At 62.4% G+C, this 115,343-nt stretch carries 81 protein-coding genes, 1 tRNA gene and 1 rRNA gene (1 of these 83 running past the window's edge); 42 read left to right on the top strand and 41 right to left on the bottom strand.

From position 1 onward, the window contains the following. Nucleotides 1-3,591 carry the 3' portion of a T9SS type A sorting domain-containing protein gene (locus ACYU7Q_RS07455; protein WP_460608819.1) on the top strand. Its footprint begins 654 nt before the window's first position, so only the last 3,591 of its 4,245 coding nucleotides appear in the window; its start codon lies off the left edge, out of view; the stop codon is at nt 3,589-3,591. Nucleotides 3,592-3,714: 123 nt separating this feature from the next. On the opposite strand, the gene ACYU7Q_RS07450 is transcribed toward ACYU7Q_RS07455, so the two are convergent. The 6 genes from ACYU7Q_RS07450 to ACYU7Q_RS07425 form a co-directional block, all read right to left on the bottom strand. Then, nucleotides 3,715-4,677: an aldo/keto reductase gene (locus tag ACYU7Q_RS07450; protein ID WP_460608818.1), complete on the bottom strand. Its 963-nt coding sequence runs from the start codon at nt 4,675-4,677 to the stop codon at nt 3,715-3,717. 55 nt (nt 4,678-4,732) lie between these two features. Continuing rightward, entirely contained in the window at nt 4,733-6,076 is a 1,344-nt protein-coding gene (locus ACYU7Q_RS07445) for an alpha-amylase family glycosyl hydrolase (RefSeq protein ID WP_460608817.1), read from the bottom strand. Between the two features lie 85 nt (nt 6,077-6,161). Beyond that, the gene (gloA2, locus tag ACYU7Q_RS07440) at nt 6,162-6,551 is read right to left on the bottom strand and encodes a VOC family protein (RefSeq protein ID WP_460608816.1); all 390 of its coding nucleotides are present in this window, start codon (nt 6,549-6,551) and stop codon (nt 6,162-6,164) included. Nucleotides 6,552-6,624: 73 nt separating this feature from the next. Next, a complete protein-coding gene (locus tag ACYU7Q_RS07435) occupies nt 6,625-7,110 on the bottom strand; it encodes a DinB family protein (RefSeq protein WP_460608815.1) in 486 nt (161 codons plus the stop codon). An 85-nt stretch (nt 7,111-7,195) separates the two neighbouring features. After that, nucleotides 7,196-8,332, bottom strand: coding sequence for a redoxin domain-containing protein (locus tag ACYU7Q_RS07430; protein WP_460608814.1), 1,137 nt, complete (start codon nt 8,330-8,332; stop codon nt 7,196-7,198). A 113-nt stretch (nt 8,333-8,445) separates the two neighbouring features. Continuing rightward, complete coding sequence (locus tag ACYU7Q_RS07425) at nt 8,446-9,039, bottom strand: nitroreductase family protein (protein WP_460608813.1); 594 nt, start codon at nt 9,037-9,039, stop codon at nt 8,446-8,448. Nucleotides 9,040-9,297: 258 nt separating this feature from the next. Here ACYU7Q_RS07425 and ACYU7Q_RS07420 point away from each other — a divergent pair, with 258 nt between their 5' ends. The 3 genes from ACYU7Q_RS07420 to ACYU7Q_RS07410 all read left to right on the top strand — a co-directional run bounded on the left by ACYU7Q_RS07420 (nt 9,298) and on the right by ACYU7Q_RS07410 (nt 11,939). Continuing rightward, nucleotides 9,298-10,323 carry a YncE family protein gene (locus tag ACYU7Q_RS07420; RefSeq protein ID WP_460608812.1) on the top strand — a complete coding sequence of 342 codons (1,026 nt, stop codon included), beginning with the start codon at nt 9,298-9,300 and terminating at the stop codon, nt 10,321-10,323. Between the two features lie 183 nt (nt 10,324-10,506). Further along, nucleotides 10,507-11,250, top strand: a complete 744-nt coding sequence (locus tag ACYU7Q_RS07415; protein WP_460608811.1) for a phosphatase PAP2 family protein — start codon at nt 10,507-10,509, stop codon at nt 11,248-11,250. Nucleotides 11,251-11,294: 44 nt separating this feature from the next. Further along, nucleotides 11,295-11,939 carry a phosphatase PAP2 family protein gene (locus ACYU7Q_RS07410; RefSeq protein WP_460608810.1) on the top strand — a complete coding sequence of 215 codons (645 nt, stop codon included), beginning with the start codon at nt 11,295-11,297 and terminating at the stop codon, nt 11,937-11,939. A gap of 24 nt (nt 11,940-11,963) precedes the next feature. Here the strand turns inward: ACYU7Q_RS07410 and ACYU7Q_RS07405 are convergent, their stop codons facing one another. After that, entirely contained in the window at nt 11,964-12,500 is a 537-nt protein-coding gene (locus ACYU7Q_RS07405; RefSeq protein WP_460608808.1) for a GNAT family N-acetyltransferase, read from the bottom strand. Between the two features lie 287 nt (nt 12,501-12,787). Here ACYU7Q_RS07405 and ACYU7Q_RS07400 point away from each other — a divergent pair, with 287 nt between their 5' ends. Further along, nucleotides 12,788-13,858 (top strand): NYN domain-containing protein, encoded by a 1,071-nt coding sequence (locus ACYU7Q_RS07400; RefSeq protein WP_460608807.1) that lies wholly within the window; start codon nt 12,788-12,790, stop codon nt 13,856-13,858. A gap of 104 nt (nt 13,859-13,962) precedes the next feature. After that, nucleotides 13,963-14,334, top strand: a complete 372-nt coding sequence (locus ACYU7Q_RS07395; protein ID WP_460608806.1) for a hypothetical protein — start codon at nt 13,963-13,965, stop codon at nt 14,332-14,334. A 94-nt stretch (nt 14,335-14,428) separates the two neighbouring features. Here the strand turns inward: ACYU7Q_RS07395 and ggt are convergent, their stop codons facing one another. Next, nucleotides 14,429-16,180 (bottom strand): gamma-glutamyltransferase, encoded by a 1,752-nt coding sequence (gene ggt / locus ACYU7Q_RS07390; RefSeq protein ID WP_460608805.1) that lies wholly within the window; start codon nt 16,178-16,180, stop codon nt 14,429-14,431. A gap of 146 nt (nt 16,181-16,326) precedes the next feature. Here ggt and ACYU7Q_RS07385 point away from each other — a divergent pair, with 146 nt between their 5' ends. Then, the gene (locus ACYU7Q_RS07385) at nt 16,327-18,375 is read left to right on the top strand and encodes a 1,4-alpha-glucan-branching protein (RefSeq protein ID WP_460608804.1); all 2,049 of its coding nucleotides are present in this window, start codon (nt 16,327-16,329) and stop codon (nt 18,373-18,375) included. Nucleotides 18,376-18,578: 203 nt separating this feature from the next. Further along, the gene (locus ACYU7Q_RS07380) at nt 18,579-18,881 is read left to right on the top strand and encodes a hypothetical protein (RefSeq protein WP_460608803.1); all 303 of its coding nucleotides are present in this window, start codon (nt 18,579-18,581) and stop codon (nt 18,879-18,881) included. A gap of 173 nt (nt 18,882-19,054) precedes the next feature. On the opposite strand, the gene ACYU7Q_RS07375 is transcribed toward ACYU7Q_RS07380, so the two are convergent. From ACYU7Q_RS07375 to ACYU7Q_RS07365, 3 genes are all read right to left on the bottom strand, one after another. Next, nucleotides 19,055-20,941, bottom strand: a complete 1,887-nt coding sequence (locus tag ACYU7Q_RS07375; protein ID WP_460608802.1) for an alpha-amylase family glycosyl hydrolase — start codon at nt 20,939-20,941, stop codon at nt 19,055-19,057. Nucleotides 20,942-21,119: 178 nt separating this feature from the next. Further along, nucleotides 21,120-21,590, bottom strand: coding sequence for a YdeI/OmpD-associated family protein (locus ACYU7Q_RS07370; RefSeq protein WP_460608801.1), 471 nt, complete (start codon nt 21,588-21,590; stop codon nt 21,120-21,122). Between the two features lie 80 nt (nt 21,591-21,670). Then, the gene (locus ACYU7Q_RS07365; protein WP_460608800.1) at nt 21,671-23,065 is read right to left on the bottom strand and encodes a glycosyltransferase family 4 protein; all 1,395 of its coding nucleotides are present in this window, start codon (nt 23,063-23,065) and stop codon (nt 21,671-21,673) included. Nucleotides 23,066-23,282: 217 nt separating this feature from the next. On the opposite strand from ACYU7Q_RS07365, the gene ACYU7Q_RS07360 reads away from it, so the two are divergent. From ACYU7Q_RS07360 to ACYU7Q_RS07350, 3 genes are all read left to right on the top strand, one after another. Continuing rightward, a complete protein-coding gene (locus ACYU7Q_RS07360; protein ID WP_460608799.1) occupies nt 23,283-25,769 on the top strand; it encodes a glycoside hydrolase family 31 protein in 2,487 nt (828 codons plus the stop codon). A gap of 165 nt (nt 25,770-25,934) precedes the next feature. Then, nucleotides 25,935-26,204, top strand: coding sequence for a hypothetical protein (locus ACYU7Q_RS07355; RefSeq protein WP_460608798.1), 270 nt, complete (start codon nt 25,935-25,937; stop codon nt 26,202-26,204). Nucleotides 26,205-26,497: 293 nt separating this feature from the next. Then, nucleotides 26,498-26,737 carry a hypothetical protein gene (locus ACYU7Q_RS07350; RefSeq protein ID WP_460608797.1) on the top strand — a complete coding sequence of 80 codons (240 nt, stop codon included), beginning with the start codon at nt 26,498-26,500 and terminating at the stop codon, nt 26,735-26,737. 588 nt (nt 26,738-27,325) lie between these two features. Here the strand turns inward: ACYU7Q_RS07350 and ACYU7Q_RS07345 are convergent. Further along, nucleotides 27,326-28,015 carry a hypothetical protein gene (locus ACYU7Q_RS07345; RefSeq protein WP_460608796.1) on the bottom strand — a complete coding sequence of 230 codons (690 nt, stop codon included), beginning with the start codon at nt 28,013-28,015 and terminating at the stop codon, nt 27,326-27,328. 553 nt (nt 28,016-28,568) lie between these two features. Between ACYU7Q_RS07345 and ACYU7Q_RS07340 the strand changes: the two genes are divergently transcribed. Next, complete coding sequence (locus ACYU7Q_RS07340; protein ID WP_460608795.1) at nt 28,569-29,036, top strand: VapA/VapB family virulence-associated protein; 468 nt, start codon at nt 28,569-28,571, stop codon at nt 29,034-29,036. Between the two features lie 103 nt (nt 29,037-29,139). Here ACYU7Q_RS07340 and ACYU7Q_RS07335 read toward each other — a convergent pair whose 3' ends face one another. Further along, nucleotides 29,140-29,832: a PepSY-associated TM helix domain-containing protein gene (locus ACYU7Q_RS07335; RefSeq protein ID WP_460608794.1), complete on the bottom strand. Its 693-nt coding sequence runs from the start codon at nt 29,830-29,832 to the stop codon at nt 29,140-29,142. Continuing rightward, complete coding sequence (locus tag ACYU7Q_RS07330) at nt 29,822-31,351, bottom strand: DUF2271 domain-containing protein (protein ID WP_460608793.1); 1,530 nt, start codon at nt 31,349-31,351, stop codon at nt 29,822-29,824. Before ACYU7Q_RS07330 ends, ACYU7Q_RS07335 begins: the two co-directional genes overlap by 11 nt. A 175-nt stretch (nt 31,352-31,526) precedes the next feature. On the opposite strand from ACYU7Q_RS07330, the gene ACYU7Q_RS07325 reads away from it, so the two are divergent. Both ACYU7Q_RS07325 and ACYU7Q_RS07320 read left to right on the top strand, forming a co-directional pair. Beyond that, nucleotides 31,527-32,642: a mandelate racemase/muconate lactonizing enzyme family protein gene (locus ACYU7Q_RS07325; protein ID WP_460608792.1), complete on the top strand. Its 1,116-nt coding sequence runs from the start codon at nt 31,527-31,529 to the stop codon at nt 32,640-32,642. Continuing rightward, nucleotides 32,642-33,889 (top strand): serine hydrolase, encoded by a 1,248-nt coding sequence (locus ACYU7Q_RS07320; RefSeq protein ID WP_460608791.1) that lies wholly within the window; start codon nt 32,642-32,644, stop codon nt 33,887-33,889. Before ACYU7Q_RS07325 ends, ACYU7Q_RS07320 begins: the two co-directional genes overlap by 1 nt. 15 nt (nt 33,890-33,904) lie before the next feature. Here the strand turns inward: ACYU7Q_RS07320 and ACYU7Q_RS07315 are convergent, their stop codons facing one another. Both ACYU7Q_RS07315 and ACYU7Q_RS07310 read right to left on the bottom strand, forming a co-directional pair. After that, nucleotides 33,905-36,361, bottom strand: coding sequence for a reprolysin-like metallopeptidase (locus tag ACYU7Q_RS07315; RefSeq protein ID WP_460608790.1), 2,457 nt, complete (start codon nt 36,359-36,361; stop codon nt 33,905-33,907). A gap of 312 nt (nt 36,362-36,673) precedes the next feature. Next, complete coding sequence (locus tag ACYU7Q_RS07310; RefSeq protein WP_460608789.1) at nt 36,674-37,090, bottom strand: thiol-disulfide oxidoreductase DCC family protein; 417 nt, start codon at nt 37,088-37,090, stop codon at nt 36,674-36,676. 199 nt (nt 37,091-37,289) lie between these two features. Between ACYU7Q_RS07310 and ACYU7Q_RS07305 the strand changes: the two genes are divergently transcribed. The 3 genes from ACYU7Q_RS07305 (at nt 37,290) to ACYU7Q_RS07295 (ending at nt 39,787) form a co-directional block, all read left to right on the top strand. Further along, on the top strand, nt 37,290-37,682 hold the full coding sequence (locus ACYU7Q_RS07305) for a hypothetical protein (protein WP_460608788.1): 393 nt from the start codon (nt 37,290-37,292) through the stop codon (nt 37,680-37,682). Nucleotides 37,683-37,814: 132 nt separating this feature from the next. Further along, entirely contained in the window at nt 37,815-39,371 is a 1,557-nt protein-coding gene (locus ACYU7Q_RS07300; protein WP_460608787.1) for a hypothetical protein, read from the top strand. 98 nt (nt 39,372-39,469) lie between these two features. Beyond that, a complete protein-coding gene (locus ACYU7Q_RS07295; RefSeq protein WP_460608786.1) occupies nt 39,470-39,787 on the top strand; it encodes a hypothetical protein in 318 nt (105 codons plus the stop codon). 75 nt (nt 39,788-39,862) lie between these two features. On the opposite strand, the gene ACYU7Q_RS07290 is transcribed toward ACYU7Q_RS07295, so the two are convergent. After that, nucleotides 39,863-41,023 carry an esterase/lipase family protein gene (locus ACYU7Q_RS07290; protein WP_460608785.1) on the bottom strand — a complete coding sequence of 387 codons (1,161 nt, stop codon included), beginning with the start codon at nt 41,021-41,023 and terminating at the stop codon, nt 39,863-39,865. 111 nt (nt 41,024-41,134) lie between these two features. On the opposite strand from ACYU7Q_RS07290, the gene ACYU7Q_RS07285 reads away from it, so the two are divergent. Beyond that, nucleotides 41,135-41,473, top strand: coding sequence for a hypothetical protein (locus ACYU7Q_RS07285; RefSeq protein WP_460608784.1), 339 nt, complete (start codon nt 41,135-41,137; stop codon nt 41,471-41,473). A 200-nt stretch (nt 41,474-41,673) separates the two neighbouring features. Then, nucleotides 41,674-42,765, top strand: coding sequence for an MBL fold metallo-hydrolase (locus ACYU7Q_RS07280; RefSeq protein ID WP_460608783.1), 1,092 nt, complete (start codon nt 41,674-41,676; stop codon nt 42,763-42,765). An 80-nt stretch (nt 42,766-42,845) separates the two neighbouring features. Here the strand turns inward: ACYU7Q_RS07280 and ACYU7Q_RS07275 are convergent, their stop codons facing one another. From ACYU7Q_RS07275 to ACYU7Q_RS07230, 10 genes are all read right to left on the bottom strand, one after another. Continuing rightward, nucleotides 42,846-43,475 carry a flavin reductase family protein gene (locus tag ACYU7Q_RS07275; RefSeq protein ID WP_460608782.1) on the bottom strand — a complete coding sequence of 210 codons (630 nt, stop codon included), beginning with the start codon at nt 43,473-43,475 and terminating at the stop codon, nt 42,846-42,848. A gap of 90 nt (nt 43,476-43,565) precedes the next feature. After that, nucleotides 43,566-45,062 (bottom strand): M28 family peptidase, encoded by a 1,497-nt coding sequence (locus tag ACYU7Q_RS07270; protein WP_460608781.1) that lies wholly within the window; start codon nt 45,060-45,062, stop codon nt 43,566-43,568. Between the two features lie 90 nt (nt 45,063-45,152). After that, nucleotides 45,153-47,162, bottom strand: a complete 2,010-nt coding sequence (locus ACYU7Q_RS07265; RefSeq protein WP_460608780.1) for a S9 family peptidase — start codon at nt 47,160-47,162, stop codon at nt 45,153-45,155. 183 nt (nt 47,163-47,345) lie between these two features. Then, nucleotides 47,346-49,685 carry a S9 family peptidase gene (locus tag ACYU7Q_RS07260; protein ID WP_460608779.1) on the bottom strand — a complete coding sequence of 780 codons (2,340 nt, stop codon included), beginning with the start codon at nt 49,683-49,685 and terminating at the stop codon, nt 47,346-47,348. 217 nt (nt 49,686-49,902) lie between these two features. Then, nucleotides 49,903-52,074, bottom strand: a complete 2,172-nt coding sequence (locus ACYU7Q_RS07255) for a M3 family metallopeptidase (RefSeq protein ID WP_460608778.1) — start codon at nt 52,072-52,074, stop codon at nt 49,903-49,905. A 216-nt stretch (nt 52,075-52,290) separates the two neighbouring features. Continuing rightward, a complete protein-coding gene (locus ACYU7Q_RS07250; RefSeq protein ID WP_460608776.1) occupies nt 52,291-54,078 on the bottom strand; it encodes a DUF885 domain-containing protein in 1,788 nt (595 codons plus the stop codon). Between the two features lie 131 nt (nt 54,079-54,209). Beyond that, nucleotides 54,210-56,021 carry a DUF885 domain-containing protein gene (locus ACYU7Q_RS07245; protein ID WP_460608775.1) on the bottom strand — a complete coding sequence of 604 codons (1,812 nt, stop codon included), beginning with the start codon at nt 56,019-56,021 and terminating at the stop codon, nt 54,210-54,212. Nucleotides 56,022-56,081: 60 nt separating this feature from the next. Further along, nucleotides 56,082-56,648: a hypothetical protein gene (locus tag ACYU7Q_RS07240; protein ID WP_460608774.1), complete on the bottom strand. Its 567-nt coding sequence runs from the start codon at nt 56,646-56,648 to the stop codon at nt 56,082-56,084. 174 nt (nt 56,649-56,822) lie between these two features. Then, nucleotides 56,823-57,365, bottom strand: coding sequence for a T9SS type A sorting domain-containing protein (locus tag ACYU7Q_RS07235; RefSeq protein ID WP_460608773.1), 543 nt, complete (start codon nt 57,363-57,365; stop codon nt 56,823-56,825). A gap of 1,054 nt (nt 57,366-58,419) precedes the next feature. Beyond that, nucleotides 58,420-60,639: a T9SS type A sorting domain-containing protein gene (locus ACYU7Q_RS07230; RefSeq protein ID WP_460608772.1), complete on the bottom strand. Its 2,220-nt coding sequence runs from the start codon at nt 60,637-60,639 to the stop codon at nt 58,420-58,422. A gap of 299 nt (nt 60,640-60,938) precedes the next feature. Here ACYU7Q_RS07230 and ACYU7Q_RS07225 point away from each other — a divergent pair, with 299 nt between their 5' ends. The 3 genes from ACYU7Q_RS07225 (at nt 60,939) to ACYU7Q_RS07215 (ending at nt 66,520) form a co-directional block, all read left to right on the top strand. Beyond that, entirely contained in the window at nt 60,939-64,037 is a 3,099-nt protein-coding gene (locus ACYU7Q_RS07225) for a glycoside hydrolase family 3 N-terminal domain-containing protein (protein WP_460608771.1), read from the top strand. A gap of 118 nt (nt 64,038-64,155) precedes the next feature. Beyond that, complete coding sequence (locus ACYU7Q_RS07220; protein WP_460608770.1) at nt 64,156-64,818, top strand: hypothetical protein; 663 nt, start codon at nt 64,156-64,158, stop codon at nt 64,816-64,818. A 76-nt stretch (nt 64,819-64,894) separates the two neighbouring features. Beyond that, nucleotides 64,895-66,520 carry a 3-(methylthio)propionyl-CoA ligase gene (locus ACYU7Q_RS07215; RefSeq protein ID WP_460608769.1) on the top strand — a complete coding sequence of 542 codons (1,626 nt, stop codon included), beginning with the start codon at nt 64,895-64,897 and terminating at the stop codon, nt 66,518-66,520. A gap of 114 nt (nt 66,521-66,634) precedes the next feature. Here the strand turns inward: ACYU7Q_RS07215 and proC are convergent, their stop codons facing one another. From proC to ACYU7Q_RS07190, 5 genes are all read right to left on the bottom strand, one after another. Next, nucleotides 66,635-67,435, bottom strand: coding sequence for a pyrroline-5-carboxylate reductase family protein (proC, locus tag ACYU7Q_RS07210; RefSeq protein WP_460608768.1), 801 nt, complete (start codon nt 67,433-67,435; stop codon nt 66,635-66,637). 203 nt (nt 67,436-67,638) lie between these two features. Next, nucleotides 67,639-68,820, bottom strand: coding sequence for an acyltransferase family protein (locus ACYU7Q_RS07205; protein WP_460608767.1), 1,182 nt, complete (start codon nt 68,818-68,820; stop codon nt 67,639-67,641). A gap of 152 nt (nt 68,821-68,972) precedes the next feature. Then, nucleotides 68,973-70,892, bottom strand: a complete 1,920-nt coding sequence (nagB, locus tag ACYU7Q_RS07200) for a glucosamine-6-phosphate deaminase (protein ID WP_460608766.1) — start codon at nt 70,890-70,892, stop codon at nt 68,973-68,975. A gap of 129 nt (nt 70,893-71,021) precedes the next feature. Next, complete coding sequence (locus tag ACYU7Q_RS07195) at nt 71,022-72,350, bottom strand: RagB/SusD family nutrient uptake outer membrane protein (RefSeq protein ID WP_460608765.1); 1,329 nt, start codon at nt 72,348-72,350, stop codon at nt 71,022-71,024. A gap of 87 nt (nt 72,351-72,437) precedes the next feature. Next, nucleotides 72,438-75,632 carry a SusC/RagA family TonB-linked outer membrane protein gene (locus ACYU7Q_RS07190; protein WP_460608764.1) on the bottom strand — a complete coding sequence of 1,065 codons (3,195 nt, stop codon included), beginning with the start codon at nt 75,630-75,632 and terminating at the stop codon, nt 72,438-72,440. 487 nt (nt 75,633-76,119) lie between these two features. Here ACYU7Q_RS07190 and ACYU7Q_RS07185 point away from each other — a divergent pair, with 487 nt between their 5' ends. From ACYU7Q_RS07185 to ACYU7Q_RS07175, 3 genes are all read left to right on the top strand, one after another. Continuing rightward, the gene (locus tag ACYU7Q_RS07185) at nt 76,120-79,260 is read left to right on the top strand and encodes a SusC/RagA family TonB-linked outer membrane protein (protein WP_460608763.1); all 3,141 of its coding nucleotides are present in this window, start codon (nt 76,120-76,122) and stop codon (nt 79,258-79,260) included. A 105-nt stretch (nt 79,261-79,365) separates the two neighbouring features. Further along, nucleotides 79,366-80,916 (top strand): RagB/SusD family nutrient uptake outer membrane protein, encoded by a 1,551-nt coding sequence (locus tag ACYU7Q_RS07180; RefSeq protein ID WP_460608762.1) that lies wholly within the window; start codon nt 79,366-79,368, stop codon nt 80,914-80,916. Nucleotides 80,917-81,089: 173 nt separating this feature from the next. Further along, nucleotides 81,090-82,370 (top strand): hypothetical protein, encoded by a 1,281-nt coding sequence (locus tag ACYU7Q_RS07175; RefSeq protein WP_460608761.1) that lies wholly within the window; start codon nt 81,090-81,092, stop codon nt 82,368-82,370. 427 nt (nt 82,371-82,797) lie between these two features. Here ACYU7Q_RS07175 and ACYU7Q_RS07170 read toward each other — a convergent pair whose 3' ends face one another. After that, on the bottom strand, nt 82,798-84,612 hold the full coding sequence (locus ACYU7Q_RS07170) for a glycoside hydrolase family 10 protein (protein ID WP_460608760.1): 1,815 nt from the start codon (nt 84,610-84,612) through the stop codon (nt 82,798-82,800). A 199-nt stretch (nt 84,613-84,811) separates the two neighbouring features. After that, nucleotides 84,812-85,102: a hypothetical protein gene (locus ACYU7Q_RS07165; protein ID WP_460608759.1), complete on the bottom strand. Its 291-nt coding sequence runs from the start codon at nt 85,100-85,102 to the stop codon at nt 84,812-84,814. A gap of 152 nt (nt 85,103-85,254) precedes the next feature. Here ACYU7Q_RS07165 and ACYU7Q_RS07160 point away from each other — a divergent pair, with 152 nt between their 5' ends. From ACYU7Q_RS07160 to ACYU7Q_RS07145, 4 genes are all read left to right on the top strand, one after another. After that, the gene (locus ACYU7Q_RS07160) at nt 85,255-86,106 is read left to right on the top strand and encodes a hypothetical protein (RefSeq protein ID WP_460608758.1); all 852 of its coding nucleotides are present in this window, start codon (nt 85,255-85,257) and stop codon (nt 86,104-86,106) included. Between the two features lie 74 nt (nt 86,107-86,180). Continuing rightward, nucleotides 86,181-87,068: a rhomboid family intramembrane serine protease gene (locus ACYU7Q_RS07155; RefSeq protein ID WP_460608757.1), complete on the top strand. Its 888-nt coding sequence runs from the start codon at nt 86,181-86,183 to the stop codon at nt 87,066-87,068. 48 nt (nt 87,069-87,116) lie between these two features. After that, complete coding sequence (locus ACYU7Q_RS07150; RefSeq protein WP_460608756.1) at nt 87,117-88,124, top strand: MDR/zinc-dependent alcohol dehydrogenase-like family protein; 1,008 nt, start codon at nt 87,117-87,119, stop codon at nt 88,122-88,124. Nucleotides 88,125-88,292: 168 nt separating this feature from the next. Then, nucleotides 88,293-88,571, top strand: a complete 279-nt coding sequence (locus tag ACYU7Q_RS07145; protein ID WP_460608755.1) for a hypothetical protein — start codon at nt 88,293-88,295, stop codon at nt 88,569-88,571. 54 nt (nt 88,572-88,625) lie between these two features. Here ACYU7Q_RS07145 and ACYU7Q_RS07140 read toward each other — a convergent pair whose 3' ends face one another. Further along, nucleotides 88,626-89,993 carry an FAD/NAD(P)-binding protein gene (locus ACYU7Q_RS07140; protein WP_460608754.1) on the bottom strand — a complete coding sequence of 456 codons (1,368 nt, stop codon included), beginning with the start codon at nt 89,991-89,993 and terminating at the stop codon, nt 88,626-88,628. Nucleotides 89,994-90,075: 82 nt separating this feature from the next. Beyond that, nucleotides 90,076-91,044: an ADP-glyceromanno-heptose 6-epimerase gene (gene rfaD / locus ACYU7Q_RS07135; RefSeq protein WP_460608753.1), complete on the bottom strand. Its 969-nt coding sequence runs from the start codon at nt 91,042-91,044 to the stop codon at nt 90,076-90,078. 79 nt (nt 91,045-91,123) lie between these two features. On the opposite strand from rfaD, the gene ACYU7Q_RS07130 reads away from it, so the two are divergent. From ACYU7Q_RS07130 to ACYU7Q_RS07110, 5 genes are all read left to right on the top strand, one after another. After that, entirely contained in the window at nt 91,124-92,035 is a 912-nt protein-coding gene (locus tag ACYU7Q_RS07130) for an ABC transporter substrate-binding protein (protein WP_460608752.1), read from the top strand. A 32-nt stretch (nt 92,036-92,067) separates the two neighbouring features. Next, on the top strand, nt 92,068-93,036 hold the full coding sequence (locus tag ACYU7Q_RS07125) for a FecCD family ABC transporter permease (protein ID WP_460608751.1): 969 nt from the start codon (nt 92,068-92,070) through the stop codon (nt 93,034-93,036). Between the two features lie 96 nt (nt 93,037-93,132). Continuing rightward, nucleotides 93,133-93,549, top strand: coding sequence for a 6-pyruvoyl trahydropterin synthase family protein (locus tag ACYU7Q_RS07120; protein ID WP_460608750.1), 417 nt, complete (start codon nt 93,133-93,135; stop codon nt 93,547-93,549). Nucleotides 93,550-93,672: 123 nt separating this feature from the next. Beyond that, nucleotides 93,673-94,785, top strand: a complete 1,113-nt coding sequence (lpxB, locus tag ACYU7Q_RS07115; RefSeq protein ID WP_460608749.1) for a lipid-A-disaccharide synthase — start codon at nt 93,673-93,675, stop codon at nt 94,783-94,785. Between the two features lie 220 nt (nt 94,786-95,005). After that, nucleotides 95,006-98,953 (top strand): IPT/TIG domain-containing protein, encoded by a 3,948-nt coding sequence (locus tag ACYU7Q_RS07110; RefSeq protein WP_460608748.1) that lies wholly within the window; start codon nt 95,006-95,008, stop codon nt 98,951-98,953. Between the two features lie 174 nt (nt 98,954-99,127). Here the strand turns inward: ACYU7Q_RS07110 and ACYU7Q_RS07105 are convergent, their stop codons facing one another. Then, on the bottom strand, nt 99,128-99,505 hold the full coding sequence (locus tag ACYU7Q_RS07105) for a hypothetical protein (RefSeq protein ID WP_460608747.1): 378 nt from the start codon (nt 99,503-99,505) through the stop codon (nt 99,128-99,130). Nucleotides 99,506-99,593: 88 nt separating this feature from the next. Next, complete coding sequence (gene clpX, locus ACYU7Q_RS07100) at nt 99,594-100,817, bottom strand: ATP-dependent Clp protease ATP-binding subunit ClpX (protein WP_460608746.1); 1,224 nt, start codon at nt 100,815-100,817, stop codon at nt 99,594-99,596. Nucleotides 100,818-101,260: 443 nt separating this feature from the next. Here clpX and ACYU7Q_RS07095 point away from each other — a divergent pair, with 443 nt between their 5' ends. Further along, nucleotides 101,261-105,391, top strand: a complete 4,131-nt coding sequence (locus tag ACYU7Q_RS07095; protein WP_460608745.1) for an ATP-binding protein — start codon at nt 101,261-101,263, stop codon at nt 105,389-105,391. 420 nt (nt 105,392-105,811) lie between these two features. Continuing rightward, the gene (locus tag ACYU7Q_RS07090; protein WP_460608744.1) at nt 105,812-106,444 is read left to right on the top strand and encodes a GNAT family N-acetyltransferase; all 633 of its coding nucleotides are present in this window, start codon (nt 105,812-105,814) and stop codon (nt 106,442-106,444) included. A 463-nt stretch (nt 106,445-106,907) separates the two neighbouring features. Here ACYU7Q_RS07090 and ACYU7Q_RS07085 read toward each other — a convergent pair whose 3' ends face one another. The 3 genes from ACYU7Q_RS07085 to ACYU7Q_RS07075 all read right to left on the bottom strand — a co-directional run bounded on the left by ACYU7Q_RS07085 (nt 106,908) and on the right by ACYU7Q_RS07075 (nt 109,258). Beyond that, complete coding sequence (locus tag ACYU7Q_RS07085) at nt 106,908-107,624, bottom strand: ClpP family protease (RefSeq protein ID WP_277881541.1); 717 nt, start codon at nt 107,622-107,624, stop codon at nt 106,908-106,910. Between the two features lie 141 nt (nt 107,625-107,765). After that, nucleotides 107,766-109,088 (bottom strand): trigger factor, encoded by a 1,323-nt coding sequence (tig, locus tag ACYU7Q_RS07080; protein WP_460608743.1) that lies wholly within the window; start codon nt 109,086-109,088, stop codon nt 107,766-107,768. A gap of 88 nt (nt 109,089-109,176) precedes the next feature. Then, a tRNA-Leu gene (locus tag ACYU7Q_RS07075) sits at nt 109,177-109,258 on the bottom strand. Between the two features lie 138 nt (nt 109,259-109,396). Here ACYU7Q_RS07075 and ACYU7Q_RS07070 point away from each other — a divergent pair. From ACYU7Q_RS07070 to ACYU7Q_RS07045, 6 genes are all read left to right on the top strand, one after another. Beyond that, nucleotides 109,397-111,595 carry a RelA/SpoT family protein gene (locus ACYU7Q_RS07070; RefSeq protein ID WP_460608742.1) on the top strand — a complete coding sequence of 733 codons (2,199 nt, stop codon included), beginning with the start codon at nt 109,397-109,399 and terminating at the stop codon, nt 111,593-111,595. Between the two features lie 2 nt (nt 111,596-111,597). Continuing rightward, the gene (locus ACYU7Q_RS07065) at nt 111,598-111,930 is read left to right on the top strand and encodes a CHY zinc finger protein (protein WP_460608741.1); all 333 of its coding nucleotides are present in this window, start codon (nt 111,598-111,600) and stop codon (nt 111,928-111,930) included. Nucleotides 111,931-112,160: 230 nt separating this feature from the next. Beyond that, a complete protein-coding gene (locus tag ACYU7Q_RS07060) occupies nt 112,161-112,631 on the top strand; it encodes a Fur family transcriptional regulator (RefSeq protein WP_460609879.1) in 471 nt (156 codons plus the stop codon). Continuing rightward, nucleotides 112,628-112,978, top strand: a complete 351-nt coding sequence (locus ACYU7Q_RS07055; protein ID WP_460608740.1) for an STAS domain-containing protein — start codon at nt 112,628-112,630, stop codon at nt 112,976-112,978. Before ACYU7Q_RS07060 ends, ACYU7Q_RS07055 begins: the two co-directional genes overlap by 4 nt. A gap of 108 nt (nt 112,979-113,086) precedes the next feature. After that, nucleotides 113,087-114,355 (top strand): adenylosuccinate synthase, encoded by a 1,269-nt coding sequence (locus tag ACYU7Q_RS07050; RefSeq protein WP_460608739.1) that lies wholly within the window; start codon nt 113,087-113,089, stop codon nt 114,353-114,355. Nucleotides 114,356-115,260: 905 nt separating this feature from the next. After that, nucleotides 115,261-115,343 (top strand): 16S ribosomal RNA (locus ACYU7Q_RS07045); the annotation flags it as partial.

The following is a 115,343-nucleotide window of genomic DNA, read 5'->3' as shown; positions in this document are numbered from 1 at the left end:
GCCGGGCAGTCGGTGACGCTGAACGCCAGCGGCGGCACCAGCTACTCGTGGAGCCCGGCCACCGGCCTGAGCAGCACCACCGTGGCCAGCCCCACGGCTTCGCCCACGGCCTCCACCATTTATACCGTAACGGTGACCAACGCCGCCGGCTGCTCCAGCACGGCCCAGGCCACGGTGACGGTGCGTGCCACGCCGGTGCTCACCGTGTCGCCCGACCAGACCATCTGCGCCGGCAGCTCCACCACGCTTTCGGCCAGCGGCGCGCAGAACTACACCTGGAGCCCCAGCACGGGCCTGAACAACCCGCGCTCGGCCACGCCCATCGCCTCGCCCACCACCACCACTACCTACACCATTACGGGCGACAACGGCAACTGCTCGGCCACGGCCACTGTGACCGTGACCGTGGAACCCCTGCCCACGCCCAGCGCCGGCTCCGACCGCGTGCTGTGCTCGGGCCAGTCGACCCAGCTGGGCAGCGCGCCCGTGGCGGGCCTCACGTATAGCTGGTCGCCGAGCACGGGCCTGAGCAGCACGTCCAGCGCCCAGCCCACCATCACCCTCACCAATACCGGCACGGCCCCCCGCACCACCACCTACACGCTCACGGCGGTTTCGGCCACGGGCTGCGTGGGCAGCAGCACGGTGCGCGTGACGGTGAATCCCGCCGTAACCGCCAATGCCGGTTCGGCCCAGACCTTCTGCTCGGGCGGCTCGGCCCAGCTGGGCACCGCCGCCACCACGGGCTACACCTATAGCTGGAGCCCCACCACCGGCCTGGCCAATTCCAACTCGGCCCAAACCACGGTGTCGCTTACGAACACCACCAGCGCACCCATCACCACGACCTATACCCTCACGGCCTCCAGCAACGGCTGCTCCAGCACCAGCACGGTAGCCGTGACGGTGAACCCGGCCACCTCGGCGGCATTTGCCTATAATGCGGCTTCGTACTGCCAGAGCAGCGCCAACCCCACACCCACGATTACCGGCACGGCCGGCGGCACCTTCTCATCAGCCAGCGGATTGAATATCAATGGCTCGACCGGCCAGATTAACCTGGCGGCCAGCACGGCCGGCACTTACACTGTTACCTACAGCGTGGGCGGCCCCTGCCCCAGCACCAGCACCCAGCAGGTAACGGTGGCCACGCCCGGCGCGGCGGGCTTCAGCTATGCCAGCGCGGCCTACTGCGCCAGCGGGGCCAACCCCACGGCGACGCTCGCGGCGGGCGCGGCGGCGGGCACATTCACGGCTTCGCCCGCGGGCCTGAGCCTGAATGCCAGCACCGGAGCCATCAACCTGGCCGCCAGCCAGCCCGGTACTTATACCGTAACGAACACAGTGGCAGCTAACGGAGCCTGCCAGGCGGCCTCGGCCACTACGCAGGTGAGCATCAGCGCGGTGCCGACGGCGGCGCTGGCCGTGAGCGGCCCCACTACCATTTGCCAGGGCAGCACCGTGGCGCTGACGGCCAACGGCGGCAGCGCCGGGGCCACGTACCAGTTTTTGCTGAATGGCCAGCCCATCGGCGGGGCTACGGCTGCTACTTACGCCGCCACTCAGGCCGGCACTTACAGCGTGGTAATTACCAACCCCGGCAACTGCACGGCCACCTCGGCCGGCACCACCATCACGGTGAACCCCGTGGCTACGCCCACCGTGGCCTACGGGGCCAGCAGCTACTGCCAGAACGCCGGCACCAATCCCGGCCCCACGGTTTCGGTAGCCGGCGGCACCTTTTCGTCGGCTGCGGGCCTGAGCCTGAATGCTGGCACCGGGGTTATCGACCTAGCCGCCAGCCAGCCCGGCACTTACACGGTGAGCTACTCGGCGGGCAGCCCCTGCCCGGGCACCGGCACGGCCACCGTTACCATCAGCGCGGCTCCTAGCGCGGCATTTGCCTATGCTTCGTCCACGCTCTGCACCAGCGGGGGCACGGCTACGCCCACCATCACGGGCACGGCGGGCGGCGCTTTTTCGTCGACTACGGGCCTGAGCTTGGATGCCAGCACGGGCTCTATTACCCCAGCAACTTCCACGCCCGGCACCTACACCGTGACGTACACCGTGGGCAATACTTGCTCCAGCAGCCGCACGGCCACCGTCACCATCACCACGGCCCCGGTGGCCTCGTTTACTTACCCAGTCACCAGCTATTGCGCAGCCGCTCAGGGCAACGTGGCCCCGGTATTCGGCAGTGGGGCCAGCGCCGGGGCTTTCTCCTCAACCACCGGCCTGAGCCTCGACCCGGCTACCGGCGTGGTGAACCTGGCCGCCAGCCAGGCCGGCACCTACACCGTGACCAACACCATTGCCGCGTCGGGCTCGTGCGCGGCCGTTACGGCTACGGCTCCCATCACCATCAGCCCGGCTCCGGTGGCCGCCATTTCGGCCGGCGGCGCTACCACCATCTGCCAGGGCACTTCGGTGCTGCTGACGGCTACCGGCGGCGGAGCCGGCGCAACGTATCAGTTCCTGCTGAATGGCCAGGCCATTGCCGGGGCCACGGCCAGCAGTTACTCGGCCAGCGCGGCGGGCAGCTACGCGGTGGTTATCACCAGCGCCAGCGGCTGCGCAGCCACCTCGCCCGCCACGGCCGTGACGGTGACGCCGGCCACGTCGGCCGCGTTCAGCTACGGGGCCACGGGCTACTGTCTCAGCAGCCCGACCTCGACGCCAAGCATCACCGGCACCACGGGCGGTACTTTTTCGTCGACCACGGGCCTGAGTCTGAATGCCAGCACGGGCGCCATTACCCCAGCAACTTCCACGCCCGGCACCTACACCGTGACCTACAGCGTGGGTGGCAGCTGTCCTAGCAGCAGCACGGCCACCGTCACGATTTCGGCCCCGGCCTCGGCGGCGTTCAGCTACGGCGGAGCCAACCTGTGCGCCAGCGGCACGGCCACGCCCACCCTGGGCGCGGGGGCCAGCGCCGGTACCTACACTTCGACCACGGGCCTGAGCCTGAATGCTACGACCGGAACCATTAACCTGGCCGCCAGCACGCCCGGTACCTACACCGTGACCAACACGGTGGGCAGCGCCGGGGCCTGCGGCGGTACGTCGGCCACGGCTACGGTGACCATTAACGCCCTGCCCGCGCGCCCCACGGTGACTGCCCAGTACAACGGACCTACTACTACGCTCACCAGCAGCGCCGCCACCGGCAACCAGTGGTACCTCAATGGCGTGGCCATTGCCGGCGCTACCGGCCCGACTTATGTGGTAAATTCGGCCGCCCAGCTGGGGTCCTATACCGTGACCACCACCTCGGCCCAGGGCTGTGCTTCGTTGCCGTCGGCCCCGCTCGTGGTCACGGCCACCGCCAAGCAACTGGCCGATGCCGCGCTGGAACTCTACCCCAACCCCACGCCCGACGGCAAGCTGATGCTAACGCTGACCAACGCCCACCAGCCAGTGCAGCTCATCGTGCTCAATGCCCTGGGGCAGGTAGTATATCGGGCCGCACTGCCCACTTCGGCGGCCGCGCAGCCCCTCGACCTGAGCGCGCTGCCCACCGGCGTGTACCTGCTGCGTGCTACTTCGGCCGATGGCACGGCCACGCGCCGCTTCGTGCGCGAGTAGGCGGAGCAGAGCATAGAAAAATGCCCCGTCGGCTTTGGCCGGCGGGGCATTTTTTGTTGGGGACGTGCACGGTAGAGATGCTTTGACAAGCTCAGCATGACGCTTTGTTAACGGCCCTCTTTTCTACTCCGCCTTCACCGGCTGGGCCTGCTCCAACGTCTCCACGTCCTCGGCGGTCAGGCGCAGCTCGGTGGCTTCGAGTAGCTCCGTAACCTGGCCCACGCTGGTGGCGCTGGCGATGGGCGCGGCCACGGCCGGAGCCTGCATCAGCCAGGCCAGGGCTACCTGGGCGGGCGTGGCCTGCTGGCGGTCGGCCACGGCGTCGAGGGCGGTGAGCAGGGCGAGGCCTTTTTCATTGAGGTATTTCTGGCCCACGCCGGCCCCACGTGGGCTTTTTTGCAGGTCGGCCTGGTCGCGGTACTTGCCGGTGAGGAAGCCGGCGGCAAGGCCGTAGTACGGAATCGCGCTGATGTTTTCCTGTAGCAGGAGCGGGGCGAGGTTGTGCTCAAAGTCCTCGCGGTCGTACAGGTTGTAGAGGTTTTGCAGCGTTTCGTAGCGCGGGAAGCCGTGCTTGGCGCTGGCATCCAGTGACTCCTGTAGGCGGGCCGCCGTGAAGTTGGATGCGCCGATGGCGCGCACCTTGCCCTCCTTCACCAGCTGGGCGTAGGCTTCGAGGGTTTCTTCCACACGTGTGGTCGGGTCGTCTTTGTGCGACTGGTACAGGTCGATGTAATCGGTTTGCAGGCGCTTGAGCGAGCCTTCCACGGCGCGCAGGATGTAATCCTTTTTCAGGCCTTTGTTGTCGGCATTCACCTCCCAGCCCACTTTGGTGGCGATGACCACGTCGTCGCGCCGGCCGCGCCGCTGCAGCCACTTGCCGATAATGGTTTCGGACTCGCCGCCGACGTGGCCGGGCACCCAGACGGAATAGCCGTCGGCGGTATCAATGGCATTGCCGCCGTTGGCCACGAAAGCATCGAGTACAGCGAAGGAAGTGGCTTCGTCGATGGTCCAGCCGAAGACGTTGCCGCCCAGCATGAGGGGCGAGATTTGGAGGCCGGAGCGGCCGAGTTCACGGGTTTGCATAGCGGTTTGAAAATTCAGGGAATGAGGTTTACTAACCGCAAAACGCGCCGGAAGGTTAGCCCGCGGCCGGCTCCACGGCCACCAGCACCCGCCAGCCGTGGGCCGGCACCGGCAGCTCCTCACCGGCAAAAAGCGTCAGTGTTTCGTCGCTAAACAGGTCGCGCCACTGGCCCGGCACGGCGGGAATCAGCTGCGCTTCGGCGGCAATATTCACCGCGCACAGCACGGCGGCCGTGTCTTTGGTCCGGCAGAAGCTGTACACTTCGGGCGGCGCGGGCAGGCGCAGCAGGTGGCTGGCCCGGTCGCCGTTGCGCAGCGCCGGATGGTTTTTCTTGAGCTGAAACAGGCGGGTGTAGAAATCCTGGAGCGGAAAATCTCCCCACGCAATGGTGTCGCGGTCGAAGAATTCCAGCCGGCGGTTCAGTCCCGCTTCCTGGCCCGAGTAAAGCATGGGCATGCCCGGCAGCAGGGCCGTGAGCACGGCGAAGGGCAGCGCCAGCGGCCCGAGGCGCTCGTATTCGGTGCCGTCCCAGCTGTTCACGTCGTGGTTGCTGGTGAAGTGCATCAGGTACACGCTGGGTGGGTATTTTTCGCGCTCGGCGGCCAGGTAGGCGTCGATTTCGGGCAGGGTGGCGTGGCCTTCGGCGATGCGGTCGAGCAGGTAGTGCAGCCGCAGGCCAAAGGCCATGTTGAAAGCCTGTTCGAGCAGGCGCGTGTCGGAGTCGAATTCCTCCCAGGTCAGCCCGCCCGAGGGGTATAGCTCGTCCCACTCGGCCAGCATAAACACCGGCTTGAGGGCATCGAGCACGGGCCGGGCCTCGTCCCAGAAATCGGTGGGCACCAGGCCGGCCACGTCGCAGCGGTAGCCGTCGATGTCGGTTTCCCGAATCCACCAGGCGAGGGCCTCGGTCATGTAGCGGCGCATTTCGCGGTTGCCGTAGTCGAGGGCCACTACGTCGGTCCAGTCGGCCACGGGGGGTACCAGCTGGCCGGCGGCATCGTGCTGGTACCAGTCGGGATGCTCAGCAATGAGGGCGTTGTCGCGGCTGGTGTGGTTGGCTACCCAGTCAAGTATCACCCTCATTCCCAGGTCATGGGCTGCTTGCACGAGGTGGCGCAAGTCGTCAATCGTACCGAATTCCGGGTTCACGGCAAAATAGTCGCGCACGGCGTAGGGGGAGCCCAGTGAGCCCTTGCGCCCCACTTCCCCGATGGGATGCACCGGCATCAGCCACACAATGCCGACGCCCATTTTGTGCAGCCGTGGCAGGTGCGCCTCAAAGGCCCGAAAAGTGCCTTCGGGCGTGTAGTTGCGGACGTTGACTTCGTAGATGGTGGCGTGGGCTACCCATTCGGGGTGAGCCACGGTGAAGCGGTTGGCGTGCGGATGTTCGGGCATGAGCAGGGAAGGCGGTGGAGTGTTCCGCTACGCGCCGCCCAGCATACCGGTTGCCGACCGAACGAGGCAGGGGCGGGGCTTGCCCCTACCTCTCGTAGAATTCCAGCGGCAGGCCGTCGGGGTCGGCAAAAAAGGTGAAGCGGCGGCCGGTCAATTCATCCACCCGCACGGGTTCGCAGGCCACGCCGTGGGCCTCCAGGTGCCGGATGGCGGCCGCCACGTCGGGCACGGCGAAGGCGAGGTGGCGCAGGCCGGCCGCCTCGGGGTAGCTGGGGCGCGGCGGCGGACTGGGAAAGGAGAATAACTCGATGAGGTACTGCCCGTTGATGGCCAAATCCAGCTTATAGGATTCCCGGTCGGCGCGGTAGGTTTCGGCCAGGATTTCCAGCCCGAGAATGTCGGTGTAAAAACGTTTGGAGGCCGCGTAATCGGAACAAATGAGGGCAACGTGGTGCAGGCCGAGGAGTGGCAGCATGGGCAAATGAGCGGGTGGTTGATGAGCAGCCAATACCCGGAAGTACGGCCGGTTGTTCGCAGTTCCGGGCTAGCTAGGTGCGGATAATATCGGTATCGACCGGCACGTAGCCCAGCAGTCGGCTCATGCTCAGCACCTGGCCCTTGTGGTGAAACTCGTGCGTGATGGTGTGCGTGAACAGTTGCAAGGGCGTGAGCTCCAGCGGCTGCGGCTGGCGCGGCAAAATAAAGCTCTTCGGCTCTAGCCACTCTGCCAAATAATGCTGGCTGAAGTCGGCTACCAGCGCATCCACACCCGCAAATACGGCGCGCAGGGTCGCTACGTCGGCAACCGCTTCCGGCTGCGGATTGACGGCCTCCCAGCTTAGCCCGACCTGGCCCAGCCAGTAGTCGTAGCAGCCGGCCACGTGCACCAGCAGGTCGCGGATGCTGCCACCGTTCATCGCGGCCACGGGCGCTACGAAGTGCGCGGGCGCAAGGCTGGCGCAATAGTCCAGCAGTACGCCCCGGGCGCTGGCCACGAGGGCATACTGTTGCGAGAAAGCAGGGTCTTTCAACATCATCAGAATAAAAAATGCCGCAAGCCGCGCCCCAATTCCGGCAGGAAAGGTACTCGGCCTGCGGAGCCAAGCAGCCGTCGAAAGCTTAATTGCTCTTGTCCAGTAGCTTGCTGAGCGTGGTGTGCAGAGCATCGCCGCGCAGGTTGATGGCCACGATTTTGCCTTGCGGGTCGAGCAGAAAGTTCTGCGGAATGGCGGTTACCTCGTACGCCCGGGCGGCCGCGTTGTCCCAGGATTTCAAATCCGATACCTGCGTCCAGGCCAGGCCGTCGGTTTTGATGGCGCGAACCCAGGCCTCGCGGGTTTTTTGGTTGTCGAGCGACACCCCCAGAATGGTAAAGCCTTTGTCCTTGAAGGCTTGGTAGGCCCTCGTGACGTTGGGGTTTTCGGCGCGGCAGGGACCGCACCAGCTGGCCCAGAAATCAATCAGCACGTATTTGCCGCGCAGGCTGCTCAGGGTCACAGGCACGTTGTCGGGGGTGTTTTGGGTGAAGTCGGGGCCGGTGGTGCCCACGGTCACTTTCTGCAAACGCTTGATTTGCTCGGCGATGCGCTGGCCCCGTTGCGTGTTCCGCACATTGGCGCTCAAGCCTTGGTAGAGTGCGGCATAGGGCGCCACATTGGGGGTGTTTTGCAGCAAACCAAATAACACGAACAAGCTGTAATGGGCGTCGGGGTGCGCCTTCACGTAATCGGTCTGGACCTTTTCCTGCGCGGTTTCGATAGCTGCGAGCCTCGCTTGCTGCAGCGCGAAAGCCGGGCTCTGGCGGATGGCTTCGGGCTGGGCGTCAATCACCTTTTTCAAGGCGTTGTACTGGTCCTCCAGCGGCTTCAGCTGGGCGCTGAGCCGGGCGTGTTCGTCGTTGAGCGGCGTGCCGCGCACGGTGGTATGGGTGGCCGAATCGGGCGTCGTCACCACGACCGTGCCCGTTTCCAGGTAAAAGAACTCGCGGCGTCCGTCGCGCGATTGGTTGTAGGGCGTACCGTGGTGGCTCAGGGAGATGTTGGCGCGCACCGGCTCGGGCAGGGTGCCCCGAAATTCGAAACGGCCGTTTCTTACGGGTACCGAATCCACCCGCATTTTCTGGTTCACCGGGTACAGCAGAAACGCCTGGGTGGCGTCGGTCGGGCCACTTATGGTTCCTTGCAGAACGTAGTTCTGGGTTTGGGCCTGGGCCAGCGCGGGTAGCAGCACCAGGGCACTGTAGAGGATGCTTTTCATGGAAAGGTTTAGGGGGTAGGTGAGCGAGTGATGCTGTTTCACGGGCCATCGTTGCATTCGGAGCCGCAAACGCGGCCGACCGCAGCCTAAGCGTACCCCCGAATACGGACCGGCTACTCGCTCACCCAACGAACTTTCTCGGCAATCGGCCGGCGGTGGCCAGGGGCCGAGGGTACTTCGATGTAGCCGAGCTGGAAAAAGCCCAGCAGCCGGTCGTCCGGCCCGAGGCCGAAAAACGCCTTGGCCTCTTCCGTGTACGTGATGCCGCCGCTGCTCCAGTAGCCGCCCAGGCCGTAGGCGTGGGCCGAGAGGTGCAGGTTTTGCACGGCGCAGGCCACGGCTTCGATTTCCTCGATTTCGGGCAGGCGTGGCTCGGTGCGCTTCATGGCAATGGCGATGACGTGCGAGCACTGCGGCGGGTTGTTGCGCAGGTTGGCGTGCTTGCCGGCTTTGTAGGCCGGGCCAGCGGTTTTCTCGTATAAATCGGCCTGAAATACCGCCAGCTTTTCGAGCCCCGCGCCTGTGAACACGGTAAAGCGCCAGGGCTCGGTTTGCTTGTGGCTGGGGGCCCAGTTGGCGTTTTCGAGCAGCTGCCAGACGGTGGAATCGGGAATGACGCGGCCGGGCACGAACTGCGGGATGAATGTGCTGCGCCGGGTGCGGATAAGGGTGTTGATTTGTTCGGTATCGAAGAGGGCAGAAGTCATCTTGCAGAATAAACGAGGGTGAAAGCGCGGCCAGTGGGGCGTATCCGCTGGCGTAGCGGGCCGGGCCGCCGCGCTGTGTACCCAACCACTCGGCCCGGGGTTTTGATTAGCTGCGGCGCGAAATGCCTCGGGGGCTACTTGGTGCGCCGACTGCTCGGCACGAGAGAGGTAATTATTGTTGCCGCCAATGTACTTCAGCCCAGCTACAGAATCGGCTGCGACCTTCGCCCCATCGGTTTCATCCTAAGCTCTTCTCTCGTGAAAAACCTGCTGCTGGCTGCCCCCCTGGCCCTTGCTTTTTTCGGCTCCGCCGCCCATGCCCAACCGGCACCTTACCACCTGCTCAACACCATCGCCATCGGCGGCGAGGGCGGCTGGGACTACTTAAAAGTGGACCCCGCCGGCGAGCGCCTGTACGTGTCGCACGGCACGCGGGTGGAAGTGGTGGATTTGAAGACCCGCAAGCTCGTCGGCACCATAATGGATACGCCCGGCGTGCACGGCATTGAAGTAGTACCGGGTACCAATCGCGGCTACATCACCTGCGGGCGCAACAATACCTGCGTGGTGTTCGATGTGAAGACTCTCAAGCCCATCGGCGCGCCCATTCCCACCGGCCCCAAGCCCGACGCGCTGCTGTACGATGCCTTCTCAAACCGCGTGTTTATTTTCAGCAACGATGGTGGCAAAAGCACCGTGCTCGATGCCAAAACCGGTGCCGTGGTGGGCACCGCCGAGCTGGGCGGCGACGTGGAGGAAGGCGTGAGCGACGGCCACGGCACCATCTTCGTCAACATCGAAAACAAGAGCGAAATCGTCGAGTTCGACGCCAAAACCCTGGCCGTGCGCCACCGCTTCCCGCTGGCTCCCGGCGAAGAGCCCACCGGCCTTGATTTCGACCCCAAAACCAACCGCCTCTTCAGCGGCTGCGCCAACGAAAAGCTGGTGGTGACCGACAGCAAAACCGGCAAGCAAATCGCCGTGCTGCCCACCGGCAAAGGCACCGACGGCCTGGCCTTCGACCCCGCCACGCACAATATTATTACTTCCAACGGTTCAGGTACCTTCACGGTGATTCATGAGGACGCACCCAACAAATTCTCGGTGGTGGCCAATGTGCCCACCGCCAAGGGTGCCCGCACAATAAGCCTCGACCCGAAAACCGGCCACCTCTTCACCGTCACGGCCGACTACGGCCCCACGCCGGCCCCCACCACCGAAAACCCACGCCCCCGGCCCAGCATTGTGCCCGGCACGTTCCGGGTGCTGGAATTTGGACGGTAGAAAGGGAATAGCAGCAGGAATTTGTCCCTCATGCCGAGCACACCGAAGCATCTCGCCCGCCACTACGAATCCTGTTACTTGGGATTGCTACTGTGGTAAAGATGCTTTGGTGCGCTCGGCATGAAGGCTTTTTTCGCGTTGAGTCCGTAGTCCACTGTTCACCAATTCCAACGATACCGCTGCATGTTTACCACGCTCTGGCCCCGCCTGCGCCACGCCCTGTGGGTGCACAAAATGCTGTTGCTGGCCCTGCTGGGCGGCCTGGTGCTGCCGTGGGTGGTGTTCGTGAACGTGGCCGAGGACATCTGGGAGCACGGCGGTTTCATCGGCGATAAACAGATTCTGGAGTTTCTGCACGCCCACGCCACGGTGGGGCTCGATAAGCTGGCCCTGGGCCTCACCGCCGCCGGCGACCCGCTGCCCATGGGCATTCTGGCGGTGCTGATTACGGTGGGGCTGGCCGTGTGGGGCACCGGCCGGCAGGCTTGGTTTTTTGGGCTGTCGGTGGGCGGGGCCATGGCCCTGAATATGCTGGTGAAAGTGCTGTTTGCCCGGCCCCGCCCGGCGTTGTGGCTCAGTCTGAAGCCGGCCTTTTATTACAGCTTTCCGAGCGGGCACGCCATGGGCGCGGCAGCCGTGGCCACGGCCCTGGGTTTCCTGCTGTGGCAGCACCGCGGCCACTGGCTGGCTTGGGTATTGGGGCCGCTGTTTGCCCTGGCCGTGGGCTGGAGCCGCATGTACCTGGGCGTGCATTACCCCTCCGATGTGCTGGCCGGCTGGACGGGCTCGGTGGGCTGGGTGGCGGGGCTGCACCTGCTGTTTTCGCCCGAGTTCCGCGAGCTGCGGCGGTTCTGGCGCGAGGCCCTGCACCGGCGGCTGCCCACCGTGGTATCGCCGCCGCGTGAAGTTCGCCGGGCCTCAGCCTAGCAACCCGCGTTGTTATTTGCCCGCGTTTTCTCCCCGGCCCCGTCATGTTTTCGTCCCCGCGTTCCGTTTTCAGCCCACCGCCGCAGCCCGGCGCATTGGGGTTGATTTGGGTGTTCGCCACCGGAATAGCTGGCTGGCTGGCCTGCGCCGTGGCATACGCCGGCGGCCTGCCCTGGGATGGCCCCGTCCTCGAATTCTGGCACCATCACGCCACGCCGGCGCTCGATAAAATAGCCGTGTTCCTCACCATCGTGGGCAATACCTGGCCGATGGTGGGCCTCGGGGTGCTGGTGTGGCTGGGGCTGCTGGCGCGGCAGCAGTGGCGGGCGGCGTGGGTGTGGTTTGCGTCGGTGGGCGGGTCGATGCTGCTCACGCAGGTTATCAAGCCTTTGGTGGCGCGGCCCCGGCCGGCGCTGTGGGCCAGCATCCGGCCCGAGCACACGTTCAGCTTCCCCAGCGGGCACGCCATGGACACGGCGGCCATTGCCACGGCGCTGGTTTTTCTGTATTGGGGCAACCGCCAGCGGAGCTGGGTGAGGACGCTGGCCCTGCTGTTTTCGCTGGCCGTAGGCTGGGCGCGCATGTACCTGGGCGTGCACAACCCGTCGGATGTGCTGGCGGGCTGGGCCGCTGCCGTGGCATGGGTGGTGCTGGTGCAGCTGGTAGCGCAGTACATTCGCCGACCATAGCAATGCCCACTAGAAATCTGTAGGTTATGCCCTGCTGGGCGCATCGGCTTCATACCATATGCAGGGCAGGCCTTCCACCAGAAACTCCGGCCCCTCGCGCAGGCCGATTTTGGTAAGAATGCGGCGCGAAGCCACGTTATGCGCATCAGCGTAAGCGCAGATGCGGGGCAGGTGCAGCACCTCAAATCCGTAGTCCAGCCAGGCCCGGGCGGCCTCAAAGCCGTAGCCCTGCCCCCAGAAACGCGGCAAAAACCGGTAGCCCAGGTCGTAGAAATCGCGCTGCCCGTTGATGGGGCCGGCCACCAGTTTCAGCCCGGCCCAGCCCATAAACTCGCCGGTTTCGCGCAGCACCACGGCCCAGCGCCCAATACCATTATCGACGTACTGCTGCTGAATATAGCGAATCATGGCCAGGCTCTGGGCCGGCTCGCTCACCATGTGCCCGCCAATGCCGCCGAGGTAGCGGTGCACGGCCGGGTCCGAATCGAGCGCGAACATGCCGTCCGTATCGGCGTCGGTGAGGGGGCGAAAATGCAGGCGGGCGCTATCGAAAGGCAGCATAAGGAGTAGGGTAGGAGCGGCGAAGTTACTGCGTTGGCATCGGCCGTTGGTGCGGGTCAATTTCATCCGCTATGCCGCAGCCGTTGCCGAAGCAGGGACCCGGCTGCGTACCTTTAGCCCTTCAAAGTAAACGATAAGCCGGCAAGATGCGGCTCCGCTTATTAGCCCGTCAGGCGCATTTTTCCGGTGGCCACAGCCGGACTATTTGCGGTGCAGGCGCGTGTTGTTCAAGTGTTCTGGTCTTCCCTCAGGGCTTTTTCTGTGATAGGACTTAGTATTTCTGCACCATGTTGCCCAAACCGACAGCTTCCCCCTACGCGGCCGTTTTCATCGATTTCGAGAACGTCTATTACTTCCTGAAAAACCACTTTCACGACCCGCCCGACCTCAACGACATCTGCCTCGACATCGTCCGGACTCTGCGCGAGCAACTCAGCGACAAGGGCCTCGACAGCCTCATCAGCTACGCCTACGCCGACTTCGAGCGCCTGGCCACCGCCCCCCAGGGGGCCCTCTACCTGATGGGCGTGAGCACCCGCAACGTGCTGGGCACCGACCACAAAAACGCCGCCGACATGCAGCTCTGCATCGACGCGCTGGAGGTGATGTACACCCGGCCCGACATCGGCACCTTCGTGCTCGTGGCCGGCGACCGCGACTACATTCCCGTGCTCCAGCACCTGCGCCGGCAGGCCCGGCAGGTGCTGGTGGCCGGCTTCCGCGAGTCCGTATCCGGCGATTTGCTCCAGAACATCGGCTCCGCGCAGTTCATCGACGCCCGCGATTTGCTGTCGATTGAGCGCGTGGAGCAGCTCGAAAAGCGCCGCGCCGACCGCCAACGGACCATTGAGGAAAGCCGCCGCCTGCGCGAGCAGGGCCTGGCCGGCGTGCCCTCGGCCGCCGCGCTGGCCGCCCGCGCCGACAGCGGCGGCGAAGCCCCGGCGCCCTTGCCCAAAGTAGTGCCCGTGCCGTCGGCCGGGGCCCCGCGGCCCATCGTGCCGGTGCCGGCCCGGCCGTTTGTGTCGCGCGACGAGGTGCCCGAATTTGCCCCCGTCCGTCGGCTGACCACCGACATGGAGCGCCGCACGCTGGCCTTCATGCTGGCCGAGTTTCAGAAGCTCGAAGCCAAGCAGCAGCGCCGCGTGACGGAGCTGTGGCTGGGCCCGTTCATGCGCCTGCTCACCGACGAGCTGCCCGAGTTGCCCGACTACGAGCGCCGCGACCAGCTCAACAAGCTGCGCGATGCCGGCACCATCCGCATCGAGAAGCGCGAGGGCGAGCCGCACCCGTTTTCCGTCATCGTGGTCAACTACAGCCACCCCGACGTGCAGGAACTCCACCCCGGCACCGAAAACTAGCCGCCCCGCCGGTTATCTTTGGCCGCCGAACGGCGCGCCGGCCCCTGGCCGCCGCATCCGTCCAGCCCGTTCCCGTTTGTTTTCACAACCCTATTTTTCGTTTCATGAGCTTTATCTCCGAAGCAGAATCCAGCATTCGCCTGCTGTTCGACACCAACAACGCCGGCTTTCACGTGGACCCCAGCCGCGGCATCAGCCACCTCGAAAGCTGGATTCAGCACCTGCGCAGCATCGACCAGCCCGCCACCCGCCTCATGGTGACGGAACTCGAAACCATGCGTACCCACATCAGCAACAACAATGCTGCCGGCATGGCCCAGGCCTTCCAGAACCTCGGCGAGATGACGGCCAAAGCGGCTCTCACCACCCACAACTTCAGCGGCGAAGGCGACAAAGCCCGCGAGCTCAGCCAGAAGCTGATTGCGGCCGCCGGCAACCTGCGCCACATCGCCGCCTCGCAGCCGGTGCAGCACTAACCCGCTGATTCAGGTATTATTGGGGTGCTATAGCCCCAAACAAAAAGGACGTCGTGCTGCGCGCAGCACGACGTCCTTTTTTTATTACGGAAGTCTAATAGCCCAGCGCCGTATCGTCGCCGCGCGGGTCGGCGCCGCCTTCCAGAGTGCCGTCGGGCAGGATGTGGATGATGTCGAGCCGGCCCCAGGGCAGGCGTGGGTTGAGGTGGTAGCCGCGGGCGCGCAGCGTGTCCTGCGCGGCGGGCAGCAGCGCGCCGGCCTCTACGTCGATAACGTCGGGCAGCCACTGGTGGTGCAGGCGCGGCGCGGTCACCACCTGCTGGGCGTTCAGGCCATAATCAACAATGCCAAGAATGCTCTGCAATACGCTGGTAATGATGGTGCTGCCGCCGGGGGTGCCGGTCACCAGCGCCACTTTGCCGTTGCGGGTGAGGATGGTGGGCGTCATGCTGCTGAGCATGCGCTTGCCGGGCGCAATGGCGTTGGCGGTGCCGCCCACCAGTCCGTAAGCGTTGGGCACACCGGCTTTGACCGAGAAGTCGTCCATCTCATTATTGAGGATGAAACCTGCGCCGGGCACCACTACTTTGCTGCCGTAGGCCCCGTTGAGGGTGGTGGTGCAGCTCACGGCATTGCCAAGGGCATCCACGATGCTGTAGTGGGTGGTTTCGTCGCTCTCGTAGCCGGGCAGGCCGGGGCCGGCCGTTACGTCGGCACTGGCAGTGGCGCGGCCCTTGGGGCGCATGGAGGCGGCCCGCTGGCGGTTGTAGTCCACATCGAGCAGCTTTTGCACGGGCACGAAGCCGAAATCCGGGTCGCCCAGATAAGTAGCGCGGTCGGCGTACACGCGCCGCTCGGCTTCGGTGATGTAGTGCACGGCCAGGGGCGTGTGGTAGCCGGCCTGGGCCATGTCTAGGGGCTCCAGCATTTGCAGCATTTGGAGCAGAGCCACGCCGCCCGAGCTGGGCGGCGGCATCGTAATCACGTCGTAGTCGCGGTAGTGGCCGCGCAGGGGGTCGCGCCATTTGGCCTTGTAGGCGTCGAGGTCGGCCTGGCTCACGAGGCCGCCGCCACGCTTCATCTCGCTGAGCAGCAGGCGGGCGGTTTCGCCCCGGTAGAAGCCGGCGCGGCCCTGGTCGCGCACGCGGGTGAGGGTGCGGGCCAGCTCGGGCAGGCGCAGGGTGTCGCCGGGCTGCCAGTCGCCGCCGCCGGGGCGCACGTAGGCCGGCGGGTTGCCGGGGTTGTACTTCTGGAAATCGGCGCGGGTGCGGTTGAGGCCGGCGGCCTCTTTGGCCGTGAGCGGGAAGCCGCGCGCGGCCAGCGCCACGGCCGGCTGCACCAGCGTGGCCCACGAAAGCTTGCCCAGCTGCTTGTGCAGCGTCACCATGCCGGCCACGGTGCCGGGCGTGCCCACGGCCAGCGGGCCGGCGGTGCTCAGGTCGGGCACCACGTTGCCCTGCTTGTCAAGGTACATGTCGCGCGTGGCCCCGGCCGGGGCAGTTTCGCGGAAATCGAGCGAACCGGCCGAGCCGTTGCGGTCCCGGTAAAGCAGAAAGCCGCCGCCGCCGATGTTGCCGGCCACCGGCAAAGCCACGGCCAGGGCAAACTGCACGGCCACGGCCGCATCATAAGCATTGCCGCCGCGCTGGAGAATCTGGGTGCCGATTTTGGACGCTTCGGGGTGGGCCGATACCACCATGGCGTAGCGGGCCAGCCGGGGCGCGGCCGCCTTGGGCGGCGGCGTGCCCAATGACCCCTCGAAGGCCCGCGAGGTGGACGTGACCGGCCGCTCGGCCGAGCAGGCCAGCAGCAGCGCCAGCGGAATGGTCAGGAGACGGTATTTCATCATTGGGCAAAATAACGCCATGTTTCAGCGGATTACTATTGCAGGGGCCAAATTGCCGGTCAGTTCGCCTAAATTGCCGTTGAGCCACCGCAACTGCCAAGCCGGTAGTGGCGGCGCGTTACTTTTGGCCCAAACCTTCCTGTATTATGGCTACGTCGAAACCCACTGCCTCCGCCGCTCCTAAGGCCCGCCGCCCGGCCCCGCTCGCCCTCGTGAAAAACGATGCCTGGCTCGCGCCCTATGAGCCGGTGCTGCGCCAGCGCCAAGCCCGTCTGCAGGCCCGACTGGCCGAAATCGAGCAATACCATGGCTCCTTGCTGAACTACGCCACCGCCCACCAGCAGCTCGGCCTGAACCACGACGCCGGCCGCGGCGGCTGGGTGTACCGCGAGTGGGCTCCCGGGGCCGATTATTTGTCGCTGGTCGGTGATTTCAACGGCTGGGACCGTGGGGCTAACCCGCTCCGAAAGCTGGATTTTGGCGTGTGGGAAGCGTTTTTGCCCGATGCGGAATATGACCAGCGCCTAACGCATGGCAGCCGCTTCAAGGTGCACGTAGTGGCCAACGGCCAGGGCAAAGACCGCCTGCCCGCCACCTTGCGCCGCGCCGTGCAGGACGAGCAAACCAAGGACTATGCCGGCCAAATATGGCGTCCGGAAACTGATTTCCGCTGGACCGACCAGAAATTCCGTACCGCCACCGCCGTGAAGGAGCCGCTCATCTACGAGGCGCACGTGGGCATGGCCACCGAGGAAGGCCGCGTGGGCACCTACCGCGAGTTCGCCGAAAACATCCTGCCCCGCATCGAGGCCGACGGCTATAACACCGTGCAGCTCATGGCCGTGATGGAGCACCCGTACTACGGCTCTTTCGGCTACCACGTCGCCAATTTGTTTGCCGCCAGCTCGCGCTTCGGCACGCCCGAGGATTTAAAATTTCTTATCGACGAAGCCCACCGGCGCGGCATCGCGGTACTGCTCGACATCGTGCACTCGCACGCCGTGAAAAACGAGGCCGAGGGCCTGGCCGATTTCGACGGCTCCGGCAACCTCTACTTCCACAAAGGCGAGCGCGGCAACCACCCCGGCTGGGACAGCAAGCTTTTCGACTACGGCCGCCCCGAGGTGCAGCAATTCTTGCTCTCGAACCTGCGCTACTGGCTCGAAGAATTCCACTTCGACGGCTTTCGTTTCGATGGCGTGACGAGCATGCTCTACCACCACCACGGCGAGGGCGTGGCCTTTATGGGCTACGATAATTACTTCGGCCCCGCTGCCGACGAAGACGCTATTCTATACCTGCAACTTGCCACCACGCTGGCCCACGAGTTCAAGAAAGGCAGCATCCTGGTTGCCGAGGACATGAGTGGCCTGCCGGGCCTGTGCCGGCCCATCAAGGAAGGCGGCGTGGGCTTCGACTACCGCCTGGCCATGGGCATTCCCGACTACTGGATTAAGCTGCTGAAGCACACGCCCGACGAAAACTGGCCCCTCGGTGACCTATGGCATACGCTCACCAACCGTCGCACGGGCGAGAAAACCATTGCCTACGCCGAAAGCCACGACCAGGCCCTGGTGGGCGACAAAACGCTGCTGCACTGGCTGATTGATGCCGGCATCTACACCCACATGCACGTTATCGACGGCGACCCCGGCGCGGCGCGTGGCGTGGCCCTGCACAAACTCATTCGCTTGGTTACGCTGGCGGCCGGCGGCGAGGGCTACCTCACCTTCATTGGCAACGAGTTCGGTCACCCCGAGTGGGTCGATTTCCCCCGCGAGGGCAACGGCTGGAGCTACCACTACGCCCGCCGCCAGTGGAGCCTCGGCGACAACCCCGACCTGAAATACCACCAGCTCGGCGAGTTTGACAAAGCCATGATTCATCTGGCCAAAGCCCGCCACCTGCTGGGTGCCGGCCCGGCTACGTTATTAAAGCACGACGAGGAAAACAAAGTACTGGTATTCGAGCGCGCCGGGCTGGTGTTCATCGTGAATTTCCACGTCGAAAAAAGCCTGACCGACTACCGCTTCTGGGTGACGGAGGAAGGCAAATACCGCGTGGTGCTGTCGTCGGACAACAGCCGTTTCGGCGGCTTCGACCGGCCCGATGAGGGGTATGTGTACGAGACGTATGAGCACCAGCTCAGCCTGTACGTGCCGAGCCGGGTGGCATTGGTACTGGCGCGAGGCTGAGTTGTCTTAAGCGTGATAAGGTTAAATCACTGTTTTCTTAAACATAAGAAGGGTTACCGCATAAGTCTGAGCACCTCACAAAAATGGCTACACTGTCTTTTCTAGCACCCTTAGTAGTCATTGGTTTTTGCCAACTGTCCTCCTCGCAAACGTTTCCCAAAACCACTTCTGTCGTTCGCCCCTCCGCGAAGCCACCTTCACGCGTGAAGCGTAAGCTGAACCGAACGGTGATGAATCCGCCCGCTTCGTTGCTTCAGGGGGTATGGTCGGATTGTCGGGACTGCAATGCCATTTTTTGGATTCAGGGGCGTCGGGTCAATTTCTTTGACGAAATAGGCAGTGAGGAGAAAGCAGGGCAGACGTACTGGAAAATGGCTAACAACCAGCTTTCCTTTTGCTATGACGGTGGTCTAGTAGTAACGGATACAATTATCAAGCTTACCAAAGACAGTTTAGTTACCTACCGCAAGAGTGCTGGATTTGGAAGATATGTTCGGCTGAAGTAACCCTCGTTTTTGTAAATTAATAATGATGGACTCTTTGAATATCTCCTGCGGTCTAAAGAGAGTTCAATAAACTGGTTCACCTTTCAGAGTTCAGGAAACTCGCTTTCGAGATGAGTTTCCTGAACTCTGAAAGGTGAGGTTCTAACCACCGTTGGAGATTAGCTGCCTAACAGCTACTTCCCCAGCTCCAGCACCACGGCGGTTTTGGCCGGTAGCGCGAGGCTCGCAATGTTGCTCAGGCTCTCGCCCGTCAGCACGTTGCGGGCTTTTGTGAAGCCATTTATGCGCTCCACGAAGCGGGCGGTGGGCAGCGTGGCGGGCTTGTCGGTGGTATTGGACGCTACCATTACGGTGCCGGTGGCATCGTAGCGGAAGTACACGTAGAGGCCGTTTTCGGGCAGGTACTGCATCAGCTTGCCGTCGTGCAGCACTTTGTGGTCGCGGCGGTAGGTGGCTAATTTTTTTACGAAATCGAAGGCTTCGTTTTCCTGGGCCGTGCGGCCGGCGGCGTTGAATTTGTTTTCCTTATCGCCGGGCCAGCCGCCGGGGAAATCCTTGCGCACTTCGGCATCGGTGGGGTTTTTGAAGTTCTTCATCAGGATTTCGGTGCCGTAGTACATGCTCGGGATGCCGCGGGTGGTGAGCAGCCAGGTCAGCCCCATCTTGTAGCGGTCAAAATCGTCGCCGATGACGGACAGGAACCGGTCGTGGTCGAAGTTGTCGAGGAAAGTGACCAGCTTGGTGGGGTCCTGGTACACCACGTCCTGGGCCAGCGTCTGGTAGAAGCGTTGCGCGCCGCCGTCCCAGCCGGTAGCGGCGGGCGTGCCCACGTCCTTCAAGCCGGCCAGCATGGCGCCTTCGAGCACAAAATCGAGCCCACCGGGCTGGTTCGATTTAAAGGGAAAGTCAATCTTGCTGCGGGTGTAGTAGGCCTGGTCCACCACGTTGGTCACCGCCGACTCGCCGAAGATGTGCAGGCGCGGGTACTCGGCTAGCAGCGCTGCGTTGCAGCGGTTCATAAACGGCTGGTCGTTGTAGAGATAGGTGTCGATGCGGTAGGCATCGATGCCAAAGTTCTCCACGTTCCAGATGGCGTTTTCAATCAGGTAGTTGGCCACGTAGGGGTTCTGCTGGTTGAGGTCGGGCAGGAAGGGCACAAACCAGCCGTCGAGTGTGACTTTGCGGTCGCTCTGCGCCGCGTGCGGGTCGGTGATGGGCGTGTAGCGGTAGGTGGTATTGGTGTAGGTGGGCCACTGGTGCAGCCAGCTCTTCATGGGCAGGTCCTGCAAAATCCAGTGGGTGTTGCCCACGTGGTTGTACACGGCATCCTGCACCACTTTCAGGCCGGCGGCGTGGGCTTGTTGCACGTAGCCTTTGTAGCCCGCGTTGCCGCCAAAGCGCCGGTCCACCTGGTACTGGTCGGTGAAGCCGAAGCCGTGATAGGACGCGCGCATGGTGCCGCCCTCGTTGGTGAGGGGCTGGTTGTTTTCCGTCACCGGGGTCAGCCACACGGCCGTGGCGCCCAGTTCCTTGATGTAGGGCAGGTGCTGGGTGACCCCAGCCAAATCGCCGCCGTGGCGGAAGAAAGGATTGGCGCGGTCCAGGTTGGTGTCGCGCATGTCGGCAAACTTGTCGTTGGCCGGGTCGCCGTTGGCAAAGCGGTCAATCATCGCCACGTAGATGAAGTCGGCATCGGTGACGCCCTGGGCTTTGGGGGCCTTGTCGCGGGCCCGTAGTTCCCAGCTTTGCGTCACCGTCTGGCTGCCTTTCTTGCCGATAATCTGGACCTTGCCGGGCTTGGCGGTGGGGGCAATGGTGAGGTCGAGAAAGGCGTAGTTGGGATTCTCAACCGTATTGGTTTTCACCAGCTTCACGCCGGGATAATTGATGCTGTAGGCCAGCGTGCCCGCCCCGGGACCATGAATAAGCACCTGCACGTTGGAGTTTTTCATGCCCACCCACCAGTTGGTCGGGTTCACGCGGTCGATGCTGGCAGTTTGGGCGTTGGTTATTGATGGGAGCAGCAGGGCGAGGAGGGGCAGCAGGTAGCGTTTTTGCATGAAGAGAGCGGGTGGGAAATTGACGGAGGAATTCGGGATGATTTTGATTTCTGAAACGTCATGCAGAGCGCAGCGAAGCATCTTGCCCGCCACCAGTAATTCATTCGATAAGATTACTCACTGCGGTAAAGATGCTTCGCTGCGCTCTGCATGACGTTCTTTTCCTGAAAGTGAGAACCTACGGGCGCTTGCGCCCCTGCCCCAGCATTTCCACCGTCTCGGCCAGGCGGCGTGCGCGGGTATCCGGCCGCTTGGCACCTTCCAGCCAGCGCACGAACTCGCGCTGGTGGGTGTAAGCCAGCTTGTCGAAGTAAGCGGCAGCTTTGGGGTTCGTGGCCAGCTGTTCGGCGAGGTCATCGGGAGGCGTCATTTTGCGCACCGCTGTATCGTGCGACATCGTCACGCGTACCGTGTCGCCGATGGTTTTGTCGATGGCCTTGCGGATTTGCTTGAGGATAAGCAAGGCGTGGTGCCCATCGCCGAGGGGCACGGCGCTGCCCTGGTAAGGGTAGCCGTCGAAGGTGACGTGCACTGGCAACTGGCCGCGCTTGCCATACACTTCCGGCACCGAAAACGGGATGACGACGAATACGCCCGCGTCGCCATAGCCCGCTTCTAAAACTGCTTCAAATTCGTGTTCGGGCTGCATACGGGGCGGATGTTTGGGTGTTGAAAAAGGGCTTATTTCAACAAAGTAAGCCATTTCGCAAGTAAGCCCGTATGGCGGCCTTAGCCCAATGCCACTTCGCCCAGGGCACTTTGCACGGCGGTTTCATCGTCGGCCGCTACTACGCGCACTTTGTCGGCGGAGTCCTCATACAGGGCCAGCAGGCGGTGGCGCAGGGCTTCATCCGGCACCAGCACGAGGCGGGCGCGGCGCATGGCCATGCGCTCCATTTCAAGCTGATAGCCGTGCTCGGCGGGGTTGGGCAGGTCGGTGGCCAGGCTGGCGAGGTAGAGCACCAGCGGCCGGCCCGAGCTGCTGCGGATTTCCAGCGCCGCTAGCCACGCCGGCCAGTTGGGTGCGTAAATCACCCCGAAATCGGCGGCGCGGCCCTGTACCAGCTGCGCGGCCTGTCGGGCATACTGAATCATGCGGAAGTTCAGGCCGTCGAGCCTGGGCATCAGAACGGTGGGTGCGGTGGGTACGGCCGGGGCAGGGGCGTGAGCGGGGACCGTAACTGCCACTTCGGGCGCTTCAGTCTCGGCATCGGCAATTGGCGCATCGGGCACGAGGTCGTCTTCGGGCGCTGAAATATCGGCAGCCTCACCAGCGCCAATTTCTTCCGTGGTTTCCTGAAAAGTGGCGGGGTGCTGCACGGCCGGCAGCTCCGGGTCGGGGTCAAAGCTCAGGTCGCCGGCCTGCGGTTTTTGTCGGGGGCGGAGGGCGGCCGTGGGCGTTGATGCAGTTGTGGCGGTTGGCTCGGTTCTAACGGGCTTCCGCAAACCGGAGCCGGCCGTCGCAACGGTACCTGTCACCAGCGGCCGAGGGGGAGCAGGGGGCGGCGGTGGGAAAAACCCGCCCGAACCCGCGCCCAGGTACGGTGCCGCCGGCGCCTGCCACTGGCCTGCCAAGGCGGGCGCGTGGATGCCCGTCGGCCACTGGCTGCGGCTGGGCACCGGGGGCAGCCCAGGGAACCGATTAGCTAAGGGCTGCGTCGTTGCCGCCGGCGCAGGAGCATCAGCAGATTCCAGCTCAGCCAGCCCGATAATTCGCGATTGCAAGGCCGGGACGGACGTTTGCTTCCTCGCAGCCAACGTGGGCAATACCTGCACCCCGGGGCCATCCGCCGCTGTGTCTAAAGCATCTATTGCATCGACAGCAGCTTCAGCCGTGGCTGAACCAACCACCGCATTAGCCGCAACGGCAGTTGCTGAAGCGGCCATAGATGCAACAGGAGCGGGCAATGCCGCCGCTTCCGTCGAATCAGTATCAACTTTTTCCTGCACGCCCTCCCCACCCGGCAAATGCGGATAAACCGCCAGTACCGGGTGCTGCGTGGCCAATTGATACACCAGCGGCAGGGTAGGGGGCAGCGCCGAGCCGCCGAGCACGGCCACTTGCGGGTCGGCATCGTCCCAGGCCAGCAGCAAGACGGAAAATTCGGGCGGGGTTATGGGCACAGCGGGACGGGAAATTCAATCTGCCGAAGCCTGGGGGTGGTGCTTGGCCGTGAATTAACTCCCAATGCTACGGCAGCGGGGCCGCATTTGCCGAAAAAACTCGTTTGACCGATTCAGAAAAAAGTAACTTGCGTACTTCCCGCTCACCGCACCGGCCCGGCCGGTCTTTTTTTGCCCGGTTTTATTCCGGATTTTGCCTTCTGCTTAGAATTAGTTTATGGATACCTCGATTCAGGAAAATAACTACATGGTGAACGACCTGGCGGCCAAAAGCCACCAGGAACATTATCCCGGCCAAGTCATTCGCGTCGACGAGCTCGACGGCCACCGCTTCCTCTTCAACTGCCAGAACGGCGTGCGGCTCATGTTGCACGTCCTGAGTGATAAAATCCTGCGCTTCCGCTACCTCACCGACGGCCCATTTTCGCCCGATTTCTCCTACGCCGTGCCGGCCGATGCGACCACCCGTATGGCCCCGGCCCTGGTGGAGTTCCGCGAAAAGCCCGACCACTACCGCCTCACCACGGCCCGCCTCATCTGCATTATTCAGAAGGAAAACCTGAAGGTGCGCGTGCTCGACCGCTCCGGCACCATCCTTTCCGATGACGAAAAAGGCTTCCACTGGGAGTACGACTACGACACCGGCAACGACATCGTGAAAATGAGCAAGCAGGTGCCCGCCGGCGTGCACTACTACGGCCTCGGCGACAAGCCCGACAACATGAACCTGCGCGGCAAGCGCTTCACCAACTGGGGCTCCGATACCTACGGCTACGTGAAAGGCTCCGACCCGCTCTACAAGAACATCCCGTTCTACCACGTGCTGCATCAGAAAATAGCGCACGGCATTTTCTTCGACAACACCTTCCGGGCCAGCTTCGACTTCGCGGCCGAGCGCGCCGACGTGACCAGCTTCTGGGCCCAGGGCGGCGAGCTGAACTACTACTTCATCTACGGCCCTACCCTGATGGAGGTGACCCAGGAGTACACCCTGCTCACCTGCCCACCCGAGCTGCCGCCCCTCTGGACGCTGGGCTACCACCAGTGCAAGTGGAGCTATTACCCCGAGGCCAACGTGAAGGAAATCACGAGCGGTCTGCGCGACCGCAAGATTCCCTGCGACGCGCTTTACCTCGACATCGACTATATGGAAGGCTACCGCTGCTTCACCTGGAGCAAGGCGCACTTCCCCGAGCCCAAGCGCATGGTGCAGGAGCTGGCCGCCGACGGCTTCAAAACCATTGTCATCATCGACCCCGGCATCAAGATTGACCCCGAGTATTCGGTGTACAAGGAGGGCGTGGCCAACGACTACTTCTGCCGCCGCGCCGATGGCCCGCTGATGAAGGGCTCCGTCTGGCCCGGCCTCTGCAATTTCCCCGACTTCACCGCGCCCCGCGTGCGCGAGTGGTGGGCCGGCCTGTTCAAAGAACTCATCCAGGACATCGGGGTGAAGGGCGTGTGGAACGACATGAACGAGCCGGCGGTGTTCGAGAAGGGCACCTTCCCGCCCGATGTGCGCTTCGAGTACGACGGCCACTGGGCCTCGCACCAGAAGGCGCACAACATCTACGGCATGCAGATGGCCCGCGCCACCAACGACGGCGTGAAGAAGTTCAGCTACCCCAACCGGCCCTTCACCATTACGCGCAGCACCTACAGCGGCGGCCAGCGCTACTCCTCGGGCTGGACCGGCGACAACATCGCCAGCTGGGAGCACCTCTGGCTGGCCAACATCCAGTGCCAGCGCCTGAGCATCTCGGGCTTCAGCTTCATCGGCTCCGACATCGGCGGCTTCGTGGACACGCCCACCGGTGAGCTCTACGCCCGCTGGATTGCCCTGGGGGCCTTCCACCCGTTCTTCCGCACCCACTCCTCCGGCGACCACGGCGACCAGGAGCCTTGGAGCTTCGGCGACACCGTGACCGACCTGGCCCGCCACTTCATCGAGCTGCGCTACCGCCTGCTGCCCTACATGTACACCGCCTTCTGGCAGTACGTCACCAAGGGCACGCCCATGCTGCGCCCGCTCACCTTCCTCGACCAGAACGACACCGAAACCTACCTGCGCATGGCCGAATTCGGCCTCGGCGATAACCTGCTGGTGTGCCCCATCACCCAGCCCGGCGCCGATGGCCGCTGGATGTATCTGCCCCGCGGCGACTGGTTCTACTACTGGACCGACACGCCCCAGGCCGGCGGCAGCGAAGTATGGGCCGCCGCCGACCTCACCCGCATTCCGCTCTTCATCAAGGCCGGCGCGGTGGTGCCCATGCAGCCGGTGATGCAGTACGTGGGCGAAACCCCCGTCACCGAGCTCACCCTGCACGTGTACTACAAAAACGGCACCGCCGAGAGCGTCCTCTACGACGACGGCGGCGAAGGCTACGCCTACCTCGAAGGCCACAAAACCGTGCGCCGCTTCACCGTCACCGGCTCCACCACCGACCTCGTCCTCACCCAGGCCATCGAAGGCGACTACGCGCCCAGCTACGCCACCTACCGCGTGGTGCTGCACGGCGTGGCCGGCGCCATCGCCGTCACCGCCGACGGCCAGCCCGCCCCCGTCACCGACGCCACCCTAGAAACTGGGTTGACGCTGCCCAGCCTCGTAGTGTCCGTTAGCTTCGGCGAAGTGCGCGTGAACGTGGTACCGAGTGCGGTGGGAAAGGAGGAAGGGGCACCGGCTACTCCAGCCGCTTAAGTTTCTTAAGATGCTAAATGGAACAGGCGTTTTTTGCAACGCCTGTTCCATTTCAACAACAATAAAAATAAAGACTACCGTTTGGCTGAATTACAAACCTGAAATGGCATTGACAGCGAGATGAATACTTCCCTTGCTCGCTCCCTTCACCTAACCTTGGCCGTTATGGTGCTGGTCGTAACGTTGCTCTCTTGGTGGGGAAAGGTACTGTATACTACTGCTGACCATTCAGAACCCCGCGAAGACCTCCTCTTTGGCTTGCTATTTTCCATGACCGTTTTTAGTCTTCTTCCTGCGTTCGCGCTGCTAGGCACTACCCTTTATGCAGCTGTCGTGCGCCGAAGAGTAGGAGAAGCTGTTGCGGGCATTGGCGCATTGGCCCTTATGTACATAATGGCTAGAAGCGGTATGAACATGATGGAATTTTATGATTAATGTATGTCGAACGCTTCCACCTGACATGCGTTGCAGACTAGCTATCCAAAAACCAAAACAGGGTATCCCGTGGGGTGCCCTGTTTTGTTCCCGCCCACCCGGCCGCTCCGCTTGGGGCGGACCTGGGGTGAGCGTGTCCGCCACCACGTAATCGGCGGGCTGGCAAGCGTCGGCGGTGGCATACGTGACCTTGCCGATGCCGCACAGGGTGTTTAGGGCTAGCGAGGCGTTGGCTACTGAAGGAAGGTTTTGGTCAGGGGCAGTATATTCCGCCATTCATCCTTCCTCCCGTTATGAAAAGTGTATCCGCTTGCCTGCTTGGCGTGGCGCTGCTGAGTCTCTGCTGGACCGCTCAGGCGCAAACCACCCCCGCCACCCAACCCAAAACCCCGCCGGTAAAACCGATGCCGCGCCCCAAAAGCGCAGCCGCCCCCAAGGGCAAGGCCTATGGCGCGCCGCTCATCAAGGACACGGCCGCCTTCCGGCGCTCCGGCCGCCCGGCCGATGGCCCCAACCGTCTCCGGCCTAAATAAGCTGACTGGTGCCCGTCAGCTTCGGCAAGATGCGCGTGAACGTGGTATCGGCGGGGGCTCCGGCCGCTTAAGTTTCTTACTTGTTCCTTTCAGACACTATGATGAACGCACTTATTGCCTTGGCCGTCTTGTGGAGCGCTGCCTTTTTCGGGCCCACTAAAAAAGAGCCTTCATCGACGCTTGTTGTTTCTTATGGTGCCATTGGATGTACGTGTGCCCAATGGGCTATTAATACAAGGTTGCCCTTGGAATACCCGGAATATATCTATTTGGAAAGAGCCAAGGCGACTCTTCCAGAGGCTGATGACTTGTGGGACGGGAATAATATTCCCCTACAGCTTCGGGTGAAGGGATATTTCAAGCCGGGGAAAGGTGTCCCGGCGAGATTCGCGAGATACCTGAAAGGTCGCCCCGACCCAGCGAGAATATTTTGCTATACCTCCTTCACTGTGCTAAAAAATGGCCATCGAACCCACTAAATCGTGAAAAAAGGAGCGACATGATTCAACAACAGAGGCTTTGGCTAACTCCAAAACCACAACAGGGCACCCCGTGGGGTGCCCTGTTTCGTTCCCGCCCACCCGGCCGCTACGCCTGGGGCGGCATCGTATCGGTGGGCGGGGCGGGCGTGTCGTCCACCACGTAGTCGGCGTATTTGCGGGCGTCGGTAGTGGCGTAGAGGGCCTTGCCGATGGCGCAGAGGTCAATCAGCTCCTCGTAGAGGGCGTTGCCGGCCACGATGCGGACATCGGCGGCGCGGCCCCGGGCGGTTTCAGCGTCCTGCTGCTTGCCCAGTAGCTCCAGAAACTCGGCGGCGGAGGCAGCCAGCGTGTCGAGCATATCGGCGGTGAGGCCCTTGGCGGCGTACTCGGCCAAGTGGGCGCGGCCCACCCGCACCACCCGCAGCAGGCCCACATACAGCTCGGCCTCGGGGCCATTGCTGAGGCCGCCGCTGCCAAACATCTTGTAGCTGGCCGAGCGCGCATCGTGCACCGTGCCCACAATGCCCATCAGGGCTTGCAGCTCCGTGATGGCGCGGGCCTGCACCTTTTCCTTGGCTAGGGTGGCCTCTTGCTTGGCTCCGTCCAGTTCGATGTCGGTGGGCAGGACTTCAAATTCCGCGCGCAGCTTTTCGAAAGCTTTGAGGCGCGCGGCATCCACGCCGCGCGGGGCCAGTTCGGCGGCATCGCGTTGGAGGAAGTTGTGTTTGTCGAAACTGACCTTAATCAGCTCGCTTTGGGGCATGTGGAACAGGGCCACGGGTTGCGTTTGGCGCATCGGTAAAAACGGAAAAGGGGTTATGGGATAGACAATTCCCCCCAACCGCAGCCGGAGGCGAATCGAAAGTAGTAGAATATTCGGTGCCCCCCGCCAAACGCCCCGCCGGCCCGGCCAAATGCCCCGCGTATCCCGCCAAAGCCCCCGCTGCCCCGGCCAAACGCTTCCCGATAGCCGCCAAACACTCAGCGGCCCCCACCCAACGCCCGGCGCATCCCTACAAACGGTCAGCGGGGCACTACGAACGGTCAGCGTAAGCTCTTTCCGGGCGTTCGGCCCCGCTAGCGCGGCGTTCGGTGGCATGCGCTGGTGCGGGCCTCAGGACCGGGGCACGGGCGGGGCGAAAACCCGCCCGCGCCGGCCCGGCAAGGTGGGGAGCGTAATTCTACCCATTAGCAAAAAAGGGTAATTCTACGCTTCCCGCCAGGGCCGGCCCGGTGGCTCCTTTGCACTGGCAAACGGCGGAGCAAGGACTGAAATACCGGGATTCAGTTTTCGCTGCACGGGTGCCTAGCTCCCATTTTCTAATCCTTATTAACTCATTTCTAACCCAATGAACTCAGACCAGCAAACCCAGACACAGCCCGCCGTAGATGCCGCCACCCTCGTGCGGGACTTCAAACAGCAATACGAAGGCAAGCTGCCCGCCGAGCAGCTGCAGTCGGCCACCGATGCGCTCATGGCCACGGCCAATGCCACCGGCTACGCGGCCAATGGCAACATTGCCAGCATGGTATTCTACGTCAAGGTGCAGGTGAACGTGACCGGTGTCGGCGGCAAAAGCTTCAACAGCAATGGCGGCGGCGTCTTCACGCCGGGGGGCGGCGCTTATTTCGGCACCGTTTACACCGACGATATCAACCGGCTGTATCGAGATACGGTGAGCTTCCAGGTGACGGCCACGAACGTGTACGTGAGCGTAGTTTTCTTCGACGGCAACAGCAAGACGCTGGGCACCTTCCAGGCCGGCGCGGTTTCGACGGTCACGGGCGTCGGCGGCGGTTCGGGCCACTGGGCCTAAGCTGTGCTGGCACCTGCGTACCCCTGCTTGCAAAGCCCGGCCGTGCTGGCCGGGCTTTTTGCGTGCTGGCGCGGGGGGACCTGGTGGGAGATGCCCCGCTGACCTACGGCACCAGCAGCGCGTAGGCCAGGTAGCACAGCGCCCCGCCCACCACAGCCACCAGCAGGCCGCGCACCCGCTTGTTCTTCAGGAAAAACAGCATCACCAGGCCGCTGAGCGACACCAGGGTGAGGAAACCGGCCGAGAGGTCGATGACCCAGCTCCAGCCCGGGCCGCTGTCGCGGCCCTTGTGCAGGTCGTTGAGCACGGCCACCAGGCCCTGCCGCAGCTCGGTGAGCTCGAAGGTGCCATCCTGGCGGTTGATGAAGGCGTCGGCGCTGTAGCCCGGGCCTTTGAAGGAGACGGAGCACTGGTCGTCTTGTATCTCGAAGTCGCTCACGGCCCCGCGCAGGGCGTATTGGCTGCGCAGCCGCTCCACAATGGCCAGCTTGTTGATGCGGGCGGTATCGGGCACGTTCACCCAGGCGACGGGCAAGGTGCCGGTGCGCTTGGTTTCCCTCGGCTGCCCGTCGAACCAGTCGGCGTGGTTCAGGGTGAGGCCGGTGACGGCGAAGAACAGCACCACCAAGAAGCTCAGCATCGAAAGGTACACGTGCAGCCAGCGCGACCACGAGGCCGTGCGCTTCTTTAGCTCCGACGACTTGGGCTTGCCGGCCGGGCTGCGGGTGGCGCGGCCCCCGCCGGTGGCAGTGGGCACGAAGGGCTTGGGGGCGTACCCGGTAGGGCTATTGGCCATCGGTTTTCTTGCGGTAGTCCACGGCGGCCGAGGCAACTTCGGCATTGGCGGGCAGGTCGAAATGCTGGGGCTTTTTGGTTTCGATGGCCTGCTTCATGAGTTGATGGGTGCCGTGCTCGCGGGCCACTTCCACCATCAGGGTGTAGCTGCCCTGGGGCACGGGGTTGCCCTGGTCGTCCTTGCCGTCCCACTTCAGCGTGTACTTGCCCGCCGGGCGGGTGGCGCTGGTGGTGGAGCTGATGCTGTTGTTGCCGGCCGCGAACTGCTCGTAGTACGTGGCGTACCAGTAGCGCATGTCGTCGAGGTACTTGGGTTTGTTGTACCACAGGGCAATCTGGCGCACGGGCTTCTTCTTGCTGTCCACCACCCACACGGCCACGAAGGGCCGATGCACGCGCCCGCCGCCTTCCGGCGTGGCCAGCTCCAGGCTGAGCGCCACTTCGTAGTTCGGGTCCCAGGGCTTGTCTTTGGTGGGGATGGCCGGCGCTTTGGTCGTCAGGGCCGGGGCGGCGGGGCGCTCCAGTTTCGGCCAGCCAGCGCTTTCCAGCCGCTGGCCGTCGGCGGTGAGGAGCATAAACTCGGCCCCCGGCACAGCGGCCACCAGGGCCTGGCCCTCGGCGGGTGGCAGCACGTTGAGGGCGGTGGCCAGCGCGCCGGCATCGGTCGCCTTATCGGCCACCACCGTGGCGCTGATAACCTCGCTGGCCGGCCGGCCCGTGCGCGGGTCGATGATGTGCGAGTACCAGCGGCCGGCTATGGTTTCGCCGCGGCGGTAGTCGCCGCTGGTGGCAATGGTTTTGTCGCTTACCTGCAATTGCGCCACCGGGAGGTCGTTTTCGGCATCGGCCCGGGGGTTGCTCACGTTGATTTGCTCGCTGTGCTCGCCCCGCACCAGGATGTCGCCGCCAATATTCAGCACCACGCCGCGCACGCCGGGCGTGGCCAAAGCCACCCCGGCGGCCTTGTTCAGGATATAGCTTTTGGCGAAGGAATTCAGCACCAGCGGCGCGGTGCTGAGGCGCTGGGCGGTGTGGTTTTCAGCATTCAGCGCATAATGCTGCTGGTGCACAGCGGCTACGGCGGCGGCAATTTCCGCCTCCGAGGGCTGGCGGTTTTGCTTCGCAGCTTCGCGCCAGAGCTGGCTCACGGTTTCGGCCGAAGCATCGAGGGCGCCGTCGCTCTTCACCCGCCACTGTTCGAACAAGTCCAGCACCTCATACAGCTCCGGCGACACGGCCACCGGCTTTTGCCCCGCCCGCAGCCAGCGACTGAATTCGCTGCCGGCATCGTAGCCGCTGAGGATTTTGTTGAGCCGGTCGACTTCGCGCAGGGCGGCGGTTTCGGCCTGGGCGGCGGGCTGGGCCGCGTCGGCGGCCACTTTCATTTCGAAAGAGGTACCCAGCACGTTTTCGTAGTCGGACACGTAGAGCTGGCTGGCCGGGTGCGGCAGAAAGGCGAGGCTGCTAAGGGTGGCCAGCAGCAGCGAAAGGCCGGCTATGCGGCGTTGAAATACATTCATTATCGGGGGAATTTATTCGACCTGAAAGGATGCCAGCGGCAGGCGCTGCCAACTAATGCCGAGGCCGACGGCTCTGCAAAAGAAAGACCAGGCAGGTTGTCGGGCTACCGCCCCGGCCCGCCGCGTTACTTTGTGTTGACCAAGCGCCGTTATTCGTAGCCTAACTTGCTGTTTCATGCCCGGTACTACTATCCAAGCCGTCAGTATCTACAAGCTGCTGGTGCCGCTGCGCGAGCCGTTCGTCATCTCCCTCGGACCGCTGCTGGCGGTGGAAAATATCGTGGTGGTGCTGCGCACCGCCGGTGGCCACGTCGGCTACGGCGAGTGCAGCCCCTTCCTCACCATCAGCGGGGAGAGCGTGGACACTGGCTTCATCGTGGGCCAGTATTTCGCCCCGGCCCTGAAAGGCCGCGACGCGCTGGACCTGGCCGGCAACTTGGCTGAGCTGGACCGCATCATCTACGGCAATAGCAGCATCAAAAGCGCCTTCGACATTGCCCTGCACGACATCGCCGCCCAGCACGCCGGCCTGCCGCTGTACGAGTTTCTGGGCGGGAAAAACGACAAAGTGCTGACGACGGACATGACCGTGAGCCTCGGCCCGGCCGAGAAAATGCGGGCCGATGCCGAGCAGTTTCAGCGCGAAGGCTTCCCGGCCATCAAGGTGAAATTGGGCGGAAGTTTGGCGGAAGACGTGGCCCGTATCCGCGCCATTCGCGCGGGCATCGGCCCCACCCACCCGCTGCGCGTGGATGCCAACCAGGGCTGGGGCACGGCCGATAACGCCATTGCCGTGCTGCAGGCGCTGGGCGAATTCAACATCGAGCACTGCGAGGAGCCCATCCTGCGCCAGCACTTCATGGAGCTGAGCCGGGTGCGGGCCGCCTCGCCCATCCCCATCATGGCCGACGAAAGCTGCGGCGACGAGCACGACGCGGCCCGCCTCATCCAGCTGCAAGCCTGCCAGATGCTCAATATCAAGCTGGGCAAGTCTTCCGGCTTTCATCGCGCCCAAAAGATTGCGAAGCTGGGCCAGGCCGCTGGCCTCACGCTGCAAGTGGGCGGCTTCCTCGAATCGCGCCTTGGCATGACGGCCGCCGCTCACCTCGCCCTGAGCAACCCCGCCATTCACCACTGCGATTTCGACACCCCGCTCATGTTTACGGAGGACCCCGTGGTGGGCGGGTTCCGCTACCGGCCGGGCGGCGTGATTGAGATGCCCACCGGCCCCGGCCTGGGCGCGACGATTGACGAGAGTTGGCTTCGAAAAGCGCCTCAAGTCCATTTCTGATGCGAAGAAACGTGTTTTCCTGGGCGCTGCTGGTTGCGCTGGCTGGGCTGAGCCGGCCCGCCGAGGCTCAGTTTGGCCCCAATGCCCTGCGCCAGGTCCTGCGCCACGATACCGTGGGCCTGGCCCGCGTGCTGGCCCGGCCGGACTACTACCGCCTGCAAATCATCTATACCCGCATCCGGCGCGACGCGGCGGGGCAGCCGCATTTTCGCACCTATCGCTACCACGTGCGGCCCCGCGAATACTTCTACCCAGCCAGCACCGTGAAGCTGGCTGGCGTGGCCCTGGCCCTGCAGAAGCTGCGCGCCCTGAGCGCCACACACCCCGGCCTGAGCCCCGACGTGCCCATGCTGACGGACTCCGCCTTCGCGGGCCAGACGCGGGTGCGGCGCGACACCAGCGCGGCCGGCGGCCGGCCTACCGTGGGCAACTACGTGCGCAAAATATTGTTGGTGAGCGATAACGACGCCTTCAATCGGCTGTATGAGTTCGTTGGCCCCGAGGAGCTGAACCGCGAGCTGGCCCGCTTGGGCCTGCACCACACCCGCCTCGTGAACCGGCTGGCCATCGGCGACCAGGAGCCCGGCAGCCGCCACACCAACCCCGTGCGCTTCTTTGCTGATACGGCCGCCACGCAGCTGCTCTATGCCCAGCCGGCCGGCTACTATGCCGGGCCGTGGCCCCGGCTGGGGCTGCGCGGTGAAGCCATCGGCCAGGCCTATATCAAAGGCGACCAGAAAATTGCCGGCCCGCTGGATTTCAGCCAGAAAAATGCCTTCGCGCTGCCCGACCAGCAGCGGCTGCTCCGCACCGTTTTATTTCCCGAAACTGTGCCCGCTGCCCGCCGACTGCACCTCGCGCCCGATGATTACGCCCGGTTGCGCGCAGCCATGGCGCAGCTGCCGCGCGAAAGCATCCACCCGCGCTACGCCCCGGCTCAATTCCCGGATACCTACGTGAAGTACCTGCTGGGCGGGGGCGGCCAAGCGGCGCTGCCGCCCGGCGTGCGGGTGTTCAATAAAATCGGCCAGTCCTACGGCTTTCTCATCGACAACGCCTACGTGCAGGACGAGGCCCACGGCGTCGAATTCCTGCTCAGCGCCGTCGTCTACACCAATGCCGACGGCGTGCTGAACGACGACAAGTACGAGTACGACACCATCGGCTTCCCCTTCCTGCGCGACTTGGGCCGCCGCGTGTACGAAGCCGAATGCCGCCGCGTGCTCGGTTCCAAAAAGCCTCGATAACTCACCTTACGCCAGCTACTTCACTATCAGGCGTACGGCGGTGCCGTTGCCGCGCACCACGTACAGACCAGGGGCTAGGCCCGCCAGCCCCAGCTGCAGCGCGCCGCTGCCGGCCTGAGTAGCCGTGAGCCGCACCCGGCCGGTCAGGTCGAGCACCTGCACCGGCTGGCCGGCGGCAAGGCCCGCCACCGTGACCGTGCCCGCCGTCGGATTGGGCCACACCCGGAGCCGGGCTGCCGTGCCGCTGGTCACGGCCACCGCCCGCACCGGTGACAGGCTTTCGGGGCCGTTGTTGTCCAGCTGGCGGAGGCGGTAGTACACCGTGGGGGCGGGGTAGGAGGCCAGCCCTGCATCATCGAACTGATAGCTCCGGGGCATGCTGCTGCTGCCTTGGCCCGGCACCCAGCCCAGGCGGCGGAATGTCTTGCCATCGGTAGAGACTTCTACGGCAAAGCCGGCGTTGTTTTTCTCCGAAGCCGTGTGCCAGTCCAGATGTGCCGCGGTGCCGCGGGCTTCGGCCGTGAAGGCCGTCAGCTCCACGGGCAGCGTGCCCGTCAGGGTGATGTTAGCATTGTTAACGGCGAAAAATACGTTGTTCAGAGCCTGGATTTTGAAGCGGCCCTTGGTGGTACTCACATCGGGGAGCTGCACGGATTGGGTGCCATCGTTGGGGGTGCTGGCCAGTAGTACGGTGGGGAAAGTCAGGCCCCCATCGGTGGAGAAAAGCAACTGCACGTTGGCGCAATTCACCGGTGCCTGGTCGGTGCCCAGCACACTCCAGGTCAGGGTATAGGAACTGCCGCCCGTGGCCGAGAAGGCGGCGCTGGGGGCCGTCACGGCAAAGGGGCCGGCTGAGGCCACAGCCAGGGTCACGTTGCCCCCTGCCACGCCGCTGTGGTTGTCGCGCGCCGTGAGGCGGAAATTAAGCGTACGGGCCACCTGGGGCAATATTTCGCCCAGCGAAGCGGTGTTGGCCAGCAGCGAAGTCAGGTTCGGAAACGTACGGGACGGGCTGGCCACGGGCGCAAAACTGCGAAACAGCGGCGGGCCGGAGGCATCGGTTGCCGCGCCGGCCAGGCCGCTGGCATTGCCGAGGTCCAGTTCTTCCCAGGAGTAGGTAAGGGCGTCGCCGTTGGGGTCGGTGCCGCTGCCCGTGAGGGTGAAAGGAGTGCCCAGCGGAATGGTGTAGGTGTCGCTGGCGGGCACGCTCACGCTGGGCGGCTGGTTGCCAGTGGCTATAAAGCTGCCGCAGGCCAGGCTGGGCACGATGGCGCTCAGGCTACCGGCGTGGAAGTAGTTGATGCCCGGCCCTACGTTGTCGGGGGCGCAGCGCGAGTCGTACGACATGATGGTGTTGCCCGCGCCCGGCTCAAAGGCCAGGGTGGGGCTGCGGTTGCCGCCGCCACAATTGCCTTGGTCGCCATTGAACGTATGTTCCGAGCCAAGCTGGTGGCCTATTTCGTGTGTCGCCACCGTGGCCATCAGCGCCGCCGTGCTGCCCGTGGAAGCCCCGCTGGCCTTGTATGGGTCATAACACGTCACATCCATGTAGGCAATGCCCGAGTAGCCGCCGGCGAGGTAGCCCAGCACATGCCCCAGGTCGTAGCTGCCCGAGCCGATGGCGTTGTCCACCACGGCCTGGTTGCCGTTTGCCAACCCCACCACGTCGCTGTTGTCATAGGGGTCAGTAGCGGCATCGGTAAAAATCAGCTGGTCGGTGTTGCCTACCAATTGCAGGCGCACGGCCAGGTCGCGCTCATACACCGCGTTCAGCGAATTCACCAGCGTAACCATGCTGGCCAGGGTGGTGGCTACGCTGTTGCCGCCCAGCTGCTGAGTGTACTCGCCGGTGGCGGCCAGGGCCAGGCGCAGCACGCGGAGCTGGCTGCCGTAGGGGGGCGGTGGTACGGGCGGCGTGCCCCCGGTGGGCCGCCGCGCCCGGCCGGGTACTTTCAAGGCCTGGCAGGCAAATTCGGGCAGCGCGTCGGGGTGGCTTTGGTAGCGGTTGGCAGTGCCGGGGTCAGCTTCAATACTGAGGGCGCTGGTGGGGGCTAGCACCTGGGCGTGCAGGCCGGCGGGCGAGGTTTCGAGGCGTACCGAGGCGGTAGGCTCGTCCAGCCCGTGCCCGGCATAAGTCTGAATCTGCGGATAGCGGGCCGCCAGCGCCGGGGCCATCACCGGCACTTGGGTGAGGGCGAAGCGGTGCAGCGTGCCATCGGGGTAAGGCAGTTCGAGGGTTACGGCGGCGGCAGGCTTGGTTTCGAGGGGCGCGCTGGCCAGGCGAGCGGCCAGCTGCGTGGCATCGAGGGTGAACCAGCTGCCGGCCGTTTTCGGTGCGGCATTGCCGTTGCGGGCGGCTGGGGCCGGGGCAGGCTGCCAGAGCGGGGCTGGGGTTTGGGCGCTGCCCACCCGGGCACCCAGCAATAGCGAAGCAACCAGCGCAAACGAAACCTTACCGTATCTGAAATCCATATAAGTCAAGCATAATTGGATATTATGCAATAATTGCGCAGTGCAAAAACCACTATTGCATTTCGCCCCGCCAAATGAGCGGGCAAGGTGGCGCAAAATACAAGTCAGCAGGCGAAGTGATTCTGTGGCTGCACCACAAGGGAGCCTTTTAACCCTCAGTGCTACGCCCAAGACCTGGTATCAGCCAGTGTTTTTCTATGTGCTCATTAATGCAAATTATATATTTTATATATAATATTAATTTGTTGAAAAAAGTCAAATTAGGCCAATGGTGCTAAGCCATGCCTATGCGTACTGCGTTCGGCCGATGCCTTACAAAAACCGCGCTTTCAGGCCCGGAGTCGGCAGCATACAGCTTTCCTGCCGGCCAAACCAGCGGTAGCGGTTGCGGGCCACGAAACGATAAATCGCATCGCGCCAGGCGGCGGGCAGTACCCGGCCCAGCGCCGCCAGCCGCCACCCGCCGCCCAGCCCCTCGGCAATGCGCAGCACGGCGGCCGAATGCGAGTACAGCCGCCCGCCGCTGAGCAGCAGCACCGATTCGGGCTCGGCCGCGACGGCGGCCGGCGCGAGGCCGTGGGCCAGCAGCAAGGCCCGCCCCGCCTCGCTTTGCAGCGCGGCGAAGCGGAAGCGACCTGCCGGGTCGTGGCGAATGACGAACTGCACGAAGCCGTTGCAGAGGTTGCACACGCCGTCGAACAGGATGGTATCGGGAGTTGGGTTGGGCATGAAGTGGAGCGCGGTTAATCTGGGCGGTGGATGAATGGCTAACGCACCACGGAGTGCGGGGTTGGCCCCGGGAAATGGCCAGCGGCCGGCGAATGCGCGGGCATTTATCCGTATTTACCCAATTTGAAATACGGGTTTATTCGCTGGTTACTGGTTTAAGCCGACCCGTATACTTGGCTAAATCATCTCTTTAGCTCCTATGTTCACCAAAACCATTAGCCGTTCATTCGCGGCGCTTATTATGGGCACGGCCCTGCTGGGCGCCTGCCAAAGCAAAAAATCGACCACCGAAACCAGCACGAGTACAGAATCGAGCACGAGCACTGACTCGGCCAGTACGGGCAGCATGGGCACCGGCACCACCAGCGGCACCGCCGATGGCTCGGGCGCGGGCATGAATTCGAATGCGGGCGGGGTAACGGGCGGCACCACGGGCAGCAGCAGCAACTCCAACAGCGGCACCACTACCAACGGCAGCTCATCCGGGGGCGGCTCGACGGCCGGTTCGACGAGCGGCAGCGGGGCGACGGGTGGTGGAACTACCAGTACTACCGGCTCCACCACGGGCAGAGGTACCACCGGCGGACAATAACCAGCAGCTGGGTAGTAAACGTATGTGGTGAACCCCCGGACGGGTTATTTCGCAAGGCGAAAAGGCGGGTCATGCGTGACTGCCTTTTCGCCTTGTTCTTTTTTGGGGCCGGCAATTGCCGGATTTTCGTTTATGGAGAAAGGCTATACTGGTTTCTGGGGCGTGCTGCGCCGGCCGTTCGTGCTCGATTTGCGGGCGCTGGCGCTGCTGCGGATGGCCACGGCCGCCGTGGTATTGCTGGATTTAGCCATTCGCAGCACCGACCTGGAGGCACACTACGCTAACATGGGCGTGCTGCCGCTGGCCGCGCTGCACGACCATGTGTGGTCGGCCTACCAGTTTTCGCTGCACGCGGCCAGTGGGTTGTGGCAGGCGCAGGCAGGGCTGTTTCTGCTGGCGGCGGGGCTGGCGGGGGCGCTGCTGCTGGGCTACCACACGCGGCTGGCCACGGTGGCTTCGTGGGTGCTGCTGGTATCGGTACAAAACCGCAACCCGCTCATCGGGCAGGGGGGCGATGACTTGCTGCGAATGCTGCTGTTCTGGGGCATGTTCCTGCCCTGGGGCCGGGTGTGGAGCTGGGATGCCCGCAACCGGCCGGCTCCGGCGCGGCTCGACTACTTCAGCGCGGCCACGGTGGCCTACATCGTGCAAATCGCGCTGCTCTACTGGTGCACGGCCCTGCTCAAAAACGGCCCCGAATGGACTACCACCGGCACCGCGCTCTACTACGCTCTCAGCCTCGACCAGCTGCTGCTGCCCGGCGGGCGGCTGCTCTACCCGCACCCCGACCTGCTGCGCGCCCTCACCTTCGCCACCTATTATACGGAGCTGCTGCTGCCGTTTGCGCTGTTTTTGCCGGTGGGGGTGAAGTGGTGGCGCATGCTGGTGGTGGGGGTACTGTTCGGCTTTCACCTCGGTATCAGCGTCACGCTGTACGTGGGCTTGTTTTTTATCATAAACATGGCTTCGCTGCTGGGGCTGCTGCCGCCGGGAGTGCTGGACTGGCTCACGGCCCGAGTGGCGCCGCACGCGGCGCGGGCCGCCGGCTGGCGCCCGCGTCTGCCGGCCTGGCCGCTGCCGTGGCGCCTGCGCCTGGAGCGCACCCGCGAGCCCTCGGCCGGTAGCCGGCGGCTGGCGCGGCGCGTGCGTGAAACCTTCGTGGCGGTGACGCTGGCCTACGTGTGCTGGTGGAACCTCGACGACGTGGCCGTGCTGCGCCCCACCGGCAGCCTGATGGCCGCCCCGGCGCGCTGGTTCGGGCTGCTCTTTCGGGTCGACCAGCACTGGGGCATGTTTGCGCCCGTGGTGTTCAAGGATGACGGGTGGTACATCTTCGACGCCACCACCGCCGATGACCGCCACCTCGACCTGAACCGGGCCGGTGCGCCCATCGTCCACACCAAGCCGGCTGCGGTGGTGTCGTTGTTCAAAAACGACCGGTGGCGCAAATACTCCGAAAATTACCTCTTCGTGAGCAATGCCTGGATGCGGCCCTACTACTGCAACTACCTGTTGCGCATCTGGCACGAGAACCCGGCGCACGTGCCGCTTAAGCACCTTTCCATTGTGTACATGAAGGAGGTTTCGCTGCCTGATTATAAAGTGGCAAAGCCGGTGCGTGAGATACTATGCGAGTGCGAACCGGAGCTGCCGCTTGCGCAAAATGACTCCAAAGTACTTGGTGAATAAGTATTTATCCGGATAAAAATCCGAATAAATCGCGTTGCCAACTCCCGTATAGAAGAAGGCCTCCGGCAATTCTCATTCTTTCACTTTTCCTTACCCCTATGAAAAGCAAATGGATTTCGGTACTGACCGGCGCGCTGCTGTGCTCGTCGCTTAGCTTATTCAGTGCCTGCACCACGTCAGAAAATGCCGGCACCACTTCGGGTACGACCTCTGGTACGACTTCAGGTTCAACCTCAGGGACTACCACAACGGACGGGACCACCTCCGGCACAACCACCGGCACCACAACCACGGGCACGACTACTACTGGAACAACAACCAGCGGCACCACGACCAGCGGTACTACGTCGGGTACCACTACCACCGGTACAACCAGTGGGACCACATCGGGTACCACCACCGGCACAACTACCTGATTATCTCTTGGATTTGCCTGTGAAAAAGCCGTATTCGGGAGGGATACGGCTTTTGGCATTTGAAGAAGCCGCGTTTCAGGCCCACTGCTTCAGGTACTGAAACACTTCCGGATGCGTGAGCAGGCCGCCGTGGTGCTGCTGGCTGAATACGGCCGTGCGCACGCTGGCCCCGGCGGGCAGGGCGGCCTCATCGCCGAAGGTGGCGTGGCCCCGGGCGCTGCTGTGGCTCACCAGCCCATCGCCAAAATACTCGCGCAGGGCCGAGGGCCGCGTAGCCCGCAGCCACGAGCCCATCAGAATGTGATACTGCACGCCGGGCAGTGGCGGTACGGGGGTGCGCGGCGGGGTGAAGTCGTTGGCGTGGGCATCCTGCCAATCTTCATCAACCAGAATGGAATAGCGCAAATCCTTGATGCCGTTGCTGCGCTGGTTGAGGGCCTTGCTCAGAAAGCGCGTGGGAAACAGGTTGATGCGCTCCAGCAGCCGGGCTGTGAAGTGTGAATTCTGTTCCAGCCACGAGCCGTCGTTGGGCGTGCCGATGAGGAAAATGGAGCGCAGGTGCGCCAGCCAGGGAGTTGGTTCAGTTAAGAGTTGAGAGTTAGGAGTTAAGAGTTGATTTTGGCCAGGAGCAACTGCTGTGTCCTCCGTCTCAACTCTTAACTCTTCACTCTTAACTTCTAACTGACCGTAATACCCGGCCGAGCGAATGATGAGCCCGCCCATGCTGTGGCCCACCAGCACGAGCTCGCCAATGGCGTCGGGGTAGGTTTCGACCAGCTCGGTGAGGAGGCGGTTGAGCTCGCGGCCGTTTTCGGAGAGGTGCAGGCCGGAGTTGAAGCGCAGGTAGAGGGCGCGGCTGCGGGTTTCCTCGGCCAGGCGCGGGCCGTAGCGCCGGCTGCCGGGCGCGTCCTGAAAGCCGGTTTGCCAGATGAGCTCGTCGCCCATCAGGCCGTGCACGTACACCACGGTTTTCTGGTGCGGCTCGGTGAGGCGCAGGTCGGCTACGGCCACATCCTGCCCGCCGCGCCGGAAACTCATCCGAATGGCGCGCGGGTCGAAGCGGGCCGCCAGCTGGTCGCCAAGGGCGCCGTTGAGCACGGGCAGGAAAAAATGCTGATGCGCCTGGCCGGCCCGCACCACGTAGCTGGCCCCGCGCACGGGCAGCAGGGCGGCGCGCCCCACGGCCCCCAGGGCGCGGCGGAAGCGGGAGGGCGGCTTGGGGTCGAAATCGGACATGGACAGCGGAAAACGTGCAGGATTACCCGAAAGTAGGGCCGCCGCCGGTATTGCGTTGGCCTTCCGCCCGAAATCAACGTACTTTGCACCACCAATCCCAAGTACTACTTCATGAAGCTTTCCACTCGTCCCGTCCTGGCCCTGTTGCTGGGCACCGCCCTGGCGGCCTCGCTCTCGTCCTGCGATTACCGCTGGAGCCCCGGCCAAAACCCGCAATTCAAACACGGTTTCACCAACGCCCCCGGCTGGCACAAATCGGACGTGGACCGCGACAGCATCAACAACCAGCAGCGCGTACCGCCCGCCACGGGCACCGGCTCGGCCGCAGCCCTCAAAAAAGGCACCGTGAAAGAGCAAATGAATTCGGCTCCGGCTGGCGCCAGCGCTACCTCGACCCAAACCGCCAGCGGCCAGCTGGCCCCGGCCGACCAGGCGCCGGCGAAAAAATAGCCTTCAAAAGCATTTATGCTAAAAAGCCCGCTGTCAATGCGACAGCGGGCTTTTTGCGTTCGGCCTAAGCGCCACCGTAGTCTGCGGGTAAGCACCACGGTGGGAAAAAAGGGCCAACCTTGGGCCCGGTGCCGGCCGTAGTATCGGGGCCACGCCGGCTGGCCGGCACCGGTTTTCCACTCTTTTTGTCCCTTATCGCTATGCTTTCCAACGATGCCACGCGGGCCAGCACGCCCGCTTTCACTGCCGTAGTGCCCGGCCTGAGTGTGCTGCGCGATGTCTTTGTAAACCTCTACTACGCCTTCCCGCAAGATGAGCCACAGGGTGCCTGGGTGCTCATTGATGCGGGCCTGCCCGGCTCGGCCGACAAGATTAAAAAGCATGCCGAAGACCTCTTTGGGGCCGATACGCCACCCGCGGCCATCATCCTCACCCACGGCCACTTCGACCACGTGGGCGGCCTGCACGGCCTGCTCGATGCCTGGCCCGACGTGCCCGTGTACGCCCATCCGCTGGAGTTGCCCTACCTCACCGGCCGCTCCAGCTACCCCGCGCCCGACCCCACCGTGGGCGGCGGCATGATGGCTTACCTGTCGTTCACCTACCCCAAGCACCCGTATAATTTTGGGGAGCGGGTGCAGACGCTGCCCGCCGATGGCAGTGTGCCCGGTCTGCCCGGCTGGCGCTGGGTGCACACGCCGGGGCACACGTTCGGGCACGTGTCCTTTTTTCGGGAGCACGACAAAATGCTGGTGGCCGGCGACGCCTTCACCACGGTATTTGCCGAATCCGGCCTCAATACGTTTACGCAAAAGCAGGAAGTACACGGCCCGCCGGCCTACTTCACACCCGATTGGGACGCGGCCCGCGACTCCGTCGAACTGCTGTCACGGATGGAGCCCGAGGTCGCAGCCACCGGCCACGGCATTCCGATGCACGGCGAAACCCTGCGCAATCAGCTGGCTGATTTCGCTGCCCGGTTTGATGCCGTGGCCCGGCCCAAAACCGGCCGCTACGTCCAGCAGCCCGCCACGGCCGATGGCGGCGGCGTTACCTCCGTGCCTCCGCCCGTCATCAAGCCGTGGTTGAAAGTGGCCGCCGTAGCGGGACTCGTCCTTGGGGCCTTGGCGCTGGCCTCTACTGGCCGCAAAAGCAGAAAAACCAAAGCCAAATTCAAACCGAAAGGTGCTAAAAACCAGGCAGGTCGCGATGGAGCCGAGTCACCAAATTATACCGACGACGAGTGGTATCCCGATTTCACTAAGAGCAGGATTGAAGGGCAATACCCTTGATTGAACAGGGCTTGCCAACTACAAAAAGGCCATTCCACAACGGTGGAATGGCCTTTTTGTCTGCGGGAACACGTGTTATTCTATTCCGCCACCGGCAGTTGGCCTAGCCGGGCGTAGCCGAAGCGCACGGGCGGCTGCACGGCGTGGTAGCCGTCGAGGCCCGAGATGGTGGCCGTGCCCAGGGCCACGAGGTCGAGGGTGCCGTCGGGGCGCAGCGCTTCGTCGCGCAGGTACACATGTTCCACGCGGCCTACCAGCAGCACCGTGCCGTTGCTGATGTGGTGCTCTTCGAGCAGCCGCAGACCGATGCTGAGGGCGCTTTCGGCCACGTAGGGCGCCGGAAAATCGTCGCGGTATTCGGCCGTGAAGCCACAGGCATCAAACTCCGAAACCGAGTCCGGGAAGTTGGCCGAAGTGTAGTGCGCCTGGGCGGCCAGCGCCTCGGGTACGTGGTTGAGGGTGTAGCAGCCGCTGCTTTTGAGGTTGGCGTAGGTGTGGCGCGGCACGGTGGTGGGCCGCGTCACAATGCCCAGCAAAGCCGGGTCGGAGCCTAAGTGCAACGCCGAGCTGAACACGGCCAGGTTGGTCGCGCCATCGGCCGCGGCCGTGCCCACCAGGTTGGCCGACTTGAAGCCCGGCAAGCCGTTGACAAGATTGAGGCGGTAAATTTTATCGAAGCCGGCGATGTCGGCGGCGGTGAGGTGGCGCATGGTACGCTTCGCTTAATGAAGAAGGAGAAATGAAGAGTGAGCAGTTAAGCCGGCATTCGCATATTTGTTCATTCCTCTAAGCGAAGTGCCCTACCGTTCCAGCCTGAAGCCAGGCTCGCGGGCGGGCGGTGCCGTGCGATTGGCCACGGCCCAGCCGGTGAGGTACATCCACTGCGTCATGCGCGTGAGCTTGGCGTAGTCGATGCGGCTGGGCTCATCGCGGGGCGTGTGGTAGTCCACGTGCAGCAGCGAGGTGTACATAATGGCCGGAATGCCCAGGCGGGCGTAGGGCAGGTGGTCGGAGCGGAAATACCAGCCCTCGGGGTGCGTGGGCTTGTCCCATTCGGTATCGAGCTTGAACCTGGGGCCGGCCTGGTTGGCCGCCAGCGCGGTTTTTACGAGGTCAGAGGAGTTCATATGGGGCGGCGTCGAGCCCAGCAGGGCGGCGCTGTCGGGGGCGTTGCGGCCCATCATTTCGGCGTTCAGCACGGCCACAATGCTGGCTTGCGGCACCGTGGGATGGGCCGAAAAATAGGTCGAGCCAATGAGGCCGCGCTCTTCCGAGCCTTGGTACACAAACAGCGCCGAGCGCCGCCCCGGCTGTTGCTTGAAGGCCCGCATGATGGCCAGCAGGGCTGCGCAGCCGGTGGCGTTATCGTCGGCGCCGTTGTAGATGGAGTCACCGGCCACGGGGGCGCGCACGCCGTCGTGGTCCTGGTGCGTGCTGAAGAGGACGTACTCTTTCTTCAACTGCGCGTCGGTGCCGGGCATCTTGGCCACAATGTTCACCGACGGGTACTGGAAACTCTCCACTTTCAACTCGGTGCTGAACTGCTGGCCGGCCTGCTGTATCCAACTGGCGGCGCTGGCGGGCAGCCATACCACGGGCGGCGTGCTCACCACTTTGGTGCTGACCGCGCCGGGCAGGCTGTAGCGCCCGCGCTCATAAATGTGACTCCAATGGTCATAAAGGGCCTGCGAGGCCGCATCCGACACGAACACCACGGCGACAGCGCCGGCCTTCACCAACTCGCCCGCCTGCCCGGCAAACTTGCCGAACACGTAGCGCCGGTAGCTGATGCCGTCCGTCGGCGCGCCCGCAATCTGCACCGCCACGGCTTTGCCTTTCACGTCGACTTTAGCGAGTTCTGCTGCCGAGCCGGTGCCCACGTACACCAGCGGCGCCGTGATGCTGGCATTGGTAGGAGCCGTCACGGCACCGTCTTCGTTTAATTTAATTTCATGAGTGCCAATGCGTAGCGTACTGCTCTTGCTCAGGCGGGTGCGTTGCAGGTTGAACCACTGGAAGTAGGTGCCATCGTCACCGGCTGGCAGCATGCCGGTGGCCCGAATCTGGTCGGCGAGCCACACGGAAGCTTTCAACTCGTCCAGCGTGCCGCCCTCGCGGCCCCGGAAATGGTCGCCGGCCAGCGCAAACAGGTCGCGCTTGATGTCGCTTTCGCGGATAGCGCTTTCGGCGTTCGTGGATTTAGCAGCGGGCTTTTTCTGGGCCGAAGCAACCAATGGGCCGGCCACGCTAAGCCCCGCCAGTAGCAGCCGCAGGGCGAGGGAAGACGTTTTTTTCATAATTAGTGGCAGGAAGAGAATTGTTTTGCAATGTCGGCAACACAAGTGCCAAAACGACAAAATGTTTGCAGTAGGCCAGGGCGTTTGCCATTACTTAGCATCCGACGCAGCAGGCCTCAGGTACTCATCGAGCCACTCCAGCCACAACCGGTTCCACTCGGCGCTGCGCACGGGGTCGGACGGGACGTGGGCCGAAATCGGGAAGGCTACGAAGCGCACCGGCACCTGCTGGTCTTTCAGCGCGTGGTAGAGCTTGTAGGAGTTGCTGATGGGCACGCGGTAGTCGCCTACGTTGTGCAGAATGAGCGTGGGCGTGCGCCAGCGCGTGGCCCGCGAAATTGGCGACTGTGCCTGGTAGTGCGCCATGTTTTCAGTGCTGAGCCAGGGCGAAGGACCGTAGTGCCCGGCATTGGCGATGTTGTTGTCGCTCAGGTTGTAGCTGTCCAGCAAATCGACCACCGAGGCGGCCGCCACCGCGCAGCGCCAGCGGCGCGACTCGCCCATCAGCCAGGCCGTCATAAAACCACCGTACGAAGCACCCGACAGCGCAATGCGGCTGGTATCGACCCAGCCGCGCTTCTCCAATTCGGCAATGCCGGCCAGCACGTCGCGCCCCGGCCCGTCCCCCGCATCATCCCGAATGGCCCGCTGGAAGGCATAGCCCAGGTTGTCGCTGCCCCGGTAGTTGGGCTGAAACACCACGTAGCCGTGCGCCGCCACTGCCTGCCCCAGCCCATAAAAGGCCACCCGCGAGGCATTCGAAGGGCCGCCGTGCATCATCAGCACCAGCGGGTACTTTTTGGCGGGGTCGAAGCTGGGCGGGTAGGTGAGGATGCCATCGGGGCGCAACTCGTCCGATTGCCATTCCACCGCTTCCATGCGGCCCAGGGCCAGAGCGGCGGTTTCGTGGTTGAAATCGGTGAGGCGGCGTGGGGTAGCGGTGGTCGAGGCCAGGTAATACAACTCAGCCTGGCGGCCAGGCTCGTTGGCCGTGAGGGCCAGGGTATTGCGGCGGCCCACCGCCATTTCTACCCAGTAGCTGCCGTTGGGCGAAACCCCGCCCAGCGGCAGCTTGCGGCTGCGCCCGTTCAATTCCTGCTGCCAGATGGAAACCGTGGGGCCGTCGTTGCCACCCACAAACAGACTCCTACTGTCAAGGGCCCACACGGCGCGTTGCAGGTTGCGGTCGAGCCCGCGGCAGAGGTGGCGCACGGGGCCGCCGGGAACCGGCACCACGTCAAATTCCAGCGACTCGAAATAAGGCGGCTCGCGCGGCGTCTGGTAGCTCAGCCATTTCCCATCGGGCGAGTAAGCAGGCAAGTCGACGCGGTGCGGAGAGCCGGGAAACCCGCGCACCGTGCCAGTGGCCACTTCTAGGGTGTACAAGGAGGTTTCCTGGTCGCCGGTCTGGGCGCTGGGGCGCAGCACGCAGGTCAGCGTGCGGCCGTCGGGGTGCCAGGCGAAGGGGGCCGAAGAGTCATCGGGCAAGCTCAGCGCGCCGCTGGTGAGGCGGCGGGCGGGCTGCCCGTCGGTGGCCGAAACCAGCCATAGGTGGTCGGGCGTGGGCGGCGCGGTTAGTGTCACGCTGCCGTTACCTACTTCAAAGCTGTCGTTGCCCCGCGCAACTTCGGCCGCGTTGGCCGGCGCATCGGCGGCCGAGTAGGCGAGGGCCGTGCCATTGGGATTCCAACTGTAAAGCTGCACATTAGCGATGGCCGTGGTGAGCTGGCGAGCTTCGCCGGAGGCGAGATTCTGCACGAAAAGCTGGGTGTGGGCGTCCTTGCCCGTGCCGGTGCGCGCCAGGAAAGCCACCCGGTCGCCGGTGGGCGACCAGCGCGGCTGCTTCACGGTGGGCCGGTCGGCTACCAGCACGCGCTGCCGGCCGGTGGCCACATCCACCAGCACCACCTCGGCCTCGTGGCGGTTGGCGGTGAGGTTGGGCCGCGACACCACTACCAGAATGCTCTTGCCATCGGGCGAAAGCTGCGGGTCGCTCACGTTCACCAGCCGGCTGATGTCGGCCAGCTCGAAACGCCGCTGGGCATGGCTGAAGCCGGGCTGGAGCAAAAGCAGTGTCAGCAGCCAGAGAAACCGGAGCATTGGTTGCGGTTTGGACCGAAGGCTTTTCATAGCCGTTGTGAAGGGAATAAAAAAGAACGTCATGCAGAGCGCAGCGAAGCATCTTTACCGCAATAGTAAACCTATCGAAGGGATTACTGACTGCGGGCAAGATGCTTCGCTGCGCTCTGCATGACGTTCTATCCTGACCTAACTATCGCCTGCCTACTGCACAGCGTTGCGCGGGTCGGCGTGGGGCTTCATCTCGTAGTCGTGCGGCGGCTGGGCGCCGGCCAGGTTCTGCACGAAATAGTCCCAGCGGCGGCGCATCATGTAGGGCGCATAAGTGCCGTAGCCGTGCTGGGCGTTCGGGAATACCACAAGGTCGTAGCTCTTATTGGCTTTGGTGAGGGCTTCTACCACCAGCCAGGTGTTGTAAGGCGGTACGTTGTTGTCCATCAGGCCGTGGGCTAGCATTAGCTTACCTTTCAGGTTCTTGGCGAAGGCAGCGTTGGCCTGGTTGTCGTAGCTCGTGGTGCCGTCGGCGTTGGTCTTCATCAGGCCGATGTAGCGCTCGGCCCAGTCGTCTTCGTAGTTGCGGTTTTCGTGGTTGCCCGATTCGGAGATGCCCACTTTGAAGAAATCCGGGTAGCGGAACATGGCCGCCGCCGTAGCGTAGCCGCCACCCGAGTGCCCCCAGATGCCGGCCCGGTTCAGGTCGATGTAGGGGTACTTCTGCGCCAGCTGGCGCATGCCGGTCACCTGGTCCGAAAGCGTGTTTTCGGCCATGTTGCCGTAGCAGGCATCGTGGTAGCTCTTGGAACGCAGGGGGTTGCAGCTGCCTTCGATGACTACCACCACGAAGCCCAGCTCGGCCAGGGCCTGGTGGTCGTTCCGCGCCGAGGCAAACGACCAGCTGCCTACGCCGCCGCCCTGCGGCCCGGGGTAGATGTAGTTGATAATCGGGTACTTCTTGTTCGGGTCCAGGTTTGTGGGCGTGAACATCAGGCCATACAGGTCAATCTGGCCGTCCTGGGCTTTCACCGTGATGGGCGTGGGAGCCTTCCAGCCGGTAGCCGTGAGGCGGGAAATGTCGGTTTTCTCCAGTGTCGAAATCAGCTTGCCATCGGTGCCGCGCAGCACCGTCACGCCGGGCTTATCGGGCTGCGAGTACGTGTCGACGAAATAGCGGCCCGAGGGCGAAAGCATGACCTGGTGGTTGCCGGCCTCGGGCGTGAGCAGCGTGAGGTGCTTGCCATCGAGCCCCACGCGGTAGAGGTGCGTAAAGTAGGGGTTGCCCGCCTCGCGGCCGTCGGCCAGGAAGTAAAGCTGGCGCTTCTGGTCGTCTACTTTCAGCAGTTGCGTCACCACAAAATTGCCTTTGGTAATCTGGTTCTTCACCTTGCCGGTGCCGGCGTCATACAAGTAGAGGTGGCCCCAGTTGTCGCGCTCCGAATACCAGATAACCTCCTTGCTCTTGGGCAGGTAGCGCCAGTTGATGGCATTCTGGCCCGACTCGTACTGCGTAGCCACGGTTTCGGAAAACACGTCGCGCACGGCACCGGTCGCGGCATCGGCCACGCGGATTTTTTCCTCCTTGTGGTCGCGCGAAGTCGACACAAATGCCACTTCGCGGCCATCGGGGCTCCAGTCCACATCGTCGAAGGTGCCGCTGCTGGATATATCATCCGAGAGCGAGCCCCGGTGCTGGTCAGGGGCCATCTGGAAGCGCACCACTTTCGGGTTGTTTACTTCGATAACCACGCGCTCGATGGTGGCTACGTCTTTGTCGCCGGGCAGCGGGTATTTCCAGGATTTCAGGGTGGGATGGCCCACGTTGGTGGTTACCAGGTACATGTCGCCCACGTTGCGCTGGTCCTGCCGGAAAGTGGCGATTTTGCGCGAGTCGGGCGACCAGCGCAGCACCGGCTTGTCGCTGGTGGTCCAGCCGGCGTTGTCGGTGGCGTAGCCGTAGTCCTTGGTGCCGTCGGTGGTGAGCTGGGTGGTCTGGTTGGTTTTCGTGTCGCGCACCCACAGGTTGTAGTCCTTGATGTAAGCGGCCAGCTGGCCGTTGGGCGACTCAACCTCGTTCTCCGCGTTGGGGCTCGGCTGGGTCGCGGGCGCGGCATCGGGGCTCAGTTGCCCGCTCGCTACGTCGTACTTCCAGCTTTTGCCGCTCGCGGTAAATGAAATAGCCTTTTCATCGGGCGAAAACTTGAGCGTGCGGAACGGCAGTCGGTTGGCTTCGTAAGATTTGCCGGTGGCCGCGGAAAGCGCAGCGGCCAGCTTGGCCTGGTCGAAAGCGGCGGTGCGGGTTTTGCGGGCCGGGTCCACCAGGATGAACTCGCTGCCCTGCGCCGTGAGCACGCGGTACCAGAACCGGTCGCCCGCGAGCCAGTTGGGCTGGCCGGCGCTGTGGTCCACCAGCGCCTGGGTGTTGTAACTCAGGAAGCGTTCGGCGCGGGCGTAGTCTTCGGCCGTGAGGGCGGGCAACTGCTGGGCCGAAGCTGCGGCTGAAACGAAAAAGGTCGCGGCCGTGAGCAGGGCCGGTACGTACTTGTGCATAGGCTTGGGAAGGGGCGGGCTTAAAGTTGGGATGAATGGGCGCGAAAGGTCGGCAGTTGGCCTCGTTAGGTTGCGTTTATTTCAGGAAATGCTGACAGCAGCGAATGCTGGGCACAAGTACGATAAGTTGGCTACTTGCCCGCCGGGCGTGCGAAACGGCAAAAAGAAAGCCCCAATTACGGGGCTTTCCTGGAATTAGCATTTGCCAACTATGTGGCTATTTACCCCTCGTCGCAGCAGGTTTGGTTTTACCAACCGGCTTTTTGACCGGGGCCGAGGGGCTGGCTTTGGCTCCCGCCAGCGGGAAGTTGCGCTGCTTCATGAGCGCGTCAATTTTCGGGTCGCGACCGCGGAAGGCGCGGTAGCCGGCGGCCGGGTCCACGGTGTTGCCCACGGTGAACACGTTCTTGCGCAGGCGGGCCGCCACGGCCTTGTCATAAGGCCCGCCGGCCTCGGTGAAGGCGCTGAACGCATCGGCCGCCAGCACCACCGACCACAGGTAGGAGTAGTAGCCAGCCGAGTAGCCATCCGAAGAGAAAACGTGCGTAAACTGCGGCGTGCGGTGGCGCATCACCAGCTCCGAAGGCATGCCCAAGCCGGCCAGGGTTTCGCGCTCAAACTTGTCAGGGTCAATCTTCTGCGCGCCGGCCAGGTGCAGCTTCATGTCAATCAGGGCGCTGGCCAGAAACTCGGTAGTAGCAAAGCCTTCGTTGAAGGAGCTGGCCTTGTTGATGCGGTCCACGAGCACCTTCGGGATGGGCTTTCTAGTCTGGTAATGCAGGGCAAAGCGGTTCAGCACCTCGGGCGTGGCCAGCCAGTTTTCGAGCAGCTGCGAGGGGAATTCCACGTAGTCGCGCACCACGCTGGTGCCCGAAAGCGAGGGGTACGTCACGTTGCTCGACAGCCCGTGCAGGGCGTGGCCGAACTCGTGAAACAGCGTCGTGGCGTCGGTCCACGAAATGAGCACCGGCTCGCCGTCCTTGCCCTTCACGAAGTTGGAGTTGTTCGACACGATGGTCGTCACAGGCTTGTCCAGGCGTTCCTGGTTGCGGTAGGCATTCATCCACGCGCCCGAGTTTTTGCCGGGCCGGGCGTAGGGGTCAAAGTACCACAGGCCCACCTGCTTGCCGGTGGTTTTGTCGTTCACTTGCCACACCTTCACATCGGGGTGGTACACGGGCACGTCGGTTACGGGCACAAAGCTGAAATTGAACAGCTCGCCGGCCACCCAAAACATGCCCTCGCGCATCTTATCCAGCTGCAAATACTGCTTCACCTCGTTCTGGTCGAGGTCGTAGCGGGCTTTGCGCACTTTCTCGGCGTAGTAACGGTAGTCCCAGGGCTCGATTTTGAAGTTGGCGGGGGCGCCTTCTTTTTTGGCCAGCGCCAGCATGTCGGCCACTTCCTCGTGCACGCGGGCCACGGCGGGCGTCCACACCTGCTCCATCAGCTGCATGGCGGCTTCCGGGGTTTTGGCCATGGTGTTGTCGAGGCGCAGGTGGGCGTGGGTGGGGTAGCCCAGTAGCTTGGCGCGCTCGGCCCGCAGCTGCAAAATCTGGGTGATGATGGCGTTGTTGTCGTGCGCGCCGCCGTTGTCGCCGCGGTTCGTAAACATGCGCCAAGCCTTCTCGCGCAGCCCGCGCTGGTCCGAGTACGTCAGAAACGGGTCGATGCTGGAGCGGGTGTTGGTGATGACGCCCGCTGCCGCGATTTTGCGGGTGCCGGCCGTGGTTTTGGCCGCGTCGCGCAGCGAGGCCGGCAGCCCGCCCAGGTCCTTATCGGTTTTCAGCACCAGTACCGAGTCGGCTTCATCGGCCAGCACGTTTTGCGAAAAGTTGGTGAATAGCCCCGCCAGCTGCTGGTTGATGGCCGACACGCGGGCCTTGGCCGTGGCGTCCAGCTTCGCGCCGGCTCGCACAAACTGCTTGTAGTCAACTTCCACAAGCCGCTGCTGCTCGGCGGTCAGCTTTTTGTTTGCCGGCGAATTATACACCGCCTCAATGCGCTTAAACAGCGCCGGGTTCTGCGAAATCTGGTCGTAGAACGCGGCCAACTTGGGCGCCATTTCCGTTTCCACGGCGCTGAAGGCTGCATCATTCAGCGTGCTGCTCCAGATGTCGTAGATGGCCGAAACGCGCGTCAGCGTCTGCCCGCTGCGCTCCATGGCCGCAATGGTGTTCTCGAACGTAGGCGCGGCCGGGTTAGTGGCAATGGCGTTGATTTCGGCCAGATTCTCGGCCATCGCGGCCTCCAATGCGAGCTTGAAATCAGCTACCCGTACCTTGTCGAAAGCGGGCACGCCGCCGTGTGGACCTTCCCAAGGGGCCAGCAGGGGTAATACGCCTGCGGTGCGGCCTGCCAATGCGGCGGGAGTGGAAGTTTGAGCCATACCAGGAGTGGGAAGCAGGGTGAAGGCCAGGCCAAGGGTGGCCAGAAAACCGGTCAGCCGCCGGCGGGAATTGAAGTGCGACATCAAAGATGAGATTCGGAGAATACGAAAGATAGGGCAAGGTAGCGCGGACTTTTAGTCCGCGTCCCGCCGCGGAAAAACGACCAACGCCCAACGGCTTATGGGCGCGAACTAAAAGTCCGCCGCTACCTTGCTTTACCGCTGCCGGGCAGCCCAGGCGTCCATTCGGCGCTCTAGCACGGCCAGGGGCATGGAGCCGCCGGCCAGAATTTCGTCGTGGAAAGCCCGCAGGTTGAATTTCTTGCCCAGCTGCTTTTCGTAGCGGCTGCGCAGCTCACGGATTTTGAGTTGGCCGGTTTTGTAGGCCAGGGCCTGGCCGGGCATGGCCAGATAGCGCTCGATTTCGGCCGTGGCGGCCTGCTCCGAAATTGGCTCGTTGGCCATCATGTAGTCGATGGCCTGCTCGCGGCTCATGCCTTTGGCGTGCAGGCCCACGTCCACCACCAGGCGCAGGGCGCGGTGCATCTCATCGCCCAGCGCGCCAATGCGTTGGTAAGGGTCGGTGTAGAGGCCGAGCTCCTTGCCCAGGCTTTCGCAGTACAGCGCCCAGCCCTCACTAAATGCGGGGTAGGAGGCGAAGCGGCGGAACTTGGGCAGGCTGGTGTTTTCCTGCTGCAACGACAACTGGTAGTGATGCCCGGGAATGGCCTCGTGCAGAAACAGCGACTCCATGCCCGAGGTCACGTTGAATTTGGTGGCATCAAGAATCGGCACGTAGAAAATGCCGGGCCGCGCGCCGTCCGGCGTGCCCCGGTTGTACTCGGCCGAAGCCGTGGCGGCGCGGAAGGCCTCCGTCTGCCGAATCTCAAACGGCGACTTCGGCGTGCGCCCAAACAGCTTGGGTAGGTTGGGCGTGATGCGCGCCTGGATGCCACGAAAGGCGTTCAGCACATCGTCCGGCGTTTTGTAGGGCATGAATTTGCTGCTGGAGCCCAGGTAGCTGAAGAAGCCCGGCAGGCTGCCTTTGAACCCAACCTGCTTTTTCACGGCCTCCATCTCGGCCCGGATGCGCTTCACCTCGGCCAGTCCGGTTTGGTAGATGGCGTCGGGCGTGCGGTCGGTGGTGGTCATCAGGCGCACGTCGTAGCGGTACATTTCGGCCCCGCCGGGCACGTCGCTCAGGCCGGTGCTGCTACGGGCCTGGGGCAGGTATTCATTCTGCAGGAAGTCGGCCAGCTTGCGGTAGGTGGGCACCACCTCGGTGAGAATGGCTTGCTGATAAGCACTGGTAAGGCGGGCTTTGTCGGCCTCCGAAAAGCTGGCCGGCAGCCGGGTGATGGGGCCGTAAAACAGGCTTTTGGTAGCATCGGCCGTTACCTGGGCTTGCAGTTGGGGCACCATTTTCAGCACCAGCACGCGGGGCAGCACCACGGCCGCCTTCATGCCCTGCCGGAAATTGCCGATGGCCGAGTCGGCCCACACCGGGAATTTGCCCACGCGGGCCAGCCAGTTGTCGTAGTCCTTCACCGTCTTGAAGGGCTGCGCGCCGGTGCCCGCACCCAGCTGGCTGAGGGTGGTAGGCAGGCTGTAAAACTGGGCAAACGGCATCATCCACGTGTTCAGTCGCAGGCCTTCAAGGCGGCTGCGCATCTCGTACTGAAAAATGTCGTAGCTGAGCTTGTCGTCGGCCGACAGGCGGGCGCGGTCAATGTTCAGCAAGTCATTGAGGTAGCGGCGGTAGAAGCGCGTCTGCTGCTGGCGAAAGGCGCGGGTCTGGTCGTTGGGCAGGCGGTCGTTGTAGCGGTTGTCGCCCTGGGCCGTGGCCATCATGGGAAACAGCCGGGCGCGGTCTTCCCAATACGAATTGAATAAACCGGCCAGTAAAGTCGCGGAAGTAGCAGCGGTGTTAGGTGGGGTTTGGGAGCCAGCCGGGTGCGCCAACAGGCACCACATTGCCAGTAAGGCAACAAAAAATCTGTTCATTAACCGATAAGTAAGCCGGCAAGCTACACAAACGGCTGTAAATAATCCAGTTTTTGTTGGGAGACGTGAACTTAAAAGCCCGTCATGCTGAGTCGAAGCATGACGGGCTTTATTCAACCCTCAACCGTTGGCTATTGCTTCTTCGCCCAGGCGTCCATCTTGGTTTCGAGCACGGCCAGCGGCATCACGCCATCTTTCAACAGTTCGTCGTGGAAGTTGCTGAGGGAGAATTTGCTGCCCAGCTGCTTCTCGTAGCGGGCGCGCAACTCCTGAATCTTCAGCTGGCCAATTTTGTAAGACAGCGCCTGGCCTGGAATGGCCATGTAGCGCTCAATGGCGGCCGTGTCGTTTTCCTTGTTGTCGGGCGTGTTATCGAGCATGTAGTCAATGGCTTGCTCACGGGTCATCTGGCCGGTGTGCAGGCCGGTATCTACCACCAGGCGCACGGCGCGCAGCATCTCATCGCTCAGTGCGCCAATGTACTGGTAAGGGTCTTTGTAGAGGCCAAGCTCCTTGCCCAGGCTTTCGCAGTAGAGGGCCCAGCCCTCGGTCATGGCCCCGTAGCCGGCAAACTGGCGGAACTTGGGCAGGCTGGTATTTTCCTGCTGCAAGGAAATCTGGTAGTGGTGGCCCGGAATGGCCTCGTGCAGAAACAGCGACTCCATGCCCTGCGTCACGTTGTACTCGGCCGGCTTGGACAGCGGCACGTAGAAAATGCCCGGCCGGGTGCCATCCGGCGAGCCCTGGTTGTACTCCGCCGACGCCGACGCCTCGCGGAATTTTTCCGTTTCCCGGATTTCGAACGGCGATTTGGGTACGCGGCCGAACATCTTTTTCAGGCTGGGGTCGATGGTTGCCTGAATTTTGCGGAATCCGGCCAGCACTTCCTCGGCCGTTTTGAAGGGCATGGCCTTGGGGTTGGTTTTCAGGCTCTCGAAGAACTGGCGCAACGTGCCCTTGAAGCCCAATTGGGTTTTCATGCGCTCCATCTCGGCGCGCAGGCGGGCCACTTCGCGCAGGCCCAGGGCGTGGATTTCGGCCGGGGTTTTGTCGGTCGTGGTCCAGTAGCTGGCGTAGTAGCGGTACATTTCCGGCCCGCCGGGAATGGCATTGATGCCGCTGGTGGGGCGGGCTTTGGGCAGGTATTCATTGGCCAGGAAATCGCCGAGCTTCTTATACGTCGGTACAATCTCCGTCAGAATGGCCTTCTTATAATCCTCCGTGATGCGCTTCTTATCGGCATCCGAAAAGTCTTTCGGGAAAGCGTTTATCGGCCCGTAGAACAGCGACTTGGTGGGGTCAGTCACCACCATGGTTTTGTCACGCATCTGCGGAATCATCTTCTCCACCAAGGCTTTGGGCAGCACCACGCCAGCCTTCATGCCGCGCCGAAAATTGCCAATGGCCGAGTCGGCCCACACCGAGAAGCCGCGTACCCGGCCCAGCCAGTTGTCGTAGTCCTTCACGGTTTTGAACGGCTGGTTGCCCTGTCCCGAGCCAAACTGCCCCATGCTGATGGGCAGGCCCCAGAACTGCTGAAACGGCATCATCCAAGTATTCAGCTTCAGCCCGTCGAGTCGCTGCTTGAGGTCGTACTGAAAGATATCATAGCTGATGCGGTCGTTGTCGTCCAGTTTCGCCCGGTCAAATTTGCCCAGCCGCGTCAGATAGTCCTGGTAAAACGTGCGCAGCGTGTCCCGAAATGCCTGGGTCTGGTCGTTGGGCAGCAGGTCGTTGAAGCGGTTGTCGCCCTGGGCCGTGGCCGAGAGCGGGTCGAGCCGCGACTGCCGCTCCCAGAAGCTGGCGAACAGGCCGTTGATGCCTTTGGTGGTATCAGTGGCCGCGCTGCTGGTGCTGGTGGTAGTGGTTTCGGTGGTTTTGGTCTGGTTGCAGGCCGACGTGAGGGCGGCCGCGACGAGGCCGGCCAGGGCAATTTTTTTCATAAGCGAATGGGAATGTGCCGCAAGCTACGAAACGGCTGCATGCCCACGTATCAACCGGCCCTACCGCGCCGGCGCACTCCCGGCATGAGCCGTTAACCGGGCCACGGCCAGGCGGCCCAGTTCCGGTGCAATGCGCCCGCGCGAGTAGCTTTTCACGCGGCGCGGCATCCCGATAACTAGCGTGCGGTCGGGCAGGCGCACGTAGAGGTCGCCGTGGCTGTCGTCGTAATACGCCTCGCGGCCCAGGCCTGCCACGGGCACCATGTTGCGCCGGCGCAAGTCATTGCCTGCCTGCGCAATCTGGAAGGCGGCGGCCGGCCGGAACGATACCGTTACCACGGCATCGGGGCTGGCGGGCTGGTCGGCTTCCACAAAGCGGCAGGCCTCGCCCTGGGCTTGCTGCTGCACGGGGCGGCCGGTCAGGCTGGCTACCTCGCCGGGCGTGAGCAGGCCGCAGGCCTCCGTTGGCAGCGTGGCAGTAGTATCAGCTTGCACGGCGGTGGAACGGCTGGTGCCGCCGCTGGATTGCTCCAGCGGGGCCTGGCCGCTACAAGCCCCCAGCCACAAGGTGCCAGCCAACGCCAGCAGTCGGCCGCCCGGTCCAGAGAAGAGAATAGGAATGCGCATAAAACGAGTAGTGAAAGGCGTTGATATTAAGTGTTATCTACGTTGACAGGCCAAAAAAGGCAATGTCGGTTTCACTAATACTATAGCACAAAAAAGCCCCGCCCCTACACAGAGTAGGGGCGGGGCGTAATCGTCAGAGCGGGCCTTTGGGGCTGCAATGGCCCGAGCGGAGCGTTACTCGCGCAACAGGCGCTGGGTGTGGCGGCCGGCAGCGCCGCTCATTTCCAGGAAGAAGGCGCCTTTGGGCAGGCTGGTGATGTCGAGGCGGTCATTGTCAGTGGCCTTGCCGCTGAGCAAGGTCTGGCCCAGGGCATTGAAAATGCGGTACTGCACCGCGCCCACCCCGGCGGGCAGGATGAGCTGATTGGCGCTGGGATTGGGATAGAGCGCTACTTTGGTACTGGCTTCGGCTTGCACAACGGCCACCGGCGAAAAGCTAGAGGTGCCATCGGCGTCGACCTGCCGCAGGCGGTAGTAGGAAGTGCCGGTCAGCGGGCGGCTGTCCACGAAGGAGTAGTCGTGCGCCATGGTGGTGCTGCCCTGGCCTTTTACCGTGCCAATGGTGCTGTATTCGTCGCCCGTGGCGCTGCGCTGAATCTCAAAACGGTCACTGTTCTTTTCGGTAGCCGTGGCCCAGCTCAGGTTCACACCTGTGCCTTTGGCGGTGGCCTCGAAGCGGGTGAGTTCAACGGGGAGGGGGGAACCCGAAGAAATCACAATGTTATCAACAAGTACAGTGGACTTTCGAGCAGCTGTAACGACGATGGTTAAATCAACTGTTGTTCTGGCCGTAAAATTAGGAAGATTTACGACGAACTTACCGACTATATTAGTCGGATTAGTTTTAGATTCTACAACAGTTCCTAATGCCGGGTAAGTAGTAGTGTACGTGCTGCCACTGCCAATAGCAAAGGATGGGTCGGCGTTATTAACGGAACTACCGGTTACTGTTAATACTCTGACAGCGGCTGCCCCATTAAGCGATACATCTGCAGTCAAGCTATTGTTTTGATTGAAACCACCACCACCTTGCCCACCTTGACCTAGGTCAAAAGTTATTTTATTGTTGGTGGAATTTGCTTGAAATACCTGCGTGTCAAGAAGTATTGGGATAGAATTAGGGGTGGAGCTGGCATTGTTGTCGGCCACACCGAATGCACCAGCAGGCGTGGTACTATATACAAAACCTGTCGAAAAATAGCCGGCGGTGTTCTGGTTAGTCGCTTTAGTGATGTCAGCTGCCAAATCAGTTCCGTACGTGTTTCGCGTAATTGCAGCACCTGAAAAATCCTGGGTTCTCGAAAGAATTTGCGCAGAAACGCTGTACGAACCAAAGAATAGAGCAACCGCTCCTATCAGAAAGGAACTTGACAATGTAGAGAAAAAGCGGTTAAGTGTAGAAGTAAGCATTGGCTATTGTTGTTAAAAGGTAAAAATCCAATATAAGTTGGCAATTTATGCTGATTCTAAATAAGGTGCACTATGACTTTTGTATATTAAAGATAAATTGATATTATTTTAGATATATGTGCCTAATTTAATTGTTTTAGTACAATAAATAGGAGTGCCATCAGAATAGGCTTTGTAAAAGCACGGCACGACCTGCTAAAACCAGGGACAGGCAGATAGCAACACCGAGGGTAATGCATGAGAAGTATATACCAATTAGAGTGAAAAAGGAGGTTAATTTCCCTGATTAATAAGAGTATGCGATGAAAAAAGCCCTGTTCCGATTACAGGAACAGGGCTTTTGGGAGTGATATGAAACCGCTTATTCTCGCACCAGGCGCTGCGTGGTGCTGCCGCCGGCCCCGGTCAGCTCCAGAAAGAAGGGGCCTTTGGCGAGCATGCGCAGGTCGAGCTGGTCGTTGCCGGTGGCCTGACCGCTCAGCACGGTCTGCCCCAGGGCGTTGAGCACGCGATAGCGCACGGTGCCCACCGTGGCCGGCAGTGAAACAGTGCCCGTGCTGGGGTTGGGGTACACGGACACTTCGCCGCGCAGCTGCACGGTGGCCACGGGCGAAAACGTGCTGGCCCCGTCGGTATCGACCTGGTGGAGGCGGTAGTAGGAGAGGCCCGCCAGCGGATGGCCGTCCACGAAGGCGTATTCGTGGGGGTTGCTGCTGGTGCCCTGGCCCTTCACGCTGCAAACGGGCTGGAAGTTTTCGCCATTGGCGCTGCGCTGCACCTCAAAATAGTCGCTGTTTTTCTCCGTGGCCGTGGCCCAGCTCACGGCGACGCCCTGCGTTTTGACAGTGGCATCAAAATGCGTGAGCTCCACGGGCAGCGGGTTCACGGCGGTGGAAAACGGGTTAGCCTGATTGTTCAGATTCAGCGCGCCCAGCGCAAAATACGTGGCCGAGCCGGTGGTGAACCCCGTGAGTGAATTCGAGGTCAGGGTGCCGCTGACGCCGGGGCCGCCGGCCGCGCCGGCCGGGCCGGTGTTGGCCGAGCGCCCCATGGTGCTCCAGGAGCCGCTGGTGCCCTGCCGCCGGGCCACCACCAGGCTTGTGCTGCCCGGCACGTTCACGTAGTCGTCGGGGCCGAAGGAAAGCGTGACGGTGGCGGTGGTATTGGTGGCCGAAGTACTAGACGAGGTGATGCTGTAAGCGCGCTTAAACGACACTCGCTGCAGCGTGCCCGTCACCGTTTGCCCGGGGTTCCCTTCAAACTGCTCGACGGTGTAGGTAGCGGCCGAATTCTGGTCGGTGGTCCTGAGCGTGAGGGGGCGGTAGGCCGCGCCTTTGCCAACTGGGAAAACCCAGGTGCGGGTGGTGCTGTTGGCCGATGGCGTGGAGCGGGCCAGCGGGCCATTCACGAAGCTGGTGGCACTGCCGCCCGTTACCGTAGCGTTTGGGGACAGGGTGAGCAGGGCCGTGGCGCTGGTAGTCAGCAAGCCCCGGGTCAGGAGCAGAGCGTTGTCGACGGTGAGGGCACGGGTGAGCGTCACCCCGGCCGGGTTGTCGATTTCAAGCTGCGCGTTCTCGCCAAAAACCACCGACCCGACGCCGCTGACGGTCTTGGCAACCGTGCCATTCAGCGTCACCGGCCGCGTCGAGCTGGGGTCAAACATGAGCATTGCGCTGTTGTTGGTAAGGCTGATATTTCCCCCGATGCTGGTGCCGTCCGTATTGCGCGCGTTCAGCGACAGGTTGCCGGTGCCGCTAAGCGTCAGGTTGTTGCGAATGAGTAGATTGATGAATCCCCCGATGGTGCGGTCGCTGGTACTTTCATACGATAGGTTGCCATACGACCGGTCAGTGGATAAAGAAGAGCCCCCAAAATTACCCGCGAGGTAACGGTAGGTGCTGCCGTCCGAAAAGGTGGCGAAGCCGTAAGGGTCATCGGAATTGGTCGCATTCTGCTGGTAGGTAGCCCCCGCCTCAAACACGGCCATGCCGGCGGTCGTCCCAAAGGAATCGCCGTTCATCCGGCCGGTGACAACGAGGCTGCCACCATTCGTAAAGTGCACCGAACCCTCACCGCCCCGAAACTCGTGGAGTGCGTTGGAACTGCTGTTGCCGCCCGAGCTGGTGAAGGTGATGGTGCCGGCAATGCTGGCCGTGACGGCGGTATTCAGCTGGAAGTACACCGCCGCGTCATTGAAGTCGCTGACCACGCCCACCACCGTGAGCGACGAGCCGGCACTTACCACAAAGTCATCGCCCGCGCCCCCGCCCAGGGTGATGGTGCGGATGGCGTTCTGGCTGGTATTGAGCGTAGCCGCAACGTTGCTTGTGAAAGATAACTGCTTGATTGTCTCGGTTAAATCCATGGTGGCGGTGGGACTGCCGCCGCTGAATATTAGCACGTCGCCGCTGTTGCGAGTGGTTCGCGCCGTGCCCGTGCCATCGGTAGCCGTGTTCCAGCTGGTTGAGGCACTCCACAGAGCCCCCGACCCGCCTCGCCAGTAGTAGGTCTTCTGCGCCTGCGCCTGGGCCGACAGCAGGAGCAGAAAGCCGATGAATACCCAGGCTGCTATGGGTGTCAATAAATGGAAACTGTTAGAAATCAGCCGGTCCGGTGTTTTTGTAGTTCTGTTCATAGTTGTATTGGGTTTGTTATATATTACAAGTAAGTAATATTTATTCTTATTATAAAATATTTTTAATATTTAATTGTATTAACCGCCTAACAGTTGGCTTAATTATCTCCGGGCCCGGGCGAACCGGACGGAAGGCCCCGAAGCTGGGCGTAGCGGGCGGTTGCGGGTTCATACCGTTCAACTGCCGACTTTTGCAGCGCCCCGTATGCGTGGTCGTCCCCTTTGTCGCTCAGCTCTTGTTGTTAATGAAGTACCTGTTCTTGTTCTGGCTGTTTGCCTTCCCACTGCTGGCCGGCGCGCAGCAGCACCCCGCTTCCCACCCAAAAAAGCCGTCTGTGGTGCGCAAGGCGGTGAAAAAAACGGTCTTAGCTCCCACACCGGCCAATGCGCCGGCCTTCACTCGTTACCTGCATTCGCCCTGGGTCGATAGCCTGATGCGGGTGCTCACGCCCGACCAGCGCGCCGCGCAGCTCTTCATGGTGGCCGCGTATTCCAACCGCACGCGGGTTTTTGAGGACTCGGTTTCGACCCTTATCAAGCAGTATGGCATTGGCGGGTTGATATTCTTTCAGGGTGGCCCGGCCCGGCAGGCACGCCTGCTGAACCGCTACCAAAGCCAATCTAAAGTGCCGCTGCTGGTGGCCCTGGACGGCGAATGGGGCGTGGGCATGCGCCTTGATAGCGTGGTGAAATTCCCCTACCAGATGAGCCTGGGCGGCGAAACCGACACCACGCTGCTTTATGATATGGGCCGCGAGGTGGCCCGACAGTTCAAGCGGCTGGGCATGCACGTCAACTTTGCGCCGGTGGTCGATGTGAATAACAACCCCGCCAACCCGGTTATCGGCTTTCGGAGCTGGGGCGAAAACCCGGCGGCCGTGGCCCGCGACGGCCGCCAGTACATGCGCGGCATGCAGGACGCCGGCATCTTGGCCGTGGCCAAGCACTTCCCCGGCCACGGCGACGTAGACGCCGACTCGCACCTGGCCCTGCCCACCGTGCGCGTCGACCGCCGCCGGCTCGATACGCTGGAACTGCCGCCCTTCCGCAGCCTCATCGCGGGCGGGCTGGGCGGCATGATGGTGGCCCACCTCAACGTGCCCGCCCTGGATACCGTGAGCGGCCCGAGCACGCTCTCTAAGCCCATTATCGAAGGGGTATTGCGAAATGAGATGGGGTTTAAAGGCTTGATTTTCACCGATGCCATGAACATGCGCGGCGTCATCAGCAAGTTTCCGCCCGGCGAGGCCGATGTGCGCGCCATCATGGCCGGCAATGACATTCTGGAGTTCAGCAAGAACATTCCATTGGCGCTGAAGATGGTGCGCGTGGCCGTGGACAGCGGCCGGATTTCGCAAACCGAAATTGATGAGCACTGCCGCCGTGTGCTGGCCCTCAAGCAGTGGTCGGGCTTGAACCATTACCGGCCCATCGATACCAAAAACATCTACGAAGACCTCAACGGTCCGCACGCCCAATACCTCAGCCACCGACTCACTGAGCTGAGCATCACGCTGCTACGCAACCAGAAAAGCCTGCTGCCGCTCCAGCGCCTCGATACGTTGCGCATTGCTACGCTGGTGCTGGGCGGCTCCCCGCGCGACACTACCGACTTCCAGAAAGCGGTGGCCGACTATGCGCCGGCCGCGCATTTCCACATCGCCGCCACGGCCTCGCTCGATGAATTGATGCAGCTGCGCGCCGCCCTCAAGCCCTACAACCTGATACTGGTGAGCCTGCAAAGCCTGGGCCGCTTGCCTGCCACCAGCTTCGGCATCACGCCGGAGGATAACATGCTGCTGCGCGAGCTGGCCGACCAGAAGCAAATGCTGGTGCTCAGCGTATTCGGCTCGGCCTACGCCGTGGCCAAGGTGCGCGATTTGGACCGCGCCGCCGCCGTCGTCATGGCCTATCAGGAAAGCCCGAATGCGCAGAACCTAGCCGCGCAGGCCATTTTCGGCGGCATCGCGGCCACCGGCAAGCTGCCCGTGACGGTAAGCGACCGGTACCCGCGCGGCTTTGGTCTGCGCACGGCTGGGAATTACCGGTTGCGCTATGCCAACCCCGAGGACGTGGGCATGGACGGCCGCCTCGAAGCCCGCGTGGACAGCCTGGTGGGCCGGGCGCTGGCGGCGCAGGCGTTTCCGGGGGCGCAGGTGCTCATTGCCCGGCGCGGCACGGTGGTGCTCCGCAAAAGCTATGGCAACCAGACGTATGCGGGTGAGGGGATAGGAGATGGGGGAAATGGGATAGGGATAAGGAAAAAAGGAAAGGTTGGCAAACCCGTAGCCCCTGTCCCTTCTTCCTTATCCCCAAGCGTGCCGCGCCCGGTGAAGGACGACGACCTCTACGACCTGGCCTCGATGACCAAGCTGCTGGCCGCCACGCCCGCGCTGATGCGCCTGGAAGCCGACCATAAATTCAGCCCCGATAGTGCGATGGGCAACTATTTTCCCTTTCTGCGCGGTACCAACAAGGCCGGCCTGAAAATGCGCGACGTGCTGGCCCACCAAGCCCGCCTCAAGGCTTTTATCCCCTTCTGGAAGGAATTCGTGAAAAAAAACGGCAACCTGCGCCGCCGCTATTTCCGGGCCGATTCGTCGGGCCGGTTCCCGTTGCCGGTGGCCCAAGGCATTTGGGGCCGCAAGAAGCTGCCGGCCCGCATCTATAAAGAAATAGGGGAGTCGCCGCTGAATGAGAAGCCGGGCTACGTGTATTCGGACTTGTCGTTTGTGCTGTACCCGGCACTGGTGCAGGCCCGCACCGGGCTGCCGCTCGATGCTTTTTTGCAGAAGGAAGTATATGGGCCGCTGGGCGCTACCACGCTGGGCTTCCGGCCTCTCAACCGCTTTCCGGTGGCGCGCATTGTGCCCACCGAAGTCGATTCGGCGTTTCGGAAGCAGCTGGTGCATGGCACGGTGCATGACGAGGGCGCGGCCCTGCTGGGCGGCCTCTCGGGCCACGCCGGCCTGTTTGGCGATGCCAACGACGTAGCCAAGCTCGCCCAGACCTACGCCTGGGGCGGGCGCTACGGCGGCCAGCAGCTCTTCGACAAAGCCGTGCTGACCGACTGGACGCGCTGCCAGTTCTGCCCTGATAACCGCCGCGCCCTGGCCTTCGACCGTCCCGCCGCCAACCCCACGGTGAACTCGGCCAAAAGTGCCTCGCAGCGCAGCTACGGCCACACCGGCTTCACGGGCACCTACTTCTGGGTAGAGCCGGCGAAGGACCTCGTGGTGGTGCTGCTTACCAACCGCGTACACCCCACGCGGCGGAATAATAAGCTGGGCGATTTGAGCGTGCGTTCGAGCCTGTTGCAGTTGGCCATTGAGGCAGCGCGCTAACGGACCTCGACGCAGGCCGGCACTGAAGTCGGATACAAAAGCTTTAACTTACCCGAGCATTTCCACCCAGCTTCAGTCGATGCTTTCCTTCCGTACCGCTTCCGCTAGTTGCTTTCTGATGTTAGCCGTCGTGGGCTGCGGCAAAAAGGAAACGCCCGAATACCGGCTATCCGCTGAGCAGCTGGCGTGGCAGCCGTACCACGTGGGCGAGGTGCTCCGGTTCGGGCAGGCGCGGAGCAGTAAGGTGCGTACGTTCACCATCCGGGAAATTGATGACCGCATGCTGACGCTCTGCAATCATTGCGGAGGCGGTATCAATTTAGGCCCCGGTAGCTCATCCACCTTGCAAAAAGTTAGAGTCGATGTGTTTCGCACCGACACCGTGCGCTACGTTCGGAGCGCCAGCAGCACGCCCACCCGGCCCGACTCCATTGCCCTGACCCAGGGAGACACCTTGCTGGAAATGGGGGTCGATGACAATGACGGCGATGGCCCGGTAGTCGTGCAGACTCGCCTTTATTGGGATTTTGGTTTTGAGAACTCCTTGCCGGTGCAGGAAGCCGTGACCGGAAAAGCGCTGCCCGATACGACAGCCCATTTGCTGCCTTCATTTCAGGTAGGAGGCGTTGCTTACGGCCCGGTTATTCAGGTTTCGAATAGCCTTTATGCCGCCGCCAATTCCTTGCCCCGGACCAAGCCCGTCCGGCGGGTTTATTATGCGAAAGGCGTGGGTGTTGTAGCCTTCCTGGAAGGGGGCACCCTGTGGTACCGCCTCCCATAAAAAAGCGGGCGGAAGCTTGATGAGATGCAGGGCGGCCGGTGTACCTTACGGCCCTACATTCCCACCCCGAACCTCTATGTTAGGATTGATGATGGCCGAGCCGCTGCGCGTGGCCACAATTATCGAGCACGCCGCCAAGTGGCATTCCGATACCGAAATTGTGTCGCGCCGGCCCGAGGGCGGCATGCACCGCTACACCTACGCCGACGCTAACCGCCGCAGTAAGCAACTGGCCCAGGCCCTGCTGAAACTCGGCATCGAAAACGGCGACCGGGTGGGCACCCTGGCCTGGAACACGCACCGCCATTTCGAGCTGTATTACGGCGTGGCCGGTATCGGGGCAGTGTGCCACACCATCAACCCGCGCCTGTTTCCCGAGCAGCTGGTGTTCATCATCAACCACGCCGAGGACCGGCTGCTGTTCTTCGACCTCACCTTTCTGCCCCTTGTGGAGCGCCTGGCCTCCGTGTGCCCCACCGTGGAAAAATGGGTGCTCATGGCCGGCCCCGAGCACCTGCCCGCCGCCTCCGAGCTGCCCGGCCTGTGCAGCTACGAGGACTTACTGGCCGCCGAAACTGGCGACTACGACTGGCCCAGCTTCGACGAAAACACCGCCTGCTCGCTCTGCTACACCTCCGGTACCACCGACCAGCCCAAGGGCGTGCTCTATTCGCACCGCTCCACGGTGCTGCACGCCTTCGGCATTTCCTTGCCCGATGCGCTGAGCTGCTCGGCCTCGGACGTGATTATGCCGGTCGTGCCCATGTTCCACGTCAACGCCTGGGGCTTGCCCTACGCAGCTCCGCTCAATGGTGCCAAGCTGGTGCTGCCTGGCGCGGGCATGGACAGCGCCAGTTTGTTTGAGCTATTTGAAACCGAGGGCGTCACGTTCTCGGCCGGGGTGCCCACCATTTGGCTGGCGCTGCTGCAATTCATGCGCGAGGGCCAGCGCCGTTTCAGCACCCTCAACCGCACGGTGGTGGGCGGGGCCGCCTGCCCTCCGGCCCTCATGAAGGCCTTCGAGGAGGAGCTGAACGTGACCATCATGCACGCCTGGGGCATGACGGAAACCAGCCCGCTGGGCACCACCGCCCGCCTCAAGGGCAAGCACGCCGGCCTCAGCCCGGCCGAGAGTCTAGCCCTGCGGGCCAAACAGGGCCGGGCGGTGTTCGGAGTCGATATGGAGATTGTGGGCGACGACGGCCACGCGCTGCCCCACGACGGCGTAGCCTTTGGCGACCTGCTAGTGCGCGGCCCGTGGGTGGTGCGCGACTACTTCCGCACGGCCACGCCCGGCGAGCTCACGGCCGACGGCTGGTTCCGCACCGGCGATGTGGCCACCATCGACCCCGACGGCTACATGCAAATCACCGACCGTTCGAAGGACGTCATCAAATCGGGCGGCGAGTGGATTTCCAGCATCGAGCTCGAAAACCTGGCCGTGGCCCACCCCGCCGTGGCCGAGGCCGCCGTCATCGGCGTACCCAGCGCCAAATGGAGCGAGCGGCCCCTGCTGGTAGTGGTGCGTCGCCCCGGCATGGAGGTTTCGGCCGAGGAGATGCTGCATTTCTTCCGGGGCCGGGTGGCCAAGTTCTGGGAGCCCGATGCCGTGGAATTTGTGAACCAGCTGCCCCACACCGCCACCGGCAAAATCCTCAAAACGCAATTGCGCAAGGATTTCGCGGGGTATTCAGTAGCGTAGCTTCTGTCATCCTGAGCGCAGCGAAGGACCTTACTACATCTACCTCGATTGCATTAATGCAAGCTGTTCAGTCGTGGTAAGGTCCTTCGCTGCGCTCAGCATGACGGGCGTTATTTACCGCCCCAACTCCTCTGCTCTATCCCGCGCCGCGCCGGCCCCGGCCATGAGGCCCTCGCGCACCGCGCCCGCCCCGAAGGCACCCAGCGCTGCCTCCGTGGTGCCGCCTTTGGAGGCCACTTTGGCAATCCAGTCCTGGCAGCTCAGGCCCGATTGCGAGTAGAGCTCCACCGCGCCGCGAAACGTCTGGCTCACCAGCAGCTCGGCTTCGGCTCCGCTGAAACCCATTTGGGCGGCCGCCGCCATCAGGGCTTCCATGCAATAGTAAACGTAGGCCGGGCCGCTGCCCGAAATGGCGGTGCTGGCATCAATGGCGCTTTCGTTTTCGACATAAATCGTCTTGCCAGTAGTGCTCAGTAGGTTTTGCACCTGCACCAGCTCGGCGCGGGTTACCTCGTCGGTGCTGGTGAAGGCCGTCATGCCCATGCCAATCTGGGCCGGCAGGTTGGGCATGGCGCGGATGATTTTGGGCGTGCCCAAGGCTTCGCGCAAGGTATCAATCCTTACCCCGGCCATGATGCTGAGCACGAGCTGCTGCGGCTGCACCAGTCCCTTCAGCGCCGCAAAGAGGGCAGGAGAGTCCTGTGGCTTCACGGCCAGGATGAGGATGTCGGCCCCCGGCACGCACTCGGCTGGCGTGCCCCAGACGGTGCCGATTTCGTGGGCCGCCAGAGCCGGCACCCGCTCGGGCGAGCGGGCCAGCAGGCGCAAATCGAGCCGCGAGGTGATGTGGGCGCGCACGAAGCTGCGGGCGTAGGTCAGGCCCATGTTACCGCCGCCGATGATGAGGATTTTCATTGTGCAAAGGTCGTTTTGAATATCCCAAAGAACGGCACGGTAGAAGGAACGTCAGAAAAACAGAACGTCGAAAAGCAGCCCGTCATGCAGAGCGCAGCGAAGCATCTTTACCGCTCAACCTAATCCAATCGATGGGATTAGTGGTGGCGGGCAAGATGCTTCGCTGCGCTCTGCATGACGGGCTGCTTATTCTCAGCAAGGTCTCACACCTTCAGCACCACGCCCTTCTTATACATCCAGCTCAGAATGAAATACCAGATGACAATGAGCGTGACTGCGCCCACCAGCGAAGCTGTGCGCGGGTCGGTGAAGTGCGGGGCGATGCCCCATTGGTAGAGCCATTCCTTCAAGCCGCCGGTTTTGCCGCCGGGCAGGGCCAGCTTGAACAGCCCGAACGTGCGCGAGAGCAGCGCCGAGAGGCAGAACACGAGGATGGCATTGACGCCGTAGACCAGCGCCGGGCGCGTCCAGGCGCGGTAGCCCTGCACGTCGCAAATCCAGTAGAGCGCCGCCAGACCGGCCATGGCCAGCCCGCCGGTGTAGAGCACGTAAGGACTGCTCCACAGGGCTTTGTTGATGGGAAACCACGGCGCCCAGCATAGGCCGAGCAGGATGAGGCCGCCGCCGGCCACAAACAGCCAGGCCACTTTGGCGGCCGGCTCGGGGCCGCGTCGGCGCAGCCATTGGGCCGTGAGGCCGCCCAGCAGGCCGGTGGCGAGGGCCGGCAGGGTGCCGAGCAGGCCTTCGGGGTCCCAGGTTTTGCTGGTTTTCCAGAGGTGGGCTTCGGTGAAGATGGTGCGGTCGAGCCAGGCCCCGAGGTTGGTGGCGGGCTCTAGGTTGGCGGGGCCGAAGCCTGGCACGGGCACCAGCTGCATCAGCACCGCGTAGCCGATGAGGAAGCTGATAATCAGCCCCACCTGCGTGCGCCAATTCGTCTTCAGAAAGATGATACTGCACCCCAGAAACACCAGCGCGATGCGCTGCAACACGCCCATGATGCGCACCACCGAGAAGTCAAATTTCGGGTACAGCGACAGCAGCAGGCCCAGCCCGAACAGCACGCCGGCCCGGCGCAGCACCCGCAGCAGCGCCGCTCCCTGCGGCCCGCCCCGGTGCTTCACCCCATCGAGGGCATACACCAGACTCACGCCCAAGATGAACAGGAAAAACGGGAAAATGAGGTCGGTGGGGGTGCAGCCGTTCCATTCGGCGTGCTCAAAGGGCGGGTAGATGTGGCCCCAGTCGCCGGGGTTGTTCACCAGAATCATGGCCATGACGGTGATGCCGCGAAACACGTCGAGGCTGATGAGGCGGCCGGGCTGGGAAGCCTCTGCGAGGGGCAGTGTGCCGGTGGTTTCGAGGGCGGCCTGGGTGGTGCGTTGCATGGCGGGTGGGGTAGGAGGTGAGAATACAGATTTTAAAGAACGTCATGCAGAGCGCAGCGAAGCATCTTTACCGAGGGAGTAAATAATTACTTCTGCGGTAAAGATGCTTCGCGGCGCTCTGCTTGACGTTTCAGCGTTGTCATTCAGCTACCTCAAAATTCCCACCGCACAAAGGCTTCAATCCCCTCATATTCCGGCAAACCCAGCTGGTCGTACAGCTTGGCCGTAGTACGGTTCCGCGCCTCGGCGCGCTGCCAGAACTCGCGCTGGTCGGCCCCGGGAAATAACGGCCGGTCCTTTTGGGATTGGTGCTTGAAGATGGCGCGGCGCTTGCGTGTGAGCTCCTGCGGCGAGAGCGGCACAGCCATCTCAATCTGGTCGATGTCCCATTCCTGCCAGGCCCCGCGGTAGAGCCACACCCAGCAGTCGGCCAGCCAGGCGGTGCCGGACGCTTTGAGGCGGTGAATGGACTCGAAAATGGCCGCCAGGCACACGCGGTGGGTGCCGTGCGGGTCGCTCAGGTCGCCGGCCGCGTAAATCTGCTGAGGTCGGATGCGGTTCAGCAGCTCCATCGTAATGCGAATATCCTCGTCGCCGAGGGGCTTTTTGCGCACCCGGCCGGTTTCGTAGAACGGCAAATCCAGGAAGTGCACGTTGGCGTCGGGGATGCCGGCCAGGCGGCAGGCGCTCTTGGCCTCGCCGCGCCGGATGAGGCCCTTTATCTGTTGCACTTCCTCGCTGTCGACTTGGCCGGGCGGCTTATTCTTGAGGAAATCGGCCACGCGGTGGTAGAGGTTGTCGGCCGGCTCGCCGGTGGACAGGTGGAAGGCCTGGTCGTAGTCGGCCACGAAATCGGCGAAGCGAATAGCCTCGTCATCGAACACGGCAATGTTGCCGGAGGTCTGGTAGGCCACGTGCACCTCGTGGCCCTGGTCCACGAGGCGGAGCAGGGTGCCGCCCATCGAAATCACATCATCATCGGGGTGCGGGCTGAAGATGAGCACGCGCTTGGGGAAGGGCGCGGCGCGCTCGGGGCGGTAGGTGTCGTCGGCGTTGGGCTTGCCGCCGGGCCAGCCGGTGATGGTGTGCTGCAGCTCGTTGAAGACGCGAATGTTGATGTCGTAGGCCGGGCCGGACTGGGCCAGCAGCTCCGAAAGGCCGTTTTCGTTGTAGTCCTCCTCGGTCAGTTTCAGGATGGGTTTGGTCACGGTGCGGGCCAGCCAGGTGATGGCCTTGCGCACCAGGGCGGCATCGTGCCAATCGCAGGGCAGGCCCAGCAGCCAAGGCGTTTTGCGCGGGGTGAGCTCGGCCCCGGCGGCCTCGTCCAGCACCACCTGCACGTTGGGGTGGCGTTGCAGGTAGGTGGCGGGCACGGTGTCGGTGATTTCGCCTTCCACCATGCGCTTCACCACAGCGGCTTTGCCTTCGCCCCAAGCGAGCAGCACGATTTGGCGGGCTTCGAGAATGGTGCCGACGCCCATGGTTAGGGCGCGGCGCGGCACGTTTTCCTCGCCGTAGAAATCCGAAGCCGCGTCGGTGCGCGTCACGTGGTCGAGGGTAATCAACCGGGTGCGGGAGGCAGGGCCGGAGCCGGGCTCATTAAACCCGATGTGGCCGGTGCGCCCAATGCCCAGCAGCTGCAAATCAATCCCGCCGACCGCGCGAATCTGCTCCTCGTAGCGCCGGCAGAAGTCGGCAATCTGCTCGGGTGGCACGGTGCCGTCGGGGATGTGCACGTTTTCGGGTCGAATGTCGACGTGGTCAAACAAATACTCCCGCATGAAGCGCACGTAGCTCTGCAGCGAGTCGGGCTGCATGGGGTAATATTCATCCAGATTGAAGCTGACGACGTTCTGAAAGCTCAGGCCGTCTTCGCGGTGCAGGCGCACCAGCTCCTCGTACACGCGGGTGGGGGAGGAGCCGGTGGCGAGGCCCAGCACGCAGGGGCGGCCCTCAGCGGCGCGGACGCGGATGAGGTCGGCAATCTGGCCGGCTACGGCGACCGAAGCCTGCTCCGAATCAGCATAAACCGTGGTGGAAATTGGGGTGGGGTGGGAATTGGGCGGGTTCATGGGGGCGGGAGGGTAAGGTGCAGCAAACGACTGTCAACTTAAGCAGTCGGCATAAATAATCGAATTATAAAAGGCCGTCATGCTGAGCGAAGTCGAAGCATGACGGCCTTTTATAATTCCAGATACACGTTAAATCGCCGGGTCGGCGGGGGTAGCGGGGTTGTTTTCGCGCTCCACACGGGGATAGGGGAAGAAATTGCGGTTGCGCTCGGCTCCGGCGGTGCCCGGCGCGGGGCGGCCGAAGCGGCGGCTGTCGGACAGGCGGAAGCCCTGGAAGGCCAGCTCGATGTCGCGGTTGCGCAGGATGTCGGTGAGCACGTCGGCGGTGGTGAGCGGGCCGGAGTAGGGGGCCAGGGCTGCGCCGGGCAACGCCAGCAGCAGGCCCGTGCTGGTGGTAACCGCGGCGGCGGTGCTGGTGCGCACCTTGTTCAACTCCGTCACGGCGTTGGGCACGTCGTTTTTGCGGGCATAGGCTTCGGCCCGAATCAGGAGCATTTCGTTGGGCACGTACACCGGAATGGGGGCGCTGTTGGCGGTGTAGAAACCGGTGCCCAGGTTCTGGGTGGCGGCGGGCGGCGGGCTAATGCGCAGCAGGAAGGGCAGGCGCTTGTCGCCGGTTTCGGGGGCGAGGGCACCGGTGAGGCCCAGGCTGGTGTTAGTAGGCTCAAACACGTTTTTATTGCCGAACGACGTTTCGAACAGCGGGTTGCGGGTATTGTCGTCGAAGTTGAACACCGAGCGTTTCGTAAGGTCCACGCGGCCGGCGGCGGCCAAGGCTTTGTCGTAGTCACCGGCCTCCAGGCTGTAGCGGGCAATGAGGGCCTGGATGGTATTGGGTAGGTCGATGCCGGGTACAATCTTGGCGTTGAAATCGGCCGAAACCGGCGTGGCGGCCAGCTGCGTGGCGGCCGCTTCGAGCTGGGCCACGGCGTTGCGCAGGGCATCCACGCGGGGCACAAACGGCGCGCTTTCCTGCGTAGCCAGCGGAATCTGCTCGAAATACTGCGCCAGCGTTCCAATGCTCAGCGCCCGGAAAATGCTGGCGTAGGCCACGATGCCGCTGCGGGTGCCCGCCTCCGGGGCGTTGCCCACGTTGGCCAGCACCAGGTCGGCGTTGGATTTCACCAGGTTGGCCTGCGTCCAGAGGTTGCGCACCACGCCGTTGCTGTTGGTGAGGCTGCCGGCCCCGAGGCTCACGTTGTACTCCTCAATATTGCCCACGTTAAGAATATTGAGCTCGCGGGTGGTGAGGCCACCAGCTGCCACCGTATTATAGAGCACGCTGAGCAGGCCGCCCGTGCTGTAACGCGCCTGCAGGCCGTTGCAGAGCGTGATGAGGCCATCGGAGGAAGTGACCACCTGCTGCTGGTTGGCGGTGCTCGGGTTCAGGTATTCCTTGTTGCAGCTGCCCAGCGCGAGGGCTGAGAGCAGAGCTGCGAGGGTGAGTATTTTTTTCATGGGAATGAATGCGAAAGGTGGGAAGTAGCGCGGACTTTTAGGCCGCGACCAAACGGTTCACGCGCGGACTAAAAGTCCGCGCTACGCCTAAAACGTAGCCGCCAGCTTAACCTGGTAAGTGCGCGGAATCGGCACGTTGCCGAAGTCAATGGCGCGCAGCAAATCCGACGCGCCGCCGGCGCTGGTTTCGGGGTCGAAGCCGTTGTATTTGTCCCAAGAATACAGGTTGCGACCCACCAGCGACAGGTTCAGCGAGCTGATAAATTTCGTGAACGTGGGCAGCCCGTAACTCAGCGCCACCTCGCGCAGCTTCACGTAGGAGCCGTCGTCCACCCGGAATTCCTGGGTGTTGTAGATGGCGAAAATGGAGCCGCGCGGGATACTGCCGCGTAGTTCCTGCTCGGCCAAATCGCCAAGGCCCACGCCCTGGCGGGTGCGCTTGTCGGCGTTGAACACGCTCACGCCCTGCACGGCGTCTAGCAACACGTGCAGGCCCAGCTTTTTGTAGGTGAAGTTGGTGTTGAAGGAGCCCGTCCATTTCGGGTTGGGGTTCCCAATGAGCACGTTGGCGGTGGGGGTGGTGGCGGGCGGCTGGCCGTCGCTGCCGCGGGCCGGCGTGAAGGTCACCGCGCCCACGGCCTGGCCCACGGCGTGCTCGTCCTGCGCGAAGCCCTGGGGCGTGAGCAGCAGCGAGCCGTCGGGGTTGCGGGCGTAACCCGAGCCGTAGAACACGCCCGCTGGCTGGCCTTCCAGCAAATACACCGGGGCGCCAGCCACGTTGTCGATGGAGATGGCCTGCACGCTGCCATTCGAGCCGGGCAGGCTCAGTACCTTGTTGCGGTTGCGGCTGAAAATGAAGGATAGGTCCCAGGTGAAGTCCGTCGTTTTCACGGGTGTGCCGCCCAGCGACACCTCCAGGCCCCGGTTTTCCAGCGTGCCCACGTTGTTCACGATGCTGGAGCCGCCCGTACTGGGGGCCAGGTTGCGTTTTACTACCAAGGAATTGACTTTCTGGTAGTACGCCGTTACGCTCAGCGTGATGCGGTCGCGCAGGAAAGCCAGGTCGGCCCCGCCTTCCAGCTCGGCCATGCGCTCGGGCCGCACAGCGGGGTTGGCGAACACAACCCCCGGCGCAATGGTGTTCTTGCCCAAAAAGCCCAGCGGGCTGAACTGGTAGAACCGTTCGTAGGAGCCGATGCCCGTCAGGTTGCCGGCCTCGCCGTAGCTGGCGCGCAGCTTCAGGCTGTTGAAGGAGTTGGCGTAGGCGCTGTTTTGCCAGAAGCTGAAGTCGGACACCACCAGCGAGCCGCTCACCTTGGGATATACCTGGTTGGTTTCCGACGACGAGAATTTCGACGACCGGTCGCGCCGCACCGCGCCCGTCAGAAACGCCAGGTTGCGGAAGCCGATAGTGGCCTGCCCGTAGTAGCCGCTCAAGTCGTAGCGGTCGAGGTTGTAGGCCGAGGTGATGGTGGTGCTGCCCGCCCCCGAAACCGTGGTGATGAACGGGGCCAGGTTCTGGCCCTGCGTGGTGGTATATTCCTGTTGCGCAAACTGGTAGCTGTAGCCGGCGCGCAGGTTCAGCTTCAGGTTTTCGCTGAACTGGTACTCATAGCCGAGGTTAATGTCGGAGTTCAACTGGAGGACGGCGTTGTTGCCGTTGGCCGCGTAGCCGAAGGGGTAGCGAGCCGCGGGCAGGCCGGCCGTGGCCTGGTAGGGGTAAGGCCGGATGTAGCTCTGCCCCACCTGCCCGTAGGCATCCACGCCCAGCACGTAGTCGGCTGAAAACCCTTTGAAGGGCGTCAGGTTCAGCTGCACGTCGCTCACGGTGCGGTTCACGCTCTGCGTAAATTTCATGTCCTCGATGGTCGAGAGCGGGTTTACGCGGGTGGGCTCCACGGCCAGCAGGTTCCCAGAGGCGTCGCGCTGGGTGATGTCGTAGATGTTGTTGGTGATGTTGATGGAGTTAATCGGGCTGTAGAACACGTTGCCGTTGGCCTTCTCATTCGAGAAGCTGTTCACGTAGCTCAGGCCCGCCGACACCTTGGCCCAGTCCGTGAGGCGCTGGTCGACCCGCGCCCGCAGGTTGTAGCGCGTGAAATCAGTGCCCTTGATGATGCCCTCGTTCTTGAGATAATTGGCCGATATGTAATACTGCGTGCGCTCCGAGCCGCCCGACACCGACACCGCGTTATCGGTGCCGTAGCCGGTCCGGAAAATCTGGTCGAAGTAGTTGTAGCGCGTCACGTCCACCAGGTTGGTGGCCAGCGGCGTGACCGCGCCGGCCCGGGTGATGTTGGTGGTCGTCACGCCGGGGTTGGCTGCCAGCTGCGCCGCCGTGGGCGCCCCAATGGTGTACAGCCGCAACCCGGCAAAGCCAAACTGCTTGCCGTAGGTATTCACCGGCACCGATTTTCGCAGCTCGTTCCTGTTGAAGCTGGTGGACACCGACACCCGCGCCGCGCCGCTCTGCCCACGCTTGGTGGTGATGAGCACCACGCCGTTGGCCGCGCGCGAGCCGTACTGGGCCGCCGCCGCCGCCCCGTTGATGATGTTGAGGCTGGCAATGTCGTTCGGGTTGAGGTCGGCCAGGCGGTTCTGGCCGGGGTTGGCCGCGCCGATGTCGTTGCTCAGGGCCAGCTGCGACACGTTGGTGCTCGCGTTGCTCACAATCACGCCGTCAATGACATACAGCGGGTCGGAGGAGCCTTGCAGCGAGTGCACCCCGCGCAGCCGCACCGAGAGCGAGCCGGCCGGGTCGCCCGAGTTCTGGGTAATTTGCGCGCCGGCTACCTTGCCCTGCAAGGAGTTAAGCAGCCCGCCCGAGCCGCTCTGGGCTATGTCTTCGGCCCGCACCGTGCTGATGGCGTTGCCCAGCTCTCGCTTCGGCGCGCTGATGGTGGAGCCTACTACCACCACCTCATCCAGCTTCTGGCGCGCTTCGGTCAGTGCCACGTCGGTGGTCACGGTAGTCGCTTCGCCCAGCGTGAGCGGCTTCGACACCGCCGCATAGCCAATCAGTGACACGGTGAGCGTGTAGCTGCCCGGCGCAATGGTCGCGTCCAGGGCATAGCGGCCGTCGGCCCCGGTAGAGGCCCCGAGGGTGGTGCCGTTCAGCAGCACGGTGGCCCCGGGCAGCTCGTGGCCGCCGGCGTCGGTCACGCGGCCTTGCAGCGTGTAGTGCTGCGCCGTTTGCGCGCCGGCTGAAAGGGCCGCCAGCAGCAGCAGCAGTAACCCTGCCCAACGGAGGCGGAGGCTACCAAGTGAGTAGGTGTTTCGCATGGGAAAGAGGGATTAGGTGAGAGTGAGAGATGACTTGGCCAATATCGTGAAAAAATTATCTTTACCTGGGGGTGACCGCGCCGCTTTCGGTTTGATTTTTAACGGGTCGGACCCGCGCCATGGGCCCGCCTCGCGCTGAACGGGGTTTGGCTCGGCTGACGATGCAAGCGGAGCAGGCTTGATTATCAGAATAAACCACAAGCTGTGATTGCGCGGGTAAATATTGAATAGCAAATAATTATTGAATAGAATATGATAATTGCTGCCATTCCAGCCGCGTGATTTTCGCTTAATGTTACCTGAATATTTCGCACATTTGGCCCCTCTCCGTTTCCCACCCTTTTTGCTCTAACGTCGTGTCTTGCGCAGCTTCTTGTTGTTGTTACATACCGCCTTTGCCCGGGGCCGGAATCTAAGCGCATGCTGCGCAGGGTTCCGGCTTTTTCGTTGATTCCCACCTCTATTTCTCACCCTAATTCCATTTTCCATGAAGAAAACATACTGGCTATTGCTACTACTGCTGGGCCTGCTGCTGGCCACGCCCGGCTGGGCCCAAACGGCCCGGACCGTGACCGGCACCGTGACCTCGGGCACCGACCAAAGCCCGCTGCCCGGCGTGACCGTGCTCGTGAAAGGCACCACCACCGGCAGCACCACCGGCGCCGACGGGCGCTACTCGGTATCGGCCGCGCCGGGCGCGGTTATCGTGTTCAGCTTCATTGGCTACAGTTCCCAGGAGCGCACCGTGCCGGCCGACGGGAGCATCGACGTGGCCCTGAAGGAAAGCACCACCGGCCTCGACGAGGTGGTGGTGACGGCCTACAACATTGCCCAGAACAAGCGCGAGCTGGTGACGGCCGTGCAGGAAGTAAAGAGCAAGGACATCATCGACTCGCGCCAGACCAACGTGGTGAACGCCCTGCAAGGCAAGGTGGCGGGTGTGAACATCACCTCCTCGGGCGGCGCGCCGGGCGAAGGCGCGAGCATCGTAATCCGGGGCGGTACTTCGCTTGATGGCGACAACCAGCCCCTGTTCGTCATCGACGGGATGATTATGGACAACGGCTCGTTTCAGGAGAGTGCCGCGCCGGGCGCGGGCTCGCAGTTCAACGGCCTGCTGGGCCGCTCGGTGGGCGCGGCCAACCGCGCCGGCGACCTCAATCCCGAGGATATCGCCAGCATCACGGTGCTGAAAGGGCCGGCCGCCGCAGCCCTTTACGGCCTGCGGGCCGCCGGTGGCGCAGTGGTCATCACCACCAAAAAAGGCACTGCCGGCCGCACCACGCTGAATGTGCGCTCGCAGGTATCGGTGGATGAGGTGAACCGCCTGCCCAAAATGCAGGACCAGTACGGGCAGGGCTCGGGCGGCGTGTTCGATGGCACCACGCGGGTGTCGTTCGGGCCGCGCTTCACGCCGGGCCAGCCGGTGTACGACAACCTGGCCAACTTCTACCGCAAGGGCTACACCTACCAGAACTTCCTGAACATGTCGGGCGGCACGGACAAGGCCACGTTCTTCGTGTCGGCCTCCAACCTGCAGCAGAGCGGCGTGACGCCCCAGAGCAAGTACGACAAAACCACGGTGCGCCTGTCGGGCACGGCCGAAATCTCGCCTCGGCTCAACGTGAGCGGCTCGGCGCAGTACCTCACCTCGGGCGGCGAGCGGCCCATTCAGGGGCCGGGCCTGTTTGGCTCGTCGGGCGGCTACTTGCTGAGCTTGCTCAACTGGCCGCGCGGCGACGACGCCCGCAACTACCTCAACCCCGACGGCTCGCGCCGCCGCCTGCTGGCCCTGGGCAACGGCACCGACGCCGATGCCGACAACCCCTACTTCACCGTTGAGAAAAACCCGCAGACCGACCGCACCAACCGTTTCATCGGCAACGTACAGCTGAGCTTCAAAGCAGCCAAGTGGCTCACCTTGAGTCACAACATCGGTACCGATTTGTACACCTCGCGCAATACCTCGGTGCGCGCCGTGGGCACCTCGCAGGTGGGCAACCAGAACGGCGGCCTGGCCGAAACCGTGGACCAGTTCCGTCTCATCACGGCCACGTCGCTGGCCACATTCACGCACGATTTCGGCCCCAACTTCGGCGGCACGTTCATCCTGGGCAATACGATTGAGGAGAACAAGGACCAGGCCGTGGACTACATCGGCCTGATTTTCCAGAACCCCGGCTTCGTGGGCCTGAACAACACCGTGAACCGCAGCGCCTTGCAGCGCGACAACACGCGCCACCTCATCGGCAACTTCGGCCGTCTGAGCGTGAGCGCCTTCAACCAGCTGTTTGTGGAATTGCAGGCCCGCTACGACCAGTCGTCGACCCTGCCGCGCCCCGACCAGAACAAGATTTACGGCAAGGGCTTCCTTTACGGCTCGGCCGGCCTGGGCTATGAGTTTACCAAGGCCCTGGGCCTGGAGCAGAACAACATCCTGAACTATGGCAAGGTGCGCGCCTCGGTGGCTGAGGTGGGCAAGGACACACAGCCCTACCGCATCCAGGCCGCCCTGGCTCAGAACACCTACATCGGCGGCGGCTTCCGCAACGATTTCTTCGGCTCAAACCCCAACCTCAAGCCCGAGCGCACCCGCACCTACGAAGCCGGCATCAACCTGCAGTTCCTCAAAAACCGCCTGGGCCTGGACTTCAACTACTACTACTCGCGCACCACCGACCAGATTATCGCGCCCCGCGTGAGCCAGGCCGCCGGCTTTATCCTGCAATACATCAATGGCGGTATCGTGACCAACGAGGGCCAGGAAATCGCCCTCACCGGCACGCCCATTAAGAGCAAGGATTTCAGCTGGGACATCATTGCCAACTTCTACCACAACACCAACCGCGTAGAAGAGCTGCCCTATCCGCTCACGGTGGTGTTTCAGTCCGATGCCTTCATTACCGATGTGCACGAGGGCGGCGCATTCCCCGGCCGGGCCATTTCGAGCGTGGGCGCCACCGATTTTGTGCGCGTAACCGACCCCAACAGCCAATACTACAACCAGGTTATTGTGGGCTCGACGGGCTACCCCAGCGTGAACCCCAACCTGATTTACGCCGGCAACCGTGCCCCGCGCTTCACCACCCAGCTTACCAATACCTTCACTTACAAGGGCCTGTCATTGGCGGCGCTGTTCGATTTCCGGGTGGGCGGCAAGGTCATTAACGGCAACGATTGGTACCAGACCGGCGTGGGCACTTCGCAACGCACCGCCGACCGCTACAAGCAGGTGGTGTTTGATGGCGTGGTGGCCAGCAAGGACGCTAGCGGCAACACCGTGTACACGCCCAACACCCGCCCTGTAGAGCTGACCCAGACTTACTACACTAGCATTCTGGGCCGGGTGGGCACGGCCTTCATCGAGGATGGCTCGTGGGCGCGCCTGCGCTACGCCACCCTCAGCTACGCGCTGCCCGCCAGCTTGCTGAGCCCCACCAAATTCATCAAGGGCGTGGAACTGAGCGTGACCGGCCGCAATTTGATACTGCTGACTGGCTACACTGGCGCCGACCCCGAAACCTCGGCGGCCGGCGCGGGTGTGCGCGGCGGCGGCTCCAACGGCTTCGACTTTGGCAACGTGCCTGCCACCCGCGGCGTGGACATGGCCGTGCGGGTCAATTTCTAACCGAGTAGGGGCGGGGCTTGCCCCCGCCCGTCGTTGAACGATGCCCGTGTGGCGCGAACTGCGGGCGGGGACAAGCCCCGCCCCTATATCCTAATAACTCCTCCGATGAAACGATATATTCTAGGCTTTGGCCTGTTACTCAGCCTCCCGGCCCTTACCGCGTGCGAGAAGTTTCTCGACGTGAACAACAACCCCAACAACCCGGTCGTCTCCACGCCCAACTTCCTGTTGCCGGGCATCATTTCCAATGGCATTCAGACGCAGATGTTCACGGCCCTGCGCACGCCCTACATCACGCAGTACGTGGTGAGCCGCACGACCAACAGCGGTGGCAACGACCAGTATTTCTTCACCAATGCCCAAAGCACGAACACCTTCAACTACTCCTACTTCCAGGCGGGCGGCAACATCCCGACCATGCAGAAGGCAGCCGAGGCCGAGGGTTCGGTGTATTACATTGGGGCGGGTAAGATTATGCAGGCCATGATTCTGGCCCACGCCACCGATATGCTAGGCGACATTCCGTACTCCGAAGCCTACCAGGGCGGGGCCAACTTCACGCCCAAGTACGACCCGCAGCAGCAGATTTACGCCACTATTAACCAGCTCTGCGACGAGGGCGTGGTGGAAATGAGCAAGCCCGCCAGCGCCCAGGTGCGGCCTTTCTACAGCACGGCGCCCAGCGAAAGCGGCGACATCCTCTACAAGGGCGACGCCGCCAAATGGGTGCGCCTGGCCTACGCCCTGAAGGCCCGCCAAGCCCAGCACCTCACCAAAAAGAGCAGCTACGACCCCAACGCCGTGCTGGCCCTCTGCGACAAAGCCTTTCAGAGTTCAGCCGACGATGCCCAGATTAACTTCCAGACGGCCGTTGCCCCGCTCTCGAACACGACCAATATTTTTGGGGTGACGCGGGCCAACTTCGGCACGGCCACGTTCTCGTCCAACATCGTGAAGTACCTGAACGGTACCACGTACCCTGGCGTGATAGACCCGCGCTTCGGCATCCTCACGCCCACTACTAGCCAGGGCGTCGACCCCGGCCGCGGCACCACCTCCAACTTCACGCCGGGCACCACCAACATCACCGATTTTTACGGCAGCTGGTACGCCCGCGACCTGGGCTACTACGAGGCCATCACCTACCACGAGCTGAAGTTTATTGAGGCCGAGGCCGCCTTCTTGGCCGGCAATAAAACCCGCGCCCTGGCCGCGTTGCGCGCCGGCATCACGGCCCACATGCGGAAGGTGGGCGTGGGCGGCACCTACACGCCGCCGACCGTGACGTTCCCCGTTATTCTTGAGGGCCAGATTACGGCCTACCTCGCCAGCGCGGCCCTGCCCCAGACCGAGGCGGCCCTCACGCTGCGCCACATCATGGAGCAGAAATACATTGCCATGTTCCTGAACCCGGATTCGTGGTCGGACCTGCGCCGCTATGATTTCCGCAAGGATTTATACGTGAACTTCCTCTACCCAGTGTATTCCGGCAACAGCACCCCGCCGCTGGCCAACGGCGGCCTCCCGCGCCGCCTGCTGCCGGGCGCCACCGAAGTCACGGTGAACCCCAACGCCGTGGCCGGCCTCTACTCTGAAGCCGGGGCTACATCGGACCAGGACTACGTGACCAAACCGCTGTGGTTTGACCGGCCATAATCCGGGCTAGGCTGACCTCGCCGGAACGGTCATGCTGAGCGAAGTCGAAGCATCTCTACTGCGCAACTACTTCATTTAATTGAATTACCACTGCGGTAGAAATTCTTCGACAAGCTTAGCATGACAGGCGAGCGTCGAATCCATCTCCCTCCCAACTTCCATTTCCTCTCGATATGAATTTCATCTCAACCAAAAACCTGCTGCTGGCTCTGCCGGTGCTGGGGCTGCTGCTCGGCGGCTGCAAAAAGAACGAGCTTGATGACTACTACCACGTCCCGACCAACGAGTCGTCAGATTCGGGCTTTGCCGGGCTGGGGCTGCCCCGCGTGCCCCTGAGCGCCCGCTACGCCCCCGGCGACGCCGTGCCGCTCTACGTAACCTACAACGAAACCGACCAGCTGCGCGACATCACCGTGTTTCAGGTGGTGAATAAGGCCGACTCGGTGCAGACCGGCGTGTACCCGGCCAACGGCGCCTTTAACGCCAGCGGGGGCCTGCTGGCCCAGGCCGTACCCTACGTGGTGCCCACCGCCACCAACGGCGTGCCCGTGCGCGTCGACGTAACCCTGACCTTCCAGAACGGGGCCAAGCGCCTGCGCCGCTTCACCTACAACATTGCCCAGCCCATCACCCTGAAATTCGGGGCCACGCCGGCCACCTACCGCAATACGCTGGCCGCCACGGCCCAGAGCGAGGGCGACATCATCGGCTACTCGCTCATAATCAACGAAACCGGCATTGGGGTGCTGCCCACGCCGCCGGCCCTACCCACGCCGGCCAACCCACTGTTTAAGGCCGTGGACAGCCTCACCACCTTCTACCGCATCGGGACCAGCGCGCCGGTGCGGGTGGGCGTGATTCGCAACCCCTCCAACGGCGTGGCCAACACCCGCACCGTGGACGTGACCGTCCCGGCCAAAACTAACGGCCAGCCCGTTACCTTCTCCTTTACAGCCTACGGGGCGGTGCAGGCCGTTACCGTCACGGCCCCGCCCATCAACGTAACCAACCCCACGGCGCTGGCCACGTTGCGCACCGGCCGCATCAGCGGCGGCCCCAATGCCACGCCCGATTCCCTGGCCTTTAACCTGCGCACCGGCCTCATCGAGCCGGCCGCCAACCCGGCCACCGCCAAGGATTTGTTTGTGAGCGGCGTGAGCGGCGGCGTGTACCTCTCGGCCGCTAACACCACGCGCTACACCAAAATCACCCCCTTGCAGCTTGACCGGGGCTTTTATACCACGGCCACAGCTAATGCCGCGGGCACGGCCCTCTACGCCAACGGTGTGGCCTCCGCCGCCAGCGTGAGCGCCGACCTCGGCCCCGTAGCGGCCGGCGACGTGTATGCCGTGCGCATTCGCGGGGCCGAGCTGGGCCTGTTACGCATCCTCAGCGTGAAGCAAAGCTCGGCCGGCTCCAACGCCCGAGTGCGCTTCGAGTACAAAACGCTGTAAGCGGCTGATAAACCCGCCGCCGCATGCGGCGGAAAATCAACAAACAGTGCCCACCTGGCACGCCGCATGCGGTAGACCGGGTGGGCACTGTGCTTAAGTGGCCCGCCGCATGCGGTGGTAGGGTTAGGTACTGTGCCGAAGGGTAACGCCGCACGCGGCTGGTGGCATGGGCACTGTGCTCACATGCCCAACCGCATGCGGCGGTGGCTCTACCCGGTGTGCCTGAAATTTCCGCCGCATGCGGCGATACCCATAACGAGTGTGTCCATATGGTCCGGCACCGGTGCCGGTGTACCTTCACCCGGTATGCTTACATGGCCCGGCACGGGTGCCGATACCCTTACCTGGTATGCTTGCATGGTCCGGCACCAGTGCCGGTACTCCTGACCACTGCATCGGCATGCCACGGCACCGGTGCCTATCGCCGCTACCCGCCGCTAAACAGCCGCGCGAAGAATCCTTTCTTCTTCGCCGGCTTCTCTTTGATTTTGACTTTGGAGAACGGAGCCGAAGCTTCGGGCTTATCGGCCGGGGCGTTGAGGCGGATGGCGGGGCGCTGGGCGGCCGGCGCGGGCTGCGTAGCCACGGCGGGGGCCGCCGGACGGGGTGCGCCACCGGGCGCGGCCCCTATGGCTAGCTCGGCCGACTGCTGGCCGGTGGTGATGACGCGCATGGGGCGGCTCTCGTTGTGCAGGCGGTCCACGGCGGTCACGTAGTAGGCGTAGGCCTGGCCGGGCACGGCGGTGGTATCTACGTAGGTTGCGGGGAAGCCGGGGGCCGGCCGGGGCAGCGCCAGGATGTGGCGCGGGTCGTTGGGCGTGGAGGTTTCGTTGGGCTCGAAGCGGTAGAGCACGTAGTAGGTGGCAGCGTCGCCGTCGGCGGCAGGCGGGCCGCTCTGCCAGTTCAGCGTCACGTAGTGGCTGAGGCGGCGCAGCGTGAGGTTAGTGACGGGCAGGGGCGGGGTGGCGTCTTTCCAGGGCATGGCCGGCACCAGGGCAAGGTAGCGGAACAGGTTCTGGCGCAGCGAATCGGTGGTGTGGAGCGGGTTGGTGAGCACCGATTTGGCCGAGAAGAACACGCTGCCCACGGCCTCGCCGTCGGTGGCGCGGTTGGTCCGAATCTGGCGGGGCAACTCACGCGGGTTGCGCCAGGTGGTATCGGAACGGGTGCTTTCCAGCATCCGGTAGGTGCCGTGGCCGATGTAGAGGTGACGGTCGAAGTGGTTTTTGGCCCACCAGTCCACCAGCACAGGGTAGGGACAGAGGCGGAAATTGGAACTCCAGTACAGCTGTGGCACCACATAGTCAATCCAGCCTTTTTCCAGCCACAGCCGCGTATCGGCATACAAATTCGAGTAGGAAGGCTGCCCGGCGCGGGTGTCGGACCCCTGCGGGAAATCCTTCGATTTATTCATCCACACCCCAAAGGGCGAGATGCCAAACTTCACCCAGCGCTTGGCGCTCTGAATGCTGTCGTGCAGGTCGTGGATGAGGATGTTGACGTTCTGCCGCCGCCAGTCAGCCACTTTTTTCAGGCTGTCGGGGTTGAAATCGCGGAAGGCGGCTTCGTCGTGAAACACTTGGCCCGGTTCGGGATACGGGTAGAAGTAATCGTCGAAATGCACCGCATCGATGTCGTAGCGCCGTACCACGTCCATGATTACGCGGGTGATGTGGGACCGCACCGCCGGCAGGCCGGGGTTGTACAAGAGCTGCCCGCTGTAGCGCAGAAACCACTCCGGGTGCTGGCGGTAGGGGTGAGTGGCGGCCAGCCGGCGCGTCACCGAGTCCATGGTGGCGCGGTAGGGGTTGAACCAGGCGTGGAACTCCATGCCGCGCCGGTGCGCCTCGGTGATGAGAAAGGGCAGGGGGTCGTCGCCGCCGGCCGGGGCCTTGCCCTGCACGCCGGTCAGCCACTTGCTCCAGGGCTCCAGGTCCGACTTGTAAAAGGCATCCGAGGCGGGCCGGATTTGCACAAACACGGCGTTGAGGCCGGCGCGTTGGCCGGCGTCGAGCAGGCGGCGGTAGTCGCGGCGGTACTGCTCGGGGGCCTCGCCGCGCTGGTTGGGCCAGTCGATGTTTTCGACGGTGGCAATCCACATACCGCGCAATTCGCGCTTGGGCGGGGGTGGTGCTTCGGTAGAATCAGCCGCTGATTGGGCCAGGCAGGGAAGCAAACCGCTGAAGCCACTCAGCAACACCAGAAAAAACAAAAACCGACCAGCGGAGAGGAAACGACGCATTAAGGAATAATCAGCAGCGGGAATAATTGCCGCAAATTACGCCATTAAAGCGGGTGGGCTTGATATAAAGAACGGTCATGCTGAGCGCAGCCGAAGCATCGCTACCACATAAGTAATCCATTCGATTGGGTTCACTATTGCGGTAGCGATGCTTCGGTTGCGCTCAGCATGACCGTTTTCTTGTTAGCTGCTGCTTGCCTTATGAACCCGTCAACTCGGTGTCGGTCAGGGGCTGGTCGGGCGTATCAGGGCCGCCTTCGAGGCCGTTGGTCTGGCTGGCGTCGCCATAGTCGCCGCGAATGCCGGCCCCGTCGCCCATGTTCTGTTGGGTGCTGCTGGGGATGGAGGTACCCGTGCTGGGCTGCTCATCGGGGCCTTTGTCGGGCGTGGCGTTCACGGTTGCGTCATCTTCCGAAGTCTGGTCGGGCGTGCTGGAAGTGGGCGCGTAGTCGGGTTGCGGGTCAGTGGGATTCTGCGTGGGGTCGGGCATGGTTTCGGAGGGAATATGAAGGATGAAAGAGGCCCAGTAACGGCCCTGTAGCCGAGTTTACGGTGGGCGGCCCGCACGGTTGGGCGCGGTAGATTGCACGGCGTTTGCCATCTTGCTGAGAACTTTCCTTTTCACCCAATATTCTACTTCCCGTGGCCGATTCCATCACCGACTTCTACCACCAGAAAACCGACGACGAGCTGCGGTTCTTCGTCGAGAACCCCGACTACTACCAGCCCGACATTGTGGCCGAAGCCCGCCGCGAGCTGCGCCGCCGGGGCGTGGCGCTGCCCCAACCGGCCCCCGCCCCAGCCGAAGTAGAATACGCACCGCCCGCCCGCGGCCTGCCCACCGGCCCGCTGGTGCTGGCCGTGGCCGTAGTGCTGGCCCTGAGCCTGGGGGTGCTGTACTTCATCAACCACAAAAACAGCCCTGCCGCTACGTCCACCACCGCTCCGGCCAAACCCAAAGCGCCGCCCCGCCTCACGGAGGTTGCCACCTCCACCATCCCCGATTTCGGACCGGCCGTGGTGGCCAGCGTGCAGCGGCAGGTGCAGCGCATTCCGGCTGCCGAGCGTGCCGCCGCGGCCCAGGAAGCCATGCCCCTGCGCCAGTACCGCGAGCTGGCCAAGCGCTTCTGGACGGCCGAAACCCAGACCGAATACGTGATGAACCAGGCCCGCCGGGGCCAGCTCGACGCGGCGCTGCCCGGCCACATTCAGGCGGTGGAAGCCACCTGGGAGCAGTGGAACAAGGCGCTGCGCTACAGCTACAAGTTCGGCCCCGCCATGAGCGACCATCTCGACATTATGACCCGCGTGGCCCGGCAGCAGCAGGAAGGCCTGAACGACCTGCTTATCGTAGCCAACAACCCCCAGCGCTACGAAAACGACCAGACCCGCAAGCGCGCCGCCGATGTGAGCGACCTGCTCTCCGGCCTGTTGCCAAAATCACCGGTCACGGGCCAGCCATACAATACCATTGTGCGCCGGGTGCGGCTGTAGGCGCTCCATTTCCAACATCTGGCAAATTGGCCGGTTGGGGAAGCTGGCGCACTCCTTGCCGCGTCCGGCTTCTCATGGAATCATCTCCCCCCGAACACGCTCCCGGCTCCACGGCCGCGCTCGCCGCCCAGCTTTTCGCCCAGAAGCCCGAAGCCGAGCTGCTGTACCTGGCCCAGAATTCGGCCCGCTACCCGCCCGCCGTGGGGGCCGCCGCCGTGGCCGAGCTCAACCGGCGCGGCCTGTTGCCCGACACTCAGCGCCCCGCGCCGCCGCCCGCCAAAGCCGAACCCGAGGCCGAAACCTGGCCCCAGCTGTTGGGCAATTTGCTGCGCGGGCTGCTCATCCCGTCGCGGCGCTTCCTGGTCACGCCGCTGCTCATTGATGCCTGTCTGCTGGTGTTTGGCCTGATGGTGTTCAGCGGCGTGTCGGCCTCCGACCCCACCGCGCAGCAGCTCGTGCGCTGGGGCTCCAACGTTACCGACCTCACGCTGCACGGCCAGCCCTGGCGGTTACTCACGTATATGTTTGTGCACGCCGGTCTCTCGCACCTACTGCTTAATATTCTCTCTCTCTGGCTGCTGGGCCTGCTGGTGGAAGACCGGGTGGGGCCGCTGCGCCTGCTGCTGGTATACTTGGCCTGCGGCGTGGGCGGCGGCATGGCCAGCCTCTGGTGGAACACGCAGGGCATCAATTCGGTGGGCGCCAGCGGGGCCATTTTTGGTCTCTACGGTCTGCTGCTGGCGCTCCTGATTGGCAAAAAGCTGGTGCTCGATAAGTCCGACCGTCGCGCCATGCTGGGCCTCGTGCTGTACCTGGTGCTCAGCAACCTGCTTTCCGGCCTCACCGGCAACATCGACAACGCGGCCCACCTCGGCGGGCTGGCTACGGGCTTGCTCATTGCCGGCCCGCTGGCGTTTATCGGGCTGAAGGGCGGTGAGCATCCGGAGGCGGCGCAGTCGTAGCAGGAAGGCCTTTTGTTTTCTACTAACCCAAATCCTAAAAATCAACCCATGCAAGCGCTCCAGCTCGATGCCATCCACCAGCCCGCCGTTGTGCGCGAAGTGCCCACGCCCACGCCCGGCCCCGGCGAAATCCTTGTGAAGCTGCACGCCGCCGCCCTCAACCACCGCGACGTATTCATCCAGCAGGGGAAGTATGCTGGCATCAAGCTGCCCTGCACCCTCGGGGCCGACGGAGCCGGCGAAGTGGCCGCCCACGGCCCCGGTGTGCCCGCCGATGCGCCCGCCGTGGGCGCCCGCGTACTCATCAACCCGGGATTGCGCTGGGGTAACAACCCCCGCGCCCAGGCCCGCGATTTCGTGGTCCTTGGTATGCCCGACCCGGGCACGTTTGCCGACTACATCACCCTACCGGCTCAGTACATCCGGCCGCTGCCGGCCCACCTCAGCTTCGAGCAGGCCGCGGCACTGCCGCTGGCGGGCCTCACGGCCTACCGGGCCGCTTTCACCCGCGCTCAGGTGCAGCCCGGCGAGCGCGTGCTGGTGACCGGCGTGGGCGGGGGCGTGGCCATCACCGCCGTGCAGCTGTGCGTGGCCCGGGGCGCCGAGGTGTGGGTAACGTCCAGCTCCGAAGATAAAATAGCCCGTGCCGTGGCACTAGGGGCTAAAGGTGGCATCAGCTACAATACCGAAAACTGGGTGAAAACCCTGACTCAGCAAGCCGGTGGCGCGTTCGATGTCATCATCGACAGCGCGGCCGGGGCGGCTTTCGGGCCTTTGCTCGATGCGGCTACGCCGGGCGGGCGCATTGTGTTCTACGGTGGCACGCTGGGCAACATCCCCGATGTGCCGCCCGCCAAAGTTTTCTGGAAGCAGCTCAGCATTTTGGGCTCAACCATGGGCACGCCGCAGGATTTCGAAGAAATGCTGGCCCTGGTGAGCGAGAAAAAGCTAGTGCCGGTGATTGATGAAGTCTTCCCGCTGGCCGAAGGCGAAGCCGCGCTGCGCCGCCTCGACGCCGGTGCGCAGTTCGGCAAAGTGGTGCTGAAAATCGGCTGAAAGATGGATTAAGGGGACGTCAAAATAGCAGCAGAAATTCATGCGGTTTTAACTGCTGTTTTGTGTGTGTAAAGAGCTGTAAAATCCTCGTTTTCTGGAATGAAAACGAGGATTTTATGGTTAATAATGCACGCTGTCAGATGACCTAAATACAGTCGATTTTTCGCTATGAAGTCCGCCGCCGAATACCTCGAAAACCAAGTGTTTGAAGCCCGCCGCCCGCGCCGCGAATTGCAGCCCGTAGTAGCCTATGCTGCCGCCCTGAAAGCCATCGAACAAGCGGTAGCCGATGCTGAGAAATACCGCTACCTGCTGATGCGCGCTTTGCGTCATCACGCCAACGACACGGCCGCTGCTCCCGTCATTACTTCCACGGCTTCGTCCTTTTTTGCTGACGAAGCCACCGTGCTGCCGCTTTATCCTGGCCAGCAAAATATGGCTGCCTAATCCATAAGCCAAAGTGGCCAGCCAAAGCCCCGGAATTTTATTCCGTGGGCTTTTTTATTGTGCCAGATACGCCGCCAGCGCCACCGCCTGCTGCCGCAGCTCCGGCACTGCCGTCGACTCAAAATACGCCGGCCGGCGGCTGGGCCCGAGCGTGAACAGGCCCGGCGAAACCGCACCGGCAGCATTCAGCAGCGCGCCGTGGGCATCGGTTAGCAGGCCCAGGTGCAATGGGTCGGGAGTAAGGTCGCCGGCTTCGCGCAGGCTCACCACCAGCGGAGCGGAAATGCGCGAATAATTCAGCAGCGGCCCTGCGCAGCTGACAACGTGGTTGGCGGTGTACCAGCAGGTATCCGGGTCCTGGCACCGTACTCCCACCCGCAGTTGGTCGCCATCGGGCACAATCTCGCGCACCGTGCCGATGTGCAGCTGCACCAGCCCGGCGGCCGTGAGGGCCGCCACCGCCTCTGCATTCTGGGGCGGGCTGCGGTGCCGCGCCACGGCCCACAGGCCCGCCAGATGCTGCAGAAACCGGCGCTGCTCCGCCAGCGGCCACGCCGCCCAGATGCGCCCCAGGTCGGGCCGAAGCGAGTCCAGCACCGGCCGCCAGTCGAGGCCTTGAGCGGCGGCCAGTTTCAGGTGCCGCTTATACGCCGCCACCACGCCCGTTACCGTGGTTTCGTGGGCCAGTTCGGAGTAAAAACTGGGGTAGGAGGCCGTGGCCGGGCCGTGCGCCGATGGCCAGCGGCCGTGCCGGGCCACCACGGTAATGGGTGCCCGGTGGCCATCCTGGCGCAAGGCCAGCAGCACATCTACCGCCGTCAGGCCCGAGCCGATGAGCAGCACGTCCTCATCGGGGCCGATGCGGCGCAGGTTGCCGATAGCCCACGGGTCGGCGTGGTAGCCGGGGTGCTGGAGGTAGCGCTGGTCGGGGCCGGTGGGGGGCGGGGGCGGGAAATTGCCTAGCGCCAAGACCACAATGTCGCTGCCGATTGCCGTGCCATTGGCCAGCTGCACGGCGCGGCGGCCATCGGACAGGAGCGGGGCGGCTACGGCGGTGGTCTGATGCCAGTGCACGGCAGCCGTGGCTAATTCCGGCGCCAGCTCCTCGTGCAGGTAGCGGCCGTAGGCGGCGCGGGAGGCGAATTCGGGCAGGCCGGCGGCGCTTTCGGGCTGGGTTTTCAGCCAGTCGGCAAAGTGATTGGGCTCGTCCGGATACAGGCTCAGGCCGCTGGGGCGCACGTTGAGCAGGTATTCGGGGCGGCGGGCGGTGTAGGCCAGGCCGGGGCCGGGCACCTCACGCGGCTCAATGAGATGAATTTCGGCCGCGGCCAAAGCTGGTTGCCGCCGCAATTGCAACACCAGCGCCGTGCCCGCGAAGCCGCCGCCCACAACGGTAATAACTGGACGAGCAGTTGGTTTCACAGGCGAAGGACGTAGCGCGGACTTTTAGGCCGCGGGTGGAGCAATGGAGCAGGCAGGGCAACGCGCGGACTAAAAGTCCGCGCTACATGTACCGGCCCGGCACGAGGTAGTTCTGCACGTAGTCCTGAATACCGTCTTCCAGGCGCGTAAACGGCCGGTCATAGCCTATGCTTTTGAGCTTGCTCATATCGGCCTCGGTGAAGTACTGGTATTTATCGCGAATATCCTCGGGCGTGTCCCGGAACTGAATATCGGCCGTGCGGCCCAGGGCGTTGAAAGTATTCAGGGCCAAATCCAGGAAGGTGCGGGCCTGGCCGCTGCCCAGGTTGTAGATGCCGGAATGCGTGCGGTGGTTCAGCAGGAAAAAGCATACTTCCACTACGTCCTTCACGTACACGAAATCGCGCATCTGCCCGCCGTCGGTGTAGTCGGGGTTGTGCGATTTGAACAGCATCATCGAGCCCGACTGCTGAATCTGGTGGAAGGCGTGCATTATCACCGACGCCATGCGGCCTTTGTGGTACTCGTTGGGCCCGTACACGTTGAAAAACTTCAAGCCGGCCCAGAAATACGGCTTTTCCTCCTGCTGCAACGCCCAGTTGTCGAAGTCATTTTTCGAGTCGCCGTAAGGGTTCAGCGGACGGTAGAGCGGGAACAGCGCTTCGTCGGTATCGGTATAGCCCAGCATGCCGTCGCCATACGTCGCGGCCGAGGAAGCATACACCAGCGGCAAATTATACCGCACGCAAGCCTGCCACATCCGCTTGGAATAGTTCAGGTTGAGCACGTCGAACACGGCCGGGTCCATCTCGGTGGTATCGGTGCGGGCCCCGAGGTGGAAAATGAATTCCACCTGCTCATGATTGGCATCGAGCCAGTCGAAAAACGTTTCGCGGTCCACGTACTCGCGCAGCTTTTTGCCTTCGATATTCGGCAGCTTCTTTTCGATGGAAAAATTATCCACCACGACGATGTCGTTGAAATTGGCGGCGTTGAGGCGGGAAACTAGGCAGCTGGCAATGAAGCCGGCCGCGCCGGTGACTACTATCATGGGAGCGGAGATTGAAGCGGGGGAGGGCAAAGGTAAACCGGCGCGCCGGGCCGTGAGGCCGCCCGCCTACCTTTGCGCCATGCGTGTTCTGTTGCTGCTTTTACCCCTGGCCCTGCTGCTGGGTTGCCAATCCGACGCCGGGAAAACGGGCACCGTGGCCGTGCGCGACGACCTGGGCCGCACCCTCACCCTGCCCGCTCACCCGCGCCGCGTGCTGGCCCTGGCTCCCAGCATGACCGAAATTCTGTTCGCCGTGGCCGATACCGCCACCATCGTGGGCCGCGTGCCGCAGGACGATTACCCCGCCGCCGTTTACCGCAAACCCGTGGTGAACAACTACCCGCTCGATTTGGAAAAGCTGGTTCTGCTCAAGCCCGACGTGGTTTTCACCATCGAAGGCATCACGTCCGTCGATGACGCCAAACGCCTTCAGGACCTGGGCATTCCGGTGTATTTCCAGCGCTACCGCCGCGTCGATGATGTGTTCAAGGGCATCGACGACGTGGGCCGGCTATTGGGCCGCACCGCCCAGGCCCGGCGCCTGACGGATTCGCTCCGGCAGCAGCTCCGGCAGCTCACGCTTTCGGCCACTCACCTCACAACCAAAACCCCCAAGGTGCTGGCCATTACCTGGCTCGACCCCATTTATTGCTACGGCCAGAATACATTGTTCACCAATGAGATTCGCTTCGCCGGCGGGCGCAATGCCATCACCGAAACCTTCCCGCAGCCCTACCCGGCCCTCACCCGCGAGTACGTGCTCAAGCTGAACCCCGACGTACTGCTCGGCGGCAGCTTCGAGAAGCTGGACAGTACGTTCTTCAAAAATTACCCCGAACTGCGGCGCATCAACGCGTATAAAAACCGGCGCGTGTTCCCCATCACCGGCAACCTCATGGAACGGCCCGGCCCCCGCGTGGTGGAGTCGGTGCGGGAGCTGCAAGGCTTACTAAACCAAGCCCCGGCCAAACCGCCCATTCCTACTCGCTGATGCCGGTACGTCGTCCTGCATTATGGTTGGTTGTGAGCATCCTGCTCGTGCTGGCGCTGTTGGTGCTGGGCTTGCGCGTGGGCAGCTACACCACGTCGTATTCCTTCATTCTGAATACTTTTCAGCACTACAATCCCGCCGACCCCGCCCAACTCGTGCTGGTGCAGCTGCGCCTGCCGCGGCTGCTGCTGGCGCTGCTGGCCGGGGCCAGCCTGGCCGTGAGCGGCTCCCTGCTCCAAACCCTGGTCACCAACCCGCTGGCCGACCCGTACCTGCTGGGCACGGCCTCGGGGGCCTCGCTGGGAGCTATTGCTTCTTATGTTTTGGTGCCGTCGCTCACGCTTGTGGGCGTGTATCTGCCGCCGGTAGCGGCCTTAGCAGGGGCCTTCGCCGCCACGCTGCTGGTGGTGGCGCTGGGTACCCGACGCGGCAAAATCCTGCCGGCCCCACTGCTGCTGGCGGGCGTGGCCGTGGGGGCACTGGCGGCGGCCGTGGGCAGCCTGCTCACCTTTCTGGCTTCGCCCGAGGGCAGCCTACGGAGCGTGGTGTTCTGGGCATTCGGCAGCTTCGAGCGGGCCGGGTGGGATGTGCTGCCGTACCCGGCCGCTGCGCTGGGCGTCAGCCTGTTTGTGCTGGCCTTCCTGCAAAAAGACCTCAACCTACTGCTGCTGGGGGAGGAGCGCGCCGCTGCTCTGGGACTGCCGGTGGCGCAGCGACGCTGGCTGCTGGTGCTGTTGGCGGCCGGCCTCACGGGCGGCGTGGTGGCGCTATGCGGGCCGGTGGGTTTCGTGGGCTTGCTGGTGCCGCACCTCACGCGGGGGCTGCTGGGCACCACGGGCCGCTACAATCTGCTGGTGTGCGCAGTGCTGGGCGGGGCCTTTTTATTGGCTTGCGACCTGCTGGCCCGGCTGCTCTACCCGCCGGCCGGGCTGCCAGTGGGGCTGGTCACGGCCCTGTTCGGGGTACCCTTCTTCGTATATTTGCTGCGGAAAAATAATTAAGCTGTTGGCTGATTGCTGACAGCGGTAAGCCTTTTTTAGAAGCGCTTATTCGGAAGCTCACGGCTAATGGCTAGTGGCTAATAGCTATAAATCAGAATGATATACATCAGTCGCCAGGAACATTTCAACGCCGCCCACAAGCTCTTCAACCCCAAGTGGAGCGAGGAGCGCAACCGCGAAGTGTTCGGCCCCTGTGCCAATACCAACTGGCACGGCCACAACTACGACCTCATCGTGACGGTGAAGGGCGAGCCCGACCCCGAAACCGGCTTCGTGGTCGACTTAAAGGCCCTGTCCGACCTGCTGCGCACGCACATCACCGACCAGGTCGACCACAAAAACCTCAACCTCGACGTGCCCTTCATGGCCGGCCAGATGGCCAGCACCGAAAACCTGGCCATCGCCTTCTGGCAAATCATCGAGCGTGAGCTGCCCGCCATCACCCCGGCCAAGCTGCACTGCATCAAACTCTACGAAACGCCGCGCAACTTCGTGGAATATTACGGCGGCTAGAAGTTTTGAATGCTGAGGGTTGAGTGTTGAATGGATAGCGGCGGTTTCATTCCGAAGCAACAGCAACATCTGCGCATCAACCCTTAACTCAAAACTCAACATTCAAAACTCAACACTCTTCCAGTGAAGTATTACTTAATAGCCGGCGAACGGTCGGGCGATTTCCACGCTGCCAACCTCATGCACGAGCTGCGCGGGCAGGATGCCGACGCCCAGTTTCGCTACTGGGGCGGCGACATGATGCAGGCCGAAGGCGGCGAGCTGGTGCGCCACTACCAGGACCTGGCCATCATGGGTTTTCTGGAGGCGGCCACCAGCATCCTCAAGTTTCGCGGCTACCTGAAGCAGTGCCAGGCCGATATTCTGGCTTACAAGCCCGACGTGCTGATTCTGGTGGACTACGCCGGCTTCAATATGCGGATGGCGAAATTTGCCAAGGAGCAGGGCATCAAGGTATTCTATTACATCTCGCCCAAAATCTGGGCCTGGAACCAGGGGCGCGTCGAGAAGGTGAAAGCCTACGTCGACAAGATGTTTGTTATCCTGCCCTTCGAGACGGAGTTCTACCAGAAATTCAACTACCCCGTCGACTACACCGGCAACCCCACGGCGGATGCCGTCGCTGAGTTTCAGCCCGCGCCCGACTTTTTCGAGCGCAACCGCCTCGAGCCCGACAAGCCTATTATTGCCGTATTGCCGGGCTCGCGCAAGCAGGAAATTGAGGAAATGCTGCACGAGATGGTTGCCATTCTGCCGGGCTTTCAGGAGTATCAGTTCGTGGTGGCCGGCGTGAATAACCTCGACCCTAACTACTACAAGCACTTTCACCGCAACGGCATCCGCTTCGTCTTCGACCAGACGTTTGACCTGCTCAGCCACGCCACGGCGGCCCTCGTCACCAGCGGCACGGCCACGCTCGAAACGGCTCTCTTCGACGTGCCCCAGATTGTGTGCTACCGCACCAGTTCGCTGAGCTACGCCATCGGCAAGATGGTTATTAAGGTGCCCTACATTTCGCTGGTGAACCTCATCGCCGGCCGCGAGGTGGTGAAAGAGTTGATTCAGGGCGACTTCACGGCCCGCAACCTGCTCGACGAGCTGCGCACCCTGCTCACCGACCAAGCCTACATGGCCCGCATGAAGGCCGGTTACGCCGAGCTACGCGAGAAGCTCGGACAGAACCAAGCCGCCAAAAAAACCGCTGAGTTGATGATGAGCTACCTACAGGCCTCGTAGCGTCCAGCTAAGTTTCATTACTGTCACTACACAAAAAAAAGTCCCTGGTATTTCCAGGGGCTTTTTTTGTGTTTAATAAACAAGCTTTGTTGTTCTGGTTTAAACCAGCAGCCGTTGTGGAAGGAATTGTCGACTAAACCAGCCGTTTAGCAGACAAAATGCCTAACTCAACAAGGGTTATTCCTTAGATTTACTCTTGCATACCAATTCCCTCTTTTTAATGATACAACGTTACTCACGCTGGCCGGCCACCCTTCGGCCGGCAACAAGCGGCCGGAGCCGTATCGGAGCCTTGCTACTGGCCATGGGCCTGACGTTCGGAGCCCAAGCTCAACAAGCCGCACCTCAATTTTTCGAAGCCGATGCCGAAGCCCGCCGCGTGGCCGCCGCTTCGCCACTCGCGGCGGCTTTGTTCCACTCGCAGGCCCTCACATTGGATGTGAACAGCCTGCAGGCGGCCTTGGCCACGGCTCCGCCCGAAACCCGGACCGATGCCGCGCCGCTGGTGCTGGCACTGCCCCGGCCCGATGGCAGCACCGGCCGCTTCGCCGTGCGCGAAACCTCGGTAATGGACCCGGCGTTGGCGCGTAAGTACCCGACTATCAAAACCTACGCCGGCGTGGGCCTCGACGACCAGCAGGCCTCGGTGCGCCTTGACCTGACGCCGCAGGGCTTCCATGCCCAAGTGCTGGCGGGGGGCGGCAAAACGTATTACATCGACCCCGTTAGCCATACCGATAACCGCCACTATCTTGGCTTCTTTCGGCAGGACATGAACCGGATGGCCGCCGGCCCGATGCCGGCCTGCGAATTTGCGCCCACCGCCGAAGACCTGAAAGACAGCCGCCTGCGCCTGGCGGCTGCCACTGCCGCCGGCAAGGCCCTGGCCAGCGGCTCGCAGCTGCGGACCTACCGTCTGGCGCTGTCTAACACCCCCGAGTATGCCCTAACCAAGGGCAACACGGTAGCCAGCGTGCTGGCCGCCGAAGTCACTACCGTGAACCGGGTAGTGGGCGTGTATGAGAAGGAGTTGGCCGTGCGCATGGTGCTGGTGCCCAACAACGACCAGCTCGTGTTTCTGAGCGGTATCGGTACGCAGCCTTCGCCCACGTTCAGCAACAGCAATGGCGGCGCCCTGCTGGGCCAGAACCAGGCCAACGTGGACCGCATCATCGGCTCGGCCAACTACGACATTGGCCACGTGGTGAGCACCGGCGGCGGCGGCATTGCCGGCCTAGGCGTGGTGTGTTCCTCGTCCAGCAAGGCCCAAGGGGTAACCGGCCTGCCCAATCCCGTAGGCGATGCCTTCGACATCGACTACGTGGCCCACGAAATGGGGCATCAATTCTCCGGCAACCACCCTTTCAACGGCAATGCGGGCAGCTGCGCCGGCGGCAACCGCAACGCCACCACGGCCTGGGAGCCGGGTTCGGGCACGACCATTATGGCCTACGCCGGTATTTGCACCCCTACCAACGACCTGCAGCAGCACTCCGATGCTACCTTCCACACCGGTAATTACCAGGAGATGCGGGCCTTTATTACCAGCACGGCCTGTGGCACTAATTCGGCCACCGGCAACACGGCACCTGTGGTCACGGCTCCGGCCAGCGGCAAAACCCTGCCCATGGGTACGCCATTCAAGCTGACGGCCACGGCCACGGATGCCGAAAACGACCCCCTGACGTATATGTGGGAAGAAATGGACCTCGGCCCGCAGCAGGCCCCGAACGACGCCCAGGCCACGAACCAGAACGTGCCGCTGTTCCGCTCCTTCGTGCCCATGCTGGACGGCACCCGCTACTTCCCGCGCCTCACCGACCTGGTGAACAACACCACCGTCATCGGCGAGCGCCTGCCCACCGTAACGCGCACCCTGAAATTCCGCTGCACGGCACGCGACCAGCACAGCGGCCCTGCCGGTGTGATTGGCGGTGTCGACTACAGCGCTTTTGTGAACCTGAACGTGGTGAGCACCGCTGGCCCCTTTGTAGTTTCGGCCCCCAATACGGCCGTGAGCTGGACCGGCGGCACCACGGAGGCCGTGACCTGGAGCGTGGCTGGCACCGACGTGGCCCCTGTGAGCTGCGCCACGGTGAACCTGCGCCTGAGCCTCGACGGCGGCCTGACCTACCCGGTGCTGCTGGCTGCGGGCGTGCCCAACAACGGCACCGCCTCGGTAACCGTGCCCAATGTGAGCACGACCCAGGCCCGTGTGATGGTGGAAGCGGAGGGCAACTACTTCTTCGATATTTCGAATGCCAACTTTACCATTGCGCCAGGTCCAGGTGCCACCATCACCAGCTTCACGCCCGCGAGTGGGCCGGCCGGCACGGTGGTTACCATCACGGGCACCAACTTTACCGGGGCTACGGCTGTGAGCATCAACGGCACTGCCGCTACGTTCACGGTGGTATCGGCTACCAGCATCACCGCAACGGTGGCGGCCGGTACCACCAGCGGCCTCATCAGCGTGACCACGCCAACAGGCACTGCCGTATCGGCTACGCCGTTCTTGGTTGGGGTGCCGCCCATGATTACCAGCTTCACGCCCGCTACGGGGGCAGTGGGTAGCACAGTGGTCATCACCGGCACCAACTTCACGGCGGCGTCGCAGGTAACCTTTGCCGGCACGAGCGCGCCGGTTTATTCCGTGAACTCGGCCACCCAGATTACCGTGGTGGTGCCCATTGGGGCAGTCACGGGCCCCATTGCGGTGACTACGCCGCTGGGCACGGGCACCTCGGCTACCAACTTCACCATCCCGGCGGCCCCGGCTATCACCTCGTTCTCGCCCATCACCGGCATACCCGGCACAGTCGTAACGATTACTGGCACCAACTTCACCGGCGCCACGCAGGTTACCTTCAACGGCACGGTGGCTCCGGTGTTCACGGTGGTTTCGGCTACCCAGATTACCGTAACGGTACCCTCCGGTGCTACCACGGGCCTCATCACCGTGACCACGCCCAACGGCATCGCCGTTTCCACCACCCGTTTCACGCTGCAGGTACCGGTCATCACCTCGTTCACGCCCACCAGCGGGCCGGTGGGTACGCTGGTGACGATTACCGGCAACTATTTCACCGGGGCTACGCAGGTAACCTTCAACGGTACTGTCGCGACGACATTCACAGTGGTTTCGGCCACGCAGATTACCGCGGTTGTACCCACCGGAGCTACTTCGGGTCCCATTACCGTAACCGCGCCCCTGGGCAGCGGCACTTCGGCCACGCCTTTCCTACTTCCGCTGGCCAACGACCAGTGCACCGGGGCCATCTCGCTGGCCTGCGGGCAAACCGTGAATGGCACTAATCTGGGCGCCACGGCCACCGGCGACCCCACGGCCACCTGCAGCGGCGTCCGCATCGGTCCGGGTGGCGTGTTCTATACGGTGGTGGGTACCGGGGCCAGCATGACCGTGACCACTTGCAACGCCATCACGGACTTCGATACCAAGCTATTCGTATTCTCAGGCCGTTGCGGTGCCTACACTTGCGTAGGGGCCAACGACGATACCAGCACGAGCACCTGCTCGGCCGTGACGTTTGCTTCGCAGTACGGCGTCAACTACCTCGTCTTTGTCAATGGCTACGATGCCACCGAAGTGGGCAACTTTGGCCTGACGCTAACCTGCGCCACGCCGCCTGCGGCCCCGGTCATCGCCAGCCTGAGCCCCACCAGCGGCCCGGTGGGCACCACGGTTACGGTAACGGGTAGCAATTTCACCTCGGCCACGGCCGCCACCATCAACGGCGTGCCCGTAACCGGCTTCACGGTGGTGAATGGCACCACCATTACCTTCACCATCCCGGCCGGCGCTACTTCCGGCAATGTAGTTATCACCACGGCCACCGGCATCCCCAGCAATGGTATGGCCTTCACGGTAACGACTACTGCCACGGCTACCGCCGCCGCCCAGCAAAGCGAGTTCAGCGTGTATCCCAACCCGGTAGCCGGCCGCGGCACCCTGAACCTGAAGCTGGCCACCGCCACCACCTCGGCCCAGGTTACCCTGCGCAACGTGCTGGGCCAGTCGGTAGCCACCCGCACCTTCAGCGGTACAGCTACCGAACTGCCCATGACGGGCCTGGCCGCCGGTACCTACTTGCTCACGGTGCAGGCCGCCGGCCGCGCGCCGAGCGTGCAGCGCGTGGTAGTGGAGTAGTCAAATTTGATAGGATAACGTCCAGTCGCGTAAAGAAAAGGCCCGCCAATTGGCGGGCCTTTTTTTGTGTGGATGTGGTTAGCCATCCATCTGCATGCCGGGCAGTGCAGCATCTCCGTTCATGTAGAACGTCAGCATATGGTTGGCATCATGAATGGTTTCGAAGGACCAATCCTACATAACAGGTTGTAACAGTCCATCTATTACTGGAATTGAAATGCTCGTGAGCCAGAATTCAGTGGCAAAGTCATTAAGGCGAAAGTCCGGTCGCCAATTTCGAAACTCGTCTTCAATAATGGGAATAAGCTTCGGAATCAACTCTGCGTAACATCGCTCAATGTGCCGATAAAAAGCCTGTTGTTCCGGAGTCGGGCCATCTTCCGTGGCATTGATGTAGCATCCAATGGCTTTGCCAGTTGGCCCGAAAATCAGTTCTTCGGTGACAAAACACGCATTGCCTGTGCGTTTGTCCAGATTTTCCTGCTGAAGTCGGCCAAACACAGCGTCGCCGATTAATACGGGCTGGCTAAATAGAAATGAAAAGAAACCCATATTGCCAATGTAACAAGTGAAGCAACAAAAATGGGAAGCCCGGCGCAAACCGAACTTCCCATTACTAACTATTCACTATCAAAAATCTTTACGCCGCCCGCATGTGCCGCAGCGGCGATTTCTCAAACTTGCTACGGCAGTAGCTCAGGTTGATTTGCAAGGCATCGGAGCCTTCCTCCGAAGGCATTTCGAACATGGCATCGGTCATGATGCTCTCGCAGATGGAGCGCAGGCCGCGCGCGCCGAGGCGGTACTCGTCGGCCTTCTCCACGATGTATTCCAGCGCGTCCTCGGTGAAACTGAGCTCGATGTTCTCCATGCCGAACAGGCGCTTATACTGGCGCACGAGCGAATTCTTGGGCTCGGTCAGAATCATGCGCAGGGTGCTGCGGTCCAGCGGGTTGAGGTGGGTGAGGACCGGCAGGCGGCCAATTAGCTCCGGAATCAAGCCGAAGCTCTTGATGTCCTGGGCCGACACATAGCGCAGGAAGTTTTTGGTGTCCACCTGCTCATCGAGGTTCGTCTTGGCGAAGCCCATCGGCTTGGTATTCAAGCGGCTCTTGATGATGCGGTCGAGGCCCGAGAAGGCGCCGCCGCAGATGAAGAGGATGTTCTCGGTGTTCACCGAAATCATCTTTTGTTCGGGGTGCTTACGCCCGCCCTGCGGTGGCACGTTGATGTTGGTACCTTCGAGCAGCTTCAGCAGGGCCTGCTGCACGCCCTCGCCGCTCACGTCGCGCGTGATGCTGGGGTTGTCGCTCTTGCGGGCAATTTTGTCGATTTCGTCGATGTACACGATGCCGCGCTCGGCTGCTTCGAGGTTGTAATCAGCCGCTTGCAGCAGGCGGGTGAGGATGCTCTCCACGTCTTCGCCCACGTAGCCGGCCTCCGTTAGCACCGTGGCATCGGCAATGCAGAAGGGCACTTGCAGGATTTTGGCCAGCATGCGGGCCAGGAAGGTCTTGCCAGTACCGGTTTCGCCCACCATGATGATGTTCGACTTCTCAATCTGCACCTCGTCGTCCTGGGGCTTCTGCATCAGGCGCTTGTAGTGGTTGTATACGGCCACGGCCATCACGCGCTTGGCCTCGTCCTGGCCCACCACGTACTGGTCGAGGTGTTCCTTGATGGCCTTGGGCTTGATGAGGTTGAACTTGGGCTGCTTGCTGGCGTCCTGCGCTTTGGCTTCTTCGTCGAGGATGTGCTGGGCCTGGCCCACGCATTTTTCGCAGATATGGGCATTGATGCCCGAAATCATGACGGCGACTTCGCGCTTGCTCTTATTGCAAAAGGAACAGGATATTTCGGCCACGGAGGGAGGTATAGAGGAAGGTGGAGGGCAAGTTTTAGAACAAGCGGGCTCAAAGATACGACAATGCCCAACGTCGGCGGCTAGAAAAATGGTGCCATTGCCTTCGCATGGGCCCGCCGCTCAGCCGTTGCCCAACTCTCTCCAATCGAACGCTGCTAGCAGCAAAAATACTGCTTTAATCTGCCTTCGGGGCGAACGGGCCGCTACCGAGCGGGCTTCGATGCGGTGATTAAACGACTCGGTACGTGGGCTAATAGTTGCTTCGGGCAGGCCCGCTACGCGCTTGTTCATTGCTGCCGGTCACTGTTAGTCAATTTCGTAGTTCGTCTCTATATTTGGCAATCTTCCATATTTGAATTCCTGGATTAGACGGTGCTGATATGGGGATTAATTACGCGCGTTTTCGGGGATTGGTGAGGTGGTTGGTATTGGGCTGTCTGGTTGTGCCGTTTAGCTTAACCGCTGTAAGTCAGAGTCTGCCGTCGCGCAGCTTCAGCCTGGCAGAGGGGCTGCCCGAAACCAGTGTGAGCGCCCTGGCGCAGGATGGCCTGGGCCGGTTATGGCTGGTATCGGAAGTCGGAGCGGCCTGGTACGATGGCCACGCCTTTCGTTCACTCACTACCCAGTCGGGCATGCCCAATACCCGGGTAACGGCCCTGTCCGCCGACCCTGGCCCTGTCGCTGGCCTGTGGATGGGCCTGCGCGACGGCTCCCTCTGCTACTTTAACCCCACCACCGAGCGCGTGCAGCGGGTAACGCCCCGCGTCCTGGGCTACCCCACCGATGTGCGTGCCATTCTGGCCCGCGATACTGCTGCCCGGCGCCGGATATGGGTGGGCACCGGCGGGGGCGACCTCTACTGCCTGCGCTGGCCTCGGGTGCCAGGCCGGCCGGCCTGGCCCGCGTCTCCGTCGATGCAACGGGTGCCGCTGCCTGTTGGCCCGGGTAAGCAGCCCCCCGCCATCAATGCCCTGGCCCAGGGGCCGGCCGGTGCCCTGTGGGTGGCCACCGACCAGGGTCTGCGGCTGATAGACGAGTCCACCGGTCAACCACGGGCGCTACGAGAGCCGCTGCCAGCTGCCCTGGCCACTGGCCCGGTGCTATGCCTCAACGTCGCGCCCGATGGCCGCCTGTGGGTGGGCACGGAGCGCGACGGCTTATTTGTTCTCGACTCGCCTGCCGCTGGTGGTAGTGTGCGCCAATATTCCATCGCCCAAGGCTTATGCTCTGATAAAGTGCTGCGAACCGTAGCCGAGCCGGGACGGACCGGTCGCGTCTGGGTACTCACAGGCAAGGGCCTGAGCTATTTGGAGCAGGCCACGGCTCCGCTGGCCCGCTGCCTACCCGGCACTGGCCTGGTGAGCCACAGCTACCGCCGGGGCGACCTGCTACGCGACCGCGAAGGCAACCTCTGGGCCACTTCCGCCAATGGCCTCACCCAGTACCCGCCCGATGCCCGCTTTGCCATGTTCGGCCCTGCCGATGGGCTGCCCGGTGCCAAAGTGTACGCCTTGGCTAAGGCTCGGGGTACTGGGGGCAACTATTGGGTAGGAACCAATAATGGCTTGGCGCTGCTGCATCCCGGGCCGTTTCCGACCACGCGCTGCCAGGTGTTGCCCCAGCGCGAGCCCGATACCTACAACATCATTCGGGCCGTGCTGGAGCGGGCCAATGGCGACGTGTGGGCCGGTGCCACCAAAGGCGGTACCGCCATCTGGAACCCCCGACAAGCTCGCTGGCATTCGCTGAATGCCCAAATTCCGGAGTTGAGCGACGCCACTGTAGCCAGCTTGGCCGAGGACCAGCACGGCCGCATCTGGCTGGCCACCGAAACCCAGGGCCTGATAGTGTACGACCCCGCCACGGCACACTACCAGCAATACGTGGGGCCGACCCTATGCGGCGCCCGGCGCGTGATGAAGCTCTTGCGCAGCCACACCGGCACCATCTGGCTGGGTACCGAAAATTCCGGCTTGCTCGAAGCGCAGGAAACCGAACCGGCCAGCCCCGGTGCGCTGCCCGGTCTGCGGTTCCGCGCCGTGGCCCCCCGGCCGACGGGGGCCGAGCCGCTCAGTATTTTTTCAATGAGCGAAGATGGCCAGGGGCGGCTGTGGCTCAGTAGTTTCGGTGAAGGCATGTTTTGCTATGACCCGGCGCGCCCCGCCGCGGGCCTGCGCCGGGTGCCATTGCAGGATATGCCCGGTGCGCACGTCAACAACCCCTACTTTGTGCAGTGCGACGCCAGCGGAGCCGTCTGGTTGGGCACTACCCGGGGCTTACTGCGCTACATACCCGCCACTGGCCGCCAGGATTTTTTCGGCCACGAAGAAGGCTTCATTGGTCAGGAAACCGGCATCAACGCTGTGCTGGCCGAGCCCAACGGCGTACTATGGGCTGGCACTGTGTTCGGCCTGATGCGCTACACGCCCGCCGGTGCCCACCCCAACCGCGTGCCGCCGCGCCCGCAACTCAACGGCCTGCGCCTGTTTATGCACGACACGGTGCTGCTGCCCAATGCTCGCCTGCCGCACCGCCTCAACTACCTCACCTTCGACTACGGCGCTACCAGCCTCACCACACCCAGCCGCGTGCGCTACGAATACCGGCTGGCGGGGTTTGAGCAGCGGTGGAACGGGCCATCGGCAGCGCGCTCGGCTACCTACACCAACCTACCGCCCGGCGACTACCAGTTTGAGGTGCGGGCGGCCAACGAAGACGGGTTGTGGAGCACCGCGCCAGCGGTGTTTGCCTTCAGTATTCAACCGCCGTGGTGGCGCACTTGGTGGGCCTACGCGCTGTATGCAGTGGGTTTTGCCTGCATAATCTATGGGGTGCGGGCCTACACCCGCAACCGGGAGCGGGAGCGCGCCGACCGCCAGCTGGAACGCCAAGCCCTGCAGCACCTCCAGGAGCTGGACCGCGTGAAAACCGACTTCTTCACCAACGTCAGCCACGAGTTTCGCACCCCGCTCACGCTCATTCTTGGGCCGGCCGAAGTGCTGGCCAACGAACCCCCTGACCCAGCCGTGCGCCGCCAAGGCGGCCTGGTGCTGCGCAATGCCCGCAAGCTGCTCACGCTCATCAATCAACTGCTTGATTTGAGCAAGCTCGAAGCCGGGGCCTTGCACTTGGTGCTCAGCCCGGGCGATGTGGCGCTGGCCGCACAGCAGGTGGTTTCGTCCTTCGCTGTGCTGGCCGAAAGCCGACAAATTGACCTGACCTGTCAGGTGCCCGCGCAGCCGGTACCATTGGTGTTTGACGCATCTAAGCTGGAAGAAATCCTTACAAATCTGATAGCTAATGCCTTGCGTTTTACCCTGGCTGGTGGGCGCGTAACCGTGACCGTAGCCGAGGAGCCGGCCACGGCCGCCGCTCCCGCTGGCAGCGTCAGTATTGCTGTGCAGGATACTGGTCCCGGCATCGCCGCCGAAGATGTGCCGCACTTGTTCGACCGTTTCTTTCAAGCCCGTAATAATGGGAGGGAGGCTCGTCCTACCGGCACTGGCATTGGCCTGGCACTGGTGCGCGAACTTACCGTGCTGCACGGTGGCACCGTGGCCGTGGCAAGCCAACCGGGGGGCGGTTCTACCTTCACGGTGCAGCTGCCGCACGGTCTGCCCGCTGCATCGACCAGCGAGGAACTGGATTCAATTGCTGGAACAACGAGAATTAGCGCCACTCATCCGGAACCGGTATTCTTGCCCGGTTCCGACAGGCAAGACTTCAGTGAGTTAGCACAGGCCATCGCCGAGCCCGACCTAGTCCTCATCATCGAAGACAACGACGAGGTGCGCGAATTCATCCGTGCCACGCTGGCCCCGGCCGGTTACCGACTCCTGCTGGCCGCTACCGGCGATGCCGGCCTGGCGCTGGCCCGCGCCGAAGTGCCCGACCTCGTGGTGAGCGATGTGATGATGCCCGGCCTGGACGGCTATCAAGTGTGCGCGCAACTGAAGGCCGACGTTGCCACCAGTCACATTCCGGTGGTGCTACTCACGGCCAAATCCGGCCCCGCTGCCAAGCTCGAAGGCCTCGAAACCGGGGCCGATAGTTTCCTGGCCAAGCCTTTCAACCCTCGTGAGCTGCGGGCGCAGGTACGCAATCTGCTGGCGTTGCGTCGGCAGGTGCAAGCCCACTTTGCCCCCGTGCCCCCAGCGGCACCCGCCCCCGCACCGCTCGCCAGCTTGGAGCCGGCACAGGCGGCAGTCCACACCGCCGCCGTCGCCGGTCAGCTTTCCCTCGACCAGGATTTCCTGCGGCGCGTAAGCGAATCAATGCTGCGCCACTTGGCCGATGAGTCTTTTGGGGTCGACGAGCTGGGGGCCGACATTGGCATGAGCCGCACCCAGATTCACCGCAAGCTGAAAGCCCTTACCGGGCAGTCGCCGGGCGAGAGCCTCCGCACAACTAGGCTAAACAGGGCGCTGGCGCTTTTGCAGGCGCAGGTCAGCACAGTGGCCGAAGTGGCCTACCAGGTGGGCTTTAGTAGCCCCGCTGCTTTTTCTACTGCCTTCTCGCGGCAGTTTGGCTTTCCGCCCAGCGCGGTGGCCCGGCAAGGCGTTAAAGTAGGGTAGAAGGAAATTTAAACGGAAATTTTTATTAGTAAAATTCAATAAATTATTGATGTATGAATAGTGGGTGTAAGGGTAATGCCTTTTGTGGTTACAGAATAATTTTGAGTTGATTTTATAAAATAATGAGTTTTTGTAACGTTTACGCATGCGGCGGAACGTTAGCGAATGCATTTGCAACATTGGCGAAACGCATCTGGGGAAGGAAAACCGTGCTTTGGTATAGCCAGTCAACTCAGGCTGGTGATAAACCTTCCGACATGGAAAAACACTACTCATTAGACAAGGCGCCCACTCGTGTGCGAACTGCTTGGCTGGGCCTGCGGCTACACCTTATCACAAGCCGGGAATAACTGAGCGGGAAATATCCCTGGGAAAATTCATGCCTGCCATCATCTAACCAATTGCTTCGCCGATGCGCCTATGCACCCCGCCACAACCCTGCCCGCCCGTCGCCTTGAGCCTGCCGATATGGTGTGGGCCACCGCCCTGCTCGAATCTGCCTGCGCCGACCACCCCGTACTAAAATACTGCTGCACCGGCCCCGAAGCCCGAAGCCAGAAAATATGGCTGCTGGAGCAGATGCTGCACTTCGGCCTGCGCTATGGCCGCGTGTACACCAATGCCGATGCCAGCGCCATTGCCGTGTGGCTGGGCCCCAGCCATCCGGCCGTCACACTACGGCGGCTGTTGCGCACGGGCCTGCTGCCCGCCGCCCTGTGGCGGCTCGATTGGGCCGGGTTTCAGCGGCTGCGGCACTTTCTGGTGGCCTCGGCGTGGCTGCGTCGCCAGAGCCTGACGGCTGCCAGCCACTACTACCTGCTGGCGTTGGCTGTGCGCCCCTCGGCCCGGGGGCACGGTCTGGGCCGCCGCCTGATGCAGGCCACTCTAGCCGCCATGCAAGCCACCCATGCCCCATGCTACCTCGATGCCCAACGGTCCGAAGTCCTGCTGTTTTTTCAGCGGTTGGGTTTCCATACCACCGGCCAGTGCTCTGCTGGCCACGACGCCGAAGCACCCATGAATTGGGGCCTCATGCGCGAGGGCCACGCCTGAACGAGTCGTATATGCTTCCCCACTACCACAAGTTGCCCTGCCCTTACCCATTGAAAACAAGCTTTTGCCTCCTGTCTTATCCGACACCTTGTGACTTGCCTTCGTGCTGCGTTTTCCAAATACTCGCCCTAGGACAACCAAGCAACGCGACTCCCGGCGCAAGTCACGCTTCCAATCCTTACCCATGGAATCACATGCCCAACATCTGCAATTAGTCTTTTTGGCTTCCACCATCACACCGGCCTGGGGTACAGGCTGGGTTTTTACCGCTACTCCACCCCAGCCATCGCGCCCGACGGGCCATTACGCAGTTCCCGTCCGGCTCCGGCTGGCCGTTATTAGCGCCTAGACTTTTCCTCAAATCCAATCAATAAAAAAAGCCCCTGCCAAATCAGCAGGGGCTTTTTTAAACAGAATCGACTATAAAATCCGTGGGTTCAGTCAAATCCGACTGAATCCGTGATTAGGCTTTCTTTTTCTCGAGCACCTCGTCAATCAGGCCGTACTCTTTGGCCTCGTCGGCACGCATCCAGTAGTCGCGGTCCGAGTTGTCGTGGATTTCCTGGTAAGTTTTGCCGGTGTGCTGCGCCAGAATGTCATACAACTCCTTCTTCAGTTTTAGGATTTCACGCGCCGTAATCTCGATGTCCGACGACTGACCCTGCGCCCCACCCGAAGGCTGGTGAATCATCACCCGGGCGTGGGGGAGGGCCGAACGCTTGTTGGCAGCGCCGCCCGCGAGCAGCACCGCGCCCATCGAGGCGGCCAGACCCGTGCAAATCGTGGCCACGTCGGGGTTCACGTACTGCATGGTATCATAAATGCCGAGGCCGGCATACACCGAGCCACCGGGCGAGTTGATGTAAAGCAGGATGTCTTTCTTGGCATCAGCCGATTCCAGGAACAGCATTTGGGCCGTCAGAATGTTGGCGATGTAATCGTCCACGGCCGTTCCCAGAAACACGATGCGGTCCATAATCAGGCGCGAAAACACATCGATTTCACGGAAGTTCTGCGGACGTTCTTCGATAACCGAGCGGGTCATGTTGGTGGGCAGCATCATGCCATTGCGCACCTGGCCTTCCATGTGGTTCAGGTACTGGTCAACGCCCAGGCCGCTCAGTCCCTGGCCTTTCACGGCAAACTTGCGAAATTCTTGTCTATTCAGTAATGGATTCATTGGAGAAAAATGGGGTGCGGGCCTGCGCTCGCACGGGTGAGGTTAGTAAGACGGACGAAGAAAGCGAATGTTGCTGGAAACCCAACAAAAAAGCCCCTACGTTTCCGTAAGGGCTTTTCCAAAAATCGGGTTGCGCAGGGTTTAGCTGTGCAGGGTCCGGAATTCTTCGGCCGTTACGGGCTTGTCCGTAACAACAACTTTGCCGCGCAGGTTTTCGAGCACTTTCTCTGCCAGAATGGCCTCGTACTCGTTCACGTAGTTCTTGCCGTTCTCCTGCTTGAGGTATTCGTTGGCGTAGTTGCGCATCGATTCGCGCATCTCGTCGGGCATGTTCGGCATGTTGAACTGGCCCATGATTTTGTCGAGCGTGCGGTTCACAATCTCGTCGTTGCTCACTTTCAGGCCGGCTTCTTCCACCACCTTGTTGCGAATCATGCTCCACTTCAGCTCCTTCTCGTAGTCGGAGTAGTGCTCCTCTACTTTCTCGGGCGTCAGTTTGCCTTCGTTGGCACGCACCAGCCACTTCTTGAAGAACTCCGTGGGTACTTTGATGCTGGTTTTTTCCACCAACTGCTCCACGATGCTGTTGTTCATCGCACCGTCGCTCTCGCGGTCGTAGTTCTGCTGGATGGTTTCGCGCACTTTGGCATCGAACTCTTCCTGCGAAGACACAGCCTCGGGGCCAAACACTTTGTCGAACAGCTCCTGGTTCATCTCCGGGGCAGCCGTGCGGTTCACTTTCTCCACGCTCAGCTCGTAGTCGCCGGTTGCTTCAGCGGCTTCGGCTTTGCTCAGGCCGGTGAAGTTCGAAATCGAAGCCGCGTCGTTGCTGAAAGCCGCTTGCAGGTCGAACGTCACCACGTCACCCGCCTTCTTGCCGATGAACTGGGCCTGGTCGCCGGTCACCTTGCTGATGGGCAGCAGAATGGTACGGCCTTCGCCTTCTTCGCCAGCCTTCTTCAGCTTGCCGAAGAGGTAATCGCCAGCCTCCGAAACCTCGGGGTTGGTCGTCTCGCCGTACTGACGGGCGATTTGCTCGTTGGTCTGGGCCAGCGTCTCGTCGTCGAGGCTTACCTGGTGGCGCTCCACGGCCAGGTCGGCGGGCAGTTCGAAGTCGGGCAGCAGGCCCAGCTCAAACTGGAAAGCGAAGTCTTTGTCGGTATCGAAATCGACGTTGCTCGGCACGGGCAGGGGCTCACCCAGCAGCTTAATATTGTTCTCCTTAATATAGGAGTCAACGGCTTTGCCCAGCATTTTGTTGATTTCCTCGCCCAGAATGCCTTTGCCGTACATCTTGCGCACCATGCCCACGGGCACCATGCCGGGGCGGAAGCCCTTCACCTGGGCGCGCTTGGTGTATTCCTTAATCTGCTTGTCGACGGTAGGCGCGTAATCGGCTTCGGTCAGGTTCACGGTCAGCAGCCCGGTCAGCTGCTCGTCGTTCTTGTCGAGAGTAATGTTCAAAACAGGGAGCCAGCTGCTGCCGGCCAGATTGAAAGGTTGAAAAAAAAGCCCCCAGCCTATACGACTGAAGGCCTGCATCAAATAAAAGTGCGGATAGAGGGACTCGAACCCACACGCCTTGCGGCACCAGATCCTAAGTCTGGCACGTCTACCAATTTCGCCATATCCGCATATGGGGTGCCGCAGCCGTTTGCTACGGGCCCGCAAAGGTACTCGGGAAAACCATTGTGTGCAAAGTCTATGTATAACTCGTATCGAAGGGGTGGCGGGGCCACCTTTTCCGCCCCGGCGTTGTTACTTTACCCATTATGCCTCCCGTAATCTCTCCCGAAGCCGAGCGTCAGGAAATCCTGCGCCACTACCGCCGCCTGCTGCGCACCGCCAAGCCGTACCTGAAAGATGGCGACCCCAAGCTGATTAAAAAGGCTTTTAATCAGAGCTTAGAGGCGCACAAGGAGATGCGGCGCAAGTCGGGCGAGCCCTACATTCTGCACCCGCTGGCCGTGGCGCAGATTGCGGTGGAGGAAATCGGGTTGGGTACCACGAGCATCGTGGCTGCCCTGCTGCACGACGTGGTGGAGGACACGCCTACCGAAATTTCGGACATCGAACGGGAGTTCGGCACCAAGGTGGCCCGCATTATTGATGGGCTGACTAAAATTTCGGGCGTATTCGAGTACGGTACCAGCGAGCAGGCCGAGAACTTCCGCAAAATGCTGCTCACGCTGAGCGAGGACGTGCGCGTGATTCTCATCAAAATCGCCGACCGCCTGCACAACATGCGGACGTTGGATTCGATGCCGCGCCACAAGCAACTGAAAATTGCTTCGGAAACGCTGTATCTGTATGCGCCGCTGGCCCACCGCCTCGGCCTCTATACTATAAAAAGCGAGCTGGAGGATTTGTACCTCAAATTCACCGATACCGAGACGTACAACGAGCTGAAAGCCAAGGTGCGGCAGAGCCAGGCAGCGCGTAACCGCTTCATCAAGGAGTTTGTGCAGCCGATTGATGAGGAATTGAAAGCGCAGGGTTTCGACTACGAAATCAAGGGGCGGCCGAAAAGCATCTATTCTATCCTCAAGAAGATGAAAAAACAAAACATCACTTTCGAGGAAGTGTATGATTTGTTTGCTATCCGGGTGATTCTGGACGTGCCGCCGGAGCAGGAGAAAGCGGCTTGCTGGCAGGTGTATAGCATTGTGACGGACTTCTACCAGCCCAACCCCGACCGACTGCGCGACTGGGTGAGCACGCCCAAAGCCAACGGCTACGAAAGCCTGCACACCACCGTGATGTCGCGCGCCGGCCAGTGGGTGGAGGTGCAAATCCGCTCGCGCCGTATGGACGACATCGCCGAGAAAGGCTATGCCGCGCACTGGAAGTACAAGGACACTGGCAGCATTCAACCTGAAAGCTCGCTCGAAGGCTGGGTAAACAAAGTGCGCGAGATGCTGGAATCCAATAATTCCAGCGCCCTGGAATTCATGGACGAATTCCGCCAAAACCTCTTCGTGAAGGAGGTTTACGCCTTTACGCCCAAAGGCAAGCTGGTCATTCTGCCCGACAAGGCCACGGCGTTGGATTTTGCGTTTGATATCCACTCGCAAATTGGCATTCATTGCCTCGGCGCTAAGGTGAACCAGAAGCTGGAGCCGCTGAGCTACCAGCTTCACAACGGCGACCAAGTCGAAATCCTGACCTCGCACAAGCAGCGTCCCACGCCGGAATGGCTCAACTACGTCATCACGACCAAGGCCCGCTCCAAAATCAAGGATTTCCTGCGCGACGACAAACGCGCCAAGGCCGAAGACGGCCGCTTCCTGCTCGAAAAGCGGTTGGAACTCATCGGCGTGCCCTTTACGCAGGACAACTTCAACCGACTGCTGGCTTATTTCAACGCACCCAGCGCCCAGGAATTCTACTACCGCCTGGCCGTGGGGCAGATTGACGGCCGCGCCATCCGCGAGTCGCTCTTCACGTCCGAAAAGCCGCTGCCGGCCGTGCTCGAACCTAAAACTTTCGAGAACGAAGTTCAGAAAATTCGCGGTGTGCGCCCCGATATGCTGGTTGTAGGCGAGCACACGGATAAGTTCAACTACAGCATTGCCCGCTGCTGCAACCCCATTCCCGGCGACGACGTGTTCGGCTTCGAAACCGACCAAGGCCTCATCATCCACCGCACCAGTTGCCCCCGCGCCGTCGACCTCATGTCGAATTACGGCAACCGCATCGTGCGCGCTAAATGGACCGACCAGCTCGAACTGGCCTTCCTGGCCGGCGTGCGCCTCAAAGGTTCCGACCGCGTGGGCCTCGTCAACGATGTCACGCGCATCATCAGCACCAGCCTCAAGGTTAACATGCGCTCCATCACCATCACCGCCGATGATGGTTTCTTCGAGGGCCAGATTATGGTTTTTGTCAACGACACCGACCACCTTACCAAGCTTATCCAGCGCCTCAAAAAAGTCGAGGGCGTGCTCCAGGTCGAACGGTTCGATTCATAAAAGTGAAAGCCACCAAATCCATCACCATCCACGGCACCAACGTGAACGAGCGCACCCAATGCGCCCACTACCACTCCGAGCGCGACCTCATTGCCATCCAGCACAAGTGCTGCGGCGAGTTCTACGCCTGCATTCAGTGTCACAATGAAGCCGTCAGTCACCAAGCCAAAGTTTGGCCCAAAAGCGAATTCCAAACCGAAGCCATCTATTGCGGCAGCTGCCACCAAACCTTAAGCATCGCTCGCTACTTAAGCTGCGATAATACCTGCCCGTACTGCCAAGCCGCCTTCAACCCCGGCTGCGCCAATCATTACCACCTCTATTTTGAACAATAGGCGCTGGCAACCGCGCCTACTCGGCCCCCCTCTTCACAGGAGAGAGAGGCGGGGGAGGTGACTTAGTTAGAACGTACTTTTGTCCTGCCGACTTACACCATATATATACAGTGAGTAAATCCCAAACAGTCCCTGCCAACGCCGCCGACGCGTCCGGCCAGGGCACGGGCGGCTCATCCGAAACCGGCTACGCGGCCAAGCACACGCCCAGCCCCGCCTCCGAGGCCACGCTGAACACCGATAAGCTTGATGAAGTCCGCAAGCTCTTCACCGCCCACCTCGAAAACAAAGGCCTCCGCAAAACCGGTGAGCGCTACGCCATCCTCGAAGAAATCTACGCCCGCTCCGGCCATTTCGACGTCGATGAGCTTTACGCCGGCATGAAGGAGCGCGGCTTGCAAGTAAGCCGCGCCACCGTCTATAATACCCTCGATTTGCTGGTCGAGCAAGGTCTCGTCAGCAAGCACCAGTTCGGCCGCAACCTCGCCCAGTACGAGAAGAGCTACGGCTACCGCCAGCACGACCACGTCATCTGCACCGAATGCCATAAAGTGGTGGAATTCTGCGACCCCCGCATCCACGGCATCCAGACCATGGTCGGCGACCTGCTGAACTTCTATATCTTGCACCATTCTTTAAATCTGTACGGCATCTGCGGCGACTGTCGCGCCCAGGCCGCCGCCCGAAACCCCAACGCATGACCACCACCAGCACCGTCGACAACGGCATCCTGTTTGTGCGCCTCAACGGCGACCTCATCGGCAGCCCCGACACCGACCAACTCCTCCAATCCGTCAATACGCACCTCGGCGAAGACCTCAACCAGTGCGCCGTCGACCTCTCCGAAATCCGCTACATCAACAGCACCGGCATCGGCGTCCTCGTCTCGCTCCTCACCAAATTCCGCAGCCGTGGCGGCGAGATGGTCCTTATCAACCCCGCCGACCACCCCAAAAAGATGCTGGCCATCACGAAGCTAAGCAACATCTTCACCGTTTCGCCCGACGAAGCCACCGCCCGCCAACAGCTAATCCCGGCCGCCATTTAGGCGGCCGTTTTTTTGTCCTAGCCAACAACAAATCAAAATTTAATTATTCACCGTCAGGCTCTATTCTCTTTTCAAGAGGGGCCGGGGGTGAGGTTTTCACACAAGCACATGCCAGTAGACGTATTAGTAGGCCTCCAGTGGGGCGATGAAGGCAAAGGCAAAATCGTAGACGTATTAGCGCCCACCTACGAAGCCGTCGCCCGCTTCCAGGGCGGCCCCAACGCCGGTCACACCCTCACCTTCGACGGCATCAAGCACGTCCTGCACCAGGTCCCGAGCGGCATTTTCCACCCCCACATCCTCAACATCGTCGGCAACGGTGTCGTCCTCGACCCCGTCGTGTTCCGCCAGGAGCTCCAAAAACTCACCGATAGGGGAGTAGACTGGTCCAAAAACCTCTACATCTCCAAGAAAGCTCAGCTTATCCTCCCTTCGCACCGCGCCCTCGACCGCATCAGCGAAGAAGCCCGTGGCAACACCAAAATCGGCAGCACCCTCAAAGGCATCGGCCCCACGTATTCCGATAAAATCGGTCGTGTAGGCCTCCGCGTCGGCCACATCCTGCTCCCCGATTTCGAGCAGCGCTACCAGGAAGCCGTCGCCCAGCACGCCGCCATCGCTGCTCATCACAACAAGCAGCTCGAAATTGACGCCCTCGAAGCCGACTTCTTCTCCGCCGTCGAATTCCTCCGTACCCTTCAGCTTACCAACACCGAATATCTCCTCAACGACCTTCTCACTCAAGGCAAGCGCATCCTCGCCGAAGGCGCCCAGGGTTCCTTATTAGATATTGACTTCGGTTCCTACCCCTACGTCACCTCCTCCAGTACCATCGCCGCCGGCGCCTGCACCGGCCTCGGCATCGCCCCCCGCCACATCAACAAAGTCTACGGCATCACCAAAGCCTACTGCACCCGCGTCGGCAGCGGCCCATTTCCCACCGAGCTCCACGACGAAGTAGGCGAGCAAATTCGCCAGGCCGGCCGTGAGTTCGGCTCCACCACAGGCCGCCCCCGCCGCACCGGCTGGATAGACCTGCCCGCCCTCCGCTACGCCATCATGCTCAACGGCGTCACCGAGCTTCATCTCATGAAAGCCGACGTCCTCGACGGCTTCACCGAAATTCAGGCCTGCACCCACTACCGCACCGCCACCGGCGAAAGCACCCCCCAACTGCCCGACCCCGGCGAGCTCACCACCGTCACCCCCGAGTACATCACCCTCCCCGGCTGGAACTCCGACCTCACCACTATCACCGACGCCGCCCAACTCCCCCCCAACCTCGTCGCCTACCTTGAATTCCTCGAAAAGGAACTGCAAGTCCCCATCCGCATCGTCAGCGTCGGCCCCGACCGCGTCAGCACTCTGCACCGCTAGCCCACTTATACAGGTAGTCCAGGGCGCCCAACTCAAGAATAAAGCCCCGCGAATGTCCTCCCATAACAAATAGGAGGGCATTCGCGGGGCTTTCTCAATTCTTGATAGGAAAGAATTATTACCGCTTCCGATTACTTTAATGCCAGCAGCAGGACGTTTTCAAAGCAAAAACAATCCATCCACAAGTTGCAATCAGTGCCATCCAGAACCATCAGCTTCTGCCATGCCCAGTTGTATTCACCTTCATTTCGTTGTATACCCGTCATCCCAGTCAAATTTTTCGTCGCATCAATCAGCTACTTACAACCCTGCTTCACCTATTTCGTATAAAGCCGCTTGCCGCCCCAAAATCTCCTCCTACCTTTGCAGTCCCGAAACGTCAAACGGACCACAGGGCACGCCAAAACGCAAGTTCTTGGCAAAATTTGAAAGGTTACGGAACTCCCGCAATGACTAGCTTGTCTATCCATCGCGCCACTCGCAAGCTTCCAGAATTTATTTCTCGAATCCCTTGCAAAGCTGAAAAAAGCCACCGTACCTTTGCAACCCGCTTCAACCGGAAGCGCTCAATCTTGAAAAGCGAAACAAAAAAGATTTAAAAAATTTTTCGCTCTAAAGTTTGAAAATAAGAAAAATTTGCTACCTTTGCACTCCCAAAACGAACAAAGCGCCGCAAGTATCACGGTAAGGGATTGAAAAACAATCCACACTGATGTTTCAAATGGAAACATCACACGTTCTTTGAATGACGGAAACAGACAAAATAGTAAGTGTTCCACTTGGTTCTTCTTCGGAAGAAGCATAGTGAAACAAACCAAGCGAAACGAATTTGACCATAATGTCAATACGTGAGCAAGGTCAGCACTCGACATCAGCCCATCTTCGGATGGGTGTAGAAACATTTTACAATGGAGAGTTTGATCTTGGCTCAGGATGAACGCTAGCGGCAGGCCTAATACATGCAAGTCGAACGGTGGTAGCAATACCA

This window comes from Hymenobacter terrigena, from assembly GCF_054776515.1.
This window is presented reverse-complemented; position numbering and strand designations above follow the sequence as displayed.

Bases quoted from the DNA above. Each gene is read 5' to 3' on its own strand.
- ACYU7Q_RS07450 (WP_460608818.1), bottom strand. From the start codon at position 4,677: ATGCAAACCCGTGAACTCGGCCGCTCCGGCCTCCAAATCTCGCCCCTC.
- ACYU7Q_RS07445 (WP_460608817.1), bottom strand. From the start codon at position 6,076: ATGCCCGAACATCCGCACGCCAACCGCTTCACCGTGGCTCACCCCGAA.
- gloA2 (WP_460608816.1), bottom strand. From the start codon at position 6,551: ATGCTGCCACTCCTCGGCCTGCACCACGTTGCCCTCATTTGTTCCGAT.
- ACYU7Q_RS07435 (WP_460608815.1), bottom strand. From the start codon at position 7,110: ATGTTGAAAGACCCTGCTTTCTCGCAACAGTATGCCCTCGTGGCCAGC.
- ACYU7Q_RS07430 (WP_460608814.1), bottom strand. From the start codon at position 8,332: ATGAAAAGCATCCTCTACAGTGCCCTGGTGCTGCTACCCGCGCTGGCC.
- ACYU7Q_RS07425 (WP_460608813.1), bottom strand. From the start codon at position 9,039: ATGACTTCTGCCCTCTTCGATACCGAACAAATCAACACCCTTATCCGC.
- ACYU7Q_RS07415 (WP_460608811.1), top strand. From the start codon at position 10,507: ATGTTTACCACGCTCTGGCCCCGCCTGCGCCACGCCCTGTGGGTGCAC.
- ACYU7Q_RS07410 (WP_460608810.1), top strand. From the start codon at position 11,295: ATGTTTTCGTCCCCGCGTTCCGTTTTCAGCCCACCGCCGCAGCCCGGC.
- ACYU7Q_RS07405 (WP_460608808.1), bottom strand. From the start codon at position 12,500: ATGCTGCCTTTCGATAGCGCCCGCCTGCATTTTCGCCCCCTCACCGAC.
- ACYU7Q_RS07400 (WP_460608807.1), top strand. From the start codon at position 12,788: ATGTTGCCCAAACCGACAGCTTCCCCCTACGCGGCCGTTTTCATCGAT.
- ACYU7Q_RS07395 (WP_460608806.1), top strand. From the start codon at position 13,963: ATGAGCTTTATCTCCGAAGCAGAATCCAGCATTCGCCTGCTGTTCGAC.
- ggt (WP_460608805.1), bottom strand. From the start codon at position 16,180: ATGAAATACCGTCTCCTGACCATTCCGCTGGCGCTGCTGCTGGCCTGC.
- ACYU7Q_RS07385 (WP_460608804.1), top strand. From the start codon at position 16,327: ATGGCTACGTCGAAACCCACTGCCTCCGCCGCTCCTAAGGCCCGCCGC.
- ACYU7Q_RS07375 (WP_460608802.1), bottom strand. From the start codon at position 20,941: ATGCAAAAACGCTACCTGCTGCCCCTCCTCGCCCTGCTGCTCCCATCA.
- ACYU7Q_RS07370 (WP_460608801.1), bottom strand. From the start codon at position 21,590: ATGCAGCCCGAACACGAATTTGAAGCAGTTTTAGAAGCGGGCTATGGC.
- ACYU7Q_RS07360 (WP_460608799.1), top strand. From the start codon at position 23,283: ATGGATACCTCGATTCAGGAAAATAACTACATGGTGAACGACCTGGCG.
- ACYU7Q_RS07355 (WP_460608798.1), top strand. From the start codon at position 25,935: ATGGTGCTGGTCGTAACGTTGCTCTCTTGGTGGGGAAAGGTACTGTAT.
- ACYU7Q_RS07350 (WP_460608797.1), top strand. From the start codon at position 26,498: ATGAAAAGTGTATCCGCTTGCCTGCTTGGCGTGGCGCTGCTGAGTCTC.
- ACYU7Q_RS07345 (WP_460608796.1), bottom strand. From the start codon at position 28,015: ATGCGCCAAACGCAACCCGTGGCCCTGTTCCACATGCCCCAAAGCGAG.
- ACYU7Q_RS07340 (WP_460608795.1), top strand. From the start codon at position 28,569: ATGAACTCAGACCAGCAAACCCAGACACAGCCCGCCGTAGATGCCGCC.
- ACYU7Q_RS07335 (WP_460608794.1), bottom strand. From the start codon at position 29,832: ATGGCCAATAGCCCTACCGGGTACGCCCCCAAGCCCTTCGTGCCCACT.
- ACYU7Q_RS07330 (WP_460608793.1), bottom strand. From the start codon at position 31,351: ATGAATGTATTTCAACGCCGCATAGCCGGCCTTTCGCTGCTGCTGGCC.
- ACYU7Q_RS07325 (WP_460608792.1), top strand. From the start codon at position 31,527: ATGCCCGGTACTACTATCCAAGCCGTCAGTATCTACAAGCTGCTGGTG.
- ACYU7Q_RS07320 (WP_460608791.1), top strand. From the start codon at position 32,642: ATGCGAAGAAACGTGTTTTCCTGGGCGCTGCTGGTTGCGCTGGCTGGG.
- ACYU7Q_RS07315 (WP_460608790.1), bottom strand. From the start codon at position 36,361: ATGGATTTCAGATACGGTAAGGTTTCGTTTGCGCTGGTTGCTTCGCTA.
- ACYU7Q_RS07310 (WP_460608789.1), bottom strand. From the start codon at position 37,090: ATGCCCAACCCAACTCCCGATACCATCCTGTTCGACGGCGTGTGCAAC.
- ACYU7Q_RS07305 (WP_460608788.1), top strand. From the start codon at position 37,290: ATGTTCACCAAAACCATTAGCCGTTCATTCGCGGCGCTTATTATGGGC.
- ACYU7Q_RS07300 (WP_460608787.1), top strand. From the start codon at position 37,815: ATGGAGAAAGGCTATACTGGTTTCTGGGGCGTGCTGCGCCGGCCGTTC.
- ACYU7Q_RS07295 (WP_460608786.1), top strand. From the start codon at position 39,470: ATGAAAAGCAAATGGATTTCGGTACTGACCGGCGCGCTGCTGTGCTCG.
- ACYU7Q_RS07290 (WP_460608785.1), bottom strand. From the start codon at position 41,023: ATGTCCGATTTCGACCCCAAGCCGCCCTCCCGCTTCCGCCGCGCCCTG.
- ACYU7Q_RS07285 (WP_460608784.1), top strand. From the start codon at position 41,135: ATGAAGCTTTCCACTCGTCCCGTCCTGGCCCTGTTGCTGGGCACCGCC.
- ACYU7Q_RS07280 (WP_460608783.1), top strand. From the start codon at position 41,674: ATGCTTTCCAACGATGCCACGCGGGCCAGCACGCCCGCTTTCACTGCC.
- ACYU7Q_RS07275 (WP_460608782.1), bottom strand. From the start codon at position 43,475: ATGCGCCACCTCACCGCCGCCGACATCGCCGGCTTCGATAAAATTTAC.
- ACYU7Q_RS07270 (WP_460608781.1), bottom strand. From the start codon at position 45,062: ATGAAAAAAACGTCTTCCCTCGCCCTGCGGCTGCTACTGGCGGGGCTT.
- ACYU7Q_RS07265 (WP_460608780.1), bottom strand. From the start codon at position 47,162: ATGCTCCGGTTTCTCTGGCTGCTGACACTGCTTTTGCTCCAGCCCGGC.
- ACYU7Q_RS07260 (WP_460608779.1), bottom strand. From the start codon at position 49,685: ATGCACAAGTACGTACCGGCCCTGCTCACGGCCGCGACCTTTTTCGTT.
- ACYU7Q_RS07255 (WP_460608778.1), bottom strand. From the start codon at position 52,074: ATGGCTCAAACTTCCACTCCCGCCGCATTGGCAGGCCGCACCGCAGGC.
- ACYU7Q_RS07250 (WP_460608776.1), bottom strand. From the start codon at position 54,078: ATGAACAGATTTTTTGTTGCCTTACTGGCAATGTGGTGCCTGTTGGCG.
- ACYU7Q_RS07245 (WP_460608775.1), bottom strand. From the start codon at position 56,021: ATGAAAAAAATTGCCCTGGCCGGCCTCGTCGCGGCCGCCCTCACGTCG.
- ACYU7Q_RS07240 (WP_460608774.1), bottom strand. From the start codon at position 56,648: ATGCGCATTCCTATTCTCTTCTCTGGACCGGGCGGCCGACTGCTGGCG.
- ACYU7Q_RS07225 (WP_460608771.1), top strand. From the start codon at position 60,939: ATGAAGTACCTGTTCTTGTTCTGGCTGTTTGCCTTCCCACTGCTGGCC.
- ACYU7Q_RS07220 (WP_460608770.1), top strand. From the start codon at position 64,156: ATGTTAGCCGTCGTGGGCTGCGGCAAAAAGGAAACGCCCGAATACCGG.
- ACYU7Q_RS07215 (WP_460608769.1), top strand. From the start codon at position 64,895: ATGTTAGGATTGATGATGGCCGAGCCGCTGCGCGTGGCCACAATTATC.
- proC (WP_460608768.1), bottom strand. From the start codon at position 67,435: ATGAAAATCCTCATCATCGGCGGCGGTAACATGGGCCTGACCTACGCC.
- ACYU7Q_RS07205 (WP_460608767.1), bottom strand. From the start codon at position 68,820: ATGCAACGCACCACCCAGGCCGCCCTCGAAACCACCGGCACACTGCCC.
- nagB (WP_460608766.1), bottom strand. From the start codon at position 70,892: ATGAACCCGCCCAATTCCCACCCCACCCCAATTTCCACCACGGTTTAT.
- ACYU7Q_RS07195 (WP_460608765.1), bottom strand. From the start codon at position 72,350: ATGAAAAAAATACTCACCCTCGCAGCTCTGCTCTCAGCCCTCGCGCTG.
- ACYU7Q_RS07190 (WP_460608764.1), bottom strand. From the start codon at position 75,632: ATGCGAAACACCTACTCACTTGGTAGCCTCCGCCTCCGTTGGGCAGGG.
- ACYU7Q_RS07185 (WP_460608763.1), top strand. From the start codon at position 76,120: ATGAAGAAAACATACTGGCTATTGCTACTACTGCTGGGCCTGCTGCTG.
- ACYU7Q_RS07180 (WP_460608762.1), top strand. From the start codon at position 79,366: ATGAAACGATATATTCTAGGCTTTGGCCTGTTACTCAGCCTCCCGGCC.
- ACYU7Q_RS07175 (WP_460608761.1), top strand. From the start codon at position 81,090: ATGAATTTCATCTCAACCAAAAACCTGCTGCTGGCTCTGCCGGTGCTG.
- ACYU7Q_RS07170 (WP_460608760.1), bottom strand. From the start codon at position 84,612: ATGCGTCGTTTCCTCTCCGCTGGTCGGTTTTTGTTTTTTCTGGTGTTG.
- ACYU7Q_RS07165 (WP_460608759.1), bottom strand. From the start codon at position 85,102: ATGCCCGACCCCACGCAGAATCCCACTGACCCGCAACCCGACTACGCG.
- ACYU7Q_RS07155 (WP_460608757.1), top strand. From the start codon at position 86,181: ATGGAATCATCTCCCCCCGAACACGCTCCCGGCTCCACGGCCGCGCTC.
- ACYU7Q_RS07150 (WP_460608756.1), top strand. From the start codon at position 87,117: ATGCAAGCGCTCCAGCTCGATGCCATCCACCAGCCCGCCGTTGTGCGC.
- ACYU7Q_RS07145 (WP_460608755.1), top strand. From the start codon at position 88,293: ATGAAGTCCGCCGCCGAATACCTCGAAAACCAAGTGTTTGAAGCCCGC.
- rfaD (WP_460608753.1), bottom strand. From the start codon at position 91,044: ATGATAGTAGTCACCGGCGCGGCCGGCTTCATTGCCAGCTGCCTAGTT.
- ACYU7Q_RS07130 (WP_460608752.1), top strand. From the start codon at position 91,124: ATGCGTGTTCTGTTGCTGCTTTTACCCCTGGCCCTGCTGCTGGGTTGC.
- ACYU7Q_RS07120 (WP_460608750.1), top strand. From the start codon at position 93,133: ATGATATACATCAGTCGCCAGGAACATTTCAACGCCGCCCACAAGCTC.
- ACYU7Q_RS07110 (WP_460608748.1), top strand. From the start codon at position 95,006: ATGATACAACGTTACTCACGCTGGCCGGCCACCCTTCGGCCGGCAACA.
- ACYU7Q_RS07105 (WP_460608747.1), bottom strand. From the start codon at position 99,505: ATGGGTTTCTTTTCATTTCTATTTAGCCAGCCCGTATTAATCGGCGAC.
- ACYU7Q_RS07090 (WP_460608744.1), top strand. From the start codon at position 105,812: ATGCACCCCGCCACAACCCTGCCCGCCCGTCGCCTTGAGCCTGCCGAT.
- ACYU7Q_RS07085 (WP_277881541.1), bottom strand. From the start codon at position 107,624: ATGAATCCATTACTGAATAGACAAGAATTTCGCAAGTTTGCCGTGAAA.
- ACYU7Q_RS07070 (WP_460608742.1), top strand. From the start codon at position 109,397: ATGCCTCCCGTAATCTCTCCCGAAGCCGAGCGTCAGGAAATCCTGCGC.
- ACYU7Q_RS07055 (WP_460608740.1), top strand. From the start codon at position 112,628: ATGACCACCACCAGCACCGTCGACAACGGCATCCTGTTTGTGCGCCTC.
- ACYU7Q_RS07050 (WP_460608739.1), top strand. From the start codon at position 113,087: ATGCCAGTAGACGTATTAGTAGGCCTCCAGTGGGGCGATGAAGGCAAA.